The organism is Vibrio sp. NFR (assembly GCF_027587095.1).
GTDB lineage: Bacteria > Pseudomonadota > Gammaproteobacteria > Enterobacterales > Vibrionaceae > Vibrio > Vibrio harveyi.
Window position 1 is genome coordinate 345,492 of record NZ_JAPPTN010000003.1, and the last position, 115,343, is coordinate 460,834.

Here is a 115,343-nt window from a genome sequence, read left to right on the forward strand (position 1 = left end):
GTCCATTTTGCTTGTCTAATTCCCAACCAGCATAGTAAATGGCACTGACATCATGATCGGAGCGCAACAAGTTTGGATACGGATCCACTTGTTCATCGATAAGGTAGGTTTTGATCCAAGTTGGCGCATTAAGGATCACCATGAACACGATGATGCCTAAGATTAGAATATTGTTCCAACGACGGCGGCGGTGCACCTTTTTAGACATAATTCACCTCATCGCGTAAATCAGCAGCAGCTTAACCAAGCTGCTGCTATTTAGAGAATCTACATTAAACTATGATTGAATCGGATCATCTTTTAACGTACTTAGCGGAACTAATTTACCTTCTCCATTATTCACTTCCGGCACATCCGCATGTGAAGAGAAGAAAGAAGGTAACGCATCCAACCTCTGACTGGAGACACCCATCAATTCAGAGATTGCTTTGATCATTGTGAAGCCATTACGTGGATAATCAACTACTTTTCGTTCATTGAAGTCCGAACCAATGACAAACAAAGGCACTTCGTAAGATTGTTTTACCGATGGATCATGACGCAAGTTTTCACCACTATTGCGATGCCCAAGTCCGTGATCGGAAACATAAATCAAGTTGTATGGCAGCGACTGCTTCCCAGCAAGTTGGTTAATTTTCTCTAGCATTGTGTCTGTTTGCTTTATCGACTCAATGTAACAAGAGATCTTGCTGCCATTGAAGTCAAACTCAACATCACCTTCCACACGATCACAGAAACCTGGGTGTGAGCCAATTAAGTGGATCACAATCAATTTTGATTTATCGTCACTCGACAGCGCTTTTTGAATGCTTGGCAGCAGTGTGCTGTCATAAACGTTCGAGTCTCTAAAGCTACCACTGCGTGTAAAGGAAACATGCTCAGCATAGTTAGCAATTGAACTGATCCCGGTATCGAATTCTCCCATTCGACCCTGGTTAGAAATCCAATAGGTTTCCACACCAGCCATTTGCGCTAAGGTGTTGATGTTGTTATTCAGCTCAATATCAAGACCATCATTCATTGTGACGTAGCGCATTACCGAAGTGAACGTGTTCGGACCTGGGGACAAAAAGTTTGTCCAAAGCTGCCCTTTGGCCGTCGACATAAACGGCGTGTTTTCCATCGGCAGACCATACGCATTCATGTAGTCTTTTCGTACGCTTTCACCAATCACAAAAATGGTGTTCTTAGCCTCGCTCGGTGTTTTAGTAATTTGCCAAGAGGCTGGGATTTCACGTTGAGCCATGATCTCTGCATTGTATTGATGGTACATGTTGTACGAATCAAACCAATCAAAGATAAATCGAACTGGTGGGTAACGCATGTAAGAGAGCAATGCATGCGTGTAGTCGCTATTAACATTACGGTCTTTAATGGTGCGAATAGGCTTATCTAAGAGTAAGAACGAAAACAAGATCAGGCAGAACACTGATGTTTTACGACCTTTAAGTTGTGGTACCCATTTGAACAGGTAAAAGGACGCTGCAGCGAAAAGTGCCGCGACTGCCAACGTTTTGAGCTCCAAGTCATTAAAGAACTCAAGCGCTTCTGAAGGGTTGGTCTCAATCAGTGAAGAAATGATGGTCAAATTAGGATGACCATAATTCCAAGAAACAGGAATATAGAAAGTCGCAGTCACAGCTAACAAGGCATATACCCAGTGACCAATACGATGAGCTTTAAGAAAAGCAATCGTAATCGACATTAAGATAAGACAGTCCGCTTTTATTTCATAACCCAGTGCGGCACTAAACATCACAGCTAAGATAATTAATGCAACAAACTTCAAGGCTTGTAACCCTAAATGCATACTTACTTTACTCCTATAACTACAGCAAATAATAAAAAACCCAGCTCGAGAGCTGGGTTTTTTAAATCGTCAAAGAGACAAAATCAATTATTTGATTTTCGCTTCTTTGTACATAACGTGCTGGCGTACAACTGGATCAAATTTCTTGATCTCAAATTTGCCTGGCATGTTACGCTTGTTCTTATCAGTTGTGTAGAAGTGGCCTGTACCTGCTGAAGATACTAGACGGATTTTCTCACGAACGCCTTTCTTTGCCATTGCCTATTTCCTCTTAAACGTTTTCGCCACGTGCACGCATATCAGCAAGAACAGTATCAATACCCTTCTTGTCGATGATACGCATACCTTTTGCAGATAGGCGTAGTTTAACAAAACGTTTTTCGCTCTCTACCCAGAAACGATGAGTTTGTAGGTTCGGCAGAAAACGACGCTTAGTAGCATTTCGTGCGTGTGAACGGTTGTTACCCGTTACTGGACGCTTACCAGTTACTTGGCATACTCGTGACATGAATGTCTTCTCCAAAATCGTTTCAGCTCGATATCAACCTTGGTGGCCGAACCTCTCTATTTCTTGGAAAGAAGTTAGAGGTTAAGAACCGCTATGGAAAATCCATACAAGGCTATCAAAGGTCGCGCATTATACTAACTTGATATGCATTGCTCAAGACCCGAACAGATCCTTTTTACAGGTTTTCGTGATCTTTTTTTAGACAGCAGGTTTTTTCTAGCAGTCCAAGCTGAATTCAGTTAAAAATTTAGTGGCGAGGATGATAGCAGATTTTTAGCAACTAACAACCTAAAAAACGCACAGTTATATCCAACCTCTTTCGGCAAAAGAGACGCTTTCCCCATCTCCGATAACGAAATGGTCCAAAATCCGAATATCCACCAGTGCTAATGCATCAACTAAACGCCGCGTAATCCTTCTGTCTGCTTGGCTCGGCTCCGCTACACCAGATGGATGGTTGTGTGCCAGAATTAACGCAGCGGCATTATGGTGCAAGGCGCGTTTGACCACTTCTCTTGGATAAACTGACGCCGCATCGAGTGTGCCTTCAAATAAAATCTCATCTTTTATCACTCGATGCTGGTTATCTAAGAAAAGAATGTAAAAAGCCTCTCTTTGACGGTCTCTTAATATAGAGGAAAGGTAAAGTTTGGTTTGTTCTGGACTGGTTAACGCATCACCACGCTTTAATGTCTCAGCTAAATAGCGTTGTGTCATTTCCAAAACAGCTTGCAACTGCACATACTTGGCTTGCCCTAACCCTTTATGCTGGCAAAACTCTTTCTCTGAAGCCGAAAACAACTGGCGCAGTGATCCAAAGTCTTGAATAAGAAAGTCAGAAAGCTCTATTACGTTCATGCCTTGCGTGCCTGTACGTAGGAAAATTGCAAGTAACTCCGCATCCGATAGCGCTTGCGGACCGCGTTGCAGCAATTTTTCTCTTGGCATGGACTCGTTAGGCAAGGTTTTCAGTGTCATTAGTCGGCTCGATTGATGAGTGAGCACCTATTGCACAAAATAAAAAGCGAAAGTCGAACCTGACTTTCGCTTTTTTCGTTAGCCACTGCTTTTCTATGTAATCAAGCGATCCATCAAAGCTTGAAATTTCCAACCAGATCGTGAATTTCAGATCCTGACTGTGACAACTGAGTACTGATGCCTTCCGCATGCTGAAGTGTGTCATTAATACGATTCACGATTTGCTGAATCGCCACTAGATTCTGGTTGATGTCTTCAGCAACAGCACTTTGCTCTTCAGCCGCAGAAGCGGTTTGAATGCCCATATCTCGAATTGTTCCGATAGAATGGTGCACGCCGGACAGCGATTGCTGAATCATTGACGACTCTTCAACGGTCTTCGCGCCGCGCTCTTGGCTAGCCGACATAGTGGTCACCGCTCTCGAAACACCAGTTTGTAGTTGCTTGAGCATATCGCCAATTTCATGGGTGCTGTTTTGCGTTCGACTGGCTAACGAGCGAACCTCATCAGCCACCACAGCAAAACCTCGACCTTGCTCGCCAGCACGTGCAGCTTCAATCGCAGCATTCAATGCGAGTAAGTTGGTCTGCTCGGCAATTTCACCAATAACATCGAGCACCTTAGTAATCTGCTCAGTTTGTTGGCTCAGTTCTGCAATCGCATCAGAAGTACTGTTCACTTCATCGACCAGCTTGCTAATGCCATCAATCGCTTGATCGACTTCGCGCTGCGCCTCGGTCACTTGTTCGTTCGCATCGTCAATCGCCTGAGCAGTAGCATTGGTATTACTTGCGACCTCTTTTGCCGTCATGCTCATTTGTGTTACTGCTGTTACCACCTTATCAGTTTCGAGGCAGTGGTTTTGCATTTGAGCACTGGCTTGAGACGTTTGCTGATCCAATTGTCCAGAGACGCTTTGTACTGTATTGGCAGAGCGCTGAATGTCCTGCATTAGCGGATGAAGCTTATCCATAAACTCATTAAATGCCGATGCCACCTCACCGACTTCATCTTTACTTTCAATTTTTAGACGAGCCGTCAAGTCGCCGCCACCGGCAGCCACGTCTTGTAAAGAAGCGGCAATGTGTTGCAACGGAAGAATACCTTTGGAGACGATGATGCTGGTAAGTACACTAGTAATAATAAGCCCGATAACCGAGATTGTTACCGCTGAGATCGTATGTTCATTCAACTCTTGTGTACGCAGTTCACGCTGCATTGCCACTTGCTGATCAATATCATCAATATAGATGCCCGTACCAAGCACCCAGTCCCACTTAGACAAGTATTCGGCATAACCTAATTTTGGAGCTTGCGCATCAATAGTTGGTTTATGCCAAGAGAAATAAAGGAAACCATCTCCGTTCTTAGATGCATCAATCAGTCCGCCAATCACTGCTACGCCATTTTCATCTTTCAAGCCGATAAGGTTTTTACCTTCTAGGGATGGCTTAATCGCATGCAGCGTGTTGACCCCTTTCGAATCATAAGCAAAGAAATAACCGTCGCTTTCAAAACGCATCGCTTTGAGAATTTCTTTTGCCGCTTCTTTGTTATTGCCGTTTACGTCCGTATCGTAAAGCGGCTTTATCGCTGTAACACCCATCATCATGTAGGCTTGCAGCTCTTTTTTACGTGTATCAATCAGCTCTTGTCTATCTCGAGCTAATTCCGCTTCTAAGCTATTACTACCATTGATGTAATACACCACCGAGATCAATGTGGTGATCAACAACAAAGGGATCAGAGTCACCAGCAGCAATTTACTTCGACTTTTCAACACCATCTTATTCCACTACCTCATTATTGTTATTTTTCCCTTTCTATCTTGCAGAGCAGACAGAGATTGTCTGTGAAGTAAGCAAAAGTTTTATATAAGGCTCAGCAATTAATATTCGGTAGTTTGATATGGATTAGCTTCTGATCAGATTTGCGTGGGCGGTGAGAGATTCAGTTGTGCTAAACTCGTCGCCAGAAAAATTGGAGATCTCACATGCAAACACTAGCAGGAAAGAAAATTCTACTCGGCATCAGTGGCGGTATTGCCGCGTATAAATGTGCGGAGCTAACCCGTCGCCTAATAGAAAGAGGCGCACAAGTTCAAGTAGTGATGACCAAAGCGGCGAAGGAGTTCATTACTCCCTTAACCATGCAGGCAGTCTCTGGGCGTCCGGTGTCGGACAGCTTGTTAGACCCTGCGGCAGAAGCATCAATGGGTCACATTGAACTGGCAAAATGGGCAGATTTGGTTCTTCTTGCACCTGCAACTGCAGATTTGATTGCACGTATGTCGGCAGGCATGGGCAATGATTTGCTCACCACGTTAGTACTTGCGACAGATTCTCCTATCGCTGTTTCACCAGCAATGAATCAGCAGATGTACCGTAACGTCGCAACCCAAGAAAATATCGCAACACTGGCACGCCGTGGTATGCATATCTGGGGACCTGCGGCAGGTGAACAAGCATGTGGTGACATTGGTCCTGGTCGTATGCTAGAGCCAATGCAACTTGTCGGTTTGTGTGAACAGTTCTTCCAACCAAAACTGTTAGCAGGAAAATCAGTATTGATCACCGCGGGTCCGACTCGCGAAGCGATTGACCCAGTGCGATACATCTCTAACCACAGCTCAGGAAAAATGGGCTTTGCATTAGCGAATGCCGCAGCACAGTTGGGAGCCAAAGTAACGCTTATCAGCGGACCTGTCAGCTTGAATACGCCAGCAGGTGTTGAGCGTATCAACGTTGCGAGTGCTCAAGAGATGCATGCTGCTGTGACAACTCACGCGCCTAACCACGATGCTTTCATTAGCTGTGCGGCAGTGGCGGATTACCGCCCAGAAAATGTAGCGTCTCAAAAGTTAAAAAAGACTGAAAACAACGACCAGATGACCATCAATATGGTGAAAAACCCTGATATCGTAGCGACCGTTGCCAATATGACTGAGCAACGTCCATTCACGGTTGGCTTCGCAGCCGAAACCAACGATGTCGCTACTTACGCTCGTGGCAAACTGGTGAAGAAGAACCTCGACATGATTTGTGCGAACGATGTATCAGTTGAAGGTCAAGGCTTTAACAGTAACGACAACGCCATCACCCTGTTCTGGTCGCAAGGCGAACTGGCGTTAGCATTGGAATCAAAAGAAGCATTGAGCTTCAAAATCTTAGAAAAGATGCATGATTTAATGCAATAACCCTTTCGTTTTCATCGAAAACTGGCACAAATTTGGTACAAACATGACAACTGAGGGTGTTAAAGCTCCCATTACACCCTCGCTAGTCTAGTTTGATGCCAAATAGCGTCTTATAATCCCCTCCGCTCAACTTTGTATTTTGAAAGGAAGTAACTAATGGCCGGCAGTAAAAAATCCAATCGTCGTGAAGAAATCTTGCAAGCTCTCGCACAGATGCTTGAATCTACAGAAGGCGCTTCACGCATTACTACGGCAAAATTGGCTAAGCAAGTCGGTGTTTCAGAAGCGGCACTTTACCGTCACTTCCCAAGTAAAGCTCGCATGTTTGAAGGCTTGATTGAGTTCATTGAAGAAGCACTCATGACACGTATCAACCGTATTTTGGATGATGAGAAAGACACGCTAGAACGCATTCGCTTGGTTATGCATCTTATCTTGGCATTCTCAGAACGTAACCCAGGTTTGACACGCATTCTTTCTGGTCATGCTCTAATGTTTGAAAATGAGCGCCTACGCGATCGCATCAACCAGTTGTTTGAGCGCATCGAAACGCAACTTCGTCAAATCCTGCGTGAACGTAAGATCCGTGAAGGTAAATCTTTCCCCGTTGAAGAGCGCATTTTAGCCGCTCAGATCCTAGGGCAAGTTGAAGGTAGCTTGAACCGCTTTGTTCGCAGTGACTTCAAATACCAACCAACGGCAAACTTTGACGAGTACTGGGCACTTCTTAGCGCACAAATTAAGTAGAGATTATGAGTAAAGACAAATTCACTAAGCCGGAGTTTTCTCTTTCCCTTCTCCACCCTCGCAACTGGGGCGTTTGGCTCGGCTTTGGCTTTTTGGCTATCGTAGTTAATATTCTTCCATACCGCATGCTACTATCGTTAGGTCGTACGCTTGGCCACATCGGCATGCGCTATGGTAAAAAGCGTGTGCATGTTGCAACGCGTAACCTAGAGTTGGCATTTCCAGATAAGCCAGCAGAAGAGATTCAACATATTGTTGAAGAGAACTTCAAAAACACCGGTATGGCGTTAATTGAAACGGGCATCACTTGGTTTTGGCCAACGTGGCGTTTCAAAACGCTGATCATTGAGAAAGACCTAGTCGCACTTCGTGAGAAAGCCGCAGAAGGCAAAGGTGTCCTACTGTGCTGTGTTCATGCTCTTAACCTTGAGATCACAGCACGCGCTTTTGCGGTTCTTGGCGTGGCTGGGTACGGTGCGTTCCGTCCACATGACAACCCTGCGTACAACTTCATCCAGTATTGGGGGCGCACACATAACGGCAACAAACTGATTGACCGTAAAGACGTTAAACAAATGATTCGCGTTCTACGCAGCGGTGAGCGCTTGTTCTACCTGCCAGACCACGATTACGGTCGCAACAAATCTGTATTTGTGCCGTTCTTTGCGGTCGAAGATGCATGCACCACAACTGGCACTAGTATTTTGGCTTACACATCTAAGTGCTCGATTATTCCGGGTTCTGGTTTCCGCAATAAAGATGGCAAGTATGAAATCATTGCTGATAAGTGCATTGAAGCCGACTATCCGAAAAAGGATGAAGTCGCAGCAGCGGCTTATATGAACACCTTTGTAGAAGAAGTGATTCTGCGCGCACCAGAGCAATGGATGTGGCTACATAAACGCTATAAAACAATGCCTGACGAAAGCACGCCGAAGGGCATTCGCTACAAATAGGCGACGTCGACAGATTAAAAAGGGGCTGATGGATAACCACCAGCCCCTTTTTCTTTCTGGTAATACCAGACTCCCAATTCATCGTTCTTCCTCTTGAAAATGACGATGACCAATCTCATTAACGTCATTTCCTACAGTGAGGAGCAAACGCGATAGGAAATCTCGCTTTCCAAATTCAGAATTAAATGCCGTATTCTGCGCGGTACGCTTTGACTGCTTCTAGATGCTCTTTGTCTGTACCTTTCTCTTCAAGGAAAGTCACAAGGTCAGTCAGGCTAACGATTGAGATGATTGCACAACCAAAGTCACGCTCTACTTCTTGAATCGCAGACAACTCACCTTTGCCTTTTTCTTGGCGGTCAATCGCAACCAACACACCAGCAAGGTCAGCGCCATTTGCTTGAATGATTTCCATCGATTCACGAATCGCAGTACCTGCTGTGATTACGTCATCCACTAGCATAATACGACCTTCAAGCGCAGAGCCTACAAGGTTACCGCCTTCGCCGTGGTCTTTCGCTTCTTTACGGTTGAAGCAGTAAGGCGTGTCGATATCGTGGTGATCCGCTAGCGCTACTGCTGTTGTCGTCGCGATTGGAATACCTTTGTACGCTGGACCAAACAGCACATCAAACTCAATGCCTGAATCTGCAAGCGCTGCGGCATAAAAACGACCAAGACGCGCTAGGTCACGACCAGTATTGAAAAGACCAGCGTTAAAGAAGTACGGGCTTTTACGGCCAGATTTCAAAGTAAACTCACCAAACTTAAGAACTTCTTTCTCAAGTGCAAACTCAATAAATTCACGCTGGTATGCTTTCATTATTTTCTCTCTAAATACAGGCTTGGTATCCATATTCCCAAGCAGTTAATAAACACTAATGCGTTATCTCCTAAGTAGATGGATTTACAGCTAGGCAGCAAGTTTTTCTATCCCTATGAGCATAGTCTTCTATGTAATTAGGGTAGAAAAGCGCAGCGAACAACGCTGTAGATTCATATACGACGGAGATAAAAAAATAGCCCCCATAATGGGAGCTATTAAAATCAATTGGCTAACGCCGCCTTCTGCGCTGCGACAATTTCCGTAATGCCGACTTTCGCCGACTCTAACAGAGCCATCAGTTGCTCATGACTGAACGGTTCACCTTCTGCGGTGCCCTGAATTTCAATCATCTTGCCTTCTTCTGTCATCACAACGTTCATGTCTGTGTCTGCCGCTGAATCTTCAACGTACTCAAGGTCACACAGAACATCATCGCCTAGCAAACCAACTGAAACTGCCGCTACGTGACCTTTCATTGGGTTTGCTTTTAGCTTGCCGCTATCCACTAGGTGTTGAAATGCGTCTGCCATTGCAACGCTTGCGCCGCTGATAGATGCAGTGCGAGTACCGCCGTCTGCTTGGATAACATCACAGTCAACCGTGATCATAAACTCACCCATCGCTTGTAGATCAACCACAGCGCGCAGGCTACGTGCGATCAAGCGTTGGATTTCCATCGTACGACCACCTTGCTTACCGTTTGCCGCTTCACGACGAGTACGCGAGTGAGTTGCACGAGGTAGCATGCCGTATTCAGCCGTTACCCAGCCTTTACCTTGACCTTTTAGCCAACGAGGCACAGATTCTTCAACGGTCGCATTACACAACACTTTGGTGTTACCAAATTCAACTAACACTGAGCCTTCAGCGTAAGCTGTGTAGTTACGAGTAATTTTGATTGGGCGAACTTGGTCCGCCTTGCGATCGTTTGGACGCATGGGCATCTACCTTAAGTAATGAGGAGAAGACGATTTGGTTGGGCGCAGATTATAACGGAATCGATTAAATAAAGCTATCTGGACAATCTCGACTCAGAATAGCAAAGCCACTGCCATCTGGCTGTGCTACTATTGCGGGGTAATTTTCAGCAAATTAGAAGACAGGAAAATTCAATGATTTACAGTATGACAGCGTACGCGCGTAAAGAAGTGAAAGGCGATTGGGGTAGCGCAGTGTGGGAAATCCGCAGTGTAAACCAACGCTACCTAGAAACTTATTTCCGTATGCCTGAGCAGTTCCGTGCTCTTGAGCCAGTACTGCGTGAGCGTTTTCGTAAGCGCCTAGCACGCGGCAAAGTAGAATGTAGCCTGCGTTTTGAAGCTAACCCAGCAGCAAAAGCTGAACTAAGCATCAATGAAGCACTGGCAAACCAAGTGATCAAAGCCGCTGAGCAAGTGATGCACATGACTGGTGAGCTAAGCCGCATTAACCCATTCCAAGTAATGCAATGGCCAGGTGTGATGGAAACACCAGAGCAAAACATGGATGAGGTAAACAAAGAACTGCTTGCTGCTTTTGACGAAGCAATCAACGAGTTCATCGACGCGCGTGGTCGTGAAGGCGACAACATGAAAGCGCTTATCGAGCAACGCCTAGAAGCAATCACTACAGAAGTTGTAAAAGTTCGTGCACGCATGCCAGAAATTCTTGAGTGGCAACGTGAGCGTCTGTTCTCGAAGTTTGAAGATGCAAAAGTAGAGCTAGACCCATCTCGCGTTGAACAAGAACTTATCCTTCTGGCACAAAAATCAGACGTAGCTGAAGAGCTAGACCGTCTTGACTCTCACGTGAAAGAGACCACAAACATCTTGAAAAAAGGTGGCGCAGTCGGTCGTCGTCTAGACTTCATGATGCAAGAGTTCAACCGTGAATCGAACACACTAGCGTCAAAATCTATCAGCACAGACATCACCGCATCAGGTGTTGAACTGAAAGTTCTGATTGAGCAAATGCGCGAACAGATCCAGAACATCGAGTAATAAAAGACCTTGATGAGATATCAAAAAGCCTCGCACTGCGGGGCTTTTTATTTGCTGATGCTGAACTTGCTTCCTATTTATAAAACCAATAGGCTTGTGTGGTTACTTCTAAACCATTGAATCGCTATGACTCGCTCGCATTGCTTCATCCTGCAACATGACTCCCCTATTTCTTTCTATCCTGATAAAAATCAGTTGATGATTGATAGTGAGGAGATTCATTTAGAACCATTGCAAGCAAAACTGCTGAGCTACTTTATCGAGAACCGTGGGAAAGTACTGAGTACCCAGCAAATAGCCGCCGATGTCTGGCAAAGAACGCAGGTTTCCGACAACTTGGTGAGACAAGTGATCAGTCTACTGCGCAGTCAGCTTCAGGACAAAACGCGTCCATATCGCATCATTCAAACCATTCCTAAGCAAGGTTACTTATTTGATATCGAAGTGACTGAGCCAAGCATAACGCCCACTCCAATCACTGAAGAAGCCGTTTTACTTACTCGTACCACTAAGCCTAAAAACAAGCGCTTAGTTTTAGCTGTAGCGACAATCCTGACTGTTGGAATTATTGCGGCTTGGGCAGTGCAAAATGGTGATACCATTGATGACACCACGGTGATCACAGCACAACAAAGCGACGTAGTGCCCGTTTATATTCATGATATTACGCTTGATTCCGCCAGCAACTTTGAAATGGCAGAAAGCGTATATAACTATCTCTTCTATGGGTTAAATTCAGCCAAAAACCTATCTGGTTATCACTATTCTCAGTTATCCCAACAAAGTAAGCAGTCTCTTGCCAACCACGGTGTTGAGCTCAAAAGCTGGATTAAGAAAGTAGATAGCAATTATGTGCTTAGCGTCTTGGTGCAAAACAACCATCAACCCAACCAGAGCCAAAAGGTAGAGAAGACGTTTAACCAAGATAACTTCTTCGATGCTATCGGCGATGTAATTTTAGAAATCAAAGCCATCATTGCACCAATGAGCCCCGATTACGAAGTGGCTAGCCATCGCGTGACTTCCATCAGTAACTATGACGATTGGAAAGTGATCTCTGAAGGGATTTCTCTTTTCTATCAAGGTAAAGGTGGTCCTGCTTTTTCGGATATTGCTCAGCAGCTTAATGCGATTCAACAACAAGGGCGAGACAGCTATTTGGTCAGCGCTTTGTTGTCTTACTCTGAATCTTTAGCTTACTTACGCGAGCACAAACAAGAAGATCGCGAACAGGCGCTTCACTCAGCTAAGCAGGCGTTCGAACTGAACCCACGCTGTGATATTGCCAACCTCACTTTGGGGCTTGCTTTACTTATCAACCAGCACCCGAATCAAGCCTTCCCCTACTTGTTTTATGCAGCAGAAAGCACGCCAAGCCCAATCAGTTTTTACTTACTCAGCGTGGCTGACAAACTCGCAGATAACCCGAAAGGCTCGCAATACAATTACCAACGCTATACTGAGATGAAAAAAGAGCATAACGGCCAACTGTTTGATCTTATTGAATCTTCACAAAAAGCAAACCTATTCCAAACAGCAGAATAGCCTCAAATAAGCCAGAACGAAAAACCGCTGCTCTCGCCTATTGTAAAGTCAGCCTCCTCAATGCTGATGGGTATTCTGGATGTTTGATTTTTGTTTGGAGTTCAACTCGCTTGCCTTGCATCAAGCGTAAAAAACGCACCTTCCACATACTTGTAAACCAAATCATTCATTTCTTGGGATACACACATGTTGAAGAAGTTTGCTTTTCAGATCATTCCAATCCAGATCTTTCTGTTCGTCTTTTGGTTCAAAAATGGCTTTATCGATAAAGTGATGGGCGTGCTACTTGGTATCATCACGCCTGACACCGCCTATGCAGGTGATACTTGGGCTGGCTGGAAAGGTTATATCGTTGGAACGTGGGATAAGAGCCAAGTCGGTCATGCACTGCTGAGCCCAACGTTTGACTTTATGTTCCCGATTCTCATTGCTTTGCAGTGCTTACCGTTTTTATTGGTGATTCGCTCGGTGCTGGCAGGCGAGTTTATGGCTGGTAAAGAACGTCCGTGGCTACTCTATGCGGCTTTTGCATCTCTGTTCGTAACGGGTTGTATGGCTTTCACCCAAACCATTACAGGTGCAAGTGATGGGCAATATCTATGGCAATTTATTGGCTTTAGCATGGTTGCCATCATGTATCTGCGTAACGAACAAGGTAAATAGCATTACGCCAAAAGCCCCAACTAAATGGGGCTTTTTCATAATGTTTAGCCTATGTTAGGCATTGATATTCTTCATACAATGTTCACATAGCACAGGCTTTTTCTCAGCAGGTTTTAGGCGAAAACGCTGCCAGAAATCAGGCTCGGCTTTACTCACAAAAATACCTCCGAGCAATGGCAGCAGCAGAGCAACGGAAACTAATGACAAACTGTTACCTGCAATCCATGTTGAAAGGCTAAGCGCTATCAACGGGAAGAACAGGAAACAAATCGAGGCGGTAAACGGCGTCGACACTTGTCCAAGCTTAAAGTACGCCACGATGCCACCGACGCTAGCAAACATACCGAGATAAATCACAGCAGTAATCGAATCCATCGAGAACTGAGAAAGATCCGGCTGTTCGACAATCAGTGAGGTGATAAAGAGCAACGCTGAGGCAACAAAGCTTGGAAAGGCGTTGTAAGTCAGCACTGGAATACCTTTACAGAACTTTTCAACAAACACATACATCACCGCATGAATCGAGACCGCGCCGCCTAAAGCGAGAAAGCCCAGTATGTAATCCTCGCCACCTAAACTCATCTCTTTAGCCAGAATCAAAACTAAGCTCAGAACCGCCACCAAAAGACCAGCAATCTGAGATTTACGTAACCTAAGCCCAAGGAACAAGCTCGATGTCACCATGACTGCGATTGGCATATTGGCGAAAATGATCGAAGCAAGACCTGATGAAATATACTGTTCGCCAAAAATCATCAAGGTAAATGGAATCGCGAAATAGAAAATCGCGACCACAAACATCCAGAATACTTTTCCCTTAGGAAAGAACAGGGGTTGATTGAGGTGTTTCGCCAACATGATTAATAGCGGCGCAGCGATCAGGAAGCGCAGACCGGTGGCAAAGATGGGCGGAATAGTTTGCACTGCCACTTCCATCGCAAACCACGTGGTGCCCCAAATCAAGCACACAGACACAAACAAGATAATTGGTAGATGCTTATGCGTCATGGCGACCTCCCGCTTGTCGGTTGATAACAAGGCTTGGTCGGCACGCAGCAAGGTGCTCAGTACGAGCAATTAGATTGGTTTTCATTTTTCATTCCCATCACAGGATGGTGCAAATAGAAAGCTATTTACACGCGTAACAAATTCGCACGGCATTACGTGCAGTAAAATTGTTGGCAGCGAAATGCTGCGAGATAGGAATTAAGCTATCGGAGGACGATAGTGAGAGTGCATGTCTGCACTGGTATAGAGCGCGATTTTGCTTATCGCCAGTTCATCTCTGTAAGGTGTTTCATAAGATCTTGGCTGAGTTTCAACAACAGCCGTACCCGATGCGTGACCATGAGAACAACACTGCTTTTCAAAACATGTTCCGCCCGGTTCACAGCAACCTGACTCGTTCTTTTCTACCGAGCTAAAGGTCAAATCACAGTAGCTAATATGCAGAGAATCAGCCATCGCCATGTGATTCGCCGTTGATGGTATTTCTGCACGAGCGATACCGCTTGAAAGCACAAAAGCAATCAAGACACTCAGCAGAAAGTAAATTGTCGATGTGCTTTTCGCTAGCATCACAATATCTCATCAAACAGGCAGAAAAAAGAAAAGGTTAGTGTGAAGATACTCATCAATAGAGCAAGAAACAAGATGGCTTGAGATGACTTTACACTTTTTTACCCCCAAGCCATTTGGATGTGATTTCCCTTCACGCAAAAATAAAGCCTCGCACTGAGCGAGGCTTAACATCATTCGTCTTTTTCGGCGGTTTGATTATCTATATACGGCCAATAATGGTGACCAACTCGAATAACCAAGGTTGCCGCAGCCAGAATAAACGCAGCTAAAGAGAGCCATACTATCATCACGGAATCGAGCTCTTTCATACCAAGCGTGATGTAGCGAGCAATGGCCATCATGGCAATATAAATTGGGTAACGAACTGGTATCTTACCATTCATCACAAACTGCCCGACCATGGCGAGCACTTCCAAATAAATAAACATCAATAAGATGTCATCAAGCGATACACGCTTTTGTACATAAATGTGGATAAACTCTTCCACCATCGCCCACACAGTTGCCAAAGTAATGGCGACCAGAAGCACGGCTTCAAGCACATGAAAGATTTTCAGAAATGGACGACTGAATGATTTAGGTAAATGCGACGGCATAGCCAACTATCCAAACAAATCAAAGGAATAAGTTTGCAGTGTAGCACGCTCTTTTCAAGAAGCTGAAGAGCGCCCTCTCTCAGCGAGAAAAAACGCACATAATAAAAACGCTCCAACCAAGTGGAGCGTTTTTCGATGATGATTTTACTCAGCGGATGGCGTTACGCCACTTGCTGCTTTTTTTCTGCTAAACGCTTTTTCTTGCGATATTTCGGGTGTGTAATCGGAATCGCGGACAAGAGTTTCTTGGTGTAATCATTTTGAGGGTTTGCGTAGATTTCCTTCGCCTTACCTGCTTCCACTACTTTACCAAAATACATCACCGCCACTTTATCAGACACATGTTTCACCACAGACAAATCATGAGAGATAAAGATGATTGCAAGGTTCATTTCTTGCTGAAGTTGCAGTAACAAGTTCAAGATCTGCGCCTGAACAGACACATCTAATGCAGAGACCGACTCATCACAGATTAGCAATTTAGGTTTTAGCGCAATGGCACGAGCAATACCGATACGCTGACGTTGACCGCCAGAAAATTCGTGTGGATAACGGTTTACAGCGGTTTCAGGTAAACCGACTTTTACAAGCAACTCCTTCACCCACTGTTTTCGCTCTGCAGATGTACCAATCTTATGAATCACATACGGCTCTTCGAGAATCATACCAATCGTATGACGTTGATTGAGTGACTCCATTGGGTCCTGAAAGACAATCTGCATGTCCTTACGTAACGAACGCATTTCTTTGACGGAAAACTTGGTAATGTCTTTACCTTCAAAGAAAATCTTACCTTCTGTCGGTTCGTACAGCTTTAGGATCGTACGGCCTAGTGTGCTTTTTCCACAACCAGACTCACCGACGAGCCCAAGGGTCTCGCCCTGACCTACTGACAACGACACACCATCAACAGCTTTAATGGTATATCCCTTCTTAAACAGTCCTTTACCAGATACAAAGTGCTGCTTAAGATTTTCAATTCTTAATACTTCTTTTGCCATAACATCCTCTTTTATGACTTGTTCACTTTGCACCAGTTAGCTAGCAAACATACTGGCATCAATCGGTTTAATGTCGATCATCTGCTTAGGTTCATTATCTAAACTTGGCATCAAGCCCATCAAACGCTCTGTGTACGGGTGTTGCGGGTTGTCAAACAGTTCGAAAATTTCAGCTTTTTCGACAATACGACCGCCATACATGACTGCCACGTCATCGCACACTTCCGCAACAACACCAAGGTCATGAGTAATGAAGATCATCGCCATACCCGTTTCTTCTTGAAGTTCATTCATTAGTTCAAGAATAGACGCCTGTACCGTTACATCCAATGCCGTAGTTGGCTCATCACAGATAAGAATGTCTGGTTTACACGCCAACGCCATCGCAATCATCACACGCTGACGCATACCACCCGATAGATTATGCGGGTACTCATTCAAGCGTTTTTCCGGCATCGGAATTTTCACTTTCGCCAACATTTCTATCGCGTAAGCTTCACGCTCTTTCTTACCAAGTTCAGGTCGATGCAGCTCTAACACTTCACAAAGCTGACGACCGATTGAATGAACTGGATTCAACGCTGTCATTGGATCTTGAAAGATGATTGAGATGCGGTCACCACGCATGGCATACATCTCTTCTGCTGGTAAGGTAACTAAATTAGTACCACGGTAATCAATCTCACCATTGACGATATTGCCATAAGGTTTTGGCAACAGCCCCATGATAGACATGGAGGTAACACTCTTACCACTACCGGATTCACCTACTAGACCCAGCGTACGACCAGCGCGAACATCAAAATTCACACCATGCAGCACTTTTACCGGACCATCATCAGTAGTGAATTCAACCTCAAGGTCTTTAACACTCAGGATTACATCGTTTTCCATAACACATCCTTACAGCTTATACGTGTCATCAACGACAACAACAGGTTCAAAGGTTTTACCCGACTTCATCGCTTTCTGGGTTTCTTTCTTCACGTCTTTGTCGATCCAATACGTGCCATCACCGATAATTCCGCCACTAAACAACGCTTCTGTCATTCGATTCATTGGTTTCTCTGGCAATTTCAACCAACGCCAGTGTCCATAACGAACGTAAGGAACCATGTAGCCAGAAACAATCACGTGCGCATCAATAATGTCTCGCTGAATCTCATGACCTAGTTGGATCTTCTTATCCATGTCCATGTTAAAGCGATACGCAATGATCTTTTCATCTAACTCTGGCGTGCTGTAGTTAGTGAATGAGTTCGTTTGCGGTTTGTTGGCGTTCACGGAATGGAAGTATTCCCAGTAAGTTGGGATTTCCGAAGTACCCATATCAAAGAAAGCAAGTTCGTGTTTTTTCTCACGTACATACTTAAACATCGATGAACCATCAATCAGCTTCAGCTCAATGTCCAACCCTGCCAATTTTGCCTGTTCACGCAAGAAAGCAATACGCGGTGTATGAACTGGAGAGGAGTACGTCAATTCAAAGCTCAAACGCTGACCTTTATCATTCACGCGAATACCATCAGAACCAATCTTATCGAAGCCTGCAGCTTCAAACGCTACCGCCGCTTTTTCTGGTTCAAACTTGGGCGCTTTCACATCTGGTAAAGTGTACTTACCATGCCCAAAGCCTGTTGGGTTGGGTTTACGGCTGTAGTCTCCACGCATAACATTCTCAATCATGCCGTCGAAATCTGTCGCGTAAGTGATCCCTTTGCGAATGTTTAAATCATCAAGTAGAGGCATAGCAGTGTTTATCCACACGCCACCTGCACCAACGGGATATTGGTTGTAACCCCAGAACTTATCAATGTAACCCTTTTGGTAAGGGGCAGTATTGGATTTATCATGCCATAGACTTGGCAAAACCAACGCAAATGCGTCCAACTTACCTTTTTCAAAGTGCTTCATCGCAATATCACTATCGCGGATAACCGTGATACGAATTTTGTCGACGTTATAGCGATTCTCGTAGTACTTGTTGGTGTAACCCCACCAGTCCTCTCCTACATGCTTAAAGGTAACGCTTTTACCTTTTTTGATATCCGCTAAGTAATAAGCACTGGTCGTTGGTTCACTTTTAAAGTTGTAGTAGCGCACAAAATCATCATGAATGCCGTCACCGTTCGCGTCTTTCTTCGGATTCGCATAGAAATGAGCAGGACGAGGACGTAGCGCCCCCATTCTCAACAACAACTCTTCTGGGTTGAGCTCTTTCGCAGCCTTCACGGCGAAGGTGTGATCGTCAAATTTGATAACATCAGCTACCGTTTTGTTGTAATAGTCGTTGTACCAAGGCTCTAAAATGTCTTTCGAGCGGTAAAACTTAAGCATAAAAACAAAATCGTCTGCCGTGACTGGCTTGCCATCCGACCATTTAGCTTGTGGGTTCAGTTTGAAATAAACCGTTTTATTGTCACCCGCTAATGCCCACTCATTGGCTAGCTCTGGGATGAATTCAAGCGTATCTGGGTGGCGAACCACCAACCCTGGCGTTTCATCCAAGATGAAAGAGCGTAAGCCAGAGTTAGCATCAGGACCAACACTGCGTAGAGTCTGGGGAAAGCTCGACATATAAGTGCGGTAAGTCCCACCACGCTTTGCTTCAGGAGAGCCATATTGCGGCTCATCCCAGTTCGTTTGCCAGTTTAAGTCAGTCGGAAGCGTCGCTGACATCGCACCAAAACTTAGGGCGCTTAGCGTGGACGCTAAAATTATTTTTTTCATAAAACTTCCCTTTTTTATGTTTTGCTCACAATGCATGCTTAAACATAGCGTGTGAATTTTTTCGGGTCGAATGCTGCTCGAATCGCTTCACCGATAAAGGTCACCATAACCAGTACCAGAACAATCGAGCTCACTACTGATGCAACGATCCATGGCGAGTCTAGGTTCGACTTACCTTGTTGCAACAACTCACCCCAACTTGGCGTTGGAGGCATCAAACCAAGACCTAGGTAATCCAGTGCCGTCAGTGCAGTGATGTTTGCAGCGATAGTAAATGGTGCAAGAGTCACAATCATAACCATGGTATTTGGCAAGATGTGGTTGAATAGAATACGTCCAGTGGATGCACCAAGTGCGCGCGCAGCCATCACGTATTCACGAGCTGATTCTTTATAAGTCATGGTACGCATGTACCACGTCATCCCCATCCATCCAAAGAGTACGTTGATGGCAACGAATAAGGTGAATGTGGGCTGAACTATCGAAACTAAAATCATGATGACGTACAAAAACGGCACCATAGACCACACTTCGATCAAACGTTGAACAAACAGGTCAAACTTACCGCCCCAAAAGCCCATCGCACAGCCAACAGCAGTACCAATCGCGTACGAGATTGCCATTGTCAGCAAGGCAAACCCCATCGCCGTTCGAAAGCCGTAAACCAATCGAGCTAAGATGTCTCGGCCAATCACGTCCGTACCAAGGTAGTGTTTACTCTCAGCATCTGGAGCCGTTGGCGGGAAGTCACCACTAAAATCTTGCTCGTACGGGTTCCACGGCACAATCGGCAGAATAACGAAGTTATCACCACCTTCCGCTTCGAAGACTTTTTGCAGCTCGCGGTAATCCGCTTCACTGGAAGACGCTTGACCAAACTCGCTGCCTAAACGCACATCACTCACCACAGGAAAGTAAAAGCTACCGTCGTATTTGACGACAAGCGCTTTACTGTTGATCAACAACTCAGCAAATAGAGAAAGGATCAACATGGTCGATAAGATCACAAATGACCAGTAACCACGTTTGATTTCTTTAAAGTGGCGGATTTTCTTTTGAGTTAACGGGCTAACTTTAATCATATTACGCTCCAAACTTCACACGTGGGTCGACTAAAGCAACACAGATATCTGAAATGATATTACCGATCAGCAGTAATACCGCGTTGATAGCTACGATGCCCATTACTACAGGATAATCGCGCTCCATGATGGACTCATAGCCAAGCAGACCGATGCCATCAATGTTGAAAATTACTTCAATAAGGAATGCACCTGTCATAAAGAACAACAGAGAGTTACCGAAGTGAGAGGCGATAGGAATTAAGCTATTGCGTAGTGCGTGCTTACGTACCGCTTTCTTAAATGGCAAACCTTTCGCAATGGCAGTACGAATGTAATCAGATGATAGGTTTTCCATTAGGTTGTTCTTCATCGTCATCGTCAACGTCGCAAAATCACCGATGAGATAACAGATCAAAGGCAGCACCGCGTGCCACATAATGTCTTTCGCTCGCTCAAAGAAGGTCTCATAGTCATCAAAATCATCACCAACGAAGCCTCCCATCGGGAACCACTCTAGGTGATAACTGAACAAGGTAATAAGGAGGACACCTACCACATACCCAGGCAAGGCGTAACCAACGAAAATAAGAATAGAAGACGCGGAGTCAAACACAGAACCGTGCTTCAACGCTTTATAATAGCCAAGTGGGATAGAGATAAAGTAACTGATAAAGAAGGTCATCCCACCATAGAATAAGGAGACAGGTAGACGCTCCGCAATCATGTCTGATACTGGCTCGTAGTAACGTGTTGACTCACCTAGGTCCAACGTCACTAAGCGGCTCAGCCATTCAACATACGCTTCCATAACTGGCTTATCTAAACCATAGAAAGCATTAAGCTCCGCGATTTGGTCATCGGAAAGAGCGGTGTTACCACCCGCAGAAGTCATTGATGCGGCACCATCACCTTGCGCTTGCATTTGAGACAGCATGCGCTCAACCGGACCACCAGGTACGAATCGCGTGATAGCAAAGATAAGAATGGTAATTCCGAGAAACGTTGGAATCACCAACGCCAATCGACGTAAAAAGTACGACAGCATATACAACTTGCTCCTTGTCTACTGTCCATTATTAGGCGGGGTTGGAGAGGAAAGATCCGGCCCAAAATGGTGCATTTCTATCCCGTAGTAACTAAAGCTGTTGAAACACACTCCCTGAGTTTCAAAAGTCAGTTTTTTCCACTACTGCAATAATTTCAGCGTCATATTTATCTTGAATCCGAGCAAGCTTCAAGTGTTTGAATCCAAAACATGACAAACTTCTTCCGATGTCGAAAAACAGAAATGTTTTTGTAAATAATTATAAAAAACCACAAAAACAATTCATACAGAATATCAATCTAGGCACTTTAGAGCCAAAAGCCTATATAAACATGCAGATATCCAGAATAAATAGACAAAAACACCTAAGCGATATTTGACCCAAAAATACGAGTGAGCCCTTTGATAACGGTGGGTATCATATTCTGATACCACCCAGTGCGAGCGAGTTAACATACCTACCATTCCGTAAAAAGCATAGATCAGAATTATTCTCTAGATATACATCCATTTTCAGTGCTAATCGCCCACTTAAAATCCATAGGCGATATAAGTCATTAGTGTTTACAAGAAACACAAAATACGGTGTTTTATTAAGATTTGATCTCGATTTATAAACGTCATGCAGTAAATTATTCTGTGATTTAGGTCACTTTTGGTTTTTTACATCTTTTTTACATTTCTTTATCTCTGTTTACCACTGGTTTGACTTCCTTTTTTCATCTCAGGTATACATGTTCCGAACGTTAACGAAATATTAACGTCACAATTGGTCGTTATATGGCCAGACATAGGAAATAATAATAATCGGAGCAACAAGGATGTATAAAAACACAACCGCTTTATCTGTTGCGATCAGCCTTGCACTGGGAACCGCAGCAGTGGCACCTCTAGCAGCACAGGCAGAAGAGCAGCAAGTTGAACAACTTCAGAAGATGAAGGTAACAGGTTCACGTATCTCCACTACGGACATGGAAGGTCCAAACCCAGTAGACGTATATACAGCAGATGACATCGCTAAGATGGGTGCTGTAAGCGTAGATGATGTTCTACGTGGACTAACACAGAATGGTGCAGGCAGCTACGGCAGCTCATTTACTAACAGTTTTGCTGCAGGTACTTCTGGTGTTTCTCTTCGTGGTCTTGGTGCGAGCCGTACTCTAGTTCTACTTAACGGTCGCCGTGTAGCAAACTACGCGTTTGCACAAAACCTAAACGACACTTTCGTTGACCTAAACTCAATCCCACTTTCAGCTGTTGAGCGCATCGACGTTCTTAAAGATGGCGCATCAGCAATCTACGGTTCAGATGCTATCGGTGGTGTAGTAAACGTAATCCTTAAGCGTGACTACGAAGGCTTTGATGTTCGCCTAAACGGTGGTCAAACATCTTACAGCGATGGTGAAGACCTAGATGTTACGCTAACTGGCGGTAAAACATTCAATGACGCAACAAACATCATGGCGTCTCTAAACGTTGTCCAAAAAGGCAACATCATGATGAAAGATCGTCCAAACACGAAAACTGCTGACCACTCTTCTCAAGGTGGTTATGACTGGCGTAGCTCTGCAGGTACACCAGGTCGTGTTTACAAAGAAGATGGTACATGGGAATCACTATGTACTGGTGGTAGCGCAGAATGTAACTACAACTACAACGAAGAAATTGCAATGATCCCAGAAAGTGATCGTTACAACTTCCTAACTAGCCTTAACCACCAACTAAACGAAGATACCAACCTGTTTGCGGAGCTAAGTTTAAACCGAGTTGAGTCAACGACTATCTCGGCACCGACGCCAGACTTCCAAAACGTGACTATCTCGAAAGACAACCCGAACAACACGTACGGTGAAGACGTCACTATGCGTCACCGTATTCTTGAAGCTGGTAACCGTATCAACGAAATCACAACGGATTCTATCCGCGTTGTGGCAGGTGCAGAAGGTTACGCAAACTGGTTTGATACTGACGTAGACTGGACAGCTGATGCTGGTTACCACTACACAGAAACCGAAAACGTAGGTAAGAATTACCTAACAATCGCAGGCTACCAAGCGGCGATCGACAGCGGTGCTTACAACCCATTCGTTACGAACAACCCATCATCATCACTAGACGGTGCTCGCGTTGAAACAAAACGTAAGGGTGAATCTAAACTTGGCTTCATTAATGCTGGTGCTTCTTTCCCAGTATTCGAGCTATCAGGCGGTGACGCATACGTTGCTGTTGGTGGTGAGTTCCGTTACGAAGCAGGTTCTGATACGCCAGACGCAAGTGTTGAAGCAAACCAAATCGTTGGTAGTGGTGGCACAAGCTCTGATGGTGACCGTACTGTATTTGCAGGTTACGTAGAACTTGTTGCACCGGTTATCGAAGAAGTGGAAGTACAACTTGCTGGTCGTGCAGAGCACTACAGCGACTTTGGTTCAGCATTCAGCCCGAAAGTGGCAGTTCGCTACCAACCAATGGATGAAGTGCTATTCCGTGCATCATACAGCCACGGCTTCAAAGCACCGACTCTACCAGAAGTTAACGCGGGTGCATCTACAAGCTATCAAACACTTTACGACCCGCAAACTGACACTCGTGGTCAATACCGCGTTGTTAGCCAAGGTAACAAAGACCTAGATGCGGAAACAGCACAGTCATTCAACATCGGTACTGTAATCGAGCCGCTTGAAGACCTATCTGTAAAAGTTGATTACTTCTACATTGTGAACGATGACAAGATCGACACACTAGGTGCACAGAAGCTTATCGACGAAAACAGCCCTAATGTTGTTCGTAAAGCGAACGGTGATATCGACTACATCCTAGATGAGTACGTGAACGTTGCTAAGCAACAAGTAAGCGGTATCGATAGTGAAGTGAAGTACGACCTATCAACTGATAGCTACGGTGACTTCCTAGTGAAACTAGCTGGTACTTACAACATTGAGTACAAGCAAAGTGACTCAGACGGCAACCTAGAAGATTACATTGGTACTTACTTCGGTGGTCCTCGCTTCAAAGGTAAAGCAACGCTTGGTTACGGCTACGAAGACTTCGCATTCACAAACATCGTGAACTACACGCACTCTTACGACACTCGTTACGAGACTGCAGAGCACTCTGAAGTTGACGCTCTAACAACTTGGGATACACAGCTTGCGTACACAGGTATCGAAAATGCAACGATTGCTGTTGGTATCCGTAACGTAACTGACGAATTGGCGCCATTCTACAATGAAGCAGAAGGCTACCACTTCGCATTCCACGACAACACAGGCCGTTTCTACTACCTACAACTTGAATACGGCTTCTAAAAACCTTTTTGGCGCGGGGCTTTCCCGCGCCCTTATCGACTGACTTTATACACTGACAAGGATGCTACTATGACGTTAAAGAGATTTGGCGTGAGTGCTATTACCGCTGCACTGCTGTCTGTAAGTGCTGGTTCTATAGCGGCAGATTCAGGTTCGGTAATTTCTACTCAAGCAAAAACCAACACCTCTGCACAAGTTTCTCAACAAAAAATCGACGGATATGCTGAAAGCGCGGAAAGCATGCTAGCTGAATACAAAGGCTTGCTTCGCCAAATCGACAGCATGAAAGTCTACAACGAGCAAATCAATCGTATGGTTCAATCGCAACAAGGCGAGTTGGATTCATTAAACAACCAGATTGCTCAAATCGACCAAACAGCGACAGAAGTTGTACCTCTAACGCTTAAAATGATCGATGCCCTAGATGAGTTCGTTACTCTTGATCTTCCATTTCAAAAAGAAGAGCGCACCAAACGTGTTACTGAGCTGCGTGACCTAATGGATCGTGCAGACGTAACGACTTCAGAAAAATTCCGTAAAGTGATGGAAGCGTATCAAATCGAAGAAGGCTTCTCTCGCTCCATTGAATCTTACAAAGCTAGCCTAGAGCGCAACGGTGAAACCGTGACTTACGACTTCCTACGTATTGGTCGTACTGCGCTTCTATTCCAATCTCCGGATGGCGGTGAAACAGGCATGTGGAATCAACAAACCCGTCAATGGGAATCACTACCTGAAAACTACCGTATCGCTGTACAGCAAGGTCTTCGTATCGCTAAGAAACAAGCGCCACCAGCGCTGATCAAACTGCCTGTATTTGCTGGGGAGGAATAAGAAATGAAAGGATTCAAAACTCTAGCCGCTGGTTTGCTAGCGAGCTTATTCATGATTTCTGGTGCGCAAGCTGAAGCACCTAAAAACCTATCTGAGCTACTGAAAAACGTAAAATCAGAAAGTATTGTTGAATCAAAAGAGAACAAAGCTCGTGAAGCTGAGTTCAAAAACAACCGCGACAAGCAAGCTGCATTGCTACAACAAGCTCGTGACGAGCTAGCTGCCCAACAAGCACTTGGTGATGAGCTAAAAGCAACATTTGATGAAAACGACAAGCAGCTAACTGAGCTAACTGAAACACTTCGCGTTCGTTCAGGGACTTTAGGTGAGATGTTTGGTGTGGTTCGCCAATATGCGGGGGAATTTAAAGGTCTATTTGCAGCTTCGCAAAACGCCGTTCTTTTCCCTGAGCGTGACGTACTACTTTCTAAACTAGCGGAAAGTAAAGAACTGCCATCTACGCAAGAACTTGAAGCGTTTTGGCACACAATCCTACAACAAGTAGTCGCATCAGGTGATACAACAACAGCTCAAGCGACCGTTGTATACGGCGAAGGTAAAGAAGCGGTACGTGACGTAACCCTAGTGGGTGAGTTTAACGCAATCGCAGATGGCAAATACGTAACTTACGTACCTCAAACTGGTAAGTTCGAAGAGCTATCACGTCAACCGAGCAAGAACATCACTCGCCTAGTTGGCGGTTTTGAGGCAGCAGAAGGCACATACGAACCACTATTTATCGACCCATCTCGTGGTGTGATTCTGTCTCTACTAGTACAAAGCCCTACCGTTCAGGAGCGTATTGACCAAGGTGGTATCGTTGGTTACGTAATCCTAGCTATGGGTGCAATTGGTGCACTGATCGCACTCGTTTGTTACCTACGCCTACTCGTTATCGGTGGCAAAATGCGTAAGCAAGCGAAATCAGACACTGTTATTCCTGGCAACCCTCTGGGTGAAGTTATCCAAGCTTACCAAGAACACAAAGGTGACAACCTTGAAGATCTTGAAGCGAAACTGGACGAAATCATCCTACGTAACGCACCGAGCATTGAACGCTTTATCAGCTCAATCAAACTGTTCGCTTCTGTAGCACCACTTCTAGGTCTACTGGGTACGGTTATGGGTATGATCGGTACGTTCCAAGCAATCACACTATTTGGTACAGGTGATCCTAAGCTAATGGCTGGCGGTATCTCAGAAGCACTTGTTACTACGATGCTTGGTCTGGTTGTCGCAATTCCTCTACTGTTCCTGTACACCATCGTACACAGTAAAGGTCGTCGTTTGGTTCAAACTCTTGAAGAACAGAGTGCAGGCTTCATCGCTCGCTATCAGGAAAAACTGCATAAAGCCGAAAGCTAAGGAGGCGTTATGTGGTGGTTAGTTGGAGAACTTGAATCAATTAGGCGCTTCTTGGGAATGGGTGGCGACGTGCTTGTCGTCATCTTTATCCTCAGCTTCATGTTGTGGGCAGTATTGCTAGAACGTTGGTTTTACTTCGCTGCCGTCGCTCCAAAAGCAATGAAAAAAGCCGTTAGCTTTTGGGAAGAGCGCTCAGAACATAAAAGCTGGAACGCTAAGATGATCCGACAAGAAATCGTTTCTCGTCAGGATATTGAGAATAAAAAGGGACTACCAATCGTTAAAGTACTGATTGCACTTTGTCCCCTACTTGGTCTACTCGGCACCGTTGTCGGCATGATTCAGGTATTCGATATCTTAGCGGTTACAGGTACAGGAAGCCCTCGAGCAATGGCCTCGGGGATCTCAAAGGCAACAATCCCAACATTAGCGGGAATGGTGGCTTCACTATCAGGACTGTTCTTTAGTACTCGTCTTGATCATTTAGCCAAAGTCACCACGCAGAAGCTTGAAGACAAGCTAAAGCACATTGCCTGAGTAAACGGAATTAGAGGTATAGGTCATGAAGAGACGCTATAGCAATGACAGCAGTGATGAAGCTGCTATCGATATGACACCGATGCTCGACATCGTCTTCATCATGTTGATCTTCTTTATCGTAACAACATCGTTCGTTAAAGAAGCCGGTCTAGAAGTAAATCGCCCAACGGCTAGCTCAGCGCAAACCGTGAAGAAAGGTAACATCATGGTTGCCATTGGTGCCGCTGGTGACGTTTGGGTTGATAAACGTCGCATCGAAGTAGACGCCGTACGTGCAAACATCGAACGTCTACGTGCAGAAAGCCCAGATGGTGCAGTTGTTATCCAAGCGGATACTGAAGCTAACGCTGGTGTAGTCGTGAAGGTTATGGACCAGATTAAGATGGCAGGTGTAGAAAGCATCTCCATTGCCGCAACCAATAAGGATTAAGCCTATGCGGTATCTGGCCTCAATTGCACTGGCGCTCATTGTCTCCCTCGGATTGTTCTGGGGGATGGACAAGCTAGTAAACAAAGAGCGCCACGAGCTAGTGTCGAATGATGATCTACGTATGGTTGAATTCATTCGCATTAAACCGGACGAAAAAATACAGGAGAAAAAGCGCGAACTACCAAAACCACCACCACCGAAGCGTCCGCCACCGCCACCTGAAATGAAGGTGACGTCAACGGTCAAACCGGTGATGGATCAAATCCCGATGGACATGCCGAAACTTGATCTACCAGTTAATGTTACGGGTGGCTCAGTACTTGGTCACTACTCTCAGGGCGGTGGTTCAGTTGCGGGATCGGGTGGTCCAGTACCATTAGCGACTTTCCAACCTCAAATGCCTCGTAAAGCGGCGAAGTCAGGTCTAGAGAAAGGCGTGGTATTGATTGAATTCACCGTTAACGCTCGCGGCGCGGTTGAAGACATCAAGGTAGTAAAAGAGACACCTCGTCGACTTGGTTTAGGTAAAGCAGCAAGAAAGACCGTATCGAAATGGACTTTCAAACCTAAGATGGTTGATGGACAACCGGTGGCCTCGCGCATGGCTCAAGAAATTGAGTTCACCACCAACTAGGGAGTCACAATATGAAATTACTCAAGACATTGCTGGCTTCTGTTGCGTTAACAATGGGTGTGCTTAGCACACCTGTTGTTGCCAAAGATTCGCCACAGCTTTCTGATAAAACATTTAAAGTCGTTAACAAAGTTCAAGAACTGATTGCGACTGAGAAATACTCTGATGCAATCGAAAGGTTGAACAAGGCACTCGGTAAAACTTCAAAGAAGTATGACCGTGCAGTACTGCTGCAACAGATGGGCTTCTTGTACTCAATGAGAGACGACTATGTAAAGGCATCTAAGTACTTTGCAGAAGCGCTTTCTCTGGATGCTCTTCCAGTACCCGTTGCACAGCAAGTTCGTTACAGCCTTGCTCAGTTATATCTTGCTGAAGAACAGTTTAAGAAATCGGTTAAAACCATGGAAAAGTGGTTTGCCGTAGCTGAAACAACGAAAGAAAAACCACAAGCACACGCTTACATCACGCTAGCAAGTGCTTACGTTCAAATGGAAGACTACCGTAAAGCAATCGCACCAACTAAAAAAGCGATTGCAATGACGAAGAATCCAAGTGAATCGTGGTACATGCTTCTGATGGCTTCTCATTACGAGCTAGGTCAAATGAAGAGCGTTGCTAGTGTTCTTAAGATCCTAACCACTAAGTACCCACAGAAAAAGCGCTACTGGATGCAACTTTCTGGTACTTACATGGAGCTGAACCAAGACAAGAATGCACTTTCTGCTTTAGAAATGGCGTACAAACTGGGCTTGTTTGAAGAAGAGAAAGAGTACTTACGTCTAGTCAACTTCCTTGCTTATCAAGAGATACCTTACCGCGCTGCGAAGATTCTAAAAGATGAAATGGCAAACGGTAATATCGAAACAAACCAAGAAAACTTAGAGCGTTTAGCGTCATTTTGGCAGCAGTCGAAAGAGCTTGATAATGCGATTGATACCTATCAAACCGCTTATCAATTGGCTCCTAAGACAAAAAGCCAGCTAAAAATTGCCCGTTTGATGATTCAAGCGAAGCAATACCAAGCTGCTTCTAAGTTTGCTGCGACGCCTGCCTCTGACGCATCGCGCTCGCAAGCCGCAGAATTGCAATACATCCGCGGCATGGCTTTCTTTGAATTGAATCAGCCAACTCAGGCGCTTAAATCAATGAAGAAAGCAGCACAATCGGATTCGATGAGACAAGTAGTGAGTCCATGGATCAACTACCTAGAGTCGCAAGGCTAATAGGCGCTCATCATCTGCAAAGTAGTAACCAAAGTGGTTGTGGTTGCTCCGAAAATTAAGTGTGAGTCAGTCGCACGCCTGGGGAAGTGAAAGCTTCCCCTTTTTTCGCTTCTATATATAGAGGGTGAATTCATACCACACCTCAAAGATCCAAAAGATCGGCTAGCAACATCTGGGAGATCATGATACTCTTCGCCTCCATTTTTCTGGCGGGTTTATCACCAATCTCAAGCAGTTTGATGAAGAAATCATCAACGCCAGTGCTATCGTTATACCAATCTCGTGAATAAACGTCGTTGGCATGACAACAAGGTCGAGACTTCTTTCGGCATTCACTCAATCCAACCAAAAGTGGAACAGTACAATGGGCAAAGGTACTCTCTATATCGTATCTGCACCTAGCGGCGCAGGTAAATCTAGCTTGATCTCAGCAATGTTGGAACGTAACCCAACATATGCAATGAAAGTGTCTGTGTCTCATACTACTCGTGGCATGCGCCCTGGCGAAGAAAACGGTATCCACTACCATTTCGTTGCAAAAGAAGAGTTTGAAGCTCTGATTGCACAAGGCGACTTCCTAGAATACGCAGAAGTGTTTGGTAACTATTACGGCACATCACGCGTATGGATTGAAGAAACGCTAAACAAAGGCATCGACGTTTTCCTAGACATCGACTGGCAAGGTGCACGTCAAATCCGTGAGCAAATGTCAGAAGCGAAAAGCATCTTTATCCTGCCACCATCAAATGGTGAGCTAGAACGCCGTCTAAACACTCGTGGTCAAGACAGCGAAGAAGTGATCGCAAAACGCATGGCAGAAGCAAAATCTGAAATCTCACACTACAACGAGTACGATTACGTAATCGTAAACGATGATTTCGATACTGCATTAATGGACTTTAAAGCCATCCTACGTGCGGAAAGATTGAAGGAAGAAAAGCAAGCTGCTAAATATAAAGGTATGCTTGATGCGCTTCTAGCAGAGTAATTCTGCACTGAAACACAAATTTTCGCTTCTTTATTACGGTAAGGAAGCTTATATTGCTTATATAGAAAGTCATTGTTGTTGCACGTCTTATCGCTAGTAAATATTACGCTGAGACTGTATACTTTCTCGTCATTCAAAATTTAGTTAACTATTTGGAGTCCTCATGGCACGCGTAACTGTTCAAGACGCTGTTGAAAAAGTTGGCAACCGTTTCGACCTAGTACTGATTGCGGCTCGCCGCGCTCGTCAAATGCAAACTGGCGGTAAAGATGCACTAGTGCCAGAAGAGAACGATAAGCCAACGGTTATCGCTCTACGCGAAATCGAAGAAGGTTTAATTACTAAAGAAGTTCTAGACGCTCGTGAACGTCAAGAACAGCAAGAGCAAGAAGCGGCAGAGCTAGCGGCAGTAAGCAGCATCGCTCACAACCGTTAATTCTGACTTTAGAATTCAACAACCTCCCGGGCCTATAATTTGTATCTATTCGATAGCCTCAAAGACGTTGCCCAAGAATACCTAACAGAGCCTCAAATTGAGGCTCTGCGTCAATCTTATGTGGTAGCAAGAGATGCCCATGAAGGGCAAACCCGCTCAAGCGGTGAACCATACATCATCCACCCAGTCGCTGTGGCTCGAATCTTGGCCGAAATGCGCCTCGATATCGAAACCCTCCAAGCTGCTTTGCTGCATGACGTCATCGAAGACTGTGACGTTACAAAAGAAGATCTCGAAGAGAAATTCGGCAATACCGTCGCTGAGCTGGTTGATGGTGTATCTAAACTGGACAAACTCAAATTCCGCGATAGGAAAGAGGCTCAAGCCGAGAACTTCCGTAAGATGGTTCTGGCGATGGTGCAAGACATCCGCGTTATCCTGATCAAACTGGCTGACCGTACGCACAACATGCGCACGTTAGGTGCCCTGCGCCCCGACAAAAAACGCCGTATTGCTCGTGAAACACTGGAAATCTACGCGCCGCTGGCTCACCGTCTTGGTATTCACAATATCAAAACGGAACTTGAGGAGCTTGGCTTCGAAGCGCTTTACCCGAACCGCTACCGCGTTCTAAAAGAAGTGGTAAGAGCGGCACGTGGTAATCGTAAAGAGATGATCCAACGTATTCACAGCGAAATTGAAGGTCGACTCGAAGATGTTGGCTTGAATGCGCGCGTGTTAGGTCGTGAAAAGAACCTGTTCTCCATCTATAACAAGATGAAAACCAAAGAACAGCGTTTCCACACCATCATGGATATCTATGCTTTCCGAGTGGTTGTTGATACTGCCGATACTTGTTATCGCGTTCTAGGCCAAGTACACAGCTTGTATAAGCCACGTCCTGGTCGTATGAAAGATTACATTGCGGTACCAAAAGCGAACGGCTACCAATCGCTACATACTTCTATGGTTGGCCCACATGGCGTACCAGTTGAAGTTCAGATCCGTACCGAAGATATGGATCAAATGGCGGACAAAGGTGTCGCTGCGCACTGGTCATACAAAGACAAGGGCGACAAGTCTGGCACAACAGCGCAAGTGAAAGCTCAGCGTTGGATGCAAAGCCTGCTTGAGCTACAACAAAGCGCTGGTAACTCATTCGAATTCATTGAAAACGTAAAATCGGATCTTTTCCCAGATGAGATTTACGTATTCACACCAAAAGGTCGTATCGTTGAATTGCCATTAGGCGCAACGGCTGTCGACTTTGCCTATGCCGTACATACTGATGTCGGTAACTCTTGTGTTGGTGCTCGTGTTGACCGTAACCCTTACCCACTAAGTAAGGCACTGAAGAACGGTCAGACAGTAGAAATCATCAGTGCACCAGGTGCGCGTCCAAACGCGGCTTGGTTAAACTATGTCGTGACTTCTCGCGCTCGCACTAAGATTCGTCAAGTATTGAAGACCATGCGTCGTGAAGAATCGATTACCTTAGGTCGTCGTCTACTGAATCACGCTTTAGGTCGTCATTCGATTGATTCAATCTACCCAGAAAACATCCAAGAAGTGCTGACTGATCTGCGCCTAGAAAGCGTCGATGATCTGCTAGCAGCAATTGGTTTGGGTGAGTTGATGAGTATCGTCATCGCACGTCGCTTATTGGGTGACACTGATGAATTGACCACCACAAGCTCAATTCCAAACGAATCTAACAAGAAACTGCCAATCCGTGGGGCAGAAGGTCTGCTACTGACTTTCGCAAATTGTTGTCACCCTATCCCGGATGACCACATTATCGCTCACGTATCGCCAGGTCGTGGTCTTGTGGTTCACCGTGAAACGTGTCCAAACGTACGCGGATACCAGAAAGAGCCGGACAAATACATGGCAGTCGCTTGGTCTGAAGAGTACGACAAAGAGTTCATTGCTGAACTGAAAGTCGATATGCTCAATAACCAAGGTGCGTTAGCGGAATTGACCAATGTGATTTCGAAAACCGGTTCGAACATTCACGGTCTTTCAACCGAAGAACGCGACGGTCGCTTGTACACCGTTACCGTTCTGCTAACCACCAAAGATCGTGTTCACCTTGCTGGCATCATGCGTAAGATTAAGACCATGCCACAGGCGACTCGAGTCAGACGAAGAAAGAACTAAACTCTATCGCCACCCACACTCTGGGTGGCGATTTTTTTATATCTCTATTTATTATGAATTTAGAACGTTACAACCGCATCCATCAGGTGTTAAAAGCACGCCAAACCGACCTCACCCTGTGCCTTGAAGAAGTTCATAAGCCGAACAACGTTTCTGCAGTGATCCGTACCGCTGACGCAACAGGCTTACACAAAGTTCATGCGATTTGGCCCGACAAAATGCGCACACTGACCCACACCTCAGCAGGGGCACGCAACTGGGTTGAAGTGGATACTCACAATTCGATTGAAACTGCGATTACCGAGCTCAAAGCACAAGGCATGCAAGTTCTGGTCACCAACCTTTCGGACACCGCGGTCGATTTTCGTGAGATCGACTACACCAAGCCAACGGCAATCATTCTGGGTAGCGAAAAAATTGGCGCTTCAGAGCAAGCGAAGAAACTCGCAGACCAAGACATCATTATTCCAATGATCGGTATGGTGCAGTCTTTAAATGTCTCAGTCGCCAGTGCTGTGATTCTTTATGAAGCGCAGCGTCAGCGTGAAGCCGCTGGTATGTACGAACGTGATAAAAGCGCACTGCCAAAAGAGACCATCAACCGAATTCTGTTTGAGCGAGGACATCCGGTCTTAGCAAAAGTAGCGAAACGCAAAGGGCTAGAATATCCACAACTTGATGACGAAGGCCAAATTGTGGCTGACGAATCGTGGTGGAAAGAGATGCAAAGTAAATAATCAACTTTTGTTATCCTGAATAGCGACGAAGGAGCGAAATTCAACTCCTCACGAAGCTGTATTTTTCCCTGTACAAAAACACAGCTTCGTGGTTAACATACTGCTATGTTAACTATTTTCTTGAGCCCACTATGTCTGCCCAAATGTTATCTGCTATTCCTTTAACCTCTCTGTCTGGAGTTGGCGCCAAAGTCGCAGAAAAACTCGCCAAAGTTGGCTTGCATAGCGTTCAAGATCTACTGTTCCACCTTCCTCTTCGTTACGAAGATCGCACTCGCATTTACCCAATAGCCAAGCTGCATGCCGGGCTCTGGGCGGCAGTACAGGGCAAAGTCATGGCTGTCGATACTACTTTCGGCAAACGCAAAATGCTGACAGTAAAAATCAGCGACGGCAATGGCACCATTACTCTACGCTTTTTTAACTTTACTGCCGCGATGAAGAACAATTTCTCGAATGGTAAGTTAGTACACGCTTACGGTGAAATAAAGCGTGGTGGTATGGGCTTAGAGATTGTTCACCCTGACTACAAGTTTTATGTAAGTGAACAAAAGCCGGATGTGGAACAAAGCTTAACCCCCGTTTATCCAACCACCGATGGGTTACGTCAAATCACTTTGCGTAACCTGACGGAACAAGCCTTATCACTCCTCGATAAAGCCGCAGTGCAAGAGTTGCTGCCTTCCGGTTTGTACAATCACCAGATCACCATGTCGCAAGCATTGCATACGATTCATCGACCGCCTCCAACCATTAATTTGGATGAGTTTGATGAAGGTAAACACCCAGCTCAAATTCGTTTGATCATGGAAGAATTACTGGCGCAGAACCTCTCTATGTTGGCAGTGCGCAGCAAAGGACAACAGGACGTTGCATTGCCTTTGGCGTTGTGTAACTCGCTGAAAAAGCAACTACTGGCTCAATTGCCCTTCTCGCCGACGAATGCTCAAGCACGAGTCGTTAAAGAAATTGAAGCCGATTTGGAAAAAACGCACCCAATGATGCGCCTTGTTCAAGGTGACGTAGGCTCGGGGAAAACTCTAGTTGCTGCGCTTGCTGCCGTCAGAGCCATTGAACACGGCTATCAAGTCGCTTTAATGGCACCGACCGAGCTGCTCGCCGAACAGCACGCGATTAACTTCGCTAATTGGTTTGAGAAAATGGGCATTCAAGTCGGTTGGCTGGCGGGCAAATTAAAAGGTAAAGCCAAAGAAGCCGAATTGGCGCGTATTGCCAGTGGTGAAGCGCAAATGGTCGTGGGCACTCACGCCCTTTTCCAAGAGCATGTTGAGTTTCATCATCTTGCTTTGGTCATTATTGATGAACAGCACCGCTTTGGTGTCCACCAGCGCTTAGAGCTACGCGAGAAAGGTGCAAAACAAGGCGCTTATCCACATCAGCTCATCATGACAGCAACGCCAATTCCGCGAACATTAGCCATGACTGCTTATGCCGACTTAGAAACGTCGGTGATTGATGAGTTACCACCGGGTCGAACACCAATCCAGACGGTCGCAATTCCAGACACCAAACGCGATGATATCGTCGAACGAGTGCGCAATGCCTGCTTAAACGAAGGCAAACAAGCGTATTGGGTATGTACCTTGATTGATGAGTCCGAAGTCTTGGAGGCTCAAGCTGCTGCCGACACTGCAGAAGAGCTGCAACGTAAACTGCCTGACGTAAAAATTGGTCTAGTGCACGGACGAATGAAGCCCGCTGAGAAGCAAGCGGTGATGCAGGATTTCAAAGACAACAAGCTGCATTTACTGGTCGCAACGACAGTGATTGAGGTAGGCGTAGACGTACCCAATTCCAGCCTGATGATCATCGAGAACCCAGAGCGTTTAGGTTTAGCTCAGTTGCACCAGCTTAGAGGTCGTGTTGGTCGAGGTTCAGTGGCGAGCCATTGTGTGTTGCTGTATCACTCGCCACTATCAAAAACCGCCCAAAAACGTTTAGGCGTATTACGTGAAAGCAACGACGGCTTCGTGATTGCACAGAAAGACTTAGAGATTCGTGGACCGGGTGAGCTTCTTGGTACCAAACAAACTGGCTTGGCAGATTTTAAAATTGCCGACTTAGTGCGAGATCAGCGCTTAATTCCAGAAGTTCAACGCATTGCACGTTACATTCATGACAACTACCCAACGAATGCGACCGCAATTATTGACCGTTGGTTAGGCGAGCGTGACATTTATTCTAAGGCGTAAACGGGCTGCGCCTTAGAAGTAAGACGTTTCTTTCACCAATTCGATAACTAAATCACATCTAAATTCCTATTCTATTGATTTTAAATATGTAAAATCAATAACGTTTTATTAACACAACACATAGATGCGTTGTGCTCTCGGCTAGGTTAGTTAAGCGCTACCACTAACCTCCACTCTTATAATAAATACGTTTCAAGGAGTAGAAATGAAGAGTACCTGCCTTGGGCTGTTGGCTTCAGCCTTTATTCTAAGTAGTGGTTCAGCATTTGCTGACACCTCAGACATGGCGAAATTGTTCGCTAAAGGGTCGAGCTTTTTTAACCCAAAACTCTCCCCTGATGGTAAATACCTTGGGGTCGAATCCAAAGTGGATGGTAAAGATGCGCTGGTCATTCTCGACGCACAAACAATGAAGCCAACCAACATGCTTCGATTCCCAGACAACGAGCAAGTAGCCGATTATTACTGGGTCAACAATGAGCGCGTTGTCGCTTCAAAAGAAACCTTCACGGGCTGGTTTACTCAACCCTCACCCACAGGTGAATTTGTTGCCGCGAATGTCGACGGTTCTAAAACCGCCTACCTGTTCGGTCCTCAACCACCACAAAGCGGCAGCAGCGTTTCTAAACGAGGCAAAGCCACTCGCGCCTTCGGCATCATGTTAGACCCAATGCCAAATGACGAAAAGCACATGCTGATTGCTGCGATTCCATACAACCGCTCATTTGACATGGAAGAGGAAAAAGACGTCTACAAAGTCAATGTCTACAACGGTCGCGCGACCAAGCAGATGTCCGCCCCTATCAGAAATAGCTATTTCCTAGTTAACCATGATAACCAAGTCGGTTTTGTAACGGGCTCTGGTGATGATCTCAAACTCAAGTCTTTCTATCGCAATGGCAACAAGTGGCAATCCATCGCGACATTAGACAAACTCAATTTAGAAGAACTAACCCCCATTTCCTTCGCCGAAAACAACCATTCGATTTATGCCGCTGCAAGTAAAGACGGCTCACCCCAAGCGATTTACCATGTTGATTTAAAAACAGGAAAATACAAAGAAGTGGTTGCTGGCGAAAAGGTTTCACCACATAACTTTTGGCTTGATCAGCAATCCAAGCAACTGTACGCCATTGAATATGAAAAAGACTATCCAACCTATGCCTTCGTGGACGACAAGCACCCGCTGAGCAAGCAGTTGAAGCAACTACTGGCGACATTTGAAGGTCATCAAGTCCGTATTCTTAGCCAAACAGAAAATGGCGATAAATTCATTGCTCTGGCATTTAATGACCGTAATCCCGGCGATTATTACCTATTCAACACCGATCCTGTCGAAGGTCGATACCTCTTCTCTGCACAGAAATGGCACGACCCGAAAAAAATGGCAGAAGTTCGTCCATTTGCTTTCACGGCAAGAGACGGGCAGGAAATCAATGCCTTGCTAACACTTCCACCGGGTAAAGCGGAAAAGGACCTACCTTTGATTGTGAACCCGCACGGTGGACCTCACGGACCGCGTGACTGGTGGGAATTCAATCCAGAGAACCAGTTCTTAGCTCAAAAGGGCTATGCTGTTCTGCAAATCAACTTCCGTGGTAGTGGTGGCTTTGGAGATAATTTTGAAGAACTTGGATACCGTAAATGGGGTACCAATATTCAGTACGACATCATTGATGCCACTCGCCATATCATCAAGCAAGGTATTGCCGATGCCGATCGTATCTGTATTTCTGGCGGTAGCTTTGGTGGCTATAGTGCGCTTCAAAGTGCCATCGTCGAACCGGATCTGTTCCAGTGTGCAGTAGGCAGCTTTGGCGTCTATGACCTTGAAATGCTTTACACTGAAGGCGACGTAAAAGACCGCAAGTCAGGCGTTAACTATCTAGAAGAAGTGATCGGTCGTGATAAGAAAGAGCTTCAATCCATGTCACCCGTTCATCATGTCGACAAGCTAAAAGCAGACATTATGTTGGTCCACGGAGCCAAAGATGAACGAGCACCAATTGAACAATTTGACGCCTTAGTGGAAGCGCTCAAAGCGATCAATTATCCGCACAAAACAATGGTGATCGGCGATGAAGGGCACGGATTTTATAATGATGAGCACCAAGCCAAGTACCTTACTCAAATTGGTGAGTTCTTCGATAAACACTTAAAAAACTAAACTCCCAAAGTAAAACCTTAAAGGCGATAACCATTCCGTTATCGCCTTTTCTTTTCAGCTCAAAGCAAACGTTTGCTTTTTGAATAAATCCCTCTATAATCGCGCTCAAAATTTATGGTGTGCACCTTGTCACATCAAACCAACCTGAGTTGACACTGATTAACAGCAATCACAGGTCATAACGTCAACTCCACCCAGCACTCCCATTCAGCGAGCTCTGGGGCAAGAATTATTGCGACTAGCGAGACAAACATGACAACTTCAAACCGAACTTCGGAACTGGTCTATCAGTTAAACGATCGCCCACCACTACCTCAGACCATTTTTGCTGCACTTCAGCACTTATTGGCGATGTTCGTAGCCGTTATCACCCCTTCTCTGATCATTTGTCAGTCTTTGGGTGTGCCTGCTGACCAAACCAACACCATCATCAGCATGTCGCTGTTTGCATCTGGCGTGTCTTCCTTTATTCAAATTCGTACCTTTGGTCCTATCGGCTCTGGCTTACTTTCAGTGCAAGGCACCAGCTTCAACTTCCTTGGTCCAATCATTGGTGCGGGTCTTTCTCTCAAAGCCGGCGGCGCGGACATTAGCACCATGATGGCAGCGATTTTCGGTACTATCTTGGTCGCGTCTTTTGCAGAAATCCTGCTATCTCGCGTTTTAGAACACGCACGCCGCATCATCACGCCATTGGTATCTGGCATCGTCGTGACGCTTATCGGTCTGACGCTTATCCAAGTGGGTTTGGTATCAATGGGCGGAGGCTATGCTGCAATGGGCGATGGCTCTTTCGGTAGCCTAGACAAGTTAGCTCTCGCTGGCACAGTACTTGGCTTGATCGTAATCCTTAACCGCTCAAAGAACCCATACCTACGTGTTGCATCAATTGTAATTGCAATGCTGGTTGGCTACGTCATGGCGTACTTCATGGGCATGGTCGACACTTCAACACTGGGCGAAACTGACCTCATCGCACTGCCGATCCCAATGCAATACGGCTTGAGCTTCGACTGGTCGCTGTTTATTCCACTGGTTCTGATTTTCTTCATTACGGCACTAGAAGCAATTGGTGACATCACCGCAACGTCTGAAGTTTCCGGTGAGCCAGTGAAAGGTCCGGTTTACATGAAGCGCATCAAAGGCGGCGTATTAGCTGATGGTCTGAACTCAGCGATTGCAGCAGTATTCAACAGCTTCCCAAACTCTACCTTTAGCCAAAACAACGGCATCATCATGCTCACTGGTGTAGCAAGCCGTTATGTGGGTTACTTCATCTCAGGCATGTTGGTGATTCTGGGGCTGTTCCCGGGCGTGGCAAGCTTTGTTCAGCTGATTCCTGAGCCAGTTCTGGGCGGCGCGACTATCGTGATGTTCGGCACCATTGCCGCAGCGGGCGTACGCATCATCTCTCGTGTCGACCTCGATCGCCGCGCAATCCTAATCATGGCACTGTCGTTCTCGATGGGTTTAGGCATTGCACAAAAACCTGAAATTCTGCAATTCATGCCTGAGTTTATCAAGAGCATTTTCTCGACAGGTGTGGCAGCAGGCGGCATCACCGCTATCGTATTGAACCTACTGCTTCCAGAGAAATTGGAAGAAGAAGACGAGCTGGTTGCTCAAGAGATAAAAGAATCCTAATCTTGCACTAGGATGATCGGAAAGCCCAACCAAACTTTGGTTGGGCTTTTTTATTGGAATCAATTGGGCGAAGAAAGCTTACTTGGTTGGGAAACTGATTTGTGCGCTTAACCCGCCTTCACTGCGGTTACGTACCACAACCGAACCAGAATGTTGGCTGACGATACGCTTCACAATGGCTAAGCCCAATCCAGTCCCTTCACTGCCACGAGCAGTATCACCACGAGTAAAAGGTTCAAACAAGCGTGCAATTTGCGATTGCTCAATGCCTGGACCATTGTCTTCAACGCAAACCCACACCAACTGTTTGTCGGCGGTGACACCTGTACTGATTTTCACCCAGCCATTGCCGTATCGCAGAGCATTGACCACAAGGTTACTCACCGCGCGTTTAATCGCGATTGGACTGCCTTTCGCGGTTGGCATCGTAGGATTGAGGTCAGTTTCGATTTCGACTTCATAACCCCCTTCCGACGTTGCTACATCGCTGGTAATGGTATTGATGTCCACCTGCTCAAACGACTCTTTATTTACTGGCTTGAGGTAGTCCATAAACTGACTGATGATCTCGTTACACTCTTCGGTATCACTGATGATGCCTTCGGCTAAGTAACTGTCTTCAGGTGACATCATTTCTGTCGCAAGGCGAATACGCGTCAGTGGCGTGCGTAAGTCGTGGCTGATGCCAGCCATCAGTAGCGCACGATCTTCTTCCAGTTCTTGAATGCCTTTCGACATCTGGTTGAATGCGCGAGTTACAGAGCGGATTTCTGAAGCACCTTTCTCTGGCAATGGCGGCGGAATTTCACCTCGACCTACTCCTTTCGCGGCTTTTTCTAGCGCAATCAAAGGTCGGTTTTGCAAGCGGATAAACAACCAGCCACCAGCAATGATCAGAAGCGCCATGATCAAGCTGTTACGGAACAGCGGAGCAAAATCTTCTTCTTGCAGTTCAGAGAGCGGAATACGGATGATGGAGTTCGGCAACTGATCGATACGCATCCACAGAATGTAGCTTTCACTGCCAAGCAGCAAACGCACTTCCGTTGGAGAACCGAGCTCTTGCGTCATCTCTTCCGACATCAAATCAATCGACATCGCATGATTGAACTCATTCATCATCTCGCTATCGACGCTATGTACCGTCACGCCCAAGTTTTCCAGCAGTTGATGACGGAGTGGCGCATCGGACTTGAGTAAACCATCTTCATCGAGCACTAGATTCAATTCGTGAGCGAGAATTTTGTTGAACTGCTGCAAACTTGGCATCAACGCGTAGTTAAAAACGGCGTAGTAAGAAAAGACTTGGCTAGCGAGAAGCAAAGAGATGAACAGCAGAATGGATTGTGTAAATGAACTTCGGATTCGCATGGAGAGTTCCTAATGGACTGTTCCTAGTGAACAACATTAATTGCGAGTTTCCAGCCCTCAAACAGGAAGGGGGTTTGAGGGTGGAATATGAGCAGCCGAGTATTATCGGCAGACCTTAGAGATAATTACGCTTCTTTGCCGTCTGGGACGAACACGTAACCTAAGCCCCATACCGTTTGGATGTAGCGCGGCTTGCTTGGATCATCCTCTAGCATACGGCGTAGACGCGAGATTTGAACGTCGATAGAACGCTCCATCGCTGAGTATTCACGACCACGAGCCATATTCATCAGCTTATCGCGCGACATCGGCTCACGAGCGTTGGTCACAAGCGCTTTCAGCACTGCGAATTCACCCGACGTCAATGGCATCGCTTCATCACCACGGAACATTTCACGCGTACCGAGGTTCAGACGGAAGTCACCGAACTCAACCACTTTCTCTTCCGTGCTTGGCGCACCTGGCAGTTCAACCGTTTGGCGGCGAAGTACTGCTTTAATACGAGCTAGCAGTTCACGCGGGTTGAACGGCTTTGGTAAGTAATCGTCTGCACCTACTTCAAGACCAACGATACGATCAACTTCATCGCCTTTCGCCGTCAGCATAAGGATAGGCAGCATGTTGTTGGCGTGACGTAGACGACGACAAATCGATAAGCCATCTTCGCCCGGCAACATTAAATCCAGCACCATAAGGTGGAAGTTTTCACGGGTCAGAAGACGATCCATCTGCTCGCCGTTAGCGACACTTCTCACCTGAAAACCTTGCTCAGAAAGGTAACGCTCCAAAAGAGCACGCAAACGAGCATCGTCATCAACCACTAATATTTTATGATTTTCCTGCATTGAAACATCCTTTCAGAGGCATCTATAGTCAAAAATGTATCACTGTTTTTTCAAACGTGCTTGTGCAAATTGTTACTCTTTTTATCTTAGCCACGGTTTTGATGATTTATTTCGACGTTTCGCATTATTTTTCTTCTCACCACAACAATTTACAGTCAGACAAAATCAAGGCTGCTATACCCAAGTGACATCAAGATACAGGATTCAGAGCGCTGTCATTGATTCGAGGTCAAGGAAAACAACGCAGTGTAATAGCCAGCTCTTCCCAAGTTGTTTGACGCAGCCATTGGTTTAATAATAAAAGCGGGTCAATTACACGCTCCCGAAGGGCACTCTTTACAAATAGTAAGGCTCTTGGCTTGTATACTTTGTTGCCGATTCTTGATTTAGGCCCACTAGACCTTTAAATCGCCGCCGCGTCTACAAACCAAGTCATTCTCGCTGAACCTAGCATCTTGAGGTTACTTGGGTATATGATCAACAGAATCCAATAACGGCTGATTTACTTCTAATGAAAACCAATTTAATTACCCGTGAAGGCTACAATCGCCTAAAAACCGAACTCGACTTTTTATGGCGAGAAGAACGCCCAGAAGTCACCAAAAAAGTTACTTGGGCAGCAAGTTTGGGCGACCGAAGCGAAAACGCAGATTATCAGTACAACAAAAAACGCCTGCGTGAAATTGACCGCCGTGTCAGATACTTACGTAAGCGCCTAGAGCAAGTCAAAGTGGTGGATTACTCACCTCAGCAAGAAGGCAAAGTGTTCTTTGGTGCTTGGGTGGAAATTGAGAATGAAGCGGGCGATGTGAAGAATTTCCGCATCGTTGGTCCTGATGAAATCTATGGTGATGCGAAAGGCTATATCTCGATTGATTCCCCAATGGCTCGTGCACTACTAAAAAAAGAAGTCGATGACGAATTCGCAGTAAGAACGCCGGAAGGCTACAAAGAATGGTTTATCAACAGCATTCGCTACCAAGCCGAAGAACATTGATTCTGCGACCGGATAAAAGAAAGCCGCACTTTTTAGTACGGCTTTTGCGTTTTAAGGTACCAATCTTGAGGATTACTCTTCGTAGTCTGGCTTCTCGGTCACAATGTAGTTGGTATCGCTGGCAACGATCGCACCGTGCTTCAAGAAGTTCTTACCTAGAATCATGCTGTAATGGAAGCGGCTACGATCTTGCAAGTTAACGCGAATCTTCTTCTCTAGTTCGCCCAGCTTAACGTGCATTTCCACCACAGGGCGTACGTTGGCTTTCTCACCTTTCTTGGCTTTGATGCGCATCACGTCGACAACGGGCTTGGTAAATTCTTTCTTCATGCCGCTGTCGTTCTCGTAGGTGAAGCTCACCATGTCTTTACCATCTTTCTCGAACTGCTTGATGTTATGAGCATTAATTGAGCTCACATCCGCGCCCGTATCCAATTTCACAGGGAAAGACATGCCTTCCACTTCCGCCACCTCAATGTGGCCCGCTCTAAACAACGGGCGCGCATCTAGTAAGTGGTCTGCACGTGTATTTAGCAATACGCCGCCTTTCGCCATGTTATGCCCAAAGACAAAGAACGGCTGTGCTTGATCGTCTTTCTCCAGTACATCAATGGCAAATTCGATACTCTTCTCTTCATCACCAAACAGGAAGTCACCTTCGACGACTGGGCGAACCGAATCCCCCACTTTGAGCTTCTTCAATACGCGTTTAGTGATTTTCTCTTCCTTGCCGTTCGCGCTTGGCAGGTAGAAGGTCACCACTTCTTTCTTGTCTTTTTCCGTCAATTCAAAGCCATCGACACGCAACAGCGGCGTTTTCACCGCGAAAGTTGGATACGCAGGCAGTACATGACCATCAATGTTGACTGACTCTTCTGGTGAGATAACCAATGGCTTAGATTTCAGAGCATTCTTAAATGACTTTTCAACACCACCGAGCAAGTTCTCTTTGTCGGTATCGATCACGAAGTGCTGGCTTGCCACGTCTTTGCCCAGACGGATTTGTGAGCTGAAGCCGCTGCGATCACGCAGGTATACCAGCCATTGTTGCGTCTCGGTTTCGCTCACTTGCACCGGAAGGTAAACCAAAGGGCGCTCACTCTTGCTGGTTTTCAACATACGCACGAGTGGCAATGTCATTGGGTGACGCTTACCGTTTTCGCCTTCAAGGGTGAAAGAAACTTGTTTTTTCTTCTTATCGACTTTGATGTTCAGCGCATGTACGTTGGTGTAACGACTGGTGGTCGAAATGCTTACCTTGTATGGCACCCCCTCCACTTCCACCGTTTCTTTCTTGCCGATCATCTGCGCCTTTTGTTGCTCTTGTAGGTAATCGTAACCAGCAAACACCCACGCGTTGTTATCGAGGTAAGTCTTACCAATCAAGATAGGTGCTGAGAATTGAGTGCGCTTGGTCAGGTTGACCACAGTGTCTACAGTGTGCCCTGCAATGGTCATCGGCATTTTCACTGTCGGACGTAAAATTGGTTTTTCACTGGTACGACTACGGATCGCACTGATGCGTTCAAGATCATCAGTGATCTTAATTTCTTTACCTGTGTACGGATGATGAATAGTGAAGCTCACGGTGACTTGATACGGCTCGAAGCTATCGGCATCCCATTTGGCTTTGGTGCCGCCAAGATCATCAATGATGGCCCACATCAGCTTGTCATCTTTAAGGCTCTTGTATTCAGGATTACTACTGCTAACGTGGATGTTTTCTGCGTGCATTGAGGTGGTATCTGCACCGGTATCAATCTTACCGATAAAAGGCACATCGCTTAGCTCAGGAATTTCGCTGTAGTAAACACTCTCTACTCGCCCCAATACGACTTTATCATCAAGTTGGTAAATCGGATTTTGAGTGGTCGCGGAAAGTGTTTGCGACCAAGCGAGCGGCGTCGCCAATAAGGCACCAGAGAGCGCCAAAGCCAAAGACATTTTCTTCATCATTATTTTCCGTATGAGCTAAGGTACAGGGTTAGTCGATAACCAAATGTATAAGTTCTCAATTTACTTACAGTTTTGACACAAATCTGACTGATGTCCACCAGCGCTCGGTAAATTTTCGCGTGACTAGTTTAAAACATTGCAAATTCCATGAATGACCCCAATGTTCTATACACAACCAATACCTAAACAGAATTAAAGAGAATACACGGATGAGCCAAGCTATCTGTCGCATGATTGCTCAAGAGCTGAATGTTCGCCCTGAGCAAGTCAACGCTGCTGTAACCCTTATCGATGACGGTAACACGGTCCCATTTATTGCACGTTACCGTAAAGAGGTAACAGGCGGACTTGATGATACCCAACTGCGTACTCTAGACAGCCGTCTGTCTTACCTTCGTGAGCTTGATGATCGTCGTCAAACCATCCTGAAGTCGATCCAAGAACAAGGCAAACTTACACCAGAGCTAGAACAAGAGATCACTCAGGCAGACAGCAAAACTCGTCTTGAAGACTTGTACTTACCTTACAAACCAAAGCGTCGCACCAAAGGTCAGATCGCGATTGAAGCGGGTCTTGAGCCACTTGCAGACCAGCTTTGGAATCATCCGCAAACTGAGCCAGAAAGCGAAGCAAGCAAATACCTTGATGCAGACAAAGGCGTGGCAGACACCAAAGCCGCACTGGATGGCGCTCGCGCAATCATCATGGAACGCATCGCGGAAGACGCAAACCTACTGGAGAAAATCCGTGGTCACCTAAACCGCAATGCGGAAATGGGTGCTCGCGTCGTTGAAGGCAAAGAGCAAGAAGGTGAGAAGTTTAAAGATTACTTCAACCACAACGAACCATTAAGCAAAGTACCATCGCACCGCGCACTGGCAATGCTACGTGGTCGTAACGAAGGCTTCCTGACATTGGCAATGAATGCCGATCCAGAACAGGAAGAAGGCGCGCGTCAGTCTTACTGCGAAACGATTATCGCTGACCACTACGGCGTGACACTTAGCAGCGCACCTGCGGATACGTGGCGTAAGCAAGTGATCAGCTGGGCATGGCGCATCAAAGTATCGATGCACATGGAAACCGAGTTAATGGGCGCAATGAAAGAGCGCGCAGAAATCGAAGCGATTGAAGTATTTGCCACTAACCTAAAAGACTTGTTGATGGCAGCACCGGCAGGTCCTCGCGCAACACTTGGTCTCGATCCGGGTCTGCGTACAGGCTCGAAGATCGCTATTGTCGATCCGACTGGTAAGGTGCTTGCAACCGAAACCATCTACCCTCACCCACCACAAAAGCAATACGACAAATCAGCACAAATCGTTGATCAGTTGGTACGCAAGTACAATGTGGATTTAATTGCGATCGGCAACGGCACGGCTTCACGTGAAACCGACAGCTTTGTCGCGGACGTCATCAAACGTGGCAACTTGAAAGTTCAGAAAATCATCGTGAGTGAAGCGGGAGCATCGGTTTACTCAGCGTCTGAGCTTGCAGCAAAAGAATTCCCAAATATGGACGTGTCTCTGCGTGGTGCGGTGTCGATTGCCCGTCGCCTGCAAGACCCACTGGCTGAGCTAGTGAAAATCGATCCTAAATCAATTGGCGTGGGTCAGTACCAGCATGATGTTAGCCAATCTATGCTGGCAAAACGCCTAGATGCGATTGTGGAAGACTGTGTAAACGCGGTCGGCGTAGACGTGAATACCGCTTCTGCAGCGCTACTGACGCGCGTAGCGGGCTTGTCGAGCACCATCGCGCAGAACATTGTCGACTTCCGTGATGAAAACGGTCGTTTCGAAGCACGTACGACCTTGAAGAAAGTGCCTCGCTTGGGTCCTAAAGCGTTCGAGCAGTGTGCAGGTTTCCTACGTATTATGGATGGTAAGAACCCTCTTGATGCGTCTGCGGTTCACCCAGAAGCGTACCCAGTGGTAAAAGCGATCTCTGAGAAGAACAACAAAGACATCAAAGCACTGATTGGTGATTCAAGCTTCCTAAAAGGTCTGCATGCGGTCGATTACACCGACGATAACTTCGGTGTGCCAACCATTACAGACATCATCAAAGAGCTAGATAAGCCGGGTCGTGACCCGCGTCCAGAATTCAAAACGGCGACGTTTGCAGAAGGCGTAAACTCGGTATCTGACTTGGAACCAGGCATGATTCTAGAAGGCGTGGTGTCTAACGTAGCCAACTTCGGTGCCTTTGTTGATATCGGCGTTCACCAAGATGGTCTCGTACATATCTCTGCACTGACAGACCGCTTTGTGTCTGATCCACGCGAAGTGGTGAAGGCGGGCGACATCGTTAAAGTAAAAGTGATGGAAGTGGACGTGCAGCGCAAGCGTATTGGTTTATCGATGCGTATGAACGACGAGCCGGGTCAAGACAACCGCAGCCAACGCTCATCAGCAGCACCGCGTCGTAATGGCCAACCGCAACGTCGTCAGCCTCGCCGTGATGACTCGTCATCTAACAGCGCGATGGGCGGTGCTTTTGCAGCAGCGTTTGCTAAAGCGAAAAAGTAATCTCGCCTAGGCTTCACCGCTAGCTCGTTTTCATAGCTAAAAAGAAACGCTCCGGTCAGGTAATCTGCTCGGAGCGTTTTTATTTGAGTAGGATATTGAGTCGTCATAATACTGCTATCACTTCTGACGGTGTATGGGGCGCGACCGAGTGACCATAATGAAACTTAATCACCTTCCTGCGCTTTTCCATCAATCCCTCTTTGACCGCAGCATCCAAAATGCGCTTAGGTAATCGAAAGCGTATCGCGTAGCCCTTACCCTGATCTTCGCTGTAACTCTTGAGCGCTAGCAAACCGAAAAGACGTTCTAGCGTGTCTTTCGGTTCTTCGTGATAACGGGTATCCACCTCGGGTTCCACTTCGTAGTCAGGATGCTCCGATGGGTCCCACGAGGATTGGCGTCGCCGTTTCTCATCACTTTTTACTTTGCGCTCCGCATTGGTTTTCGCCAGTGCGACTGTTGGCGTCACAGGTTCTCGGACTTTATTGTCACGAGCAGCTTGTTCCGTCTGCACATTAACGGATGGGGCGATCAGTGGCACGCTAACGTTAGCCGGTGACACAATCATTGCGAACCCTCCTCAGAGTCGCCCAACTCGTCAATACAGCAAACTCCTCCCACAAGAAAAGTTCGCTAAAACTTATATCGACCAATTTTTAATCAGCTTTAGGAGTTTTATTCGTTTAGATGTGCAGGCCTAACCGTTAAGCGGCAAATTCTCTCACTTGGAGACAAAACGCTTCATGTTCGGTCATGAACGGCGCATGAGAGGATTGATTGAAAACAAACTGCTGAGTGCTTGGCAACTGCTCGCTTAAGTCACTTGCCACTTTGATTGGCACTAAGCCATCAAGTCGACCATAAAGGCGCAGCATCGGCATAGAAAGGGAAGTCAGCGCATCGCGCAGATCCACATCGGCAAGAATGTTCAAACCAACCAACAACGAATCAGGGTTCGGCTGCGGACGCGATAGCACCGCTTGTTTGAGTTGTTTAACGTCTTTGCGTGCTGACGGACTGCCCATCGCTTGCAGCGCCATAAAACGCTCAATAGTGACAGAGAAGTCTTCCAGCAATTGATCGGTGAATGCGGTTAACACGTTAGGTTGAATACCACGCCAAGGACGCTCAGCAGCAAATTTTGGTGAACTTGCTACCGTGATTAACTTGCTCACACGTTGCGGAGCATTAAGTGCAATGTGGGTTGCCACCAAGCCACCTAATGACCAGCCAAGCCAAACTGCTTTCTCTGGTGCGTCTTGCAAAACAAGGTCAGCGATTTTTGCTAAATCTTCAGCGTGAGATTCTGCGCTGTATCCGTACCCCGGAAGATCGACCACATGCACTCGGAAATAAGGTTGAAGAGACTCGACGGTCTGCTGCCATACCGCACCATTCATACCCCAACCATGAAGCAACACCAAATCTGGTCCTTGACCAAATGACTGCCAGTGTAAATTCGTGCTCATGCTCTCGTTCTCTCCTACTTATCTTATTCCTTACAACGCAATCCAAGCTTTAGTCTGATGGCTCGCTCACCTTGGATGGATTGTATGTTATCTCATCAATGGCAAAACATCATGCATCGCGTACTCAGTAGCCAATGCGGATTATGCCGATTTCCCATACCTCACCGCCAAACGCCCAACCTAATGCGTTGGTGTGACAGCTGTTTTGACCACCTCACACCAATCAAACGCTGCTCACGTTGTGGTTTAAAAATGACAGAAGAGGAATCACAATCCTCCGCAGAGTGCGGAGAATGCTTGAAAGAGCCACCACCATGGCGGCGTTTGTATACCTTAGGTGACTATGACTTTCCGCTCTCTCAACAAGTACAGCGCTTTAAAGATCACGGCGAGGCATGGCAGGTGAGTACGCTTACTCAACTATTAGCAGAACGAATTGAGCAGCCTGCCCCCGTCATCACCAGCGTGCCCGTTCACTGGCAGCGCTACATAAAACGAGGCTTCAATCAGAGCCATATCTTAACCAAACACCTCGCCCGCCATTTAGATGTGCGATATGAAAGCAAGGTATTTAAACGTGTCAAAAGCGCTCAGTCGCAGCGAGGAAACAAAAAAGCCAGTCGCGAGCAAAATCTGCAAGGGGCATTTGCCCTACAAGGTGAGGTGGACTTTTCCCACGTCGCGATTGTGGATGATGTGGTTACAACAGGTAGTACGGTCCGACAATTATGTCATTTACTACTTGAAGTTGGCGTAGAAAGCATCGATATTTACTGCATCTGCAGAACTCCTGCCCCCGGCTCAATCTAGATCGCTTCGCCATGTCTTAGCATCAAAAAGACTAGACCGAGGCGTCAACAGGAGTAGAATAGCAGCAATAGCCTACAAAATTACTCAGGTATTCGTCGTGTCAAATATTACTATTACAGAAACTGCGCAAACGCATTTCGCCAACCTTTTAGGTCAACAGCCTGAAGGCACAAACATTCGTATTTTCGTCGTGAACCCAGGAACACAAAACGCAGAGTGTGGCGTGTCTTACTGCCCACCAGAAGCCATTGAAGGTACTGACACTGAAATCCCTTACAGCGGTTTTTCAGCTTACGTTGACGAGCTAAGCCTACCGTTTCTAGAAGACGCTGAAATCGACTTTGTGACAGACAAAATGGGTTCTCAGCTAACACTAAAAGCGCCAAACGCAAAAATGCGTAAAGTGGCGGACGACGCTCCACTTGTAGAACGTGTTGAGTACGTAATCCAAACTCAAGTGAACCCACAACTTGCAGGTCACGGTGGTCACGTAAATCTAGTTGAAATCACAGACGATGGCATCGCAATCGTTGCATTCGGCGGCGGTTGTAACGGCTGTTCAATGGTCGATGTAACGCTAAAAGAAGGCATTGAAAAAGAACTTCTAAACCAATTCGTTGGTGAACTGACGGCAGTTCGCGATGCAACAGAGCACGATCGTGGTGATCACTCTTACTACTAAGTCGTTCATGGCTTGTTAGCGATGCATATCGACGAGAAATGGGAGGCGTTTGCCTCCCATTTTTGTTTTCAATTGAGTTAAGCTGAATCATCACGCTAGAAACTCGAGCTTTCTTCTCATATATTAAGAAATCTCATTTCTCTCGCTGAGTAAACGACACTAAGGAGCCAGCGCTATGTCGAAAAGGACCCCACCAGAGATACTCTCTTGTCAGACGGTCGCACAATCTAAGCTGTTTGCAGTGGAAGCCCTCGACCTTCGCTTCTCTAATGGTGAACTGCGTACTTACGAGCGCATGAAACCAAGTGGTCGCGATGCCGTGATGGTAGTGCCTATCACTGAGCAAGGTGACTTACTGCTAGTACGTGAATACGCGGCGGGCACAGAACGCTACGAACTCGGCTTTCCGAAAGGTCTTATCGACCCTGGAGAAACACCGATAGAAGCAGCAGATCGAGAGTTAAAAGAAGAAATTGGTTTTGGTTCTCATGAGCTAACCCCCTTAAAACAAGTGATCCTTGCGCCTTCTTACTTCTCGAGCAAAATGACGCTGTTCTTGGGACAAAACCTATACCCAGAGAAACAAGAAGGTGATGAGCCAGAACCATTAGAAATCGTTCGCTGGCCATTAGCGCAAGCGGAAGAACTATTAACGCACTTAGATTTTTGTGAAGCACGAAGCATCACAGCGTTGATGTTGGCACTGAAACACTTACAAAACACCACTCACAAACAAAATTAATCACAGCCGAAGAGCTGGACCATAATCGTGAGAAAGGACCATTACTTATGCCAATGACAAAAGATTTATCTCACCTGCTTCCGCAAGTCATCGAAATTGCTCGCAGCGCAGGACAATTGATTCTCGATATTTACGAGAAAAAGCAGTACGAAGCATACACTAAAAGTGACGAGACCCCAGTCACCAGCGCAGATATCGCGGCGCACAAGCTGATCACCGAGCGTTTAAGTGAGTTGACGCCAGATATCCCGGTGCTTTCTGAAGAAGCTGCAGATATCAGCTTAGAGCAGCGTGCACAATGGGAACGCTACTGGTTAGTCGACCCACTTGATGGCACACAAGAGTTCATCGCACGCAGCGGCGACTTTGCAACCATTATTGCGCTTATCGACAACAACAAACCCACCATGGGCGTAGTCTACGGTCCGGTTTCTGGTGTTACGTATTATGCATACAACGGTAAGGGCGCGTGGAAGATTCCAGACATGTCTGAAAGTGTAAAAATCCACACTCATAAACATGAGCAACCTGGACAAAACATTGCTATCGCGATCAGCCGTCGTCAAGACATTAACCGCATCACGAGCCGCATGAGTAGCGCTTGGAATTACGATTTGATTCCACTTGGCTCTGCCGCACTCAAAGCGTGCCTTGTTGCTGAAGGTGCAGTGGACTGTTATTTACGTCTAGGTCCAACTGGCGAGTGGGATACCGCTGCTACACAATGCATTGTAGAAGAAGCGGGCGGACGAATTCTCAGTACGCAACTTGAACCGCTATCTTACAATGAGCGCGAGACGTTGGAGAACCCAAACTTTATCGTACTTGGCGATGCTGATTTGCCTTGGAATGAGATTCTACAACACAAAGATTGATCGCCATTCAGCCTGACTATATCAATGAGAAAGAAGGTCACGAATTCACTTCGTGGCCTTTCTTTTTGCCTTTTGTACAGCGTTAGGAGCATTTGGCCTACTATGATCCAAATGCTTACCAACCTGCACAAAGCCGCATTATTCACATAAAAATCATAAGGTTAAAGAACAAACCAATAACCAACTAAGTTTTCGTACAGCAAATAGAGGGTTTAGCCTACCATGATCCAAAAGCAAAAAGAGCTGCACACTGGCAGCTCTTTGATAATGTTCTGAATGACAGATTTGGCTAGAAACGCCCTTTGTAATCAAACTCGTATTGACCTTGCGAGTTAGGATTACCCAGCCATTTTAGTTGGTCGCTCATACCCGATGGGAACTCCGCTCCTGGTTTAAACCAAGCTTTCGTTGAGTAACGCTGATTTGGCATGAGCTCAGCGGAAAACGCCGCTGATACTTGTTGACTCTTCTGTTCGCCAGACGCTGATAATACGCTGTCTTTGCAGTTTAAATCGGCAATGACAGGCCCAAGTTCAAGGCTACCTAGCGGGCTTTGAATACCACTCGCACTCCAAACTAACGTGCCTTCCGCAGTCTTACACCAAGGTGCTGCGTATGTCGCATGGCGGATGTTCAGTTCAAGTTGCCCTTCCACCCCAACAGGAACTGGAAGGCGTGCCTGTTCAACCACTTTTGCCGCAGGAATAGATGCGACTAAGTTTTCAGCATACGGACCACTGGTAAGGCTGTAGCCAACCAAACCTCGTCCACGAACGTCCATATCGCTACCGCGACCAAAACGTACCGCAAACTCGGCTTTACCGGTAAATAGCCCCGACAGTTGGAAGTCCCAGTTCAATTCTCCCAGGTTTTGACGCTGCCAACGCACATTGGATGCGCTACCTTGCCAAACCGTGCCTTGCGCACCTTGAATATCTAAACCTCGCACCATAGGCACTTGTTGTAGTACCCAAGAGATTGGCAAACCAGCAATTAAACTAGTCGAGAAAAAGGCAATAAAAATAACAACGTAAAGAACAGCTTTTTTCACCTTAACCTCGCTTAAATTGCAGGCGGTTTACGTCGATCATACCAGCTTGCTCAGTACGGTCGATGTCTAGGAATTCCACCTCAATCCCTTGTTGTTCTTTTAGATAACGCAACCAATCCACCATCTGATTGAATGCCAGAGGCTTAATCCACACCTGAACGCTATCATTACGCGGTTGTACACGGATCAGTTCAACTTTGTAGCGGCGCGCAGATGAAGACACCACTTGGTTCAATGGTTGATTGGAAAAGCTAACACCGCCACTTTTACGTAGTGCGGTAATATCATCGGCTTTATCTTGTACCCAAGTTAGCAGTTGTTTCTCACTTTGAATTCGAGACTGAGCTAATTCAGCTCGTTGATTCATTGGCTGTAAAAGGCCCCAGTAAATGATGCCAAGGACAGCAATAATGCTACCGCCCATCACCAGACGTTGCTCACGTTGCGAGATGCTGCTCCACCAAGCTTGAGCTTGTGCGATTAAATTCTTCATCATCACCTCACTGACGCTTCAACACAAAACTGCCCATCACAACGTTGCCGTTGCGGTTCAGTTGACCTTGTTCGACGTTAAACTTCTCCGCCAGTTTCACACGTGCTTGTTCAAATGGCTGGAAGTCAGAGCTGCTCGCTTGAATACGAACTTCGCCACGTTGACCGTCATATTTAAAACTGGTGATTTGCAGATCATTCACCTGTCCCAGAGTCGTTGGCAGTGCCGCGATCCAAGACAGCATCGCCACATCACTCGAACCACCAGATAAACGGCGTTCTTCATCGGTCATTTGACGCTTCAAATAGCTGACTGTCGGAATACGACGCTTATTCGGGAATATTTGACGGAAAATACGTTCACTTTCTTCGCGATACGCTTGAGCTTGCGCTTCGTATTTATGAACCATCAACAATTGTTGACCAACAAGTACCACCAACAACACACCAGCGGCAATCGCTGTTTTCTGCCATACCTTAACGTACTTACCCCACGAGGATTTCGGTTTAAAAGCGCCAGTGAGGAGATTGATTTTGCTCTCTGCAACCCCTTTCGCCAGCAGTGCCATGGTCATTTCTTCTGGTTTTGCTACCCAGATATCTGGCACCGTTGATTCTGGTACAGAGCTGTAGCAATCAAGCTTCCAACCTTCATTACTTTGAAGGTAAGCGGATAAATACAGATCGAGCCAGGATGCATCCACCACGGCACCTTGAGTGTCAGAATGACGAATTAACCATTGCTCGCCTAGCATTGCAGCCGAACTGTTTTCATCATTCGCAGGCATTGCCAAAACATCAGGCAACATACGCTTGATCACAAGACCTTGGCTGGAGAAACGCTGCAAAATGGTCTGAATCCAAGCTCGCTCCACTGCACACACTTGTGCTGTTTCTGCTTGCTTGTTTAATACTGTGAAATGCAGGTTGTCCACGTCTTGCGCGACTTCGTCTTCCACCAGATATGGCAGCATGCTGTCAAACTGACGCGATGCGCCTGGTGGGATATCTACTTCTGTTAACACAACATCATTACTGGCTAACAGCGCAACAATTTGGCGCTGATCAGCGTAGGCTACCAGTTCGTCCAGATGTTCCCATCCGGCAATTTCACCACTGGCAATCACTTCTTGCTGTTGTGTCGACCACACCAACCATGGAATGGTACTTTGTTGTTCGCTACTCAGCCGAACGGTCAGAAACTCGCTCACTGATTCCTCCAAAACGACGGCGAACGACAGTCACCGTTTCTCTATTTGTACTTTGCAAAAGGCTTCGAATACGCACTCGGGATTCATCCACCAACACCTGTGCATCCAGTTCAAAGAAGGAACTGTCTACTCCCAAATAACCTTTGGCATTTTTCTTTACATCACCACTTAAGCCAGCTAATTCCGACTCAGCTAAAAATTCATCAACGCTATCCCAACCATCAAAAGGACGCTTTTCTATCAGTTGCACCGCATCGCTGCTACTCAAGCCGGGCGTAAACATCGCAACTAAGATCGGTGCTTGTTCAACGTCAATTGTGTTTACGTTCAAACGCCAATCATCGCTTGGGAGCGCACAAACCATTGGGGCTATCTTCTGATAGATATCGCCACTCACTTGGTAAACCGCGCGTAACTCACTCGCATCCGCCATCCAACCATTTGGTGGCAAGTATTGGGGTTTCATCGCTTCATAGGTGCTGTCTTCCACACCTGTCGTAGAACGCACTGTGCTATCACTATCAACATATTCCCATGTTGAATCGGCAATCACTTCAGCTTGGTAAGGTTCAACGTCCATTTCTTCCATCAAACGTTGAAAGACTTGCACTAAGTATGGACGAGTTGCTTGCGCGCCATTAGGTTGGACACTTGCCAATACGTTCAAGTTAAAGCACGCCTGTTTATCGATAATACGACCAGCGGCTTGACCATAGTCGAGCGGATAAACCTGCTCTTTGATCGCCCACGGCTGACTTAAATTAATGGTATCGCTGTCTTTGTAACTTTGCTCAATACCAATTTCGGCTAGAGCCTCTACCCCTAAGCTGTACCAATACGCCTGCTGATAATTAATCTGGTTTGAAGCGCGTTGAAACTGCAAAAACAGTCGCTCTGACATACTTGCGGCGACTGTCGTCATGATGGCAAGTAGCATCAAAACGATAAGGAGCGCGACCCCACGTTGACGACTAGCCATTATTACCTCCAGAGGAGTTGTTACCCCCAGACGAGTTGCTACCGCCAGAGTTATCTTGGCTACTTGACGCAAGTTTTCCATCCGGCGTCAGATAGGTGCGAGTGATCTCACCATAGTCTTTTAGCTTCAAAATAACCGATACCGCTTTAGGTAACTCACTGCTACTTGCCCATTCTTTCTTCCATGACTTTCCATCATAAAAGCGCATATCGAATTCTTCGACCTGAGTGAGTAAAGGCGTCACGATCCCTTCTTGCCCTGTTGGCGTATCTGGGTATCGCCACCACACACGTTGCAGCACTTCATCTTTAATGCGATAGCCCACTTTCGTAACTTCACCACGTGGAAATTGCTGTTGTGGGTTGTGCCAACCTAGACGAGCAAACATCACGCCTTTTGCATCTGAATCAAGCAGATAATCTGACCAAAACAGTAGTTGCTTTGATGGTTCTTCGCCATTGGTACGCATCTGACGCATTGCCATTTGGCGAAAATCGTTATCCATCATCACCATCGCACGTTGCAGCTCATTAAGGCGCTGAGTACGCTCTTGGGACAACACATTACTGCGCTGCACTTGTGACACGACTTGGTAAGCAGCAACACTCATACTGGCAAAAATGGCAATCGACACCAGTACTTCAATCAAAGTAAAACCACGTTGATTGCGTTTGCGGTGTTTGTTGATACGTTGAATCTTACTGCGCAACATAACTTCTCACCGTAACCACTGGGCTCGCGTTTTTCTCAGTCGCGACACTGACATCAAATGCTTTCAGCAATGGCTGCGTGGTGGCAACGGGCGTGATTTTCCAATACCAAGTGCGCCCTGCTAGCTCTTCAGTACCGTTCTTTGCTTTAAGCTTTTCCGTTGAGAGCATCACATTCGCCATTTGGTTATCCACAACCATAGCTGCAAACATTTTTTCTTCTAAATAACTGACCGTATTGATGTGTTGGCTCACAGAGCGGATCACACTGATCGCGGCTGTGGCAAAAATCGCAAGTGCGACTAACACCTCAAGTAATGTCATACCTCGAGTATTGCAGTGCGATGTGCCAATACGATTTGGCTTAGAATGTCGTATTGTCATCATCTTCTGCTTCTTCTCCTGGCGCTAATAACTCTATCTCGCCAGTCTCTTTACCAATAATCCGCCAGCCATCGTTAAATGCATCTCCCTCTTCAGGGAAGAATGACAGGGTGAAAGGCGTAATCTCTGCACTAGAGAAAATGAACACTTGAGGTGGCTTCACTTTCTTTTTCTTTTTGTCCTCTTCCTCAGCAAACATGTCTTCATCAAACAGGGAGCCAGGTTCGAACAGTCGATCGTCTTTATCCCACGCACCACCACCTAAATCCAACTGCAGAGAAATATCCCCCTCAAGCTTGGTTTCACTTGGGATCTGCTTTAATTCCAGTGGTTGCCAGCCATCTTGGGTCAAGCTCAACAAAGTGTAGGTAGATTTAACGTCATCAACACGCAAACCAAAATCTTTGCCACTTAGTACAGCTTCTTCATTAAGCAGTTGTAAGCGCTGAAAAAAACTGTGCGCGTATTGTTTGGAAAGGTCTTTTTGACTGGTAGGCAAAGTTGCGATCACCGCGACAGCGGTAAGGGATAACAAAACCAGCACCAATAGAATTTCTATCAATGTAAAACCGAGGTGTTTTTGCATTTTTTTCATTAGTGCTGGTTTAAGCGAGGGCTTATTGGAAATCTTGCATGTTCCAGTTGCCGATATCTGCAGCCGGACCTTCGCCGCCTTCTTGACCATCAGCGCCTAGAGTAAAGATATCAATCGTGCCATTGTCACCAGGGCTTAGGTACTGGTACTCGTTGCCCCATGGATCAGATGGTAGACGCTTGATGTAACCACCGTCACGGTAGTTACGCGGCTCTGGGTTAGAAGGCTTATTCACCAATGCATCTAGACCTTGGTCTGTCGTTGGGTAAACGCTGTTATCCAGCTTGTACATGTCCAACGCGTTTTCCAATGCCACAATGTCTGTGATCGCCTTTTGTTGGTCTGCTTTTTCTTTGTTACCTAGTAGGTTAGGAACAACAACACTCGCCAAAATACCTAGAATAACAACAACAACCATTACTTCTAATAGAGTGAAGCCTTGTTGCTTACTGCGCTTAAATTTCATTATTTTCTCCGAAAGTTAGATTCAAGCCGTGCCATCAATAGACACGACTTAACTCGAATTTTATCCGCTCATCAAGTTATTCATTTCCAACATTGGCATCAATGTCGCCATTACGATGAAAAGAACGAGACCAGCCATCAGTGCAATTAACACTGGAGTGAAAATCCCCAAAGCGATATTCACTGTAGATTCAAAGTTTTGGTCTTGGTTGTCAGCCGCACGGGTTAGCATGCTCTCTAGTTCACCACTCTGCTCACCACTAGAAATCATGTGCAACATCATTGGTGGAAACAAGCGAGTTTGATCCAACGCTTTGCGCAGACTTGCACCTTCACGTACGTTGTCAGCCGCCACTAAGACCTGTTGTTTCACGTATCGGTTTGACATAACGTCCACCGCGACGCGCATACCTTCAAGAATAGGAATCGCACTTGAAGTACAAATCGATAATGTGCGCGCAAATCGAGACGTATTAAGACCTCGAGAGATTTTGCCTAGCAAAGGCAGACTGAGGATTTTTCTGTCCCATGCTAAACGGAAATTGGGTCTTTGCAGTGCGAGCTTCAATCCATAGAAAAACACCACCAACACAACAAAGATGATTAAACCCCATTCTTGGACAAATTCACTGGCTGACAACAATACTTGCGTCGACTGTGGTAACTCTTGCCCCATTTGAATGATTGGTTCGATGATTTTCGGTACCACAGAAGAAAGCAGTAACGACACGATACCCACCGCAAACACCACAAGTACCACAGGGTAAATCATGGCTTGAAGCAGTTTATTACGCATCTTCTGGCGGTTTTCTACGTATTCCGCTAATCGCTCCAGTACCGCATCTAAGTGGCCAGATTTTTCACCAGCAGCCACCATAGAACGAAATAGCTCATCAAACACATGTGGGTAATCACCCAAACTGTCTGCCAGCGGATAACCTTCCGTCACTTTTGAGCGCACTGCTGCGATCATCGAACGAATACGCGGCTTTTCAGCTTGCTCGGAAACAGCTTTTAAACACTCTTCCAATGGCATACCAGACTGTACAAGCGTTGATAGCTGACGAGTAATCAAGGCAAGTTCTGCGGTTTTGATCCCACGTTTGAAGCCAACCGAACCACCTGAAGACTTAGCGGCTTTCGCTTTGGCTTCCATCACCTCAACAGGGATCATGCCCTGCTCTTTTAGGCGTTGGCGCACCTGACGGGCGTTATCCCCTTCAATAGTGCCTTTCTTTTGTTTGCCTTTCGCATCCAGCGCTTTGTATTCAAATGCTGCCATTACGCTTCCTTGGTCACTCGCATGACTTCTTCAAGAGAAGTGATACCACGGTGAACCTTACTTAAACCATCACTACGAATACTTGGTGTGTGTGCACGTACGGCTTTCTCAATTTCTTGCTCACCCGCTTCACTGTGGATCAGCTCTTGAACCTTCTCATCCACCATCAGCAGCTCATGAATACCAGTACGTCCACGGTAACCTTTCTGGTTACACACTTCACAACCTTTAGCACGATGCAAAGTCAATGATTCGTGTTCTTCTAAACCAAACAGCTTCTTCTGTTCTTTATCCGCTTCGTATGGTTCTTTACAGTCAGAACAAAGCGTACGAACTAGGCGCTGAGCTAGCACGCCCAATAGCGAAGAAGAAATCAGGAATGGTTCGATACCCATATCGCGCAGACGCGTGATTGCGCCAACTGCGGTATTGGTGTGTAGCGTTGACATTACTAAGTGACCAGTCAAAGATGCTTGTACGGCAATCTGTGCGGTTTCTAAGTCACGGATCTCACCGACCATCACGACGTCCGGGTCTTGACGAAGAATCGCACGCAAACCACGCGCAAACGTCATGTCGACCTTCGGGTTCACTTGCGTTTGACCGATGCCATCGATATCAAATTCAATCGGGTCTTCAACGGTAAGAATATTGCGCTCGTTGCTGTTGATCTCTTGTAAGCCAGCATACAAGGTGGTCGACTTACCCGAACCTGTCGGACCGGTCACCAATATGATGCCATGAGGACGACCAATCAAATGACGGAAGTTGTCATGCACAGACGGCGTCATACCCAAACTATGCAAATCAAGACGAGTCGCGTTCTTATCCAACAGACGCATTACGACACGTTCACCATGTGATGAAGGCATGGTCGACACACGCACGTCTACTGCACGACCACCAATACGCAGCGAAATACGACCATCTTGAGGTACGCGTTTTTCTGCAATATCAAGCTTCGCCATTACCTTCACACGAGAAACAAGCAAAGGAGCGAGCTTGCGGCTTGGGGTTAAGACTTCACGCAATACACCATCAACACGGAAACGAATCGAAAGGGTTTTCTCAAACGTCTCGATATGGATATCCGACGCCCCTTCTTTGATCGCTTCACCAAGCATGGCGTTAATCAACTTGATGATTGGTGCATCATCTTCAGACTCCAACAAGTCTTCATCGTGCGGCAACTCTTCCGCTAAAGAGAAAAAGTCATCACTGTCTGCACCAATGTCTTCCATCAACTGACGAGCTTCAGAAGAGTCTCGCTGATAAGCTTCAGTGAGCTTTTTGTCGAACGCTTCTTTATCCATCGCTTGAGGGATAAAGTTTTGTTTTAGAACTCGGCGTACTTCAACGAGAGCCGCAGGATTGAGCGGCTCTACGTAATATAGAATTGGAGGGCGCTCAGGGTGCTCCGTCTCCAATACCAGTTTAAAGCGGTTGGCAAAACTGAATGGCAGACGGCGCATACTTGGCGCAGTGTCTAACATATCAACCATTATTCTTTACCATCTGATCGATGAAGGCTTGGATTTCAGCAGGGTGCTTACGTTCCTGACCAAATTCAGGCATCACTGGAATGTTTGAATCATCCATCAGTTTCAAACCTTCTTGTGCTTTGTATAGCTGCTCAGCACGGATGAAGTTGTACTTACGCTGCGTAATACCATCAGCCGTCATACCATCACGGATAATGGTCGGCTTGATGAACACCATCAAGTTACGCTTCTCAGTTTGTGTGCTGGTTGATTTAAACAGATGACCAAGCACTGGAATATCGCCCAGCAGTGGCACTTTAGATTCACTTTCAAGCGCACGCTCATCAACTAGACCACCAAGAACTAGCATTTGACCGTCTTGAATCATTACTGAAGTGTTCAATTGGCGCTTAGCAAAACGCACGTCAACAGCACCATTTGCACCTAGCACGTTAGAAACTTCTTGTTCAATGTTCAGTTGAACAGAGTCACCTTCGTTGATCTGAGGAACCACTTTCAGTTTGATACCCACTTCCTTACGATCGACCGTTTGGAATGGATTGTCATTGTTTGAACCAGCAGTAGAACCAGTAATTACTGGCACTTCCTCACCAACAATGAATGACGCTTCACCGTTATCCATTACAGTAATGCTTGGAGAAGACAGAATGTTTGAGTTTGAGTCCGATGACACTGCCGTAATCAGTGCAGTCCAGTCACCCATCATGATGCTCATTGCTGCACCGTTAACACCACCAAGAGCGGATGCTAGGGTCGAATAGTCACCTTTCACTGTCGTTTCTTCGTAGTACTTAATCGCACCAGTATCTGAGTCACGAATCGGTTTCTTTTCAGTCGTATCTTTCGCTTCTTCCAAACCAACCATCACCTGACCAATCGGTGCACCAGTGTTGCCGTATTGGATAACCGCACCCGTTTCCAACGAGCCCCATTGAACGCCAAGGTTAATACCATCACCTTCCGACATTTCAACGATTAGCGCTTCAATCAATACTTGCGCACGACGGATATCCAACTGAGAAATCACGTCCTGCAGTGCCATCATGATATCTGGCGGAGCTGTCAGTACGAGCGAGTTAGTTGCCTCATGAGCTGCAATCACCACTTCACCACGTTTTGCAGAAGATGAACCACCTTTTTGACCTGCTTGCTTCTCAGCCTGTAGGTTGTCAGAGACACCTTTTAGTACATCAACTAGGTCTTCTGCTTTAGCGTACTTGAGGTACACCACGCGGTTGTTACCTTTAGTCGCCATTTCGACATCAAGTTGACGAATCAAACGCTTCAGACGAGCACGTACTTTTGGGTCACCAGAAATCAGGATTGAGTTGGTACGCTCATCCGCTACGATTTTTGGTTCTAGGAATTCAGGTGTGCTTTTTTGGTTCGTCGTTTTGTTCAGGGCATCAACGATACGAACCATTTCAGAAGCAGATGCATTACGCAGCTCAACCACTTCGATCTCTTTGTCACCCGCTTGGTCAACACGCTTGATGATTTCAGCAAGGCGGTTAACCACCGCAGCACGACCTGTGATCAAAATGATGTTAGCAGGGTCATAGTGCACGACGTTACCCGCGCCCGCATTATCGATAAGTTGACGCAGTAGCGGCGATAACTCACGAACCGATACGTTACGCACCGCTACCACACGTGTAATCACGCTGTCGCCTTGCGCACTGTCATCGCCCAAAACTGGAATCGCAGAGGTTTTTGAATCTTTCGCCTTGATGACTTTCAGTACGCCGTTGTCCATTTCCACAACAGCATAGCCATACACCTCAAGAACGTTGAGGAAGAAGCTATAGTATTGCTTTTCGTTAAGAACGTCGTAGCTGCGTACGTCGATTTTGCCGCGTACCGATGGGTCAACGATGATGGTCTTCTCTAGGTTACGACCAACAATGTTGATGAATTCTTGAATGTCTGTGCCTTTGAAGCTAGCACTAAACTCGTTCGCCATCGCACCCGGTGCGCAGAGTAGTGTACCTGCTAGTAACCAAGCACTTTTGCTAAACCAATGTTTCACGTATGTCTCCCTGAACTTACGCTGGTTGCCTAAGTATTACAATTGGATATAGATGTCGTACTGTTGGCCATCACGCTCAACAGTCAAATTCAATTCTTGCGGATCGTTCATCACTTGCATCAGTTCTACTGAAGATGATGGATCACTTAAATCGATCCCGTTTAATTGCACCGCAATATCACCAGCTTTTAGACCGACATCATTAAACAGTGCCGCATCACGTCCTGGTGAAACGCGATAGCCGACAATCCCCCCGTCTTTCTTAACCGGAGAAATGTTGATGTACTTGAATACGCTTTGCGGATCTTTAGCAATTTCCGCGCGGATTTGATCAACCTTTTCACTCACTGCGGATGAGTTATTTGCTTTTTGAGCTTTGGGTTGATTAACCGGTCGACTTTCAGACAGTTTGCTGTACTCAATGCCTTGTAGCATCAAGGTTTCGTCTCGACCTTGGTTGTCAATGATCACGCGATCGACCAATACCGCTTTTAATTCTGCTCGTGTGCCGTCAATTTCTTCGCCAATACCATATGTCGCTTGCTTACCTCGATTGGCAATAACCGCCAAACTCGTTTTTGCGTTGCTGCTCGCAACTGCACCAACAAGTGTTAGGTTTAAGCGGGTTTTAGGCGCATCTTGCACGACAGGTTGTTCTATTACGACCGGCTTTTGCTCAGTGTACTTCCCGAACAAATTGGCATTTTGGAGGGCGTTAAAATCAATCGCGTCTTTTTTACTCGTTGACGCAACAGCACTTGCTGACGGCTTCCATTGAGCCACATCAGAAGTTTGAGGCATTGCTAGCCACACCACTTTGCCAAGTATCCAACCCGTCATGGCTATAAATAGACAAGTAAGAAGCACACTAAGTTTCGCTTGAATGGTGTGATTGTTGGACTTAATCTGAGCCAGTAGCGGGCTGCTTGCTAATCCTGCACTTAGCTCTAAACGCTTCACTGAATTGATTCCTTTATTCTTACGTCCGTCGACCTTAAGTATAAGTCAAAGAATGTCGACCCTATCTTGCTAAAATTGCAATAAAATTACTACTCAACAAAGAGCAGTGAACTATATCACAAGTTCCTTTTCATACCTTTTTCTTATGCCGTTTTTGCCAACTCCCTTGAAAAAAAACAGCCTTGGCACCATCTGTAGGTGAATAATCCACCAGTCACTGCGCCATTAATGCAGTGATTAGATTGCACAGAGTTCTATGAGTTCCGTAAATGAAGCCGTAAGGCTAGATAAATGGCTGTGGGCTGCCAGATTCTATAAAACCCGCTCTATCGCTCGTAATATGGTCGATGGCGGTAAAGTCCACTATAATGGGCAACGAAGCAAACCAAGTAAAATCGTTGAATTGGGTGCTGAGATTCGCCTTCGTCAAGGTAACGAAGAGAAGACGGTGATCATCGAGAAAATCTCTGATCAACGCCGAGGCGCACCTATCGCTCAAACGCTATATCGCGAGACTGAATCAAGCATCAGCCAACGTGAAGAGCATGCGATGCAGCGCAAACTCAACGCCCACAACCCAAGTCCGGAACGCCGCCCAGATAAGAAGCAGCGCCGCGACATCATCAAGTTCAAACACCAATAAAAGCCGGAATTACCGACGAGGAAAGCACTCCATGGCAAATAATGTTTTAAACCGCTACCTATTCGAAGATCTTTCAGTACGTGGCGAGTTGGTTCAATTGGATGAAGCATACCAACGTATTATCTCCAGCAAGGAATATCCGGCAGCACTGCAAAAACTGTTGGGTGAGCTACTCGTTTCAACCACTCTTTTAACTGCAACTTTGAAGTTCGAAGGCTCAATCACTATCCAACTACAAGGTGATGGTCCTGTATCACTAGCTGTCATTAACGGCGACCACGATCAGAAGATCCGCGGCGTTGCACGTTGGGAAGGCGACATTGCTGAAGACGCAAGCCTGCACGACATGATGGGTAAAGGCTACCTGGTGATCACCATCGAACCTAAAAAAGGCGAACGCTACCAAGGCGTGGTTGGTCTAGAAGGTGAAACGCTAGCTGACGTTATCGAAGGTTACTTCGCAAACTCAGAACAGCTAAAAACACGTCTTTGGATCCGCACTGGTGAACATGAGGGCAAAAAGCACGCAGCAGGTATGATGATTCAGGTAATGCCAGATGGTACGGGTACACCTGAAGACTTTGAGCACCTAGAGCAACTGACTGCGACAGTGAAAAACGAAGAGCTGTTCACACTACCTGCAAATGAACTGCTTTACCGTCTATACAACCAAGATTCTGTTCGCCTATACGAACCGCAACCGGTGGAATTCCACTGTGGTTGTTCTCGTGAGCGTAGCGGTGCAGCGATCATCACTGTTGATAAAACTGAAATTTATGACATTTTAGCCGAAGAAGGATCAATTTCTTTACATTGTGATTACTGCGGCACGTCATACACGTTCGACGAATCTGAAATTACCGAACTGTATACGCAGGCAACTTCAGACAATAAAACCGTGCATTAATTTTCATAGCTTAACAAGCATGTAATTTACCCTTCAAAAGGTCAGCGCAACGCTGACCTTTTTGTGATCAAACCCTCGTATAACTTGGCTTTTCACGTAATAAAGCAACCGCTTAATTTTAAATAATTAATAATTCTTTTGCCCTAGCGCAAAGGTTTGCGCCCACGATAAACTATTCGCACCAATATGTGACGGGTTACCTAAAACCACATTGAAATCATGGATAATTTTTGAACTATATCCCTGTTTTCTCCCCGCCCCGTTGCTAGCATGGTGAGCAGATAAAAATTAAAACATTCTTACAAAATCCCTACAAAAATCCTTATAAGGAGCACCTATGACCGTTATGGAACATACAAAGGCTGCAACACTTGATCTAACCAAACACGGACTGCATAACGTTAAAGAGGTTGTTCGCAACCCAAGCTACGAAATGCTGTTTGAGGAAGAGACCCGTGCTGACCTAACAGGTTATGAACGTGGTGTGGTTACAGAACTCGGCGCGGTTGCCGTAGACACTGGTATCTTTACTGGTCGCTCACCAAAAGATAAGTACATTGTTAAAGATGCAACGACAGAAGAGCACATGTGGTGGACTTCTGACGCAGTGAAAAACGACAACAAACCAATCAACAAAGAAGTATGGGACGACCTAAAAGAGCTAGTGACCAACCAGCTTTCAGGTAAGCGTCTATTTGTGATTGACGGTTATTGTGGTGCAAACCCAGACACTCGTTTGAGCATTCGAGTGATCACAGAAGTTGCATGGCAAGCACACTTCGTGAAAAACATGTTCATCCGTCCAACAGAAGAAGAGTTGGCAACGTTTGAACCTGATTTCGTCGTAATGAATGGCGCGAAATGCACGAACGAGAAGTGGGAAGAGCACGGTTTGAACTCTGAAAACTTCACCGTATTCAACCTAACAGAGCGCACTCAGTTGATCGGCGGTACTTGGTACGGCGGCGAAATGAAGAAAGGTATGTTCGCCATGATGAACTACTTCCTTCCGCTGAAAGACATCGCATCAATGCACTGTAGTGCAAATATGGGTGAAGAAGGCGATGTAGCAATCTTCTTCGGTCTGTCTGGCACAGGTAAAACTACCCTATCTACTGATCCTAAACGTGCACTAATTGGTGATGACGAGCATGGTTGGGATGACGACGGCGTATTCAACTTCGAAGGCGGCTGTTACGCGAAGACCATCAAGCTATCTAAAGAAGCTGAGCCTGATATCTACAATGCTATCCGCCGTGATGCGCTATTAGAGAACGTAACGGTTCGTAGCGATGGTTCTATCGACTTTGATGATGGTTCTAAGACTGAAAACACTCGTGTGTCTTACCCACTGCATCACATCGACAATATCGTTAAACCAGTATCGAAAGGCGGTCACGCAAACAAAGTGATCTTCCTATCGGCTGATGCGTTCGGCGTACTTCCTCCTGTGTCTAAACTGACACCTGAGCAAACTAAGTACCACTTCTTGTCTGGCTTTACCGCTAAGCTGGCTGGTACTGAGCGTGGCATCACGGAGCCGACGCCAACGTTCTCAGCATGTTTTGGTGCAGCATTCCTAACTCTACACCCAACTAAGTACGCAGAAGTGCTAGTGAAACGCATGGAAGCAGCAGGTGCAGAAGCTTACCTAGTTAACACAGGCTGGAACGGCAGCGGCAAGCGTATCTCTATCCAAGATACACGCGGCATCATCGATGCAATCCTTGATGGCTCAATTGAAGATGCGAAGACTAAGCATATTCCTATCTTCAACCTAGAAGTGCCTACTTCACTTCCTGGCGTGGACCCAAGCATCCTTGACCCACGTGATACCTACGTTGACCCACTACAATGGGAAAGCAAAGCAAAAGACTTGGCAGAGCGCTTCATCAACAACTTTGATAAGTACACTGACAACGCAGAAGGTAAATCACTAGTGGCTGCAGGTCCTCAACTCGACTAGACCACTCGCTAACTCTTCGTGACTTAGCTACAAAAATAATCGTCAAGCCCCTCTTTTGAGGGGCTTTTTATTGAATCTGCCTCAAGATTGATACAAGCTTAAACCTATCTTAGTAAGTCGAGACTCTCACACTTACTTCATATTACTTACAGGTTTTGGCAGGGATGAAAACAGCAGTTCGAGTTCTACTTCTTATACTCATAGTGACGATTGCAATTCCGGTTGTCTTTGTGGGGATGCTGACCACCTCTTATTCTCGCCAAACATGGAATCTATTTTCTGATCTAGTCGACCTACCGCTGCATGCAGATAACGTGCAATACGAATTTCCTTATCACCTCACCCTCAATGGAGTGGCGACAAAACAAAAAAACTTGCCGTTCATTGAGCAAGTCGATCTATGGCTGAACCCCGATGTTCGTCGTGACGGAAATTGGATTGTCGACAGTCTGTTGATTGATGGTCTGAGCCTGCAACACGGCATGCCAACATTGCCGACGCTCAGCAATGTTTATTTCCATCAAATCGCGTTAAAGAACATCGATTACGCAGATGATGCATTCAGCATTAATGGCTTGAATGTACAGATCCAAAACCCAATTTGGTCGAGCGATGCTCAGCAAATACCTTATGGTGAGGTTCAACTTTCGGCTGATCAATTGTATTGGAATGGCGAAGCTTTCGATAAGTTGCTTATAGACTTGGATTACAAAGCCCAAGACAGCACACTTTACGGCGCTTCATTTAACTGGCGTGGCAGTGAAGTCTCAGGACAAGGCGAACAGTACCCACAAGGCTGGTCACTGGTGAATGTGACCCTTGATAAGCTGAAAATCGATAACCTACACTTGCAATCTTTACTCGCTAAACCATGGCAAGCGTTGCCAATTAATATCAACCATATCAACAGCCTCGATCTCCTGAATGCAGATATTGAGTACGGAGATTGGCATTGGCACAACCTTGAGTTATCAGTAGAAAACGCCTCTCTGCCACTGTCATTTTGGAAAACAACAGCACAGGTTTCTTTGCAAGCTGACAGCGTCAGTTTCCAAGACCAAACCGCAGTTGAGCCTCGTTTGAACGCCCAACTCAAGCCGGAGTCAATCCAACTACAAGAACTAAGCTTTGATTGGCAGCAAGGTAGTGTGCAGGTATCTGGTGAGTTCGAGCCACAGCATTGGAAAATCAACAGCGCAACCATCAATGGATTGAAATGGGCTATCCAACCTGACGATAAGACCGACTGGTGGCAAATCGCCACAGAAAGGCTCCAGCAAGTCGATGTGAAGCAGTTAGAGATTGAACGCAGCCAAGTTATCCAGTTATCTAAACAACCTTACTGGCAGCTTTCTGGCTTGAATTTGGAAGGTGACCAGCTCGAAGTAAAACACCGTAATGGTCACTGGGGAATTTGGAACGGTAAGCTTGATGCTAGCGTGGTAAACGCAAGTTACGATCAAGTAATCACATCACACGCAGCCATTTCTACACAGAGTGACAATGGCTTGTGGCAACTGACACGTTTGTTTGCACCGTTAGAGCAAGGCTATATCGAAGGCTTAGGGCAAATCGATCTCAGCACCACCAGCCAACCTTGGGCGTTGAGTCTCAACGCCGATGGGATTCCCTTGCAATTGCTTCACCCCTATTTGCCAACAGTGCTCGCGGTCAATGGCTTCTCAGACCTAAGTCTCGACTTAAAAGGCTTAGCCGGCGATCAAAACATGCTTGCTTACAGCTTATCGGGCGAAGTGGAAGCCAACTTACGTGATACCACCTTAAAGTCACAAGCGGATGATTCACTCACAGCGATCACTTTGAGCCCTTTGCGTTTGGCAGCTCAACGTGGTGCTGTTGAGCTTCAACCGGTGACCATTTCAGGCGAAGCCATCTCGGGCAATCTGTCTGGTGAGTTTGATATGGCGAACAACCCGTTAAGTGGCGTGATTTACCAACTCCAAGAAGCATGTGGTTCGATCCAAGGTGATGTGCTAAGTGGCGAAGTCAAAACAAATGAATGCACAAATACATCAAAACAGACTGAATCAGTAAAACCAGCAGAATCAGAACAGAGCTCGTCAAAAACAACAAGCCGCACCAGTATTGATCCCATCAACTTAGAACAATATGAGGAAGAGTTAAGTGAGGTTGTAGAGGAAGAACAAGAATCAGCCGTAGCGCCGCATTCAGAAGAGCAACTTATCTCAGAACAAAAAGACGTAACTAAAGATTCAAGCCTTGAAGCGCAGACCTCAGAAGAAAAGGTCTCCGAAGAACGTGCCAATCTAGCAACAGATAAAACCAAGACAGAACTAGGCGCATCAGAAAACCAAGATGCGCCACAAGAAACACCAGCGCCTAATAATCTAACAGCTGAGTAGCTTAGAGTAATTTGGCAGCAGCATGTATGTGCCTACAAAATCCACGGCAGGCACATCTCCACTGTAAATCACTACGTGGATAACGATACGCGCTTTACGACCTGAAGCAAGTCTATCCAAGTCACCACTGATACCATCTAACGACGTGCTCGCGACTGGGTTCTCTTCAACAGGATGGCGATAACGAATCGAGCTATCCGCCAACACAATATCACCGTGCAAACCACGCTCTTTCATCAACAGCCACGTCATGCCCCAGCCAGTTAGCGTTGCTAGGGTAAACGCAGAACCGGCAAACATGGTGTTGTGCGGGTTCAGGTTTGGATTGAGCTGCGCACTGCATTCAAACTGATAGCCAGTGTACTGGTTAATTTTGATCCCCATTTTGTCTGCAATCGGGATCTGCGCTTCCCAACGCTGTTGCAGCTCGGTACACCAATCAGGACGACGTAGCACATCCGCCATTGGGTCAAGCTGTTTAACCATTTGTTGGTGACGCACGGGACCACGTTCATCGGTCAGCTCACCGCGACGCTCAAAACCATTCTTCTCATAGAAGGCAATCGCATCTTCACGGGCATTACACACCAGACGCTTCGCCCCTTCTTGTCGAGCTAACGACTCAAGCGCCACCAGCACTAATGAGCCCATGCCTTTACTACGACGGTTGTTCTTCACCGCCATATAGCGGATCTGACCATCGTTATCTGGGGTAATGTACAAACGACCAATCGCCATCGGACGACCACGACTGTCGGTAATCATGCGGTGATGGCTCATGCCATCGTACTCATCACGCTCGGAGCCTACAGGCATACGCCAAGGTTCGCGCAGCAACTGCCAACGAAATTGATAGTACTTGTTGAGCTGATTTTCTGTTTTTGGAGTTATGAGTTTGAACATATCAATCCTTTGAAAGTACAAATCAAATGAAAGCCTTAGGAGAAAATACCCAAGCAAATTCAATTTACTTGGGCTTAAAGCTTAGACCATGATGTTGTGGTTGCCAGATTAGACCTGTAGCCAAAAAGTCACTGGACCGTCATTAATTAATGACACTTTCATATCTGCCGCGAAGCGACCGCGTTGTGTTGGCAGTTCTTGCTCACACAAATCCGAGAAATAGTCATACAGACGTTCTGCATCCGCAGGGTGCGCGCCACGAGAAAAGCCTGCGCGAGTGCCTTTTTTGGTATCCGCTGGTAACGTAAATTGAGACACCACCAAAACCTTACCGTTCACTTGTTTGACGTTAAGGTTCATTTTGCCTTCATCGTCTTCAAACACACGATACGTGGTTACGCGCTCCATCAAACGCTTTGCTTTTGCTTCATCATCGTCCTTCTCTACACCAAGTAGGACAAGTAGACCTTGGTCGATTTCACCGACAACTTCACCGTCTACACGAACGGCGGCTTCACTGACTCGTTGAATTAGCGCTATCACGACTCTCGCTTCCTTCATCTGTTAATTGCAATTCAGCGGTCGAGTGTATCATTTCTAGGTCGTCACTCCAGTGCTCTCTTTCCCCCAGAGCAGCAGTCACTTCCGCGCCAATCAATACGATCAGCCAGCACAGATACACCCACACAAACAGGATGGGAATCGCGGCGAGCGCACCGTAAATCAGCTGATATGACGGGAATTGAGTAATGTAGAAAGCAAAGCCTTTCTTACTCAGTTCAAACAGCACAGCGGCAATAGCGGCACCAACCGCACCATGGGATAGGTAAACCTTTTTGTTTGGCACTAAGAAGTACAACCCCATGAACGCAAAAAAGGACAACAGTAAAGGTAACCAACGTAAAAACAGGTTGTAAGCGCCCGATAAGGTTTCGTTTTCAATCAGCTTTAGCGATGTCACGTAGGAGGTCGCAGCAATACTCGCGCCGACTAGAATCGGACCAAGGGTCAACACCATCCAATACATGGAGAAAGAAAACACAGGACGACGTTTATCTTTCACTCGCCAAATGTAGTTTAAGTTCTTGTCGATATTCGAAATCAGCATCAAAGCGGCAACAAACAAGAACGCACCACCTACGGCGGTCATCTTGCCTGTGTTTGAGACAAACTCTTGCAACGCAACTCTGACTGCATCACCAGAAGCAGGGACAAAGTTATCAATGATGTAACCTTGCAAGGTTTCGCCCACATTCTCAAATACCGGAAACTTCGACAATATCGACAGCAATACCGTCAACATCGGCACAATAGACAACAAAGTGATGTAAGCTAAATAGCCTGCATTAACGTTGACGCGATCGTGCGTCATACGCTTGAGCAAATATTTGAAAAACGCGACGCTCCCCGGCACGAGCTTGCTCAATCTCACCTTGTAACTCTCTGATAACTGGTTCATAGTTCATCCCATAAATTAGCGTCGAGGACATAAGAATGCCTTATTTATTAGCAATTGTACTATCAATTTTCACTTTGACAGGATGTCAGTCCGCATATTATTCAGCAATGGAACAAGTGGGTTACCACAAACGTGACATTATGGTTGATCGTGTGGAAGACGCCAAAGAATCGCAGCAAGACGCACAAGAAGAGTTCACCAGCGCGCTAGAAGCTCTTTCTGCGTTAACTAACTTTGACGGCGGTGAGCTGGAAAGCGTCTACAACAACATTAACGACAAATACGAAGACAGTGAAAAAGCGGCGCAAGATGTACGCGACCGGATTGCTGCAATTGAAGATGTGTCAGATGCTCTGTTTGATGAATGGCAAGGCGAGCTAGACCTATACACCAGTGCGAAACTGCGTCGCTCTAGCGAACAGAAGTTGCGTGAAACCAAAGCCTCTTACAAAACCATGCTTAACGCTATGAAGCGTGCAGAAGACAAAATGACGCCAGTATTGAATACACTGCGTGACAACACGCTTTACCTCAAGCATAACTTGAACGCGAGCGCGATCGGCTCACTGAAAGGTGAATTCTCTAGCCTAGAGAAAGACATTCAATACGCAATCAAACAAATGAATGCCGCGATTGCTGAGTCAGATAAGTTCTTACAGCAGCTGAATCAAAAGTAATTCGATAAAGCCTCCTCCTCGTGAGGAGGTTTTGCTATCTAACGACCAAACTATCCCTCGCTCCGTCAGTTACCGGCATACCTACCAAGCTCTATCTTTACTCCCCACCTTCTACCTCAGCAACTAAGCCTATTACTTGTCGAACAAACACCACCCGTTCAGCTACGCTTCCCCATGGCACTTCAACCACTTCATACCCCAGTTCAGTATAGGTATCGACTAAGGTTTGATGGATTTGTAGCGCCTCTTCAAAACTGTGTGGACGCACATCATCTTGAACATAAATAGAGGCTTCAGGTCGACATGTGAGCACCTTACTCTGGTACCCTGCACTCTCAATCAAGAAGGCTTGTTCAACAGGACAGCCGCCCACTTTTAGGTATGCCACGATGTCTGGGATAGCACGGTCAACAAAAGCGACTGGATGATTCAGCGCTTCTCGCTTTTGCTTGCCCATTAACTCAAGGCATAAGTTGGCAAACTCAGGTAAATTCGTCCAAGGCAAAATACCATTGTCCAATTGGCTTTGCTGCTCAATCAAGGTACGTGAACCTTCAGCAAAGGTGGCGTACCCCAACTCGCCTAACGCATTCAACAAGGTGGTTTTACCTGCACCCGGACCACCAGTGATAACAATTGGCGTCATCGTCTTATTCCTTCAGATACAAAAAGCCCCGAGCATAACTCGGGGCTTATTCTTAATAGAATCCGTTACAGCAAATTATTTTGCTGAACGTGAAGCACGTTTACGATCGCTTTCCGTTAGGAATTTCTTACGGATACGGATGCTTTCAGGTGTTACTTCTACTAGTTCGTCATCATCGATGAACTCTAGTGCTTGCTCAAGAGTCATCTTGATTGGTGGAGTAAGAACCTGTGCGTCATCTGTACCAGATGCACGAACGTTGGTTAGCTGCTTACCTTTCAGTGCGTTTACTGTTAGGTCGTTGTCGCGGCTGTGAATACCGATAACCATGCCTTCGTAAACTTCAACACCGTGACCGATAAATAGACGACCACGTTCTTGAAGGTTGAATAGTGCGTTAGTTAGCGCTTTACCCATTGCGTTAGCAATTAGTACACCGTTTACACGTTGACCGATGTTACCGCCTTTGTGTGGCGCGTAGCGATCAAACGTATGGTATAGAAGACCAGAACCAGAAGTCAGCGTCATGAACTCAGTTTGGAAGCCGATCAGACCACGAGATGGCATTTCGAAGTCCATACGTACACGACCTTTACCATCTGGAGACATGTCTTTCAGCTCACCTTTACGTAGGCCGATGTTCTCCATGATGCCGCCTTGGTGCTCTTCCATAACGTCGATAGTTACCGTTTCGAACGGTTCCAATAGCTGACCATCTTCTTCTTTGATGATTACTTCTGGACGAGATACAGCAAGCTCGAAGCCTTCACGACGCATGTTTTCGATCAGGATAGACAGGTGAAGCTCACCACGACCTGATACGCGGAATTTGTCTGGATCGTCTGTTTGCTCTACACGCAATGCAACGTTGTGTACCAATTCCTTCTCTAGACGCTCAAGGATGTTACGTGAAGTAACGAACTTACCTTCTTTACCCGCGAATGGAGACGTGTTTACTTGGAACGTCATTGTTACTGTTGGTTCATCAACAGACAGCGGCGGTAGTGCTTCTACTGCGTTTTGCGCACAGATAGTGTCAGAGATTTTTAGCTCGCCAAGACCTGTGATTGCAATGATATCACCAGCGTTAGCTTGCTCAACTTCGTGACGTTCTAGGCCAAGGTAGCCCATTACTGTACCCACTTTACCGTTGCGAGTTTTACCGTCAGCACCGATAACTGTTACTTGTTGGTTTGCTTTCACGCTACCACGAGTTACACGAGCAACACCGATAACACCAACGTAAGAGCTGTAGTCTAGCTGAGAAACTTGCATCTGTAGTGGACCGTCTAGGTCAACTTCTGGAGCCGCTACTTCTTCAACGATAGTTTCGAATAGAGGTTCCATGTTTTCGCCAGTTTCGCCTTCTTCTAGAGAAGCCCAACCGTTAAGTGCTGACGCGTAAACAACTTTAAAGTCTAGCTGTTCGTCAGTTGCACCTAGGTTGTCGAATAGGTCGAAGACTTGGTCCATAACCCAATCAGGACGTGCACCAGGACGGTCAATCTTGTTGATTACAACGATTGGTTTAAGACCGTGAGCAAATGCTTTTTGAGTTACGAAGCGAGTTTGCGGCATTGGACCGTCAACAGCGTCAACGATAAGTAGAACTGAGTCTACCATCGACATGATACGTTCTACTTCGCCACCGAAGTCCGCGTGTCCCGGAGTATCTACGATGTTGATGCGGTAGTCATTCCAGTTAATTGCTGTGTTCTTAGCAAGAATGGTAATGCCACGCTCTTTTTCAATGTCGTTCGAGTCCATGACTCGCTCTTCAGCTTCACCGCGAGACTCAAGCGTGCCTGATTGTTGTAGCAGCTTGTCAACCAACGTTGTTTTACCGTGGTCAACGTGCGCGATAATCGCGATATTTCTTAATTTATCAATCTGTGGAGTAGCCATGGATATTGATTCACTTAGATAGATGAAATGCCCTCATGCTGAGAACGGGTGCTCTCTGACGACATTTACTGATTAAAAAAACGGCCATAATGTACCAGATTCTAGCAAAAAGCATAGAGATATGTGATCTACTCCCGAGCATTTCTGTCAAATTTACGCTTAACACCCGCTTTAGAGCGCCATGCGAATTGATTCAACGCAACTTTATTCCAATCGCGCATATTACAAATTGACTCTTGCTCAAAAACTGGGCTGAATAAGCAACGTAGTTGTCACATTGTGGTGCAATAATAAAATAATGCACCATAACAGTGCGCCTGCAGATCATTTTGGTGCAATCGTTTGCACCAAACTAGCGTATAAAAACGCAATCCATTGAAATTAATGGAATATTTTTTTTGGCACGGTTTTGGCTTTAGAGAAACCAGCATCGATTAATAAAATGTCAAACAGATTAATCAATGCTGGATTTAATTAATGTTTCATAAATCGAGCTTTTACCGCTTTATTAACACTGGAGGTTATCCAAGATGTCAGTAGAAAACGTTTTATCACTGATCCAAGAAAACGAAGTTAAGTTTGTTGACCTACGCTTCACTGATACAAAAGGTAAAGAGCAGCACATCTCTATCCCTGCTCACCAAATCGACGCAGACTTCTTCGAAGAAGGTAAAATGTTCGATGGTTCATCAGTTGCTGGCTGGAAAGGCATTAACGAATCAGACATGGTTATGATGCCAGACGCATCTTCTGCAGTGCTTGACCCATTCACTGAAGATGCAACGCTAAACATCCGTTGTGACATCCTTGAGCCTGCAACAATGCAAGGCTACGACCGCGACCCACGCTCTATCGCTAAGCGCGCAGAAGACTTCATGCGCTCTACTGGTATTGCAGACACCGTTCTTATCGGTCCTGAGCCAGAGTTCTTCCTATTCGACGACGTTAAGTTCGCAACTGACATGTCTGGTTCTTTCTTCAAGATTGATGACGTAGAAGCAGCATGGAACACAGGTTCTGATTACGAAGAAGGTAACAAAGGTCACCGTCCAGGCGTTAAAGGTGGTTACTTCCCAGTAGCTCCAGTAGATTCATCTCAAGACATCCGTTCTGCAATGTGTCTAGTAATGGAAGAAATGGGTCTAGTTGTAGAAGCGCACCACCACGAAGTAGCAACTGCGGGTCAAAACGAAATCGCAACTCGCTTCAACACGCTAACAACGAAAGCTGACGAAATTCAAATCTACAAGTACGTTGTACACAACGTTGCTCACGCATTTGGTAAGACGGCGACATTCATGCCTAAACCACTAGTTGGCGACAACGGTAGCGGCATGCACGTTCACCAATCTCTAGCAAAAGATGGCGTAAACCTATTTGCTGGTGACAAGTACGGCGGTCTATCTGAAACTGCACTTTACTACATCGGCGGTATCATCAAGCACGCTCGCGCAATCAACGCATTTGCGAACCCATCAACTAACTCGTACAAGCGTCTTGTACCAGGCTTCGAAGCACCAGTAATGCTAGCTTACTCAGCGCGTAACCGTTCTGCTTCTATCCGTATCCCAGTGGTACCAAGCCCTAAAGCGCGTCGTATCGAAGTTCGTTTCGGTGACCCAGCGGCTAACCCATACCTATGTTTCGCAGCAATGCTAATGGCTGGTCTTGACGGTATTAAGAACAAGATCCACCCAGGTGAAGCGATGGATAAAGACCTTTACGACCTACCAGCTGAAGAAGCAGCAGAAATCCCAACTGTTGCATACTCACTAAAAGATGCACTAGAAGAACTAGATGCAGACCGTGAGTTCCTAACTGCAGGTGGTGTATTCTCTGACGACTTCATCGATTCTTACATCGGTCTTAAGTCTCAAGACGTAGAGAAAGTAAACATGACAACTCACCCACTTGAGTTCGAACTTTACTACTCTGTATAAGGTTTCAGCTGTGTAAAATGTAAACGCAGTTACAAAATATTAGGCTCGCCTCGCAGGCGGGCCTTTTTTGTATTCGCTCACTCTATTTGGGCGTTTAACATGGAGGGATAACTAAAATACGCTCAGACTCTTTTGCTTGATAAGTCAAAGAGCTAAGCACCTAAACGTGAAATCATCTATCAAAAGAAGGTGAGCAATGAAAGTTCAGCTTTTACCATCACTATGCGCCCTCAGTAGTGTACTGATTGCAACGACAGCCTTAGCTCAAGTCGCGTACACTTGGGTGGATAAAGACGGTGTGGTGCACTTCAGTGACACACCAAACCAAGGCGCAAAGACCATCTCTCTGCCAAATCTCGAATCCAGCGCTCCAGCCCCTAAAGTGGAGAGCACTGAGTCTCTCGCTCCCCAAGCAAATGCAGCTCAGGAGCCGACCACAGAGAAAAAAACTAAAACGGATAAACCGTTACCCCTTTCCCTCACTATGCTCACTCCACAGCACGATGAAACCATTCGCAGTAACTCTGGTGTCATCAATATTCAGCTCGAAGCAAACCGCAAATTAGGCATCGGCGAACAACTGCAACTCATCCTTGATGGTAAGCCTTATGGAGCTCCTCAAAGCCGCTTAACTTGGCAGTTAAACAATATCGACCGTGGCACGCACACCCTTGCGGTAAAAGCCAAAAGAAGCGGCAAGCTTATTGCATCTACTAGCCCTATAACGGTGCATTTACATAGAGCGAGTATCAAGCCGACCATTAAAGGGGCAAAGTAGAATATTAAGTGAAAAAAACCGCACTCTGATGGCGCTTTTCACTTTTTCTTCTTAGATTTATTCGCCATACTTACGTTCTATTGCACCAATATAGTGCAACGCACAATCACAACGCAAACAAGGACGTAATGTGGATACCAGTCTCTCCAGTGCCATTCTCAATAATATGGTGACAGCTACGCTGATTCTTGATGATGGGTTAGCGGTACGTTACGCCAATCCCGCGGCTGAGTTGTTGTTCTCACAAAGTGCTAAACGCATTGTTGAACAGTCGTTATCTCAGTTAATTCAGCATGCGTCACTGGATCTCGCCCTGCTCACTCAACCATTGCAGAGCGGACAAAGCATCACTGACAGTGACGTCACTTTTGTCGTCGATGGGCGTCCTTTGATGCTCGAAGTCACCGTCAGTCCTATTACATGGCAAAAACAGCTGATGTTGTTGGTTGAGATGCGCAAAATTGATCAGCAACGCCGCCTCACTCAAGAGCTCAATCAACACGCTCAACAACAAGCGGCGAAACTGTTAGTACGCGGTTTGGCGCATGAAATTAAAAACCCACTCGGCGGTTTACGCGGCGCAGCACAACTATTGGAAAAAATGCTGCCCGACCCTTCCTTGACGGAATACACACACATCATCATTGAACAAGCCGACCGATTGAGAGCCTTGGTTGATCGTCTTCTTGGACCGCAAAAGCCAGGTAAGAAAGCACAAGAAAACCTGCACCAAGTGTTGGAGAAAGTACGTCAATTAGTCGAATTGGAATCACAGCATTCGATCATCATCGAACGAGACTACGATCCGAGCTTGCCAGAGATTTTGATGGACGCGGACCAAATCGAGCAGGCAATGCTCAACATCGTCAGCAATGCGGCACAGATTCTGTCCCACCAAGAACACGGTAAAATCACCATACGCACCAGAACGGTGCATCAAGCCAACATTCATGGTCAGCGTTGCAAACTCGCGGCTCGCGTTGAAATCACTGATAACGGACCGGGAATTCCACCCGAACTGCAAGACACGCTTTTCTACCCCATGGTCAGCGGACGCGAAGGCGGAACCGGACTTGGGCTATCTATTTCACAAAATTTGATCGACCAGCATAACGGCAAGATTGATGTCGAGAGTTGGCCTGGTCACACCACTTTTACTATTTATTTGCCAATCTGACTTGGTTAATTGGCTTTGCTATTCGTCAGTTTTTAGGCTTTTGCTGCAAGGATTTATTACATGAGTAAAGGATATGTTTGGGTCGTCGATGACGACAGTTCGATTCGTTGGGTCATGGAGAAAACCCTCTCCTCAGCCGACATCAAATGCGAAACCTATGCGGATGGGGAAAGCGTTTTAATGGCGCTAGAACGTGAAGTACCAGACGTTTTAGTTTCTGACATTCGCATGCCGGGTATCGATGGCTTAGAGCTATTAAAACAAGTACAACGCGACTACCCAGATCTCCCCGTCATCATCATGACGGCGCATTCCGATTTAGATGCGGCAGTAAACGCCTACCAAAAAGGCGCTTTTGAATACTTGCCCAAACCGTTTGATATCGACGAAACGCTCACATTGGTAGAGCGCGCCATAGCTCACAGCCAAGAGAACAAGCGCGAGCAACTTCTACCGGACGATATCCCTACTGATACACCTGAAATCATTGGTGAAGCACCAGCAATGCAAGAAGTATTTCGTGCTATCGGTCGTTTATCGCGCTCTTCTATTTCTGTTCTGATCAACGGTGAGTCGGGTACCGGCAAAGAATTGGTTGCTCATGCCTTGCACCGCCACAGTCCGCGCGCCAACAAACCTTTTATTGCCCTCAATATGGCTGCGATCCCAAAAGACTTGATTGAATCGGAACTGTTTGGTCACGAGAAAGGCGCATTTACTGGTGCCAATAGCGTCCGTCAAGGTCGCTTTGAGCAAGCCAATGGTGGCACGCTGTTTTTGGATGAAATCGGTGACATGCCATTAGATATTCAGACCCGATTATTGCGCGTGTTGGCGGATGGTCAGTTTTATCGCGTTGGCGGACACTCTCCAATCCGTGTCGACGTTCGTATTGTCGCAGCCACCCACCAAAACCTTGAAAAATTGGTCCATGAGGGTGATTTCCGCGAGGATTTATTCCATCGTTTGAACGTTATTCGCGTGCAAATCCCCGCACTGAGAGAACGTAAGCAAGACATTGAAAAACTCACCCAACACTTCCTCGTTCGAGCGGCTGATGAACTCGGTGTTGAAACCAAAACCCTGCATCCATCTTCGGTGGAAATTCTTAATCGCCTTGATTGGCCGGGTAACGTTCGCCAACTGGAAAACATCTGTCGCTGGTTAACCGTTATGGCCAGCGGAAGTGAGGTGCTACCTAGTGATTTGCCTGCCGAATTGCTGGAAGAAAAGAAAATCATCACTGAAACCACCAGCGGCAGTTGGCAAGAACAATTGGCGGATTGGGCACGCCATGCGCTAGAAGCTGGGGATAAAGAACTGCTTTCCTACGCTTTACCAGAATTTGAGCGCATTTTATTGGAAGCCGCATTAGAACATACTAAAGGTCATAAGCAAGATGCCGCTAAAGTATTAGGTTGGGGACGCAATACCCTAACCAGAAAATTGAAAGAACTGTACTGACCTTAAGCGGCAACGAGTTTGACAAAAGGTTATCAAGCGCACACTTTTGCTCTCGCTTGATAACCTAAGTATCAGTACAATTATGGTACGACACCCCTTATATGGCTAGGCAATGTCAAACGCAACGACTCAAATTACACTACGCACCGCTGTACTCATCCCTTTTGTGATGATTTTTTTGCTGGCTATCAGTGTGATTGTTTACGTCCAGAAACAGAGCTATGAAGAGGTTGTTACCGACATCAGTGACAAACAGCTTTCTGTATTAACAGAGAGTGTCCACGATCATCTAAATGATTACCTGCGCAAGCCTTTCACTGCAGTGACTGCGCTTGGTCACAACGTTAGTTACCACAATCTTTATCGCCCGCACGACACCAAAGAAATCCAAGACTATCTGTTAAGTGCCTTTAAGGATTTGTATCATTCGATCCCACAGTTAGATGTCATTGCATTCGGTTCAGAATCTGGGGACTTTACAGGTTTTCGTCGTGAATCTGATGGCGCCTATACACTGATGCTTCAAGACCATCGAACCAATGGCAACTTAGTGATTTACGGTAGTGAAACCATCAGTGATGACATTCGCACCATCATCGAGCCTTACGATCCTCGCACTCGTCCTTGGTACCAACCCATCGCTCAAGACAACAAACCTCGTTGGTCGAGCATCTATGCTAATGCCGACGAACGTCAAGACATCACTCTGTCAGCGATGACGCCTATCTATGAAATGGGTGAGTTTGCTGGTGTGTTGGTAACCGATGTGCGCATCAATACGTTTAACTTATTTTTGCAAAAGCTTAAGCAAGATACGAATGCCTCGGTTTACATCATGGACCAAGAGCAACGCTTAGTGGCGCACTCTGGACAAGGTAGTGTGATTTCTTGGGGGACAAAGTTCTCAGATAAAGGTCAGCGCTTATTCGCTTCAGAAAGTGCAGATCCAGTCATTCAGATGAGCGCGGCTCGCGTCAGTGGCAAAAACCTAAGCTACAGCGATAAGCCTTATACTTTTGAGTTCGACTTCAACGGTCAGCGCACCTTTAGCCGAGTCACGCCATATCATGATGCTAACGGTTTAACTTGGTTTATTGGCACTTCGATCTCTGAGACAGAACTGCTTGGCACCCTACCAAAGAACCAGCAAAGAAGCTGGATGGTGGGTATTTTCGTTAGCTTGGTTGGCATCGTCATTAGCATGCTTATCTTCAGCCGAGTTACTCGCCCCATCAATGCCACAGCGACAGCAGCCCAACACCTTGCGAAAGGCGATTGGGATAGCACTATGCCTCGTCCTGGTTATGTGTACGAGACGACTATTCTGGTGCAAGCGTTTAACGAGATGGCAAGCAATCTCAAAGCGTCCTTTAAAGCACTGCGTGAACAACTTGAGTTTGATTCTCTAACCCGCCTGTATAGCCGCCAAGGGCTAATAGAAGTGAGTGACAGCTTACCTCACTCAGGGCAAGGGAGTTTGTATCTTATTGGGATCAACAAATTTAGAGATATCAATGACAGTGTTGGTCATCACAACGGCGATAAGCTTCTGATACACATCGCTGAACGCCTTAAACAGCAACTGCAAGATGAAGCGACACTAGCGCGCATCGGTGGTGATGAGTTTGCCGTATTCATGCCCAACACAAACAGTGATAGCGACATCAGCTTAGTTGAGCGCCGTTTACACCAACTGTTGGCAGCACCATTTGTTCTTGATGGTGAAACGGTCGTCATTAAAGTTTCTATTGGCGTCGTACGCACTCAGCCCGATCAGACAATGTCTTTATGGCTGCGTAATGCCAGTATTGCGTTGAGTTACGCGAAACAAGATTCTCGCACCAGCGTCTGCCACTACAGCCCTGAAATGGCGAGCGCGTCTAAATTCCGAACTCAGATGATCGCTAAGATTCAAACAGGCATCGATAACCGTGAATTTGTGCCTTTCTACCAACCTATTATTGATCTTGCATCAGGCAACATTTGTGGCGCCGAAGCACTCGCACGCTGGCACAGTGATTCGGGAATGGTATCTCCGTTAGATTTCATCCCAATCGCCGAAGAAAGCGGCATGATCAAGACCATTGGTCAACAAATCTTATTCCAAGCGTGTAGTGATACTCGTAAAGCAATCGACAGTAGACGTTGGCCTGAAGACTTCCAATTACACGTTAATGTGTCGGTTCATCAGCTTTCAAGCCCTAACTTTGTTGAATCCGTGGCGAAAGTGCTGCGAACAACGGGGCTGCCTGCTACCAATGTGACGCTGGAGATCACCGAGTCGCGTATCATCGACAGCGCACCAACGACACTGGATAATTTGCTCAAACTGCGAGAAATGGGACTGGGTATTGCCATTGATGATTTCGGCACTGGTTACTCATCTCTGGCTTACTTACACGCATTACCGTTTACCTGCTTGAAGATAGATCGCACCTTTATTAATCGTCTGACTAAAGAGAACCTCGACAGCTCTGTTGTATCAGCGATCATCAACATCACCAAAGGCATGAAGACCAATGTAGTAGCAGAAGGCGTGGAAACGGCTGCGCAAGCACAATTGCTCAGTTCACTTGGCTGTAATCAGGTTCAGGGTTTCTACTACAGTCGCCCAATGCCGATGGAAGAATGGCCAACACATTTGGTTAACATGAAGTAGAAAACAGCTGAAATCGTTGATTTCCTAGTCATCCTCTACTGACAACTTGCCTAACTGTTATTTATACTTAACTGCAAATCTTCCCCATGTATTGTCATTGATAATGTTTGGGCTGAGTTCCTGTTCACAACAAACCCGGATCGCCATAATGATAACTAAGAATCTTCCCCTAACTGATTTGCACCGTCACCTTGACGGCAACATTCGTACTAAGACTATTCTTGAGCTTGGTCAGCAATTTGGTATTGCGCTACCTGCTTACGACATCGAATCACTAACACCACACGTTCAAATTGTTGAAGCTGAGCCATCTCTTGTTGCTTTCCTTTCTAAGCTTGATTGGGGCGTAGCAGTGTTGGGTGATCTAGATGCGTGTCGCCGCGTTGCTTACGAAAACGTTGAAGACGCACTAAACGCGCAAATTGATTACGCAGAACTGCGTTTCTCTCCATACTACATGGCGATGAAACACAAACTACCAGTCGCAGGCGTAGTAGAAGCAGTAGTTGATGGCGTGCAAGCGGGTATGCGTGATTTCGGTATCAAGGCAAACCTAATCGGTATCATGAGCCGTACTTTCGGTACTGATGCGTGTCAGCAAGAGCTTGATGCAATCCTTAGCCAAAAAGACCACATGGTTGCCGTTGACCTTGCTGGTGATGAGCTTGGTCAACCAGGTGACCGTTTTGTGTCTCACTTCAAACAAGTGCGCGACGCAGGTCTGAATGTAACGGTGCACGCAGGTGAAGCGGCTGGTGCAGAAAGCATGTGGCAAGCTATTCAAGAGCTTGGAGCGACACGTATCGGTCACGGTGTGAAAGCAATCCACGATCCTAAACTGATGGATTACCTTGCAGAAAACCGTATTGGTATTGAATCGTGCCTAACGTCAAACTTCCAAACTAGCACTGTTGAATCATTAGCAAACCACCCACTGAAACAGTTCCTAGATCACGGCGTACTTGCGTGTCTAAACACGGACGATCCAGCAGTGGAAGGTATTGAACTGCCTTACGAATACGAAGTGGCGGCACCAGCAGCAGACCTAACTCAAGAACAGATTCGCCAAGCGCAAATCAACGGTCTAGACATCGCTTTCCTATCAGATGCAGAAAAAACTGAACTGAAAGAAAAAGTGAAAGATCGCGCTTAATTGCCGCAAAAACATAAAAAAATGCCAGCATTTGCTGGCATTTTTTATATCTAGAATCGGCTAAAGATTAGATAACGCGCGAGAATTGCTGCTGACGCGCTTTCGCTCTTAGGTATTTATCGAAGCTCATGCAGATGTTACGGATCAACAGACGACCACGAAGCGTAACGCGAATTTCACGGTCATCCACTTCCACTAACTCGTCATTAATGAAGGTTTGTAGTAGCTCTAGGTCTTCTTTGAAGTAGTGCTCAAACTTAACGCCAAATTCAGACTCAATCGCCTTCTTATCCAGCTTAAAGTTACAGATAAGCTGTTTGATCACTTCACGACGTAGCAAATCATCCGCATCCAGTGATACACCTTTCCACAGCGCGTGGCGAGATTCATTCACTTGTGCGTAGTACTTTTTCAATTCTTTTTGGTTTTGTGCGTAGGCATCACCAATCATTGAAATTGCAGAAACACCAAAGCCTACCAAGTCACATTCACCTTGCGTCGTGTAACCTTGGAAGTTGCGGTGCAAGATGCCTTCACGTTGAGCAACAGCAAGCTCATCATCTGGCATAGCAAAGTGGTCCATACCGATGAACTGGTAACCAGCACCTGTTAGCGTAGCGATGGTGTCTTGCAGAATCGCCATCTTCTCTTCCGCTTTTGGCAAATCTTCGTCTTTGATCTTACGCTGCGCAGCAAACAGTTGTGGCATGTGCGCGTAGTTAAACACAGACAAACGACCTGGCTGCATTTCTAACACTTGCTCTAGTGTCTTCGCAAAAGATGCCTTAGTTTGCTTCGGTAAACCGTAAATCAAATCAAGGTTGGTTGAGCGGAAACCAAGTTCTTTTGCGCGAGCAACCATCGCAAAGATAAATGCTTCATCTTGCTCACGGTTCACGAGTTGTTGAACTTCTTTATTGAAATCCTGCACGCCAATGCTCAGACGGTTGAAGCCTTCACCACGCAAGTGATCCAGCATAGTGAGCTCGATTTCACGTGGGTCAACTTCAATACTGATTTCCGCATCCGCACTAAACGTAAACTCTTGGCGTAGCAAGTTCATCACACGCGTGATTTGCTTTTCAGATAGGAAAGTTGGTGTACCACCACCAAAGTGCAATTGAGTCACTTGGCGTTCACCCAATAGTGACGCACGTTGACGAATCTCGTGCTCAAGTACATCCAAGTATTCGTCAGCCTTATGCGAATGGCGAGTAATGACTTTATTACAGCCACAGTAGTAGCAAAGCTTATGACAAAACGGAATGTGAACGTACAGAGATAGCGGACGATCTGGGTACTGAGTGCATGCCATATCGTAGTCCGAAATGGTAAACGCTTCATGAAACTCCAGTGCTGTCGGGTACGACGTGTAGCGCGGGCCAGAGTAGTTGTACTTATCCAATACCGCTTGATCCCAGACGATTTGCTGTTTCGATTCAGTGTGTTGATTCGACATGGTGGTACTTTCCGTTAAATGCTAGGGAGACGAAAGCCGTCGCCCGATATTCAGAAACCGTTATTTTGCCATACGACGATGACAACTACGGTAGTCGCTGTCGGCTTTTTAAGTATAAAACCAAAGAAGTGCTAGCGTGATCACGATACCCCCATTGGTTATAAGGAAACCATCGGGGGCACCAATTAGATCATCTGAATATTGATTTGGTTATTCAGTGGCTGAACGTCTTTTTGCAACACTTTGAGCTCTTCGATGATCGCGTCCGTTAAGCGCTGTTCAGCTTTGTGACGCGTCAGGTTCTGTTGCATACGTTCTTTTTTGGCAAGCTGCTGGCGCTCTTCGCCGCGCGCCATATCTTTCACGGTATGGTACAACTCAGAAATCGCAGGGTATGTGGCATCAAAATCGATACGGTCTTCACCTTGGACATAATCCATGATGTTGTAAACACGAATACTGATTTCCGACAAGTCACATTGCCCTTGGATGCCCGCCTGACACAAGGTATGCACGTTCTCAAAAATGTTGGCGTTACGCTTATCGATCGCCAATTTTTGATGCTTCAGCTGCAATTCCTTTTGCTTTTTCAATTGAAGCAGAAGGTAACCTGCATAAGAAGCCAGCGCGATAATAATCACTGCACCCGCAATCGCTAATAAGGTTACGTTCATGGATTACTTATCCTTTGTAGTCGTCGAAGTTGATATCGTCGAAGTCTGCAAGTAGATCGTCGTCGTTACGAGACCCTTTTACTGCTGGCGCAGTAAAGTCTTCGTCGTCTTCTTCCGGCTCTAGTAGACCTAGTTGATCCATTAGCTTCTCGATGCGATCTAGCTTCTCGTCTACATATTTCTGTAAACCAGTACCTAGGTTCTCGCCCGCTTCGATACGATCCAACAACACGTTCAATTGCGCATCGTTTTCTAGCATCTCTAGCTCTTGCTCAGCAGATAGACGACGCTCTTGTTTCGTTTGCTTCTTCGCCGGCTCAACAATCAGAGGAATTTTCTTCTTGCTGCCTAAGCGAGGATCGCGTTTTTGCGCTGCGGCTTGTTTCTTCTGCTCTTCCGCATCAGAGTTGCGGCTACCAGTCTTCAAGCCTTTACGCTTTTTCGCGCGCTTACGTAGACGACCTTCTACATCTGATTCTGTACGGTTACGAGTTACTACAAACTCAGGTGCGCCAGAGGCACCTGGCTTTCTTGATTTCTTTTTACGGCTCATTACTGGGTCTTCCTCAGTAAAATTACATCATTACCAATAAATTCGAGTTCGAGCTTATCCCGCTCTGCTAGGAACTGGAACGTATCACGGCTAAAGAACACCACATGCGTTGGATCGTTCTTATAGTGCCATGTCCGAAAGGCTTCTACATCGATGACCATTTTCGTCATCAGGCCTATCCAGCCACCTGGCTTAACTAAATTCAACCATTGCTTCCACACCATATCTGGGTGGTAGAGGTGTTCGATCACCTCTGTTGCTGTCATGAAATCGTACTGCTTTTCCAACACACAAGTATCTGGGTGATAGTAAAGATCGTACAACGCCATGTTGTGCCCCGCTTCTTCTAGCATTAAGGAAAGCGTAGGGCCCGGACCACAACCAAAGTCGATTCCGTTCGATTGTGGTGAAATTCGCTCTGCGATTGGGTCAGCAATTCGTGCCAAAAAACGGCGATATCCCATATCTTCAGGATTGTTCTCATGCAGATCATAGTGAGCTTTTTCAGTTTCCGCATCCAAACGTTGGTCTGGATTGACGAATACCAAACTGCACTGCTCACATTGAAGATACTCGCGTTGCTTATCTTCAAAAAAGTGGTGAGTGCGCTGATTCTGGCATAAAGGACAGGTGTGCATGCTGACTTCCTCAAACAGGGATGCGAAACATACCAGAAAGTGGACTCAGATTGGAGTGTTACTGGATACTTTTTCAGCAGTTTTTGTTAAAAAAGTTTTTATCGGAATTGAAGGTATAAAAAAAGCGACAGTGAGACTGTCGCTTTCTGAATGCCACCAATAGTGGCGAAACTGTGTTGCACTCATTTGGTGCACCAAGAATCCTTTTGTTTTTCGAGCTTTCCTTGCCAAAAAGTGTTGTTCTTCATCTTCCTGATGAGTTTTGGCTATCCGTTTACTTCCTGTCTACTGAGCTACTTCCTGAGCTTGATCCGTTTCGCTGTCTTAACCGTTAGACTAGATGACCATCCATATCTGATAGGCTCCTTGCCTACCTAAGTCCCTTTTCCGACTATCAAACGTCCTTCGTTTGCGTCCTTGGAGACCTTATATCCATGGTCTAAATTCCTGTCATTCACTCCTTGTGAACATCCTCTACTTTACGGACTGGATAAAAACCGACAAGTCATTGAAAATGAATTATTGATAGGATTTTTTGGTCAAAAATAAATAGTCTAATCTATCAATAACTTAAAGAACAAGATGAGAAATAGTATCGAACAAGTATGGCAAATGTCTCACAAAGCACCGAGCTAACTATCACTTGTGAATGAAAATCCATATGTGATCAAGATCACTAACAAAAATGCCCCAGCAAAAAAGCTAGGGCATATTTGTATAACTGTGCTCGAACTATGTAGGGGTTTAGTGCAGACCGCCAACGTATTTCGACAGAACTTCGATGTCTTCGTCTGTCATTTTTTTCGCGATGTCACGCATCATGGCGTTCATATCGTTACCACGGTTACCATCACGGAACTTTTCTAGCTGAGCTTTGATGTAGTCAGAGTGCTGACCAGAAATTTTAGGGAAACCTGAAAGCTCAGTGCCGTTACCACGAGGGCCGTGACATGCGATACATGCGGTTAGACCGCGTTCTGCGTTACCAGCGGTGTAAAGTACTTTACCTTTGTCAACAACATCTTCTGGTGTTGAACTCTCTGAGATTGGTAGAGAGGCATAGTATGCAGATAGATCAGCGATGTCTTCATCGCTCAGTGGCATTGCCATACCACTCATCACAGGGTCGTAACGACCTTGCTTACCACCACTAGTCATACCTAGTTTTAGATCTTTTAACTGCTTCTCAAGATACTTAGCGTGTTGGCCTGCAAGTTTCGGGTACATTGCGATTGCACTGTTACCGTCCGCTCCGTGACAGGCGACACAAGTTTGTGATTTTGCTTTACCAGCTTCAATATTACCTTGGGCCCATACTGAGCAACTGGCTAAAAGACTCAAAATTAGCGCTAATTTCTTCATGACATTCCATTATAATTATCAAGCTTCCAGTACCACGGAATGTGAACATACCGCGTACACTCATGGTACAATAGGCGACCTTATGCCGAGCACGGTTATTTTACACAATTTCACAAAAAAGTAATCAATCGACTACACAAAGTCGAGATGGAGTTAACAGTGAGCGTAAAAATTCATTACCAAAACACGCATTTCATCACCAGCGCACCCGATATTCGTCACTTACCTGAGGACGAAGGTGTCGAAATTGCGTTTGCAGGACGCTCAAACGCTGGTAAATCGAGTGCACTTAACCGTCTTACTAACCAAAAAAGCTTAGCAAAGACATCAAAGACACCAGGTCGTACTCAATTGATCAACCTTTTCAAAGTGGAAGAAGGTTGCCACATTGTCGATTTGCCAGGATATGGCTTCGCTCAAGTACCGGTTGAGATGAAGAACAAATGGCAAAAATCATTAGGTGAATACCTACAGAAACGCGAGTGCCTAAAAGGCTTGGTGGTTCTGATGGACATCCGTCACCCAATGAAAGATCTCGACCAACAAATGATTTTCTGGGCAATCGACAGCCGCATCCCTGTTCAAGTTCTTCTGACTAAAGCAGACAAACTGAAAAGCGGTGCTCGCAAACAAACGCTACTGAAAATCCGCAAGCAAGTGGAAACATTTGGTGGTGACGTATCGGTTGACGTGTTCTCTTCACTGAAAGGTCTAGGTGTCGATCAGCTACGTGCCAAACTGGACACTTGGTTTGCACCAGCATTTGCACACTTGATTGAAGAAGACGAGCAAGGCGCTCCAGAGAGCGGCGAAGAATAATTAACAAAATTTGTTAAATTTTTTCGACACAGCCCTGCCTTTTGGTGGGGCTTTTGTTTATCTGTCATCTAAAAACGTGAATTTCAGGCAATAAAAATCCCCACCTTCCTGGCAGGGATAACGGGAGAGAAAAATTGGTAATTATTGTTATGTGGCGAAGCATTACTGAACTGAGATTCGATTTCAATAGGTTAAAAAGCAATCTTATTTCCTGCTCACCGACAAATATCCCCACCCAAACCATCCAATAGTCTTAACATTCAGATAGTTAAGTTAAACGAAGTATCAAAAAGACGTAACTTAGTTTCTTTCAAGAAAAAATAATAGTGTGACTGGCGTAAATTTACAGCATGAATAACGCAATAAATTTAAAGGAAAAATCGAGATTTTGCAGTGACTTAGAGAGGTCAAAAAAGAAGGTTTTTGAGGGCTTAGCTTAACTTACTGATCAAAAAGAAAATTTTTCTTTCGCCCAATAAAAAACGCCCCAGTCAAAAACTGACTGGGGCGGCTGAATCAGCCTAATCCAATAACGTGAAACAAAAGGTCTGAAAGATAGAACATCTTACCTCTGTACCCTACGAGAGATAATGTACAACAATTGGTCAGATTTGCAAAGAACTTTTGTAGTTTTTTTTCATGAAAGTTTTATTAAGCAACATTAAATCTCAGATCTGATTTGCTTTTTTAATGACACAAAAAAGCCAGCGTTTGTGCGCTGGCTCATACTAAATGGGCTAAATTGGCTTAAAAATGACTAGTGTGCTTGATCCCAGTTGTCACCGTGACCAGCTTCTGCCACTAGAGGCACTTTCAGCTCAGCTGCAGATTCCATCAAATTCTGTACTTTACTTTCAATTTCGGACAAAGACGACTCTTCAACTTCAAATACCAGTTCATCGTGTACTTGCATCAGAAGTTTCACTCGACCGTTGCCTTCTTCTTGAATCCACTGATCAACTAACAACATCGCTTTCTTGATGATGTCCGCAGCGGTACCTTGCATCGGTGCATTGATCGCTGCACGTTCTGCCGCCTTACGACGCATGCCGTTACGAGATTGAATTTCAGGAAGGTGTAGACGGCGACCAAAGATGGTCTCGACGAAGCCTTGCTCTGAAGCCGCACTGCGCGTGTCTTCCATGTACTGCATCACGCCTGGATAGCGCTCGAAGTACTTGTCCATGTACGCTTGTGCTTCACCACGAGGAATACCCAGTTGCTTCGCCAAACCAAATGCACTCATGCCGTAGATTAGACCGAAGTTAACCGCTTTCGCACGGCGACGTTGCTCACTTGAAACGTCTTCAATAGAAACGCCCATGATTTCTGCTGCCGTTGCTGCGTGGATATCTTTACCATCACGGAACGCATCAAGCAGTGCTTGGTCACCTGATAGGTGCGCCATAATACGCAATTCAATCTGAGAGTAGTCGACTGCCAGAATCTTGTAACCCGTAGGGGCAACGAATGCCTGACGAATACGACGACCTTCTTCATTACGAATTGGGATGTTCTGCAAGTTAGGATCGGTTGAAGATAGACGACCCGTTGCTGTCACCGCTTGGTGGTAAGAAGTATGCACACGACCCGTTGATGGGTTGATCATCTTCGGCAACTTATCGGTGTAAGTTGATTTTAGCTTCGCCAGACCACGGTATTCCAAAATCAGTTTTGGTAGTGGGTAATCCAGAGCCAGCTCTTGCAGCACTTCTTCATTGGTAGAAGGTGTGCCTGATGGCGTCTTCTTGATAACTGGTAGACCCATTTTTTCAAACAGAAGCGCTTGCAGTTGCTTCGGTGAGTTCATATTGAACTCTTGTTCTGCAATCTCGTACGCCTTTTGCTCAAGCTCATCCAGACGAGCGGCAATTTCTACCGACTGCGCGCTAAGCTTCATGTCATCAATCAACACACCAGTGCGCTCAATGCGAGACAGCACTGGCACGAGTGGCATTTCGATTTCTTCGTATACGGTTTTTAGCTTTTCATCTTGTTCGATGTTGGCAAACAAACGGTTATGTAGGCGAAGTGTTACGTCTGCATCTTCTGCAGCATATGGTGAAGCTTCATCCAGATCGATTTGGTTGAAGGTCAGTTGGTTTTTACCTTTACCTGCGATTTGCTCGAATGAAATGCAGCTGTGCTGTAGGAAGCGCAGTGCCAAGCTGTCCATATCGTGCTTGCCGCCTACACTGTTGTAGACGTAAGACGCCAACATGGTGTCGTGCTTGATGCCTTTCATCTCAATGCCGTAGCGAGCCAGCACAGACACATCGTATTTTAGGTTTTGACCGACTTTCGCCTGAGCCTCATCTTCAAGAATCGGCTTCAACTGTTCCAGAACCCAATCACGATCCAGCTGCTGAGGCGCATCTAGGTAGTCGTGAGCCACTGGTACATAAGCAGCAATGCCTTCATTGGTCGCAAATGATAGACCGACTAGATTTGCCACCATGTAATCTAGGCTGTCAGTTTCGGTATCAAACGCAAATAATTCAGACGCTTTTAGTTTGTCTAACCAAGCATTAAATGAAGCTTCATCTAGGATGGTTTCGTACTGGCTACGGTCGATTTTTACTGCTGAAGTGTCCATATCTGCTTTAGATGAAGCAGAACCACCACGCGCAGCGCCGGTTGATTCATCCGCTTCTACTACACCTGTGCCGCCTTCTAATAGCTCATTCAACCAAGACTTAAACGTCAACTGACCGTACAGTTTGATCAGTTCATCTGTGCTTGGTTCTGCTTTTAGCAATGATTCTGGCGTCTCCTCCAGCTCCACATCCAACTTGATGGTCGCTAGCTCGTAAGACAGCATTGCGTTGTCTTTGTTGTCGACTAGCTTCTTAGCCATGGTTTTTGAACCACGGAAGCCAAGCGCAGCGATATCGTCGAGGTTTTCATACAGCTTAGTCAGACCGCCAATGCCTTGTAGCAAAGCAGTAGCGGTTTTATCACCCACACCCGGAACGCCAGGAATGTTATCAACTTTATCGCCCATCAACGCTAGGTAGTCGATGATCAATTCAGGTGGGATACCAAACTTCTCAACCACACCTTCACGATCCATCACAACGTTGGTCATGGTGTTGATCAACGTAACGTTGTCATCCACCAACTGCGCCATATCTTTATCGCCAGTACTGATCAAAACAGGCATGCCTTGTTGCGATGCTTGATAAGCCAGAGTACCAATCACGTCATCGGCTTCTACGCCTGGAATACAGATCAATGGCAGACCCATAGCGCGAATAACGTTGTGCAGAGGTTCAATCTGGCAACGAAGATCGTCCGGCATTGGTGGACGATTCGCTTTGTATTCCGGGTACATATCGTCGCGGAAGGTTTTACCCTTCGCATCGAAAACCACTGCAATACGATCAGAAGCAAACTGACGCATCATGCTGCGTAACATGTTGACTACACCGTAAACTGCGTTAGTTGGAATTTCACCGTTACTCATCGTGCCTGGGTAAGCGTGAAAAGCGCGATATAGATAAGAAGAACCGTCGATCAGAATCAACGGATTTTCAGGAATACTTGCCATAATTGTCTGTATCCAAATCAGTACTTAATAGATCTGCTTAGAATGCCATGACTGCTGATCCGAATCTATCTTGTTCGCTCGATCAAGGTCGCGGAAATTTTCCGATGTTATTCACGAAATTTGCACCTTCTTGTGGATAACTCTGTTTATAGAAATTATCCACTGGTTATCCAACGGAAATAAAACCAACAAAACACCAACGTAAGACATTGTTTTTAATAAAAATAAATACCAACAGGCGAGAAGATCAACGATCCTAAAATGATCATGACATGTGGAAAAGTTGCCAATAGAGGCGTCAATTAGAAATCTCAGAAAAGAAAAAAGCGACCCAATTGGGTCGCCTAGCAGAAGTGGTGAAGCTATTTCCATTTATATGGCAGCTTAACCAAGAAGCTATAAATTACACTGGAAGCAATGTGAGCAATGTCGTGTCAAAAAGAATTCGTGCAAGTTCTGGGGAAAATGTTTCATTACCTTCTCAACACTCAGTTAATTAGCAACTCAACGTCCTTGTGAACTTTCCTCATTCCCTAAGACAGGTTTAATAATAATGATTCTCATTTAACAGTCAATACCTAAATGAGAAAAAATCTCATTTATTTTTTATAGCGCCTTAATGAAGTGGACTCGAGACTCACGCAAGTTGGTTTTTTCTTCAAACTTTTCAATGATATAGTCATTTCTTAGCAACAAACGAAGCATGGCAGGAAATTGATTGCGTGATTTCACTTTTAACGTTTTGTAGCCCTGCTCTGCGACCCATTCTTCTTGCGCTTCCAATAACATCTGAGCCACACCCTCATTGCGCGCTTCTGGCGCAACGCCACCAAACCAGCTGTAAAAGGTGTAATCATCTAACTCATAGCCGATTTTAAAGCCAAGGATAGCTCCTGCTTTCTCAGCGACTAAGATTAAGCTTTTTTTATCCCCAAGACGCTCTGCCATGGATTCAACCGTCTCACCACGTGCAAACTCAGTAACACGAGCCACCACTTGGATCGCTTCTTCCAGCGTGCCTTCACGAATCAGCATTGTCATTGTCTTACTCTCCAGAAATAAATATACCCAAGTAACTTCAAGCCGTGTGTATTCCGTCTTGAGGGTACTTGGGTATATTCAGACCGACAACAATTGTCGGTCTGGTTTTTCTCATTGAGCGATAATTACTCGTCTGTCGCTTCTTGAGTCTTTACTAGGTGCTCTGCAGCTTGTGCATTTTCTTCCGCTAACCACTCTGCTACATCTTTCGCGAAGTAAGTCAGGATGCCATCCGCGCCTGCACGTTTGAAGCAAAGCAGAGATTCCATCACGGTCTCGCGCTCTTTTAGCCAACCATTCATGATGGCTGCTTTATGCATCGCGTACTCACCAGAAACTTGGTAAGCGAACGTTGGAACTTGAAGCTCAGTCTTAACACGACGAACCACATCAAGGTAAGGCATACCTGGCTTAACCATCACCATGTCAGCGCCTTCATTGATATCAAGCGCCACTTCATGTAGCGCTTCATCCGTATTCGCAGGGTCCATTTGGTAGTTTTTCTTGTTGCCACCTTTTAGGTTCGCTGATGAACCAACTGCATCACGGAATGGACCGTAGTAGTTTGATGCGTACTTCGCAGAGTAAGCCATGATTTGAGTATGGATGTGACCCGCTTCTTCTAGTGCTTCACGGATTTTACCGATACGACCATCCATCATGTCTGATGGTGCAACCACGTCTGCACCCGCTTCTGCGTGAGACAGCGCTTGTTTTACAAGTACTTCGGTTGTCTCATCATTCATCACGTAGCCATCTTCATCGATGATGCCGTCTTGACCGTGAGTAGTGAACGGGTCAAGTGCCACATCTGTGATCACTCCGATTTGAGGTACGTGCTCTTTTAATGCACGTACTGCGCGCTGAACCAAACCTTCAGGGTTGTAAGCTTCAGCAGCACATAAGCTTTTAGCGTCTTGGTTTACGACAGGGAAAAGCGCGATTGCTGGTACGCCTAGGTTTGCTAGGTATTGTGCTTCTTCTAGCATTAAATCAATCGACAAACGTTCTACACCCGGCATCGATTCAACACTTTCACGACGATCTTTACCCATCAGAATGAACATTGGGTAAATCAAATCGTTTACTGAAACTTGGTTTTCAGCCATCAAACGACGACTAAAATCATGCTTACGCATACGACGCATACGGCGTGCAGGGAATGGACCTTGAATTGATACAGACACCACTTTCTCCTTGTCTGGAAGGTTACGATGATCAAATCATCTGGTGGCAAAATCATATCACTCTTGATACACCTTGCGAGCAGCAATATGGAAAAACGGCATGAAAAAAACCGAAAATGACCCCGCACTCACACTCAAGTATACTTCTCACTAATTCCATACACCGATAAACCATAGAGACCAACCATGATCGATACTCACGCTCATATTTACGCTAGCGAATTTGATAACGACCGCGACGAGGTGGTGAAGCGCGCTTTAGAACAAGGCATTGATAAAATTCTGCTGCCGAACATCGATCTTGAGTCTATTGAGCCGATGCTAAAAACCGAAGCGGCTTATCCTGAGATTTGTCGTTCAATGATGGGGCTGCATCCATGTTACGTCGATGGCAATGTTGAGCAAACACTGGCAATCATTCGTGACTGGTTTGAAAAGCATAACTTTATTGCAGTGGGTGAAATCGGTATCGATCTGTACTGGGATAAAACCTTCCGAGCAGAACAGGAGATAGCGTTTGTGACTCAGTTAAACTGGGCTAAAGAGATGGATTTGCCTGTCGTTATCCACACTCGTGATTCAATTGAAGAAACACTGACCTTACTTCGTCAAGAACAAGATGGTCGCTTGCGTGGTGTATTCCATTGTTTTGGTGGCAGCGTAGAAGAAGCACAGGCGATCAACGAGCTTGGGTTCCACTTAGGTCTGGGCGGAGTATCAACCTTCAAAAACGGCGGTATGGATAAGGTTATCCCGCATCTGGATATGAACTGGGTGATTCTAGAAACAGACTGCCCGTACCTTGCCCCTGTTCCACATCGTGGGAAACGTAACGAACCAGCTTACACTTCTTTAGTGGCGGCGCGCGTGGCGGAACTACGCGGAGAAAGCCTTGAAGCGATTGATGCTCTGACGACCAAAAACGCAGAAGAGTTGTTTAGCCTGAAGTGATGTAAGTACTTACATAATTTAAAATCAAACATTTCCTTATAATTCAATAAATTAACATTAAATATATAAGTAACATGCTATTGAGATATAAGCGCTTCTCTCCCTAAACTATTGCCCATATATTCAATGATATGGGCTGCTCATGAACACTTGCCAGCACGGTATTTACTTACAGCGTCAAAAACGCACCCTATTGCAAAAACTTATGGGCATCAAAGAGGTATACATCTGCTCAAGGTGCGGATACATCCGCAAAATTACATAGTCTTGGTATACCCAAGTAACCTCGAGATGCTAGGTTCAGCGAGACTGACTTGGTTTGTAGACGCGGCGGCGATTTAAAGGTTTAGTGCTACAAACCAATTATTTTATAATCATATAGTTGTACTCTTAACTATATAGTTAGTCCCATTGAATTATGTACATGATTTCACATAAAATACCCGCCGGCTTATAAAATAAAAAAGATAGGATTCGCAATGTGTAATCACGGAGTGTATTTACAACGTCAACAACGCAGTTGGTTTCAAAAATTGATTGGAATTAAAGAAGTATATGTCTGCTCTAAATGCGGTCACGAAATCAAACTTCGATAAACTGTAGATACCAAAAAGCGGCTCCATGAGCCGCTTTTTTAATACTGAATGGTGGAGTTGGAGTGACTTTACTCTTCCACTTGCTCTTCTTCATCTTTACGTGTGTAGAAACGAGCGAAGAACAAGCCTACCTCAAACAGCAAACACATCGGGATTGCCAGTAGGGTCTGGGAAATCATGTCTGGCGGTGTTAGTAGCATACCGACAATAAACGCACACACGATGATGTATGGGCGCTTCTCTTTCAGATCTTGTGGTGTGGTCGCGCCAGTCCAACATAGCAAGATAATCGCCACAGGTACTTCAAACGCGATACCAAACGCCATAAACAGCGCCAGCACAAAGTCGAGGTAACTCGAGATATCGGTTGCGAACTCTACCCCACCAAGAGAGATAGCGGTAAAGAAGCCAAACACCAGTGGGAATACCACGAAGTAAGCAAACGCCACACCGCAGTAGAACAACAGTGAGCTAGAGAACAGCAATGGCATGATCAATCGACGTTCATGCTTGTACAAGCCTGGCGCGACAAAAGCCCATACTTGGTACAAGATAAACGGCACCGCAATAAACACCGAAGCAATCAAGGTTAGCTTCAAAGGTGTAAAAAACGGTGAAGCCACATCAGTTGCGATCATCGTTGCACCTTCAGGTAGGCGTTCTACCAAAGGCGCTGAAACAAACTCATAAATGTGGTTAGAGAAGTAAATTAGTCCAACAAACACCACCAACACTGCAGCAATGGCTTTAAGCAGTCGGTTGCGAAGTTCTAATAAATGACTAATTAAAGGTTGTGTCTGCTCGACGGTAGACATGGCAAACCTCTTTTTTAAAACCTGATCAAAAAGGAGCTACCAATCACTAGTAGCTCCTCCTAATGAGACTATTCGGCTTTCTTATCTGCCGCTGTAACCTTAATCTCTTCCGCTTTCTCAACGGTTTCAGTCGCAGGTGCCTCTTGTTTAGGCTCCGCTTCTGATTTGGTTGGTTCCGCGTAAGGGCGGTTTACAGATTGCGCCGCTTTCTTCAACTCTTCGACCGAAGACTTCAGCTCAGGAGACAGATCATCCATCCCCATTTGCTCAGCTTTGCGCAAGTTTTCTTGCAGTTCTTGAACTTTCAGCTCGTGTGACAACTCGTCTTTGACGCTATTTGCCATACTCTTCGCTGCTCCGACAAAACGAGAGACACTGCGGATGGCATGTGGCAAACGCTCTGGACCAAGAACAACCAGACCAACAACAGATATTAATACCAGTTCCCAAAAACCGATATCAAACACGTTTTACGCCTGCTCTTTGTCTTTTTTCGATTCAGGAGCTGCTTCTTTCTTTTGCTGCTCTTCTAGACTTTTTGGCTCGAAGTCTGCGTCTTTGTCGTCTTTCTTCGCAGGCTCATCTTCGCTCATTGCTTTTTTGAAGCCCTTAACGGCACCACCCAGATCGCCACCGATACCGCGTAGTTTCTTAGTTCCGAATAGCAATACAACAATTACAGCAATGATTAGAAGTTGCCAAACACTGATACCACCCATTCTTTTTACCTCGGGTCTTTAAACAAAATTATTTCAAGAGTTTAACGTCTATCGACGATAAGCTCGCCAACTAAGCAACCAAAATGTGACCCCTGCGATACCGCTAGCGATCGATAGCTGCTCATAAGCGTTATCCACCAATATTGCCGAGCATACGACTAAAGTGGCTCCAACGCCAAATAAAAACTTTCCTGTCGCCTGCTGACGCTTGCTGTGACGGTAACCTTGATAAAGCTGATCCATGCGTTGATTCATGGCTTTACCTTGTTTAAGGCTATCGTAAAGCAGCTCCGGCAGTTCCGGTAACTTCTCTGCCCAAAACGGCGCGCGGTCTTTAATGGCATTCACTAAAGCTTGCGGACCGACTTGGTTCATCATCCATTCTTCAAGGAAAGGTTTCGCGGTCTCCCACAAATCAAGTTGCGGGTACAACTGGCGACCCAGTCCTTCGACGTACAACAGCGTTTTTTGTAGCAATACAAGCTGCGGCTGCACTTCCATATTGAATCGACGCGCAGTGTTGAACAGGTTCAACAGTACGTGACCGAAAGAGATTTCACACAGTGGTTTAGCAAAAATTGGCTCACACACAATGCGAATCGCAAATTCAAATTCATCGACATTGGTATCGGCAGGTACCCACCCCGAATCAACGTGCAATTCCGCTACGCGGCGGTAGTCACGATTGAAGAAAGCGAGGAAGTTTTCCGCCAGATAGCGTTTGTCTTCACTATTAAGTGTACCAACGATCCCGCAATCCAGCCCAATCCACATAGGATTCTCTGGATGCTCCGGTTTAACGAACACGTTGCCCGGGTGCATGTCGGCATGGAAAAAGCTGTCTCGGAACACCTGAGTGAAGAACACACTCACACCGCGTTCCGCGAGCAATTTCATATTGGTGCCATTCGCTTCCAAGCCTTCAATATCAGAGACTTGGATGCCATATATTCGCTCAGAAACCATGACAGTTTCATTACTAAAGTCAGGAAAAACTTCTGGTACGTAAAGCTCTTCACTGCCTTCGAAGTTGCGACGCAGTTGAATCGCGTTCGCCGCTTCACGACGCAAATCGAGTTCATCAAGTAAGGTTTTTTCGTACTCGCGAACCACTTCAACTGGTTTCAAACGACGTGCTTCAGGCATCGCTCCGGCGACTATACGCGCCATTCGGTGCATCAGTTTTAGATCTGAATCAATGACCGGACGAATATCTGGACGGATGACCTTTAATACCACTTCTTGGTTAGTGTCTTTTAATCGAGCAGTATGCACCTGAGCAATCGACGCAGACGCTAACGGTTTGATATCAAATTCAGTAAACCAGTTTTCTAATGGACCGCCCAGAGCGAGTTCCATTTGTTCTTTCGCTAACTGCCCATCAAATGGCGCAACTTGGTCTTGCAAAAGTGCAAGAGGATCAGCGATATGCGGAGGGAAAAGGTCGCGACGAGTCGACATCATCTGACCGAACTTAATCCAAACCGGACCAAGTTCTTGCAGAGCGAGACGAAGGCGTTCACCCAGCGGCTTTTCTGGGTGCTTGTTCTTCATCCAGAATAAGCTTTTGCGCATCAAAAGCGGCGCTTTGGTCAGTTGATGATCGGGCAACAACTCATCCAAGCCGTATTCCAGCTGAACTTTAATGATGTGGTATAAGCGCTTTATTTCTGCTGGCGTCATGAGTTCTCCAGCGCAGGCTTATCCGAATCGAACTTGTTTAGTAATGCGTTTAGACGCGCTTCAACGCGAGAGGCTTGGCTGCGAACGTCGTCTACTTGGTCGCAGAAGTGGGCAATTTCTAGCGGTGCTGGCGCCAGTTTCCACTCTTCTGTTACCACTTGAGCAAGATGACGTTGGTGTTTTTCTGCTTGAGAGGCAAAGAAACCGCCGACGTTCTTGGTACCTTGCACAAAAGTATGAGCCACAACATCACCTGTCACGCGAGACAGCCACTCTTCGATATCAGGTTTGCAATCCATCATCAATTGAGAGAATTTCTGTGCCAATTGGATGTCACCTTCAAGTTCAAGTTTATCTTGCTTGATAAGGCGAGTGATATTGGCTTGATCGCGCAACTCAGGCAGCACGCTTAGATTCAGCGACAGATAACAATCTGGCTGACCTTCGTAATTGCCCAAGACATCGATTTGCTGGCTGAAGATGAACGTCAGCGTCTTATTGATCTCTTTCAGGTGAATTTGAATCACCTGACCTTTAAGACGTGACAAACGACGACCCAATTCAGGATCGTCTTTAATCAGCGTATTTAATGTCGTTTCAATAACGGCAGTGATAAGAGGTTCAAATGGCATACCGCTTATCCTTAGAATTTGTAGCCGCGGTGCAGCGCCACAATACCACCCGTTAGGTTGTAGTATTTGGTGTTTTCGAAGCCCGCTTCTTTCATCATGCCTTCCAGCGTGTCTTGATCTGGGTGCATGCGGATAGATTCAGCCAGGTAACGGTAGCTGTCTGCGTCGTTCGCTACTAGTTCACCCATTTTGGGCAATAGGTGGAATGAGTACGCGTCGTACACTTTTGATAGTGGCTCTAGGATTGGTTTTGAGAACTCAAGTACCAACAAACGACCACCAGGCTTCAACACGCGGAACATAGAGCGCAGCGCTTTGTCTTTATCGGTGACGTTACGTAGACAGAAGCTGATAGTAATTACGTCAAAGTAATCATCTGGGAACGGCAGTTCTTCTGCGTTCGCTTGAACGTAATGCACGTTGCCAACAATGCCGTTGTCGCGCAGTTTATCACGACCGACATTTAGCATTGAGTTGTTGATGTCCGCTAGGATCACGTGACCTTGGTCGCCAACAATGCGCGAAAACTTCGCCGTCAGGTCGCCAGTACCACCACCTAGGTCAAGAACGCGTTGTCCCGGACGAGCGCCACTGCAATCAATAGTAAAACGCTTCCAAAGGCGATGAACGCCACCTGACATCAAGTCATTCATGATGTCGTATTTCGCTGCCACTGAGTGGAAAACTTCGGCAACTTTGGTCACTTTTTCGTCTTTTGCCACTGTGGTAAAACCAAAGTGGGTAGTGTCGTTATCTAACGCTGTATTTGATTGCACACTTGTGTCCGTCATTCTGATTCCTCTTGGGCAGCACTTTCTCACTACGGGGCGGTTGATAACAAATAGGGTCGCCCTCTGTACTGCGGGCGATTAGTTTACTTTATCCTCAGCCGGATGTCTTTCTACTAAAGAAGCATTTTCCGAAAATGACTCTGTCTGCGCCAACTGAGCAAGATCTGGCGAGATTGGACGTTTTACTTCCACTCCTAATTGCTTGAAGCTTTCCGCCTGACGAATCACGTTGCCACGCCCTGTTGCCAGTTTATTCATCGCCCCTTGGTACGTTTGGTTCGCTTTGTCTAATGCGCCGCCCAGCCCTTCCATGTCGTCAATGAACAAGCGCAGTTTGTCGTACAACTTCGCCGCTCGTTCCGCGATCAATTGGGCGTTTTCGTTTTGACGCTCGTTACGCCACAAATTATCTATCGTACGTAGCGCCACCAGCAAAGTGGTAGGACTGACCAAAATAATGTTTTGCTCCATCGCATCTTTAACCAAGCTTGGGTCGGCTTGAATCGCAACTTGGAATGCAGGCTCCACCGGAATAAACATCAATACGTAGTCTAAGCTCTGGATGCCTTTTAGCTGATGGTAATCTTTAAGGCTCAAGCCTTTGATGTGCGCGCGCAGCGCGGCTAAGTGATCACTCAGCGCCTGCTCTCGTTGAATGTCGTTCTCTGCGTTGAAGTAGCGCTCGTACGCCACCAGCGCCATTTTCGAATCGACCACCACTTGTTTGTTTTGCGGTAAGTGAACAATCACATCTGGTTGATAGCGTTTGCCTGCTTCGTTTTGCAAGCTCACCTGGGTTTGGTACTCGTGCCCTTCACGCAAACCAGATTCTGCCAATACACGAGCCAGAACCACTTCACCCCAGTTGCCCTGCTGCTTGTTGTCACCTTTCAGAGCTTGAGTCAGATTGACCGCTTCTCGGGTCATGTGCTCGTTCAAGCGTTGTAGGTTCTTCAACTCATGCACCAAGGTGTGACGCTCTTTGGCTTCTTGGCTAAAGCTGTCGTTGACTTGTTTTTTGAACCCTTCTAACTGCTCTTTGAGTGGAGACAGCAAACCTTCCAAACTCTGACGGTTTTGCATGTCGACTTTGGCGGTTTTCTCTTCAAACAACTGATTCGCTAAGTGTTCAAACTGCTGCTTCAAACGCACTTCTGCTTGCTCAAGAATTTGCAGTTTTTCAGCATTGGCTTGGTTGATTTGCTCGTGGCGTGCTTGCTGCTCACCAAGTTGGGTTTCAAGACGCGATTTGTGTTCACGCATCTTCCCTAGCTCATCAAAATACTGCTGACGCTCCTGTTTCACCGCTTCGAAGTAACGTAGCTTTTCCATAGCCGCCATCAATTTGCCGTGAGTTTGGCGCACCTCGAATGCCGCTTTATCTCGCTCGTCATCAAGCTCATCCAATTCTTGCTGTGCTTCAGCGAGACTTTGCTTCACTTGTTCAAGTTGCTGTTGATGAAGCTGTTTTTCAGAGGAGAGCTGTTGTTCGAGCAATTGAGTTTGCGTGGCAAAGCGTTGTTTAACCCACCAACCCACTGCAACACCGCTGATGGTCGCGGTAAAAAGAGAAGACAGAATGAGAGATTGATGCTCAAGAATCCATTGCATAATAGCGAGTTAGCCTGTGTTTTTTATCTTTAATAATGGTATTTACATACTGGATAAATGTCCAGTTTGTTGGATGAAAAATCCTCGCATACACTAGGCGCTCCGTACAACATACTCACACCTGCTCAAACCAACACCGATGAGCGGTACATCATCACACAGAGGCATCATGAACGAGCGTCGCGCCCTAGGATTTGGGCTATCAGCGGTATTACTTTGGTCAACAGTAGCGACCGCATTTAAATTGACTTTGGCGGAATTCTCACCGATTCAGATGCTGACCATGGCAAGTATTGTCTCGGCTATCGCACTTATCGTGGTATGTGGCGTGCAGGGAAAGTTGAATCAGCTCAGCTCAACGTTTCTTGCCAATCCTTGGTACTACTTGCTGCTCGGATTGATTAACCCACTGGCGTACTACCTCATCTTGTTTAAAGCCTACGACTTATTGCCAGCCTCCCAAGCGCAGGCGATCAACTACAGTTGGGCGATCACGCTCACCTTGATGGCGGCGGTTTTCTTGGGTCAGAAGATCCGCAATAAAGACTGGATTGCTTGTGGTTTTAGTTATTTGGGCGTCATCGTGATTGCCACCAAAGGCAACGTGCTCGGAATGGAATTCGAAAGTCCACTTGGTGTGGGATTAGCGCTACTTTCAACTTTGCTTTGGGCAAGTTACTGGATTCTCAACACCAAAAACAAAGCCGACCCTGTGGTGGGCGTGCTATTGGGCTTTCTGGTTGCGATTCCGTTTGCGATTGGCTTAAGCATTTATGAAGGCGCAGACTGGAGCCAAATCACCGCGAAAGGTTGGGCGGCAGTGACTTATGTTGGTCTGTTTGAGATGGGCGTAACCTTCGTGTTGTGGCTAACGGCACTCAAACTCACCGAAAACACCGCACGCATCAGCAACCTGATTTTCGCTTCACCATTCATCTCCCTCATGCTGCTTGCCACCATCATTGGTGAAGAGATTCACCCATCCACTTTGATTGGCTTAGTGCTGATCATCAGCGGCTTGGTGATTCAACAAGTGAAGTTCGGCAAAAAGCAAAAACAGACGAACACCGCTCAGTGATGACGTCCGAAACCATTGCAAAAATGAGACACGATTTATAAAAAAGAGAGCTAGCTAACAGTTTACTCGATTAATGAAGTGTTCCTTGCTTGGATTTGTTCGGGCTTTGGATACGATATAGCCAAAGCCCGATATGAACGCTGAGTCAGATGTTCACCATACTATTCCAAGGGCGTTTCAGGATGCTTTATTAATTATGTTTCGCTTCGCTATCTCCCCTGCATTGATGACAGACTGGAAACAGGCTCTACAACAATGCTGTGATGCCACACAGGCGCACGGTCAGCTTTATACTTTCAGCTACACTCGCCAATGGCGCTTGAGTGAGGTGGCGACATCTCCGCAACATCATCGTGAAGTCGTCGCGATTCTCGAACCTGCCACTGAGCACTTTATCTATCCTCAGCTTGTTGTTGAACAAACACCCTTTCAGAATCAAACCTTGAGTTACTGCCCGGTATGGTTGCCGAGTGGTGAGCTGTTTGCTGCCTTCGCATTGGTTCATCCAACTGAGCAAGATACTGTCATTTCTGGGTGGTTAAGCGCATTGGCAGGACGCATCGGCTTTGATGTTGCTCAGACTTACCATCGAGAGCAGCAGCGTCACGATGTTCAATTGCCCGACTTACTGCCATCCCTGCAAGAATTCATTGATTGCTTAGAAGACCACACGTGGATAAAAAGCACCGATGGTCGCTACGCGATGACCAACCGCAGCGTTGAAGACTCTTGGCAAATGACCGGCAGTGAAATTGTCGGCAAGAATGACTTCGAGTTGTTCAGCAGCCGTCGAGCGAAGAAGTTCATTGATACCGACCAGTTGGTGATCGCTACGGGCAGCCAAAACACGGTCGAAGAGTGCACTCTCATTGATGACAACAACAACCCAACTTGGTTGGAAACCATCAAATCGCCAATCCGCAATCAAACCGGGGAGCTGATTGGTATTTTGGGTATGACACGCAACGTCACTCGCCGAAAAATGGTGGAGACTCAGTTGTCATTGGCGTCCAAAATCTTCGATAACTCCCACGAAGGGATGGTGATCACCGACCGCAAAGCCAACATTCTTGACGTAAACAGCGCCTTCACCCACATCACTGGTTACACAGCAGAAGAGGTGATCGGTAAGAACCCAAATATCTTGCGTTCTGGGCATCACGACCACGAGTTTTATCAGCAGTTGTGGCGTCAGCTAGAAAGCAAAGGTCAGTGGAAAGGCGAATTCATCAACCGCAAAAAAGATGGCAGCATTTACCCACAGCTCGCCACCATCAGTGCGGTGATGGACGATAAAAACCATCTGATCAACTACATTTGTGTGTTTGAAGACATCTCGGTACGTAAAGCGCACGAAGAAAAGCTGCAACGCATGGCGTTTTACGATCCATTGACCAACCTTCCTAACCGTACTCATTTGATCAGCTTGCTAGAACAGCACATTGAGAATGGTCAGAAGCATCAACACGCCTTTGCTACTCTGTTCCTCGATATCGACCACTTCAAGCACATCAACGACAGCATGGGGCACTTCTGTGGTGACCAACTGCTGACTAAGCTCGCTGAACGCCTGCAAGATGTGCTGCACTTACGCGCTCATGTGGCACGTATCGGTGGCGATGAGTTTGTCATCATATTGCCGAATATCGAATCGGATTCGCAGCTGATCGATACCATTGAGGACATACTCTGCCTGTTCAACCGTCCTTTTGAAGTAAGCAAGAACGAATCTTTACGTATTTCCACCAGCGTGGGTGTGGCACGTTACCCTCAAGACGGACAAGACAGCGAAACCTTACTCAAGAATGCCGATACTGCCATGTACTTGGCGAAGAAAAACGGTCGTAACGGCTACGCGTTCTACTCACCAGATTTGACCGATAAATCCGTGTCTCACGTGCGTATGCAGTCCGCTTTGCATGAAGCGATTGAGAAAAACCAACTTCATTTAGCGTACCAACCGCAATACAACTTAAGTGCAAACGAACTGGTTGGCGTAGAAGCCCTGCTACGCTGGCAACATCCCGATCTTGGGACTATTTCTCCAGCGGACTTTATCCCGATTGCAGAGAAAACTGGCTTGATTCAAAGCATTGGTAAATGGGTCTTGGAGCAAGCTTGTTTGCAAGGTCGCGCATGGCTGGATAACGGCATTGAATTTGGCAAGCTTGCGGTGAATGTATCGGCTCTTCAGCTACAACAAGCAGACTTCATCAGCAAACTTGGAGTTATTCTAAAAGAGACCGAATTCCCGGCGCACCGCCTAGAGCTGGAAATCACCGAAAGCTTCTTGCTGATTGACCCACAACAAGCCATCGCATCACTCAACTTGCTGCGCGAGCTCGGCATTGAGATTTCCCTTGATGACTTTGGTACCGGCTACTCATCACTGTCTTACCTCAAAGGTTTGCCAATCAACAAATTGAAGATCGACCGCTCTTTCGTAAGCGATGTTCCAAGCAATACCGACAGCAATGCGATCGTGAATGCCATCATAGCCATGGGACAAACCCTGTCATTGAAAGTGGTTGCCGAAGGCATCGAAACTGACGAACAAGCTCAATACCTATTCGAGCGCGGCTGTATCTATGGACAAGGCTTCCGCTTTAGCGCCCCAGTTCGCGCAGAGAAGTTGTTTAAATAAAAAAGACCGAGCACTGGCTCGGTTTTTGTCTCTATCCCCCTATTCTGTCACCGTATATTGCCTATCTGGTTGTTTCCCTTACGCACAAAATAAGTTCTCATTATTAATCACAATCAATTATTTAACTTGCCTGACACGATCACATAAGCCCCCCATGACAAGTGATCAAAATCACAGCTAATACGTTTTTACCTCGTAATACGTTTTATAAAAAAATAGATTCTTGTGTAAACGATACCACCGTAAAACAAAACAATAACAGACGACTCTACGTTAAAAATAATAATAATCACAAGGATTACATACTTATAGGTGAAATCGTTTCCACAAATTAATGAAACAAAAGGTCTATAGAAAATGGGTATTCTCGATATAACTGTAGCACTGGCATTCATGATCGCCGTCATTGGCGTCGGCATGATAAAAAGTAAGCCCGCTACCAATGGAGCAAACTCGGATAACGGTGCTGCTGATTATTTTCTTGCAGGTCGAGGTCTGAGTTGGTGGTTGATTGGTTTCTCACTGATCGCTGCCAATATTTCTGCAGAACAATTTGTAGGTATGTCCGGGCAAGGTGCTGGATTAGAAGGGCTTTCCGTAGCAAGTTGGGAGTGGATCGCTGCAATTACACTTGTTGTCGTTGCCTTCGTTTTACTTCCTTATTTCCTTAAAACCGGCATAACAACAATTCCCGAGTTTTTAGAAGTTCGTTACAACCACTGGGCGCGCTTAGCGATGACTTTATCAATGATTCTAATTCTTGTGGGAGTTAGCTTAGTTGGGGTGATTTATGCTGGTGCGATAACGATGACAAAGCTGTTTGCTGAATTCGGCTATTTTGTCTCTTTACCCTTTGCATGCTGGATCCTAGGTGGGATGGCTGCACTCTATGTAGCCTTTGGTGGTCTAAAAGCGTGTGCTTGGGCGGACTTATTACAAGGCACTGCTCTTATTGTGGGCGGAGCGATCATTACCTATTTCGCGTTTGATGCTCTTGGTGCAGTTGATGTTTCTCAATTAGTTTCTTCAACAGGGAATGCAGCCCACATCAATTCTGATGCTGGTGTTCTGACCAAATTCAATGCACTAAACAGTGAATCAATGCACATGGATACACCAGCAATGCCATGGCCAGTATTACTGCTAGGTATCTGGATTCCAAACTTTTACTACTGGGGTTTAAACCAATACATTACCCAAAGAATCTTGGGTTCCGCTTCTCTTGGTGATGGACAAAAAGGTTTAGTTTTAGCTGCTGGTTTAAAACTGATCATCCCATTTATTATCGTTATACCAGGCATCATCGCTTTCAACCTTTTCTCTTCGGATATGGAAGCAAGTGCCAACCTAGACGCTGGCGGCAGTGTATTCTCTAGTTATGAGCAGGCTGTCTCTGACATCGATACCAACAAGGTATTTATTCTTGATAGTAAATACGCTAACTCTCACCCTAACAAAGCTGAAGAAATCCTAGAACATAACCAACAAGTGGTCGCTCGTTTAGGAGAGGGAAACGTAGTAAAAGAAGCGATCAACCCATATAAATATGACTCTGCGATGGGGCTACTCATCACTAAGTTGATCCCCAAAAATACGGGTGTTCTCGGTTTCGTAATCGCAGCTTTGATGGGAGCAATTATCTCATCCCTTGCAGCAGTCCTTAATGCCGCTTCAACATTGCTCACAATGGACGTTTATCAACGCTATATCCGCCCAACAGCAGCGCAAGGTGAATATGTTAAGTTTGGACGTATTTGCATTGGTGTATTTGTAGTAATTGGATGTGTCGTCGCACCTATGCTTGCTGAATTTAAATCAATCTTTGGCTTTATTCAGTCATTCCAAGGGTATGTATCGACGGGTATTTTAGCGGTATTTATCTACGGCTTAGTCAATAGAACATCAGGCAAGTGGGCTGGTGTGATTGGTATTGTTTCAAACGCCATCATTTATGCGTTTATGCAAGCGAACTACCCTCACATTCACTTTCTCTACAATATGTCTTACTGTCTAATCGCGGTACTCGCAATACTGACAGTCTATGGCATGATTTTTAAAGAAGAGCGGGTCGAGTTTAAATCCAATACAACCTTAGATATGACGCCATCTCAAGCGGCCCTAAAATGGGGCGGTCTGGTTTGCGCACTTACAGTCATCCTATACATCGTATTCTGGTAATGACACTTCAACCATAAAGAGAAAAGCCTAGCTAATTAAGCTAGGCTTCTTATTTCTTAAACCCACTGACCAGCAACAAAACCGCTCGACCAGCACCATTGGAAGTTATAGCCACCTAACCAGCCAGTTACGTCCATCACTTCACCGATGAAGTACAAACCTTTGATGTTCTTACATTCCATGGTTTTTGAAGACAGGTGATCAGTGTCTACACCGCCTAGGGTCACTTCTGCAGTGCGGTAACCTTCCGTGCCGTTTGGTGCGACTGCCCAGTTTTCTAGACGCTCAACAATGGTTGCCATTTCTTTCTGGTTGAACTGCTTAAGAGGTTTGTCTGCTAATTCTTTACGTTCAATCAGCACTTCAACCAAACGCTTTGGTAGCACTTTTGCTAGCGTGTTCTTCAACGATTGGTTTGGATGCTTCTCGCGGCTGCGTTCTAGTAGTTCAGCGATATCGTCGTTTGGTACAAGGTTAATCGTCACCTTCTGACCCGCTTTCCAGAATGACGAGATCTGCAGTACCGATGGACCAGACAAGCCGCGGTGAGTAAACAGCAACGCTTCTTTGAACATGGTGCCGTCTTGCGCGGTGATTTCTGCCGGGATCGCGATTCCCGATAGCTCAGCGAAATCTTCTTTGTCTTCTTTATGCAGCGTAAACGGCACCAGACCTGCTGTAGTCGTAATCACCGGGATCTCAAACTGCTCAGCAATCTTGTAGCCGAATGGCGTCGCACCCAATTTAGGCATCGACAGACCACCCGTTGCTACCACCAAAGATTCACATTCGATGTTTTCAGTACCAGCATGCAGTTGGAAACCCGCATCGGTTTTCTCGATCGAATGTACATCACATTGGTAGCGTTGTTGGATGTTTGGCATATCGCATTCTGCTAGCAGCATCTTAACGATGTCTTTTGCAGTAAACGCATCAACACAGAACAACTGTCCGTGATCGCGCTCTTCAAACTCGATGCCATGTTTGCTGACCATCGAGATAAAGTCCCAGTTGGTGTACTGAGACAACGCCGATTTCACGAAGTGTGGGTTTTGGCATAAGTAGTTGCTCGCTGAGACGTCGTAGTTAGTGAAGTTACAACGGCCACCACCTGAGATAAGGATTTTACGTCCTGGCTTTTTCGCATGATCCAGCACGAGCACACTGCGTCCGCGTTTGCCAGCTTCTGCTGCACACATCAAACCCGCCGCACCTGCGCCGATTACAACAACATCAAATTTCTTACTCATGGGTAACGCTCAATTACTTATTTAGATTGGTAAATCCAAAAATAAAAAAGGATGTGCGTAATGCACATCCTTGCTTTCTGCGGGCGCTATTCTAACGACAAAAGTCGAGCGGGAAAAGCGCTTAAATTCCAAGCACAGCTCGCTGGCTTAAAGAATGAAGGCTGCCAGTAGGGTCACACCAAGTAAAGCGGTCGATAAAATGAATAACCCGCGCACCCTTTCGCATTTGCCAGTAAAGATCTCATCGTGATGATGGTGATACTCTTTACTCTTAATGTAATGGTACAGCCGCACCTGTTTGGTGACGTTACCATGGGTGGTGAAAAATCCATTGCCATCCACTTGCTGATAAAGCAAAGGATGCGCTTCACGCATGATGTAAATTAAAGAACGAAGAGCGGTGAGGTAACGGACCATGTTTACTCCCGTTACTACCATTAGCGCAAATAAGATTGTGTCTCCACTGATCATCTTTTCCTCCCTACATCTTCAACGATGCTCAAGAGATAAAGACGACCAATGCTTCGTCCTTAACCCGCTGCTTACCGCGTCGGGGACACGTTATGCAGCTGGAGCACCCATAATTGAAGATGAACCTTCTTTTGCCATTTGTGCTAGATCTTTATCGATGAAGAACAATGCTTTACCGTCTTCACCAACTAATTCGATCTTATCTAAAATCCCTTTAAACAACTTCTCTTCTTCGTGCTGTTCAGCCACGTACCACTGTAGGAAGTTAAACGTTGAGTAGTCTTGGCTTGTAAATGCAACATGCGCCAATTTGTTGATCTTTTCCGTGATCATTTGCTCATGTTCGTAGGTTTCACGGAAAACATCGCCAAGGCTAGCAAAGTCATGCTTAGGTGCTTCAATCGCACCTAGGATTGGCATTGAGCCAGTTTCACTTACATAAGTGAAAAGACGTTGCATGTGCTCCATTTCTTCTACGGCGTGAGCGCGTAAAAATTCAGCCGCACCTTCAAAACCTTTGTCTTCACACCAAGCACTCATTTGTAAGTATAGATTGGATGAGAAAAATTCTAGGTTAATTTGCTCATTCAATTGTTCAACCATAGTTTGAGACAGCATGTTAACTCCTATTTATGTGCATGCAATATACCCAAGTAACCTCAAGATGGGTGGGTTCAGCGAGAATAGCTTGGTTTGCAGACGAGGCGACGGTTTGAAGATCTAGTGGTTCTAAATCAATAATCGTCAACAATGTTTGCAAGCCAAGATAACTCGCCCTTTGGGAGCTTGTCACTGAACCGATCTCTTCGTCAAACATTTTGGTAAGAGCGAACTATTACGCTGCAATGTTTTCCTTGCGCTCGAATCAGTGACAAAGCTCTGAATCCCACGTCTTGAAGTCACTTGGGTATAACGCCACTATAACATGATTACTGTGGCAACACTTTGTACCTACGATATTGATATGAGATCACTTCAGCAAAATTATCTGAGACTTAGTGCTAATCTGACACTATGACCTTATCAAGGAGATAGCAATATGAGTTACAAACACGTACTTGTGGCAGTCGACCTCTCAGACGACAGTAAAGTGTTGATTAAGAAAGCCGTGTCACTGGCTAAACCTCTGGATGCGAAAGTCTCTTTCATTCATATCGATGTGAATTACGCCGAGCTTTACACCGGGCTTATCGACATCAACATGGCGGAGGCGCAACACCAAGCGATGGAAGCGTCTCGTACACAGTTAGCGAATTTTGAAGAATACGCAGAGTACCCAATCACGCATACGTTGGTCGGTAGCGGTGATTTGAGTAACGAGCTGTGCGATACCATTCAGGACTACAATATTGATTTGGTGGTTTGTGGTCACCACCAAGATTTCTGGAGCAAGATTCTTTCGTCGACGCGTCAGCTTATTAACTGCTCACCCGTCGATATGCTGGTCGTACCGCTAAAAGACTGATTTGCGTTGGCGTGACCTCAAAACTTGGTTAGACTGCGGGCACATTTGTTGTTGATAAAGATTCTCATCCATGGCTTATCTATCCGCAGTTACCCTACTTTGGGCATTCTCATTTAGCCTGATCGGCGTTTACCTTGCCGGTCAGGTTGACTCTTGGTTCTCAGTTTTCATGCGCGTTGCGCTGGCGAGCCTAGTCTTCATTCCTTTCTTAAAATTCCGTGGCGTAAGCAAATCTCTGATCGCGAAATTGATGATCGTGGGCGGCTTCCAACTCGGCTTAATGTATTGCTTCTACTACCAGTCTTTCCTACTCCTTTCTGTACCAGAAGTGCTGCTGTTCACCGTATTTACCCCTATCTACGTCACCTTGATTTATGACTTCTTGAAAGGTCGATTCTCGCCTTGGTATTTGGTCACAGCGGCGATTGCAGTGCTGGGCGCGGCGTGGATTAAGTTTGCGGGCATCAATGAAAACTTCTTGATGGGCTTTTTGGTCGTACAAGGAGCAAACCTGTGTTTTGCCATCGGTCAGGTCGGCTATAAATACATTATGGAAACCGAATCGGTTGAACTGCCGCAGCACACGGTATTTGGCTACTTCTACTTAGGCGCATTGTGCGTGGCGACCGTCGCTTTTGCTCTGATGGGGAACTTGGACAAGATGCCAACCACAGCAACACAATGGGGCATTCTGACTTACCTTGGTTTGATTGCATCAGGCTTTGGTTACTTTGCGTGGAACAAAGGCGCAACCATGGTCAATGCGGGCGCACTTGCGGTAATGAACAACGCACTCGTCCCTGCTGGTTTGATTGTGAATATCGTGATTTGGAACCGCGATGTCGATGTGACGCGACTTGCCATTGGTGGTGCGATCATCATGCTATCACTGTGGATTAACGAAACTTGGGTGAAAAAACGCGTAGAGATGAGTTACGCCAACAAGTAACACAGCTAATCCTACAAACATTTCGACAATAAAAAACGCTCTCCAACTGGAGAGCGTTTTTTTGATGTGATTCGATTAATGCACTTTGGCTTGCGAGCTTGTGCTCATCAATGTGTTTGGTGGCGTTGGTAGCAACACCTCTAGTTCGGCATTTCGCGCTTCAAGCTTGCGTTGGCGTTTGAGCAATTTTTGCTGCTTTTTGGCTAACTTAAGCAACTTCTTCTGCTGCTTGTAATGTTTCTTAACCGCTTTCTTTGCCTTCTTCAGCGCTTTCTTATCTGACAAATCAAACATAGCTGGCGCCTCTAGCTTAGTGGTTGGAGTTACCGCCGCGACTTTTGCTGCCAGTTTCTTCTCTTTCACTCGTTCCACAACACGTTTAACGATCGCGGCTTTCTCTGCGCTTTGTTCTGGCGCCATGATAATTGGGGTATCTTGAGTTAGAGATGAAGTTGGCAGTGCTTCCGCCAATAGACCACAAGCCTGTTGCTCGGATAGCGGTTTGTCTTGGCACTTTTGAGGTGGAATCGCGGCAGGCTTACACAAGGTGTTTTTCGATGCAGAAGAACGAGCACAAGAACGGCAGACAAACTTAGGTGCTACCACCAAGCGGTGAATATCACCCAAACTCTCAGCAATCTGTTTGCGGCTCATCTTACATAAACGTTTCGCCATGCTACTACTCCAGCTTCCCAATTCTCGACTGTTTTACTCTACGGCATCACACAAGTGAAATAATAATAATTCTTAGTTAGATATACAGTCAGTATGCCGAATTAGCAAGAGAAAAGTATCAATAAGCAGAGCAAACACCAGATACAAACACAGCGCCAGAATAGGCGCTGTGAGAAGAAGTTTTTTGTCGTCAGGTGTTTAGGGTCTGTTGACCTTTTGCGGTTAAATTTTGTTCGAGATAAAAGCGTTTTAATCGCGGCGAGAGGTTTGTAGCCTAGTTATTCTAAGCAAAATCCTCTCAACAAAGAGTAAAACGCTTTTAGCCGAACCCTTTGGGCAGCGTTTGTGGCTCCTTTCTACTGCGTTATCGGCTTATCAGGTAGGGCAACTACATTTCAAAGCCTCTGCCTCTTTCTTAGTTTATAAAGAAGGAAGAATCCACAAACGGCTGCAAAAATCAGCTCAAAAGGTCAATAGACCCTAGTTGAATTACGCCATTGATGCCTTCACATACACATCGAAACGGTTCTTTTTGGTTTCGATTGCCATGCTCGGCTTTTGCTCATCAAGCCAGTTGGCATAATCTGGGCGTTTGACCACCACACGCTTGCTCGCCAATGCCATTGCTGGTGCCAGCAAACCATCTGCATCAAGATCTGCACCAACCAAAGATTGGAAGACGCGCATCTCTTTCTTCACTAATGCCGATTTCTTTTTGTTTTCAGGGTGCGGGTACATAGGGTCGAGATAAACCACATCTGGCTGAACGAAGTCTTTATCTTGCGCCAATTGCTCCAACGCATCATGACTAGAAGCGTGAATCAAAGACATACGCTCTGATACCCAAGTACCGATTTCTGGATCGTGTTTCGCGCGAGCCAAACCGTCATCCAACAAAGCTGCGACTACTGGGTGACGCTCAACCATTTGGACTTTACAGCCTAACGACGCCAATACGAACGCATCGCGCCCTAAGCCAGCGGTGCCATCAAGCACGGTTGGAGTTGCGCCTTTGTTCAAACCCGCCGCTTTCGCGATTGCCTGACCT

103 protein-coding genes (2 of these 103 cut by a window edge) are annotated in these 115,343 nt (G+C 46.1%); 44 read left to right on the forward strand and 59 right to left on the reverse strand.

Annotated features, from left to right (window positions below):
- The 6 genes from OH463_RS08115 to OH463_RS08140 form a co-directional block, all read right to left on the reverse strand.
- Positions 1-208, reverse strand: the start of a protein-coding gene (locus tag OH463_RS08115; protein WP_005449354.1) for a hypothetical protein. Its footprint begins 269 nt before the window's first position; 208 of the gene's 477 nt are visible here — the first part of the coding sequence; the start codon lies at positions 206-208; its stop codon lies off the left edge, out of view.
- Positions 209-277: 69 nt separating this feature from the next.
- Positions 278-1,810 carry a phosphoethanolamine transferase gene (locus tag OH463_RS08120; RefSeq protein WP_017817195.1) on the reverse strand — a complete coding sequence of 511 codons (1,533 nt, stop codon included), beginning with the start codon at positions 1,808-1,810 and terminating at the stop codon, positions 278-280.
- 87 nt (positions 1,811-1,897) lie between these two features.
- Positions 1,898-2,068 carry a 50S ribosomal protein L33 gene (gene rpmG / locus OH463_RS08125; RefSeq protein WP_004410866.1) on the reverse strand — a complete coding sequence of 57 codons (171 nt, stop codon included), beginning with the start codon at positions 2,066-2,068 and terminating at the stop codon, positions 1,898-1,900.
- Positions 2,069-2,081: 13 nt separating this feature from the next.
- The gene (gene rpmB, locus OH463_RS08130; RefSeq protein ID WP_005384783.1) at positions 2,082-2,318 is read right to left on the reverse strand and encodes a 50S ribosomal protein L28; all 237 of its coding nucleotides are present in this window, start codon (positions 2,316-2,318) and stop codon (positions 2,082-2,084) included.
- 303 nt (positions 2,319-2,621) lie between these two features.
- Positions 2,622-3,296: a RadC family protein gene (gene radC, locus OH463_RS08135; RefSeq protein ID WP_005449356.1), complete on the reverse strand. Its 675-nt coding sequence runs from the start codon at positions 3,294-3,296 to the stop codon at positions 2,622-2,624.
- A gap of 113 nt (positions 3,297-3,409) precedes the next feature.
- The gene (locus tag OH463_RS08140) at positions 3,410-5,083 is read right to left on the reverse strand and encodes a methyl-accepting chemotaxis protein (RefSeq protein ID WP_029788917.1); all 1,674 of its coding nucleotides are present in this window, start codon (positions 5,081-5,083) and stop codon (positions 3,410-3,412) included.
- Between the two features lie 207 nt (positions 5,084-5,290).
- Here OH463_RS08140 and coaBC point away from each other — a divergent pair, with 207 nt between their 5' ends.
- From coaBC to OH463_RS08155, 3 genes are all read left to right on the forward strand, one after another.
- Positions 5,291-6,493 carry a bifunctional phosphopantothenoylcysteine decarboxylase/phosphopantothenate--cysteine ligase CoaBC gene (coaBC, locus tag OH463_RS08145; protein WP_005449360.1) on the forward strand — a complete coding sequence of 401 codons (1,203 nt, stop codon included), beginning with the start codon at positions 5,291-5,293 and terminating at the stop codon, positions 6,491-6,493.
- 156 nt (positions 6,494-6,649) lie between these two features.
- Entirely contained in the window at positions 6,650-7,240 is a 591-nt protein-coding gene (slmA, locus tag OH463_RS08150) for a nucleoid occlusion factor SlmA (protein WP_005449362.1), read from the forward strand.
- A 5-nt stretch (positions 7,241-7,245) separates the two neighbouring features.
- On the forward strand, positions 7,246-8,196 hold the full coding sequence (locus tag OH463_RS08155) for a Kdo(2)-lipid IV(A) acyltransferase (protein WP_009701742.1): 951 nt from the start codon (positions 7,246-7,248) through the stop codon (positions 8,194-8,196).
- A 181-nt stretch (positions 8,197-8,377) separates the two neighbouring features.
- On the opposite strand, the gene pyrE is transcribed toward OH463_RS08155, so the two are convergent.
- Complete coding sequence (gene pyrE / locus OH463_RS08160) at positions 8,378-9,019, reverse strand: orotate phosphoribosyltransferase (protein WP_005379384.1); 642 nt, start codon at positions 9,017-9,019, stop codon at positions 8,378-8,380.
- Between the two features lie 224 nt (positions 9,020-9,243).
- Complete coding sequence (gene rph, locus OH463_RS08165) at positions 9,244-9,960, reverse strand: ribonuclease PH (protein WP_005430192.1); 717 nt, start codon at positions 9,958-9,960, stop codon at positions 9,244-9,246.
- A 174-nt stretch (positions 9,961-10,134) separates the two neighbouring features.
- Here rph and OH463_RS08170 point away from each other — a divergent pair, with 174 nt between their 5' ends.
- From OH463_RS08170 to OH463_RS08180, 3 genes are all read left to right on the forward strand, one after another.
- Positions 10,135-11,001, forward strand: coding sequence for a YicC/YloC family endoribonuclease (locus tag OH463_RS08170; protein WP_005449368.1), 867 nt, complete (start codon positions 10,135-10,137; stop codon positions 10,999-11,001).
- Between the two features lie 126 nt (positions 11,002-11,127).
- Entirely contained in the window at positions 11,128-12,546 is a 1,419-nt protein-coding gene (locus OH463_RS08175) for a winged helix-turn-helix domain-containing protein (protein ID WP_269990968.1), read from the forward strand.
- Between the two features lie 186 nt (positions 12,547-12,732).
- A complete protein-coding gene (locus tag OH463_RS08180) occupies positions 12,733-13,209 on the forward strand; it encodes a hypothetical protein (RefSeq protein ID WP_009698961.1) in 477 nt (158 codons plus the stop codon).
- Between the two features lie 54 nt (positions 13,210-13,263).
- Here the strand turns inward: OH463_RS08180 and OH463_RS08185 are convergent, their stop codons facing one another.
- From OH463_RS08185 to OH463_RS08220, 8 genes are all read right to left on the reverse strand, one after another.
- Entirely contained in the window at positions 13,264-14,217 is a 954-nt protein-coding gene (locus OH463_RS08185) for a DMT family transporter (RefSeq protein ID WP_269990969.1), read from the reverse strand.
- A gap of 198 nt (positions 14,218-14,415) precedes the next feature.
- Positions 14,416-14,787: a hypothetical protein gene (locus OH463_RS08190; RefSeq protein WP_269990970.1), complete on the reverse strand. Its 372-nt coding sequence runs from the start codon at positions 14,785-14,787 to the stop codon at positions 14,416-14,418.
- A 173-nt stretch (positions 14,788-14,960) separates the two neighbouring features.
- Positions 14,961-15,386: a phosphate-starvation-inducible protein PsiE gene (locus OH463_RS08195; RefSeq protein ID WP_005449378.1), complete on the reverse strand. Its 426-nt coding sequence runs from the start codon at positions 15,384-15,386 to the stop codon at positions 14,961-14,963.
- A 161-nt stretch (positions 15,387-15,547) separates the two neighbouring features.
- The gene (locus OH463_RS08200; protein WP_005449380.1) at positions 15,548-16,387 is read right to left on the reverse strand and encodes an ABC transporter ATP-binding protein; all 840 of its coding nucleotides are present in this window, start codon (positions 16,385-16,387) and stop codon (positions 15,548-15,550) included.
- Positions 16,388-16,423: 36 nt separating this feature from the next.
- The gene (locus OH463_RS08205; protein WP_005449382.1) at positions 16,424-17,281 is read right to left on the reverse strand and encodes an ABC transporter ATP-binding protein; all 858 of its coding nucleotides are present in this window, start codon (positions 17,279-17,281) and stop codon (positions 16,424-16,426) included.
- Between the two features lie 9 nt (positions 17,282-17,290).
- Positions 17,291-19,117: an extracellular solute-binding protein gene (locus tag OH463_RS08210; RefSeq protein ID WP_269990971.1), complete on the reverse strand. Its 1,827-nt coding sequence runs from the start codon at positions 19,115-19,117 to the stop codon at positions 17,291-17,293.
- 38 nt (positions 19,118-19,155) lie between these two features.
- Positions 19,156-20,199 carry an ABC transporter permease gene (locus tag OH463_RS08215; protein ID WP_005449386.1) on the reverse strand — a complete coding sequence of 348 codons (1,044 nt, stop codon included), beginning with the start codon at positions 20,197-20,199 and terminating at the stop codon, positions 19,156-19,158.
- Between the two features lies 1 nt (position 20,200).
- Positions 20,201-21,226: an ABC transporter permease subunit gene (locus tag OH463_RS08220; protein ID WP_005434432.1), complete on the reverse strand. Its 1,026-nt coding sequence runs from the start codon at positions 21,224-21,226 to the stop codon at positions 20,201-20,203.
- 821 nt (positions 21,227-22,047) lie between these two features.
- Between OH463_RS08220 and OH463_RS08225 the strand changes: the two genes are divergently transcribed.
- From OH463_RS08225 to OH463_RS08290, 14 genes are all read left to right on the forward strand, one after another.
- Positions 22,048-24,531 carry a TonB-dependent receptor gene (locus OH463_RS08225; RefSeq protein ID WP_005448453.1) on the forward strand — a complete coding sequence of 828 codons (2,484 nt, stop codon included), beginning with the start codon at positions 22,048-22,050 and terminating at the stop codon, positions 24,529-24,531.
- A gap of 69 nt (positions 24,532-24,600) precedes the next feature.
- Entirely contained in the window at positions 24,601-25,365 is a 765-nt protein-coding gene (locus tag OH463_RS08230; protein ID WP_005448454.1) for a DUF3450 domain-containing protein, read from the forward strand.
- Between the two features lie 3 nt (positions 25,366-25,368).
- Positions 25,369-26,730 carry a MotA/TolQ/ExbB proton channel family protein gene (locus OH463_RS08235; protein ID WP_005448456.1) on the forward strand — a complete coding sequence of 454 codons (1,362 nt, stop codon included), beginning with the start codon at positions 25,369-25,371 and terminating at the stop codon, positions 26,728-26,730.
- Between the two features lie 9 nt (positions 26,731-26,739).
- Complete coding sequence (locus OH463_RS08240; RefSeq protein WP_005430146.1) at positions 26,740-27,267, forward strand: MotA/TolQ/ExbB proton channel family protein; 528 nt, start codon at positions 26,740-26,742, stop codon at positions 27,265-27,267.
- Between the two features lie 25 nt (positions 27,268-27,292).
- Positions 27,293-27,700, forward strand: a complete 408-nt coding sequence (locus OH463_RS08245; protein WP_005430119.1) for an ExbD/TolR family protein — start codon at positions 27,293-27,295, stop codon at positions 27,698-27,700.
- Positions 27,701-27,704: 4 nt separating this feature from the next.
- On the forward strand, positions 27,705-28,334 hold the full coding sequence (locus OH463_RS08250; protein ID WP_005430078.1) for an energy transducer TonB: 630 nt from the start codon (positions 27,705-27,707) through the stop codon (positions 28,332-28,334).
- An 11-nt stretch (positions 28,335-28,345) separates the two neighbouring features.
- Positions 28,346-29,560 (forward strand): hypothetical protein, encoded by a 1,215-nt coding sequence (locus OH463_RS08255; RefSeq protein ID WP_005448461.1) that lies wholly within the window; start codon positions 28,346-28,348, stop codon positions 29,558-29,560.
- Positions 29,561-29,924: 364 nt separating this feature from the next.
- Positions 29,925-30,548 carry a guanylate kinase gene (gene gmk, locus OH463_RS08260; RefSeq protein WP_005430186.1) on the forward strand — a complete coding sequence of 208 codons (624 nt, stop codon included), beginning with the start codon at positions 29,925-29,927 and terminating at the stop codon, positions 30,546-30,548.
- Positions 30,549-30,711: 163 nt separating this feature from the next.
- Entirely contained in the window at positions 30,712-30,984 is a 273-nt protein-coding gene (gene rpoZ / locus OH463_RS08265) for a DNA-directed RNA polymerase subunit omega (protein ID WP_005379346.1), read from the forward strand.
- 39 nt (positions 30,985-31,023) lie between these two features.
- On the forward strand, positions 31,024-33,144 hold the full coding sequence (spoT, locus tag OH463_RS08270; RefSeq protein ID WP_005434453.1) for a bifunctional GTP diphosphokinase/guanosine-3',5'-bis pyrophosphate 3'-pyrophosphohydrolase: 2,121 nt from the start codon (positions 31,024-31,026) through the stop codon (positions 33,142-33,144).
- Between the two features lie 53 nt (positions 33,145-33,197).
- A complete protein-coding gene (trmH, locus tag OH463_RS08275; RefSeq protein WP_269990972.1) occupies positions 33,198-33,881 on the forward strand; it encodes a tRNA (guanosine(18)-2'-O)-methyltransferase TrmH in 684 nt (227 codons plus the stop codon).
- A 131-nt stretch (positions 33,882-34,012) separates the two neighbouring features.
- A complete protein-coding gene (gene recG / locus OH463_RS08280) occupies positions 34,013-36,094 on the forward strand; it encodes an ATP-dependent DNA helicase RecG (protein WP_050939261.1) in 2,082 nt (693 codons plus the stop codon).
- 205 nt (positions 36,095-36,299) lie between these two features.
- Positions 36,300-38,261 (forward strand): S9 family peptidase, encoded by a 1,962-nt coding sequence (locus OH463_RS08285; protein WP_269990973.1) that lies wholly within the window; start codon positions 36,300-36,302, stop codon positions 38,259-38,261.
- A 252-nt stretch (positions 38,262-38,513) separates the two neighbouring features.
- Positions 38,514-39,905, forward strand: coding sequence for a uracil-xanthine permease family protein (locus tag OH463_RS08290; protein ID WP_050922472.1), 1,392 nt, complete (start codon positions 38,514-38,516; stop codon positions 39,903-39,905).
- Positions 39,906-39,983: 78 nt separating this feature from the next.
- Here OH463_RS08290 and envZ read toward each other — a convergent pair whose 3' ends face one another.
- Together envZ and ompR are read right to left on the reverse strand one after the other, a co-directional pair.
- Positions 39,984-41,276 (reverse strand): two-component system sensor histidine kinase EnvZ, encoded by a 1,293-nt coding sequence (envZ, locus tag OH463_RS08295; protein WP_005448471.1) that lies wholly within the window; start codon positions 41,274-41,276, stop codon positions 39,984-39,986.
- Between the two features lie 125 nt (positions 41,277-41,401).
- Positions 41,402-42,121 carry an osmolarity response regulator transcription factor OmpR gene (gene ompR / locus OH463_RS08300; protein ID WP_005430151.1) on the reverse strand — a complete coding sequence of 240 codons (720 nt, stop codon included), beginning with the start codon at positions 42,119-42,121 and terminating at the stop codon, positions 41,402-41,404.
- Between the two features lie 511 nt (positions 42,122-42,632).
- Here ompR and greB point away from each other — a divergent pair.
- A complete protein-coding gene (gene greB, locus OH463_RS08305; RefSeq protein WP_005448472.1) occupies positions 42,633-43,118 on the forward strand; it encodes a transcription elongation factor GreB in 486 nt (161 codons plus the stop codon).
- Between the two features lie 72 nt (positions 43,119-43,190).
- Here the strand turns inward: greB and OH463_RS08310 are convergent, their stop codons facing one another.
- The gene (locus OH463_RS08310) at positions 43,191-45,074 is read right to left on the reverse strand and encodes a putative ATP-dependent zinc protease (RefSeq protein WP_009698971.1); all 1,884 of its coding nucleotides are present in this window, start codon (positions 45,072-45,074) and stop codon (positions 43,191-43,193) included.
- 209 nt (positions 45,075-45,283) lie between these two features.
- Between OH463_RS08310 and OH463_RS08315 the strand changes: the two genes are divergently transcribed.
- Entirely contained in the window at positions 45,284-47,605 is a 2,322-nt protein-coding gene (locus OH463_RS08315; RefSeq protein WP_269990974.1) for a Tex family protein, read from the forward strand.
- Positions 47,606-47,708: 103 nt separating this feature from the next.
- Here the strand turns inward: OH463_RS08315 and OH463_RS08320 are convergent, their stop codons facing one another.
- Both OH463_RS08320 and bioH read right to left on the reverse strand, forming a co-directional pair.
- Positions 47,709-48,173, reverse strand: coding sequence for a hypothetical protein (locus OH463_RS08320; RefSeq protein ID WP_009698973.1), 465 nt, complete (start codon positions 48,171-48,173; stop codon positions 47,709-47,711).
- Positions 48,174-48,309: 136 nt separating this feature from the next.
- Entirely contained in the window at positions 48,310-49,074 is a 765-nt protein-coding gene (bioH, locus tag OH463_RS08325) for a pimeloyl-ACP methyl ester esterase BioH (RefSeq protein ID WP_239924079.1), read from the reverse strand.
- An 84-nt stretch (positions 49,075-49,158) separates the two neighbouring features.
- Here bioH and OH463_RS08330 point away from each other — a divergent pair, with 84 nt between their 5' ends.
- The 4 genes from OH463_RS08330 to cysQ all read left to right on the forward strand — a co-directional run bounded on the left by OH463_RS08330 (position 49,159) and on the right by cysQ (position 52,183).
- On the forward strand, positions 49,159-49,884 hold the full coding sequence (locus tag OH463_RS08330; RefSeq protein ID WP_029788954.1) for a ComF family protein: 726 nt from the start codon (positions 49,159-49,161) through the stop codon (positions 49,882-49,884).
- Between the two features lie 97 nt (positions 49,885-49,981).
- Positions 49,982-50,566, forward strand: coding sequence for a Fe-S biogenesis protein NfuA (nfuA, locus tag OH463_RS08335; RefSeq protein ID WP_005448480.1), 585 nt, complete (start codon positions 49,982-49,984; stop codon positions 50,564-50,566).
- A 175-nt stretch (positions 50,567-50,741) separates the two neighbouring features.
- Entirely contained in the window at positions 50,742-51,308 is a 567-nt protein-coding gene (nudE, locus tag OH463_RS08340; protein ID WP_009698975.1) for an ADP compounds hydrolase NudE, read from the forward strand.
- A 47-nt stretch (positions 51,309-51,355) separates the two neighbouring features.
- Positions 51,356-52,183 (forward strand): 3'(2'),5'-bisphosphate nucleotidase CysQ, encoded by an 828-nt coding sequence (gene cysQ / locus OH463_RS08345; RefSeq protein WP_005448488.1) that lies wholly within the window; start codon positions 51,356-51,358, stop codon positions 52,181-52,183.
- 289 nt (positions 52,184-52,472) lie between these two features.
- Here cysQ and OH463_RS08350 read toward each other — a convergent pair whose 3' ends face one another.
- Genes OH463_RS08350 through gspC form a run of 12 tightly spaced genes read right to left on the reverse strand, consistent with a single transcriptional unit; the run spans position 52,473 to position 63,843 of the window.
- The gene (locus tag OH463_RS08350) at positions 52,473-53,234 is read right to left on the reverse strand and encodes a type II secretion system protein N (RefSeq protein ID WP_005448490.1); all 762 of its coding nucleotides are present in this window, start codon (positions 53,232-53,234) and stop codon (positions 52,473-52,475) included.
- A gap of 1 nt (position 53,235) precedes the next feature.
- The gene (locus tag OH463_RS08355) at positions 53,236-53,727 is read right to left on the reverse strand and encodes a type II secretion system protein M (RefSeq protein WP_005448492.1); all 492 of its coding nucleotides are present in this window, start codon (positions 53,725-53,727) and stop codon (positions 53,236-53,238) included.
- Between the two features lie 7 nt (positions 53,728-53,734).
- Complete coding sequence (gene gspL, locus OH463_RS08360) at positions 53,735-54,937, reverse strand: type II secretion system protein GspL (protein ID WP_269990975.1); 1,203 nt, start codon at positions 54,935-54,937, stop codon at positions 53,735-53,737.
- On the reverse strand, positions 54,906-55,916 hold the full coding sequence (gene gspK, locus OH463_RS08365; protein WP_005448494.1) for a type II secretion system minor pseudopilin GspK: 1,011 nt from the start codon (positions 55,914-55,916) through the stop codon (positions 54,906-54,908). Before gspK ends, gspL begins: the two co-directional genes overlap by 32 nt.
- Positions 55,909-56,628: a type II secretion system minor pseudopilin GspJ gene (gene gspJ, locus OH463_RS08370; RefSeq protein WP_009702504.1), complete on the reverse strand. Its 720-nt coding sequence runs from the start codon at positions 56,626-56,628 to the stop codon at positions 55,909-55,911. Before gspJ ends, gspK begins: the two co-directional genes overlap by 8 nt.
- Positions 56,615-57,010: a type II secretion system minor pseudopilin GspI gene (gene gspI / locus OH463_RS08375; protein WP_020480854.1), complete on the reverse strand. Its 396-nt coding sequence runs from the start codon at positions 57,008-57,010 to the stop codon at positions 56,615-56,617. Before gspI ends, gspJ begins: the two co-directional genes overlap by 14 nt.
- Positions 56,991-57,596, reverse strand: coding sequence for a prepilin-type N-terminal cleavage/methylation domain-containing protein (locus OH463_RS08380; RefSeq protein WP_033001300.1), 606 nt, complete (start codon positions 57,594-57,596; stop codon positions 56,991-56,993). The genes gspI and OH463_RS08380 overlap by 20 nt, the downstream gene beginning before the upstream one ends.
- A 31-nt stretch (positions 57,597-57,627) precedes the next feature.
- Positions 57,628-58,071, reverse strand: a complete 444-nt coding sequence (gene gspG, locus OH463_RS08385; protein WP_005434493.1) for a type II secretion system major pseudopilin GspG — start codon at positions 58,069-58,071, stop codon at positions 57,628-57,630.
- A gap of 60 nt (positions 58,072-58,131) precedes the next feature.
- Entirely contained in the window at positions 58,132-59,352 is a 1,221-nt protein-coding gene (gene gspF, locus OH463_RS08390; RefSeq protein WP_009698980.1) for a type II secretion system inner membrane protein GspF, read from the reverse strand.
- Complete coding sequence (gspE, locus tag OH463_RS08395) at positions 59,352-60,854, reverse strand: type II secretion system ATPase GspE (protein ID WP_005448500.1); 1,503 nt, start codon at positions 60,852-60,854, stop codon at positions 59,352-59,354. Before gspE ends, gspF begins: the two co-directional genes overlap by 1 nt.
- A complete protein-coding gene (gspD, locus tag OH463_RS08400; RefSeq protein ID WP_009698982.1) occupies positions 60,847-62,883 on the reverse strand; it encodes a type II secretion system secretin GspD in 2,037 nt (678 codons plus the stop codon). The genes gspE and gspD overlap by 8 nt, the downstream gene beginning before the upstream one ends.
- Positions 62,884-62,919: 36 nt before the next feature.
- A complete protein-coding gene (gene gspC, locus OH463_RS08405; protein WP_009701537.1) occupies positions 62,920-63,843 on the reverse strand; it encodes a type II secretion system protein GspC in 924 nt (307 codons plus the stop codon).
- A 256-nt stretch (positions 63,844-64,099) separates the two neighbouring features.
- Here gspC and hslR point away from each other — a divergent pair, with 256 nt between their 5' ends.
- The 4 genes from hslR to OH463_RS08425 all read left to right on the forward strand — a co-directional run bounded on the left by hslR (position 64,100) and on the right by OH463_RS08425 (position 69,743).
- Positions 64,100-64,486 carry a ribosome-associated heat shock protein Hsp15 gene (gene hslR, locus OH463_RS08410; RefSeq protein WP_005448506.1) on the forward strand — a complete coding sequence of 129 codons (387 nt, stop codon included), beginning with the start codon at positions 64,100-64,102 and terminating at the stop codon, positions 64,484-64,486.
- 31 nt (positions 64,487-64,517) lie between these two features.
- Positions 64,518-65,393: an Hsp33 family molecular chaperone HslO gene (hslO, locus tag OH463_RS08415; protein WP_017817173.1), complete on the forward strand. Its 876-nt coding sequence runs from the start codon at positions 64,518-64,520 to the stop codon at positions 65,391-65,393.
- A gap of 337 nt (positions 65,394-65,730) precedes the next feature.
- The gene (gene pckA, locus OH463_RS08420) at positions 65,731-67,359 is read left to right on the forward strand and encodes a phosphoenolpyruvate carboxykinase (ATP) (protein ID WP_005448514.1); all 1,629 of its coding nucleotides are present in this window, start codon (positions 65,731-65,733) and stop codon (positions 67,357-67,359) included.
- A 164-nt stretch (positions 67,360-67,523) separates the two neighbouring features.
- The gene (locus tag OH463_RS08425) at positions 67,524-69,743 is read left to right on the forward strand and encodes an AsmA family protein (protein WP_269990976.1); all 2,220 of its coding nucleotides are present in this window, start codon (positions 67,524-67,526) and stop codon (positions 69,741-69,743) included.
- Here OH463_RS08425 and OH463_RS08430 read toward each other — a convergent pair.
- The 3 genes from OH463_RS08430 to OH463_RS08440 form a co-directional block, all read right to left on the reverse strand.
- Complete coding sequence (locus tag OH463_RS08430; RefSeq protein WP_005448516.1) at positions 69,729-70,646, reverse strand: bifunctional GNAT family N-acetyltransferase/hotdog fold thioesterase; 918 nt, start codon at positions 70,644-70,646, stop codon at positions 69,729-69,731. The two genes, OH463_RS08425 and OH463_RS08430, sit on opposite strands and share 15 nt — an antisense overlap.
- A gap of 108 nt (positions 70,647-70,754) precedes the next feature.
- Positions 70,755-71,189, reverse strand: coding sequence for a D-aminoacyl-tRNA deacylase (gene dtd / locus OH463_RS08435; RefSeq protein ID WP_005434513.1), 435 nt, complete (start codon positions 71,187-71,189; stop codon positions 70,755-70,757).
- Positions 71,161-72,105: a virulence factor BrkB family protein gene (locus OH463_RS08440; protein ID WP_005448517.1), complete on the reverse strand. Its 945-nt coding sequence runs from the start codon at positions 72,103-72,105 to the stop codon at positions 71,161-71,163. Before OH463_RS08440 ends, dtd begins: the two co-directional genes overlap by 29 nt.
- 35 nt (positions 72,106-72,140) lie before the next feature.
- Here OH463_RS08440 and OH463_RS08445 point away from each other — a divergent pair, with 35 nt between their 5' ends.
- Positions 72,141-72,782: a DUF2959 domain-containing protein gene (locus OH463_RS08445; RefSeq protein ID WP_005448522.1), complete on the forward strand. Its 642-nt coding sequence runs from the start codon at positions 72,141-72,143 to the stop codon at positions 72,780-72,782.
- Between the two features lie 97 nt (positions 72,783-72,879).
- Here OH463_RS08445 and OH463_RS08450 read toward each other — a convergent pair whose 3' ends face one another.
- Entirely contained in the window at positions 72,880-73,428 is a 549-nt protein-coding gene (locus OH463_RS08450) for an AAA family ATPase (protein ID WP_269990977.1), read from the reverse strand.
- Between the two features lie 75 nt (positions 73,429-73,503).
- On the reverse strand, positions 73,504-75,333 hold the full coding sequence (typA, locus tag OH463_RS08455; protein WP_005448526.1) for a translational GTPase TypA: 1,830 nt from the start codon (positions 75,331-75,333) through the stop codon (positions 73,504-73,506).
- Positions 75,334-75,863: 530 nt separating this feature from the next.
- Here typA and glnA point away from each other — a divergent pair.
- The 6 genes from glnA (at position 75,864) to add (ending at position 84,504) form a co-directional block, all read left to right on the forward strand.
- Complete coding sequence (gene glnA / locus OH463_RS08460; RefSeq protein ID WP_005448527.1) at positions 75,864-77,273, forward strand: glutamate--ammonia ligase; 1,410 nt, start codon at positions 75,864-75,866, stop codon at positions 77,271-77,273.
- 196 nt (positions 77,274-77,469) lie between these two features.
- On the forward strand, positions 77,470-78,051 hold the full coding sequence (locus tag OH463_RS08465) for a DUF4124 domain-containing protein (RefSeq protein WP_009698989.1): 582 nt from the start codon (positions 77,470-77,472) through the stop codon (positions 78,049-78,051).
- A 130-nt stretch (positions 78,052-78,181) separates the two neighbouring features.
- Entirely contained in the window at positions 78,182-79,228 is a 1,047-nt protein-coding gene (glnL, locus tag OH463_RS08470) for a nitrogen regulation protein NR(II) (protein ID WP_422456029.1), read from the forward strand.
- Positions 79,229-79,288: 60 nt separating this feature from the next.
- Positions 79,289-80,692: a nitrogen regulation protein NR(I) gene (glnG, locus tag OH463_RS08475; protein WP_005448532.1), complete on the forward strand. Its 1,404-nt coding sequence runs from the start codon at positions 79,289-79,291 to the stop codon at positions 80,690-80,692.
- Positions 80,693-80,804: 112 nt separating this feature from the next.
- Entirely contained in the window at positions 80,805-83,351 is a 2,547-nt protein-coding gene (locus OH463_RS08480) for a bifunctional diguanylate cyclase/phosphodiesterase (protein ID WP_009698990.1), read from the forward strand.
- A 148-nt stretch (positions 83,352-83,499) separates the two neighbouring features.
- Positions 83,500-84,504, forward strand: a complete 1,005-nt coding sequence (gene add / locus OH463_RS08485; protein WP_269990978.1) for an adenosine deaminase — start codon at positions 83,500-83,502, stop codon at positions 84,502-84,504.
- Positions 84,505-84,571: 67 nt separating this feature from the next.
- Here the strand turns inward: add and hemN are convergent, their stop codons facing one another.
- From hemN to OH463_RS08510, 5 genes are all read right to left on the reverse strand, one after another.
- Positions 84,572-85,963, reverse strand: coding sequence for an oxygen-independent coproporphyrinogen III oxidase (gene hemN / locus OH463_RS08490; protein WP_009698991.1), 1,392 nt, complete (start codon positions 85,961-85,963; stop codon positions 84,572-84,574).
- 185 nt (positions 85,964-86,148) lie between these two features.
- A complete protein-coding gene (locus OH463_RS08495) occupies positions 86,149-86,637 on the reverse strand; it encodes a DUF2489 domain-containing protein (RefSeq protein WP_009702678.1) in 489 nt (162 codons plus the stop codon).
- Between the two features lie 7 nt (positions 86,638-86,644).
- Positions 86,645-87,190, reverse strand: coding sequence for a Der GTPase-activating protein YihI (yihI, locus tag OH463_RS08500; RefSeq protein WP_005448540.1), 546 nt, complete (start codon positions 87,188-87,190; stop codon positions 86,645-86,647).
- Positions 87,190-87,828: a class I SAM-dependent methyltransferase gene (locus OH463_RS08505; protein WP_005448542.1), complete on the reverse strand. Its 639-nt coding sequence runs from the start codon at positions 87,826-87,828 to the stop codon at positions 87,190-87,192. Before OH463_RS08505 ends, yihI begins: the two co-directional genes overlap by 1 nt.
- Before the next feature lie 744 nt (positions 87,829-88,572).
- Positions 88,573-89,190 carry a c-type cytochrome gene (locus OH463_RS08510; protein ID WP_005448544.1) on the reverse strand — a complete coding sequence of 206 codons (618 nt, stop codon included), beginning with the start codon at positions 89,188-89,190 and terminating at the stop codon, positions 88,573-88,575.
- 159 nt (positions 89,191-89,349) lie between these two features.
- Here OH463_RS08510 and yihA point away from each other — a divergent pair, with 159 nt between their 5' ends.
- Positions 89,350-90,009, forward strand: a complete 660-nt coding sequence (gene yihA, locus OH463_RS08515) for a ribosome biogenesis GTP-binding protein YihA/YsxC (protein ID WP_009698995.1) — start codon at positions 89,350-89,352, stop codon at positions 90,007-90,009.
- A gap of 516 nt (positions 90,010-90,525) precedes the next feature.
- Here the strand turns inward: yihA and OH463_RS26315 are convergent.
- The 4 genes from OH463_RS26315 to hemB form a co-directional block, all read right to left on the reverse strand.
- Positions 90,526-90,573 carry a hypothetical protein gene (locus OH463_RS26315; RefSeq protein WP_438356636.1) on the reverse strand — a complete coding sequence of 16 codons (48 nt, stop codon included), beginning with the start codon at positions 90,571-90,573 and terminating at the stop codon, positions 90,526-90,528.
- A 193-nt stretch (positions 90,574-90,766) separates the two neighbouring features.
- Positions 90,767-93,559 carry a DNA polymerase I gene (gene polA / locus OH463_RS08520; protein WP_269990979.1) on the reverse strand — a complete coding sequence of 931 codons (2,793 nt, stop codon included), beginning with the start codon at positions 93,557-93,559 and terminating at the stop codon, positions 90,767-90,769.
- Between the two features lie 606 nt (positions 93,560-94,165).
- Entirely contained in the window at positions 94,166-94,600 is a 435-nt protein-coding gene (locus OH463_RS08525) for a GNAT family N-acetyltransferase (RefSeq protein WP_009701602.1), read from the reverse strand.
- 125 nt (positions 94,601-94,725) lie between these two features.
- Positions 94,726-95,787, reverse strand: a complete 1,062-nt coding sequence (gene hemB, locus OH463_RS08530; protein WP_005448548.1) for a porphobilinogen synthase — start codon at positions 95,785-95,787, stop codon at positions 94,726-94,728.
- A gap of 186 nt (positions 95,788-95,973) precedes the next feature.
- On the opposite strand from hemB, the gene OH463_RS08535 reads away from it, so the two are divergent.
- Positions 95,974-96,738: a TatD family hydrolase gene (locus tag OH463_RS08535; protein ID WP_074050982.1), complete on the forward strand. Its 765-nt coding sequence runs from the start codon at positions 95,974-95,976 to the stop codon at positions 96,736-96,738.
- A gap of 664 nt (positions 96,739-97,402) precedes the next feature.
- Here the strand turns inward: OH463_RS08535 and tatC are convergent.
- The 7 genes from tatC to rmuC all read right to left on the reverse strand — a co-directional run bounded on the left by tatC (position 97,403) and on the right by rmuC (position 103,585).
- The gene (gene tatC, locus OH463_RS08540; RefSeq protein ID WP_005448551.1) at positions 97,403-98,149 is read right to left on the reverse strand and encodes a twin-arginine translocase subunit TatC; all 747 of its coding nucleotides are present in this window, start codon (positions 98,147-98,149) and stop codon (positions 97,403-97,405) included.
- Positions 98,150-98,217: 68 nt separating this feature from the next.
- Positions 98,218-98,616 (reverse strand): Sec-independent protein translocase protein TatB, encoded by a 399-nt coding sequence (gene tatB / locus OH463_RS08545; RefSeq protein WP_005430029.1) that lies wholly within the window; start codon positions 98,614-98,616, stop codon positions 98,218-98,220.
- Between the two features lie 3 nt (positions 98,617-98,619).
- Positions 98,620-98,868, reverse strand: coding sequence for a Sec-independent protein translocase subunit TatA (gene tatA, locus OH463_RS08550; protein ID WP_005429959.1), 249 nt, complete (start codon positions 98,866-98,868; stop codon positions 98,620-98,622).
- 48 nt (positions 98,869-98,916) lie between these two features.
- The gene (gene ubiB / locus OH463_RS08555) at positions 98,917-100,551 is read right to left on the reverse strand and encodes a ubiquinone biosynthesis regulatory protein kinase UbiB (RefSeq protein ID WP_005434553.1); all 1,635 of its coding nucleotides are present in this window, start codon (positions 100,549-100,551) and stop codon (positions 98,917-98,919) included.
- Entirely contained in the window at positions 100,548-101,183 is a 636-nt protein-coding gene (locus tag OH463_RS08560) for a ubiquinone biosynthesis accessory factor UbiJ (RefSeq protein WP_269990980.1), read from the reverse strand. The genes ubiB and OH463_RS08560 overlap by 4 nt, the downstream gene beginning before the upstream one ends.
- An 11-nt stretch (positions 101,184-101,194) precedes the next feature.
- Complete coding sequence (ubiE, locus tag OH463_RS08565) at positions 101,195-101,974, reverse strand: bifunctional demethylmenaquinone methyltransferase/2-methoxy-6-polyprenyl-1,4-benzoquinol methylase UbiE (RefSeq protein WP_005429980.1); 780 nt, start codon at positions 101,972-101,974, stop codon at positions 101,195-101,197.
- Between the two features lie 78 nt (positions 101,975-102,052).
- Complete coding sequence (rmuC, locus tag OH463_RS08570) at positions 102,053-103,585, reverse strand: DNA recombination protein RmuC (RefSeq protein ID WP_045482776.1); 1,533 nt, start codon at positions 103,583-103,585, stop codon at positions 102,053-102,055.
- 169 nt (positions 103,586-103,754) lie between these two features.
- On the opposite strand from rmuC, the gene OH463_RS08575 reads away from it, so the two are divergent.
- From OH463_RS08575 to OH463_RS08585, 3 genes are all read left to right on the forward strand, one after another.
- Positions 103,755-104,663, forward strand: coding sequence for a DMT family transporter (locus OH463_RS08575; protein ID WP_038893757.1), 909 nt, complete (start codon positions 103,755-103,757; stop codon positions 104,661-104,663).
- Positions 104,664-104,859: 196 nt separating this feature from the next.
- On the forward strand, positions 104,860-107,307 hold the full coding sequence (locus OH463_RS08580; RefSeq protein ID WP_269990981.1) for a sensor domain-containing protein: 2,448 nt from the start codon (positions 104,860-104,862) through the stop codon (positions 107,305-107,307).
- Positions 107,308-107,664: 357 nt separating this feature from the next.
- Positions 107,665-109,485 carry a sodium:solute symporter family transporter gene (locus OH463_RS08585; RefSeq protein ID WP_053050465.1) on the forward strand — a complete coding sequence of 607 codons (1,821 nt, stop codon included), beginning with the start codon at positions 107,665-107,667 and terminating at the stop codon, positions 109,483-109,485.
- Positions 109,486-109,541: 56 nt separating this feature from the next.
- Here OH463_RS08585 and OH463_RS08590 read toward each other — a convergent pair whose 3' ends face one another.
- The 3 genes from OH463_RS08590 to ftnA all read right to left on the reverse strand — a co-directional run bounded on the left by OH463_RS08590 (position 109,542) and on the right by ftnA (position 111,824).
- Positions 109,542-110,735 carry an NAD(P)/FAD-dependent oxidoreductase gene (locus OH463_RS08590; RefSeq protein WP_047512663.1) on the reverse strand — a complete coding sequence of 398 codons (1,194 nt, stop codon included), beginning with the start codon at positions 110,733-110,735 and terminating at the stop codon, positions 109,542-109,544.
- A gap of 147 nt (positions 110,736-110,882) precedes the next feature.
- Positions 110,883-111,206: a universal stress protein UspB gene (uspB, locus tag OH463_RS08595; protein WP_005448571.1), complete on the reverse strand. Its 324-nt coding sequence runs from the start codon at positions 111,204-111,206 to the stop codon at positions 110,883-110,885.
- A gap of 90 nt (positions 111,207-111,296) precedes the next feature.
- Entirely contained in the window at positions 111,297-111,824 is a 528-nt protein-coding gene (gene ftnA, locus OH463_RS08600; protein ID WP_005434576.1) for a non-heme ferritin, read from the reverse strand.
- 421 nt (positions 111,825-112,245) lie between these two features.
- On the opposite strand from ftnA, the gene uspA reads away from it, so the two are divergent.
- Positions 112,246-112,671, forward strand: a complete 426-nt coding sequence (gene uspA, locus OH463_RS08605; protein ID WP_005434578.1) for a universal stress protein UspA — start codon at positions 112,246-112,248, stop codon at positions 112,669-112,671.
- Positions 112,672-112,741: 70 nt separating this feature from the next.
- Positions 112,742-113,620 carry a carboxylate/amino acid/amine transporter gene (locus OH463_RS08610; RefSeq protein WP_005434580.1) on the forward strand — a complete coding sequence of 293 codons (879 nt, stop codon included), beginning with the start codon at positions 112,742-112,744 and terminating at the stop codon, positions 113,618-113,620.
- A 75-nt stretch (positions 113,621-113,695) separates the two neighbouring features.
- On the opposite strand, the gene OH463_RS08615 is transcribed toward OH463_RS08610, so the two are convergent.
- Entirely contained in the window at positions 113,696-114,295 is a 600-nt protein-coding gene (locus OH463_RS08615) for a hypothetical protein (RefSeq protein ID WP_269990982.1), read from the reverse strand.
- A gap of 489 nt (positions 114,296-114,784) precedes the next feature.
- On the reverse strand, positions 114,785-115,343 hold the 3' portion of the coding sequence (locus tag OH463_RS08620) for a class I SAM-dependent methyltransferase (RefSeq protein ID WP_009705451.1). 221 nt of this gene lie beyond the right edge of the window; only the last 559 of its 780 coding nucleotides appear in the window; its start codon lies beyond the right edge, outside the window — the gene reads right to left on this strand; it ends in the stop codon at positions 114,785-114,787.

Coding starts and splice junctions, on each gene's coding strand:
- OH463_RS08120 (WP_017817195.1), bottom strand. CDS start 1,810: ATGCATTTAGGGTTACAAGCCTTGAAGTTTGTTGCATTAATTATCTTA.
- rpmG (WP_004410866.1), bottom strand. CDS start 2,068: ATGGCAAAGAAAGGCGTTCGTGAGAAAATCCGTCTAGTATCTTCAGCA.
- rpmB (WP_005384783.1), bottom strand. CDS start 2,318: ATGTCACGAGTATGCCAAGTAACTGGTAAGCGTCCAGTAACGGGTAAC.
- radC (WP_005449356.1), bottom strand. CDS start 3,296: ATGACACTGAAAACCTTGCCTAACGAGTCCATGCCAAGAGAAAAATTG.
- OH463_RS08140 (WP_029788917.1), bottom strand. CDS start 5,083: ATGGTGTTGAAAAGTCGAAGTAAATTGCTGCTGGTGACTCTGATCCCT.
- coaBC (WP_005449360.1), top strand. CDS start 5,291: ATGCAAACACTAGCAGGAAAGAAAATTCTACTCGGCATCAGTGGCGGT.
- slmA (WP_005449362.1), top strand. CDS start 6,650: ATGGCCGGCAGTAAAAAATCCAATCGTCGTGAAGAAATCTTGCAAGCT.
- OH463_RS08155 (WP_009701742.1), top strand. CDS start 7,246: ATGAGTAAAGACAAATTCACTAAGCCGGAGTTTTCTCTTTCCCTTCTC.
- pyrE (WP_005379384.1), bottom strand. CDS start 9,019: ATGAAAGCATACCAGCGTGAATTTATTGAGTTTGCACTTGAGAAAGAA.
- rph (WP_005430192.1), bottom strand. CDS start 9,960: ATGCGTCCAAACGATCGCAAGGCGGACCAAGTTCGCCCAATCAAAATT.
- OH463_RS08170 (WP_005449368.1), top strand. CDS start 10,135: ATGATTTACAGTATGACAGCGTACGCGCGTAAAGAAGTGAAAGGCGAT.
- OH463_RS08175 (WP_269990968.1), top strand. CDS start 11,128: ATGACTCGCTCGCATTGCTTCATCCTGCAACATGACTCCCCTATTTCT.
- OH463_RS08180 (WP_009698961.1), top strand. CDS start 12,733: ATGTTGAAGAAGTTTGCTTTTCAGATCATTCCAATCCAGATCTTTCTG.
- OH463_RS08185 (WP_269990969.1), bottom strand. CDS start 14,217: ATGACGCATAAGCATCTACCAATTATCTTGTTTGTGTCTGTGTGCTTG.
- OH463_RS08190 (WP_269990970.1), bottom strand. CDS start 14,787: ATGCTAGCGAAAAGCACATCGACAATTTACTTTCTGCTGAGTGTCTTG.
- OH463_RS08195 (WP_005449378.1), bottom strand. CDS start 15,386: ATGCCGTCGCATTTACCTAAATCATTCAGTCGTCCATTTCTGAAAATC.
- OH463_RS08200 (WP_005449380.1), bottom strand. CDS start 16,387: ATGGCAAAAGAAGTATTAAGAATTGAAAATCTTAAGCAGCACTTTGTA.
- OH463_RS08205 (WP_005449382.1), bottom strand. CDS start 17,281: ATGGAAAACGATGTAATCCTGAGTGTTAAAGACCTTGAGGTTGAATTC.
- OH463_RS08210 (WP_269990971.1), bottom strand. CDS start 19,117: ATGAAAAAAATAATTTTAGCGTCCACGCTAAGCGCCCTAAGTTTTGGT.
- OH463_RS08215 (WP_005449386.1), bottom strand. CDS start 20,199: ATGATTAAAGTTAGCCCGTTAACTCAAAAGAAAATCCGCCACTTTAAA.
- OH463_RS08220 (WP_005434432.1), bottom strand. CDS start 21,226: ATGCTGTCGTACTTTTTACGTCGATTGGCGTTGGTGATTCCAACGTTT.
- OH463_RS08225 (WP_005448453.1), top strand. CDS start 22,048: ATGTATAAAAACACAACCGCTTTATCTGTTGCGATCAGCCTTGCACTG.
- OH463_RS08230 (WP_005448454.1), top strand. CDS start 24,601: ATGACGTTAAAGAGATTTGGCGTGAGTGCTATTACCGCTGCACTGCTG.
- OH463_RS08235 (WP_005448456.1), top strand. CDS start 25,369: ATGAAAGGATTCAAAACTCTAGCCGCTGGTTTGCTAGCGAGCTTATTC.
- OH463_RS08240 (WP_005430146.1), top strand. CDS start 26,740: ATGTGGTGGTTAGTTGGAGAACTTGAATCAATTAGGCGCTTCTTGGGA.
- OH463_RS08245 (WP_005430119.1), top strand. CDS start 27,293: ATGAAGAGACGCTATAGCAATGACAGCAGTGATGAAGCTGCTATCGAT.
- OH463_RS08250 (WP_005430078.1), top strand. CDS start 27,705: ATGCGGTATCTGGCCTCAATTGCACTGGCGCTCATTGTCTCCCTCGGA.
- OH463_RS08255 (WP_005448461.1), top strand. CDS start 28,346: ATGAAATTACTCAAGACATTGCTGGCTTCTGTTGCGTTAACAATGGGT.
- gmk (WP_005430186.1), top strand. CDS start 29,925: ATGGGCAAAGGTACTCTCTATATCGTATCTGCACCTAGCGGCGCAGGT.
- rpoZ (WP_005379346.1), top strand. CDS start 30,712: ATGGCACGCGTAACTGTTCAAGACGCTGTTGAAAAAGTTGGCAACCGT.
- trmH (WP_269990972.1), top strand. CDS start 33,198: ATGAATTTAGAACGTTACAACCGCATCCATCAGGTGTTAAAAGCACGC.
- recG (WP_050939261.1), top strand. CDS start 34,013: ATGTCTGCCCAAATGTTATCTGCTATTCCTTTAACCTCTCTGTCTGGA.
- OH463_RS08285 (WP_269990973.1), top strand. CDS start 36,300: ATGAAGAGTACCTGCCTTGGGCTGTTGGCTTCAGCCTTTATTCTAAGT.
- OH463_RS08290 (WP_050922472.1), top strand. CDS start 38,514: ATGACAACTTCAAACCGAACTTCGGAACTGGTCTATCAGTTAAACGAT.
- envZ (WP_005448471.1), bottom strand. CDS start 41,276: ATGCGAATCCGAAGTTCATTTACACAATCCATTCTGCTGTTCATCTCT.
- ompR (WP_005430151.1), bottom strand. CDS start 42,121: ATGCAGGAAAATCATAAAATATTAGTGGTTGATGACGATGCTCGTTTG.
- greB (WP_005448472.1), top strand. CDS start 42,633: ATGAAAACCAATTTAATTACCCGTGAAGGCTACAATCGCCTAAAAACC.
- OH463_RS08310 (WP_009698971.1), bottom strand. CDS start 45,074: ATGATGAAGAAAATGTCTTTGGCTTTGGCGCTCTCTGGTGCCTTATTG.
- OH463_RS08315 (WP_269990974.1), top strand. CDS start 45,284: ATGAGCCAAGCTATCTGTCGCATGATTGCTCAAGAGCTGAATGTTCGC.
- OH463_RS08320 (WP_009698973.1), bottom strand. CDS start 48,173: ATGATTGTGTCACCGGCTAACGTTAGCGTGCCACTGATCGCCCCATCC.
- bioH (WP_239924079.1), bottom strand. CDS start 49,074: ATGAGCACGAATTTACACTGGCAGTCATTTGGTCAAGGACCAGATTTG.
- OH463_RS08330 (WP_029788954.1), top strand. CDS start 49,159: ATGTTATCTCATCAATGGCAAAACATCATGCATCGCGTACTCAGTAGC.
- nudE (WP_009698975.1), top strand. CDS start 50,742: ATGTCGAAAAGGACCCCACCAGAGATACTCTCTTGTCAGACGGTCGCA.
- cysQ (WP_005448488.1), top strand. CDS start 51,356: ATGCCAATGACAAAAGATTTATCTCACCTGCTTCCGCAAGTCATCGAA.
- OH463_RS08355 (WP_005448492.1), bottom strand. CDS start 53,727: ATGAAGAATTTAATCGCACAAGCTCAAGCTTGGTGGAGCAGCATCTCG.
- gspK (WP_005448494.1), bottom strand. CDS start 55,916: ATGGCTAGTCGTCAACGTGGGGTCGCGCTCCTTATCGTTTTGATGCTA.
- gspJ (WP_009702504.1), bottom strand. CDS start 56,628: ATGTTGCGCAGTAAGATTCAACGTATCAACAAACACCGCAAACGCAAT.
- gspI (WP_020480854.1), bottom strand. CDS start 57,010: ATGACAATACGACATTCTAAGCCAAATCGTATTGGCACATCGCACTGC.
- OH463_RS08380 (WP_033001300.1), bottom strand. CDS start 57,596: ATGCAAAAACACCTCGGTTTTACATTGATAGAAATTCTATTGGTGCTG.
- gspG (WP_005434493.1), bottom strand. CDS start 58,071: ATGAAATTTAAGCGCAGTAAGCAACAAGGCTTCACTCTATTAGAAGTA.
- gspF (WP_009698980.1), bottom strand. CDS start 59,352: ATGGCAGCATTTGAATACAAAGCGCTGGATGCGAAAGGCAAACAAAAG.
- gspE (WP_005448500.1), bottom strand. CDS start 60,854: ATGGTTGATATGTTAGACACTGCGCCAAGTATGCGCCGTCTGCCATTC.
- hslR (WP_005448506.1), top strand. CDS start 64,100: ATGAGTTCCGTAAATGAAGCCGTAAGGCTAGATAAATGGCTGTGGGCT.
- hslO (WP_017817173.1), top strand. CDS start 64,518: ATGGCAAATAATGTTTTAAACCGCTACCTATTCGAAGATCTTTCAGTA.
- pckA (WP_005448514.1), top strand. CDS start 65,731: ATGACCGTTATGGAACATACAAAGGCTGCAACACTTGATCTAACCAAA.
- OH463_RS08425 (WP_269990976.1), top strand. CDS start 67,524: ATGAAAACAGCAGTTCGAGTTCTACTTCTTATACTCATAGTGACGATT.
- OH463_RS08430 (WP_005448516.1), bottom strand. CDS start 70,646: ATGTTCAAACTCATAACTCCAAAAACAGAAAATCAGCTCAACAAGTAC.
- OH463_RS08440 (WP_005448517.1), bottom strand. CDS start 72,105: ATGAACCAGTTATCAGAGAGTTACAAGGTGAGATTGAGCAAGCTCGTG.
- OH463_RS08445 (WP_005448522.1), top strand. CDS start 72,141: ATGCCTTATTTATTAGCAATTGTACTATCAATTTTCACTTTGACAGGA.
- OH463_RS08450 (WP_269990977.1), bottom strand. CDS start 73,428: ATGACGCCAATTGTTATCACTGGTGGTCCGGGTGCAGGTAAAACCACC.
- typA (WP_005448526.1), bottom strand. CDS start 75,333: ATGGCTACTCCACAGATTGATAAATTAAGAAATATCGCGATTATCGCG.
- glnA (WP_005448527.1), top strand. CDS start 75,864: ATGTCAGTAGAAAACGTTTTATCACTGATCCAAGAAAACGAAGTTAAG.
- OH463_RS08465 (WP_009698989.1), top strand. CDS start 77,470: ATGAAAGTTCAGCTTTTACCATCACTATGCGCCCTCAGTAGTGTACTG.
- glnG (WP_005448532.1), top strand. CDS start 79,289: ATGAGTAAAGGATATGTTTGGGTCGTCGATGACGACAGTTCGATTCGT.
- OH463_RS08480 (WP_009698990.1), top strand. CDS start 80,805: ATGTCAAACGCAACGACTCAAATTACACTACGCACCGCTGTACTCATC.
- add (WP_269990978.1), top strand. CDS start 83,500: ATGATAACTAAGAATCTTCCCCTAACTGATTTGCACCGTCACCTTGAC.
- hemN (WP_009698991.1), bottom strand. CDS start 85,963: ATGTCGAATCAACACACTGAATCGAAACAGCAAATCGTCTGGGATCAA.
- OH463_RS08495 (WP_009702678.1), bottom strand. CDS start 86,637: ATGAACGTAACCTTATTAGCGATTGCGGGTGCAGTGATTATTATCGCG.
- yihI (WP_005448540.1), bottom strand. CDS start 87,190: ATGAGCCGTAAAAAGAAATCAAGAAAGCCAGGTGCCTCTGGCGCACCT.
- OH463_RS08505 (WP_005448542.1), bottom strand. CDS start 87,828: ATGCACACCTGTCCTTTATGCCAGAATCAGCGCACTCACCACTTTTTT.
- OH463_RS08510 (WP_005448544.1), bottom strand. CDS start 89,190: ATGAAGAAATTAGCGCTAATTTTGAGTCTTTTAGCCAGTTGCTCAGTA.
- polA (WP_269990979.1), bottom strand. CDS start 93,559: ATGGCAAGTATTCCTGAAAATCCGTTGATTCTGATCGACGGTTCTTCT.
- OH463_RS08525 (WP_009701602.1), bottom strand. CDS start 94,600: ATGACAATGCTGATTCGTGAAGGCACGCTGGAAGAAGCGATCCAAGTG.
- OH463_RS08535 (WP_074050982.1), top strand. CDS start 95,974: ATGATCGATACTCACGCTCATATTTACGCTAGCGAATTTGATAACGAC.
- tatC (WP_005448551.1), bottom strand. CDS start 98,149: ATGTCTACCGTCGAGCAGACACAACCTTTAATTAGTCATTTATTAGAA.
- tatA (WP_005429959.1), bottom strand. CDS start 98,868: ATGGGTGGTATCAGTGTTTGGCAACTTCTAATCATTGCTGTAATTGTT.
- ubiB (WP_005434553.1), bottom strand. CDS start 100,551: ATGACGCCAGCAGAAATAAAGCGCTTATACCACATCATTAAAGTTCAG.
- OH463_RS08560 (WP_269990980.1), bottom strand. CDS start 101,183: ATGCCATTTGAACCTCTTATCACTGCCGTTATTGAAACGACATTAAAT.
- ubiE (WP_005429980.1), bottom strand. CDS start 101,974: ATGACGGACACAAGTGTGCAATCAAATACAGCGTTAGATAACGACACT.
- rmuC (WP_045482776.1), bottom strand. CDS start 103,585: ATGCAATGGATTCTTGAGCATCAATCTCTCATTCTGTCTTCTCTTTTT.
- OH463_RS08575 (WP_038893757.1), top strand. CDS start 103,755: ATGAACGAGCGTCGCGCCCTAGGATTTGGGCTATCAGCGGTATTACTT.
- OH463_RS08580 (WP_269990981.1), top strand. CDS start 104,860: ATGTTTCGCTTCGCTATCTCCCCTGCATTGATGACAGACTGGAAACAG.
- OH463_RS08585 (WP_053050465.1), top strand. CDS start 107,665: ATGGGTATTCTCGATATAACTGTAGCACTGGCATTCATGATCGCCGTC.
- OH463_RS08590 (WP_047512663.1), bottom strand. CDS start 110,735: ATGAGTAAGAAATTTGATGTTGTTGTAATCGGCGCAGGTGCGGCGGGT.
- uspB (WP_005448571.1), bottom strand. CDS start 111,206: ATGATCAGTGGAGACACAATCTTATTTGCGCTAATGGTAGTAACGGGA.
- ftnA (WP_005434576.1), bottom strand. CDS start 111,824: ATGCTGTCTCAAACTATGGTTGAACAATTGAATGAGCAAATTAACCTA.
- uspA (WP_005434578.1), top strand. CDS start 112,246: ATGAGTTACAAACACGTACTTGTGGCAGTCGACCTCTCAGACGACAGT.
- OH463_RS08610 (WP_005434580.1), top strand. CDS start 112,742: ATGGCTTATCTATCCGCAGTTACCCTACTTTGGGCATTCTCATTTAGC.
- OH463_RS08615 (WP_269990982.1), bottom strand. CDS start 114,295: ATGGCGAAACGTTTATGTAAGATGAGCCGCAAACAGATTGCTGAGAGT.